This is a genomic window from Sorangium sp. So ce124, assembly GCF_051525235.1.
Classification (GTDB): Bacteria; Myxococcota_A; Polyangia; order Polyangiales; family Polyangiaceae; genus Sorangium; species Sorangium atrum.
The window spans coordinates 11,528,208-11,643,550 of the sequence record NZ_CP150312.1 but is presented as its reverse complement, the minus strand read 5'-3'; the positions used below and the strand labels follow the sequence as shown (position 1 = coordinate 11,643,550).

64 protein-coding genes and 2 pseudogenes (2 of these 66 cut by a window edge) are annotated in these 115,343 nt (G+C 69.1%); 27 read left to right on the top strand and 39 right to left on the bottom strand.

Annotated elements, in window-relative coordinates:
* Positions 1-585: the final stretch of a DUF1552 domain-containing protein gene (locus tag WMF19_RS43660; protein ID WP_437895775.1), read on the top strand. Its footprint begins 825 nt before the window's first position; the window shows 585 of its 1,410 coding nt (coding positions 826-1,410); the start codon falls outside the window, past its left edge; its stop codon occupies positions 583-585.
* 147 nt (positions 586-732) lie between these two features.
* Here WMF19_RS43660 and metH read toward each other — a convergent pair whose 3' ends face one another.
* Positions 733-4,572 carry a methionine synthase gene (gene metH / locus WMF19_RS43655; protein ID WP_437895774.1) on the bottom strand — a complete coding sequence of 1,280 codons (3,840 nt, stop codon included), beginning with the start codon at positions 4,570-4,572 and terminating at the stop codon, positions 733-735.
* A gap of 2 nt (positions 4,573-4,574) precedes the next feature.
* Positions 4,575-5,528: an ArsR/SmtB family transcription factor gene (locus WMF19_RS43650; protein WP_437895773.1), complete on the bottom strand. Its 954-nt coding sequence runs from the start codon at positions 5,526-5,528 to the stop codon at positions 4,575-4,577.
* Positions 5,529-6,070: 542 nt separating this feature from the next.
* Here WMF19_RS43650 and ltrA point away from each other — a divergent pair.
* Positions 6,071-7,560, top strand: a pseudogene (gene ltrA, locus WMF19_RS43645) (group II intron reverse transcriptase/maturase); the annotation flags it as partial.
* A 320-nt stretch (positions 7,561-7,880) separates the two neighbouring features.
* On the opposite strand, the gene WMF19_RS43640 reads toward ltrA, so the two are convergent.
* Complete coding sequence (locus WMF19_RS43640) at positions 7,881-9,224, bottom strand: patatin-like phospholipase family protein (RefSeq protein ID WP_437325548.1); 1,344 nt, start codon at positions 9,222-9,224, stop codon at positions 7,881-7,883.
* A gap of 996 nt (positions 9,225-10,220) precedes the next feature.
* Here WMF19_RS43640 and WMF19_RS43635 point away from each other — a divergent pair.
* From WMF19_RS43635 to WMF19_RS43625, 3 genes are all read left to right on the top strand, one after another.
* A complete protein-coding gene (locus WMF19_RS43635; RefSeq protein WP_437895772.1) occupies positions 10,221-12,197 on the top strand; it encodes an arylsulfatase in 1,977 nt (658 codons plus the stop codon).
* Complete coding sequence (locus WMF19_RS43630) at positions 12,152-14,587, top strand: multiheme c-type cytochrome (protein WP_437895771.1); 2,436 nt, start codon at positions 12,152-12,154, stop codon at positions 14,585-14,587. The genes WMF19_RS43635 and WMF19_RS43630 overlap by 46 nt, the downstream gene beginning before the upstream one ends.
* A 117-nt stretch (positions 14,588-14,704) precedes the next feature.
* Positions 14,705-15,805, top strand: a complete 1,101-nt coding sequence (locus tag WMF19_RS43625; protein WP_437895770.1) for an aldo/keto reductase — start codon at positions 14,705-14,707, stop codon at positions 15,803-15,805.
* 146 nt (positions 15,806-15,951) lie between these two features.
* Here WMF19_RS43625 and WMF19_RS43620 read toward each other — a convergent pair whose 3' ends face one another.
* On the bottom strand, positions 15,952-17,586 hold the full coding sequence (locus WMF19_RS43620; protein WP_437895769.1) for a protein kinase domain-containing protein: 1,635 nt from the start codon (positions 17,584-17,586) through the stop codon (positions 15,952-15,954).
* A gap of 763 nt (positions 17,587-18,349) precedes the next feature.
* Here WMF19_RS43620 and WMF19_RS43615 point away from each other — a divergent pair.
* From WMF19_RS43615 to WMF19_RS43605, 3 genes are all read left to right on the top strand, one after another.
* Positions 18,350-19,396 (top strand): hypothetical protein, encoded by a 1,047-nt coding sequence (locus WMF19_RS43615; protein ID WP_437895768.1) that lies wholly within the window; start codon positions 18,350-18,352, stop codon positions 19,394-19,396.
* A gap of 264 nt (positions 19,397-19,660) precedes the next feature.
* On the top strand, positions 19,661-21,985 hold the full coding sequence (locus WMF19_RS43610; RefSeq protein WP_437895767.1) for a helicase-related protein: 2,325 nt from the start codon (positions 19,661-19,663) through the stop codon (positions 21,983-21,985).
* A gap of 218 nt (positions 21,986-22,203) precedes the next feature.
* Positions 22,204-22,890, top strand: coding sequence for a queuosine precursor transporter (locus WMF19_RS43605; protein ID WP_437895766.1), 687 nt, complete (start codon positions 22,204-22,206; stop codon positions 22,888-22,890).
* Between the two features lie 191 nt (positions 22,891-23,081).
* Here WMF19_RS43605 and WMF19_RS43600 read toward each other — a convergent pair whose 3' ends face one another.
* Entirely contained in the window at positions 23,082-23,996 is a 915-nt protein-coding gene (locus WMF19_RS43600) for a hypothetical protein (RefSeq protein ID WP_437895765.1), read from the bottom strand.
* A gap of 151 nt (positions 23,997-24,147) precedes the next feature.
* Positions 24,148-25,332, bottom strand: coding sequence for a pyridoxamine 5'-phosphate oxidase family protein (locus WMF19_RS43595; RefSeq protein ID WP_437895764.1), 1,185 nt, complete (start codon positions 25,330-25,332; stop codon positions 24,148-24,150).
* Between the two features lie 338 nt (positions 25,333-25,670).
* On the opposite strand from WMF19_RS43595, the gene WMF19_RS43590 reads away from it, so the two are divergent.
* The gene (locus WMF19_RS43590; protein WP_437901743.1) at positions 25,671-26,504 is read left to right on the top strand and encodes an AraC family transcriptional regulator; all 834 of its coding nucleotides are present in this window, start codon (positions 25,671-25,673) and stop codon (positions 26,502-26,504) included.
* Here the strand turns inward: WMF19_RS43590 and WMF19_RS43585 are convergent.
* Positions 26,475-27,512 carry a hypothetical protein gene (locus WMF19_RS43585; RefSeq protein ID WP_437895763.1) on the bottom strand — a complete coding sequence of 346 codons (1,038 nt, stop codon included), beginning with the start codon at positions 27,510-27,512 and terminating at the stop codon, positions 26,475-26,477. The two genes, WMF19_RS43590 and WMF19_RS43585, sit on opposite strands and share 30 nt — an antisense overlap.
* Positions 27,513-27,811: 299 nt before the next feature.
* Here WMF19_RS43585 and WMF19_RS43580 point away from each other — a divergent pair, with 299 nt between their 5' ends.
* Positions 27,812-28,423 carry a helix-turn-helix domain-containing protein gene (locus WMF19_RS43580; protein ID WP_437895762.1) on the top strand — a complete coding sequence of 204 codons (612 nt, stop codon included), beginning with the start codon at positions 27,812-27,814 and terminating at the stop codon, positions 28,421-28,423.
* 170 nt (positions 28,424-28,593) lie between these two features.
* On the top strand, positions 28,594-29,949 hold the full coding sequence (locus tag WMF19_RS43575; RefSeq protein ID WP_437895761.1) for a methyltransferase domain-containing protein: 1,356 nt from the start codon (positions 28,594-28,596) through the stop codon (positions 29,947-29,949).
* Positions 29,950-30,068: 119 nt separating this feature from the next.
* On the opposite strand, the gene WMF19_RS43570 is transcribed toward WMF19_RS43575, so the two are convergent.
* From WMF19_RS43570 to WMF19_RS43560, 3 genes are read right to left on the bottom strand one after another with little or no spacing between them, the layout of a single operon-like run.
* A complete protein-coding gene (locus tag WMF19_RS43570) occupies positions 30,069-31,061 on the bottom strand; it encodes an HvfC/BufC N-terminal domain-containing protein (protein WP_437895760.1) in 993 nt (330 codons plus the stop codon).
* Positions 31,058-31,918, bottom strand: a complete 861-nt coding sequence (locus WMF19_RS43565) for a DUF692 domain-containing protein (RefSeq protein WP_437895759.1) — start codon at positions 31,916-31,918, stop codon at positions 31,058-31,060. Before WMF19_RS43565 ends, WMF19_RS43570 begins: the two co-directional genes overlap by 4 nt.
* Positions 31,919-31,929: 11 nt before the next feature.
* Positions 31,930-32,931, bottom strand: coding sequence for a MopE-related protein (locus WMF19_RS43560; RefSeq protein WP_437895758.1), 1,002 nt, complete (start codon positions 32,929-32,931; stop codon positions 31,930-31,932).
* 328 nt (positions 32,932-33,259) lie between these two features.
* Here WMF19_RS43560 and WMF19_RS43555 point away from each other — a divergent pair, with 328 nt between their 5' ends.
* A complete protein-coding gene (locus WMF19_RS43555; RefSeq protein WP_437895757.1) occupies positions 33,260-34,045 on the top strand; it encodes a hypothetical protein in 786 nt (261 codons plus the stop codon).
* 74 nt (positions 34,046-34,119) lie between these two features.
* On the top strand, positions 34,120-35,109 hold the full coding sequence (locus WMF19_RS43550) for a DsbA family protein (RefSeq protein ID WP_437895756.1): 990 nt from the start codon (positions 34,120-34,122) through the stop codon (positions 35,107-35,109).
* A 105-nt stretch (positions 35,110-35,214) separates the two neighbouring features.
* On the opposite strand, the gene WMF19_RS43545 is transcribed toward WMF19_RS43550, so the two are convergent.
* From WMF19_RS43545 to WMF19_RS43525, 5 genes are all read right to left on the bottom strand, one after another.
* Positions 35,215-35,937: an Hsp20/alpha crystallin family protein gene (locus tag WMF19_RS43545; RefSeq protein WP_437895755.1), complete on the bottom strand. Its 723-nt coding sequence runs from the start codon at positions 35,935-35,937 to the stop codon at positions 35,215-35,217.
* A gap of 128 nt (positions 35,938-36,065) precedes the next feature.
* On the bottom strand, positions 36,066-36,443 hold the full coding sequence (locus WMF19_RS43540) for a response regulator (protein ID WP_437325522.1): 378 nt from the start codon (positions 36,441-36,443) through the stop codon (positions 36,066-36,068).
* Positions 36,440-41,887 carry an AAA family ATPase gene (locus WMF19_RS43535; protein ID WP_437895754.1) on the bottom strand — a complete coding sequence of 1,816 codons (5,448 nt, stop codon included), beginning with the start codon at positions 41,885-41,887 and terminating at the stop codon, positions 36,440-36,442. Before WMF19_RS43535 ends, WMF19_RS43540 begins: the two co-directional genes overlap by 4 nt.
* A gap of 160 nt (positions 41,888-42,047) precedes the next feature.
* Positions 42,048-43,142 (bottom strand): type VI secretion system protein, encoded by a 1,095-nt coding sequence (locus WMF19_RS43530; protein ID WP_437895753.1) that lies wholly within the window; start codon positions 43,140-43,142, stop codon positions 42,048-42,050.
* The gene (locus tag WMF19_RS43525) at positions 43,139-43,780 is read right to left on the bottom strand and encodes a DotU family type IV/VI secretion system protein (RefSeq protein ID WP_437895752.1); all 642 of its coding nucleotides are present in this window, start codon (positions 43,778-43,780) and stop codon (positions 43,139-43,141) included. The genes WMF19_RS43530 and WMF19_RS43525 overlap by 4 nt, the downstream gene beginning before the upstream one ends.
* 206 nt (positions 43,781-43,986) lie before the next feature.
* On the opposite strand from WMF19_RS43525, the gene eno reads away from it, so the two are divergent.
* Entirely contained in the window at positions 43,987-45,282 is a 1,296-nt protein-coding gene (eno, locus tag WMF19_RS43520; protein ID WP_437325518.1) for a phosphopyruvate hydratase, read from the top strand.
* 185 nt (positions 45,283-45,467) lie between these two features.
* Here eno and WMF19_RS43515 read toward each other — a convergent pair whose 3' ends face one another.
* Complete coding sequence (locus tag WMF19_RS43515; RefSeq protein WP_437546021.1) at positions 45,468-45,845, bottom strand: RNA recognition motif domain-containing protein; 378 nt, start codon at positions 45,843-45,845, stop codon at positions 45,468-45,470.
* 494 nt (positions 45,846-46,339) lie between these two features.
* Between WMF19_RS43515 and WMF19_RS43510 the strand changes: the two genes are divergently transcribed.
* Positions 46,340-48,301 carry a hypothetical protein gene (locus tag WMF19_RS43510; protein WP_437895751.1) on the top strand — a complete coding sequence of 654 codons (1,962 nt, stop codon included), beginning with the start codon at positions 46,340-46,342 and terminating at the stop codon, positions 48,299-48,301.
* A gap of 37 nt (positions 48,302-48,338) precedes the next feature.
* On the opposite strand, the gene WMF19_RS43505 is transcribed toward WMF19_RS43510, so the two are convergent.
* Entirely contained in the window at positions 48,339-49,463 is a 1,125-nt protein-coding gene (locus tag WMF19_RS43505; protein ID WP_437795850.1) for a S8 family serine peptidase, read from the bottom strand.
* Positions 49,464-49,594: 131 nt separating this feature from the next.
* Between WMF19_RS43505 and WMF19_RS43500 the strand changes: the two genes are divergently transcribed.
* Positions 49,595-49,927, top strand: a complete 333-nt coding sequence (locus WMF19_RS43500) for a hypothetical protein (RefSeq protein WP_437895750.1) — start codon at positions 49,595-49,597, stop codon at positions 49,925-49,927.
* A 96-nt stretch (positions 49,928-50,023) separates the two neighbouring features.
* On the opposite strand, the gene WMF19_RS43495 is transcribed toward WMF19_RS43500, so the two are convergent.
* Positions 50,024-50,884 (bottom strand): fibro-slime domain-containing protein, encoded by an 861-nt coding sequence (locus WMF19_RS43495; RefSeq protein ID WP_437895749.1) that lies wholly within the window; start codon positions 50,882-50,884, stop codon positions 50,024-50,026.
* A 563-nt stretch (positions 50,885-51,447) separates the two neighbouring features.
* Here WMF19_RS43495 and WMF19_RS43490 point away from each other — a divergent pair.
* From WMF19_RS43490 to WMF19_RS43480, 3 genes are all read left to right on the top strand, one after another.
* Positions 51,448-53,001: a YncE family protein gene (locus tag WMF19_RS43490; RefSeq protein WP_437895748.1), complete on the top strand. Its 1,554-nt coding sequence runs from the start codon at positions 51,448-51,450 to the stop codon at positions 52,999-53,001.
* Positions 52,998-54,431 (top strand): hypothetical protein, encoded by a 1,434-nt coding sequence (locus WMF19_RS43485; protein ID WP_437895747.1) that lies wholly within the window; start codon positions 52,998-53,000, stop codon positions 54,429-54,431. Before WMF19_RS43490 ends, WMF19_RS43485 begins: the two co-directional genes overlap by 4 nt.
* Positions 54,432-54,900: 469 nt before the next feature.
* Positions 54,901-60,618 (top strand): AAA family ATPase, encoded by a 5,718-nt coding sequence (locus WMF19_RS43480; RefSeq protein WP_437895746.1) that lies wholly within the window; start codon positions 54,901-54,903, stop codon positions 60,616-60,618.
* A gap of 171 nt (positions 60,619-60,789) precedes the next feature.
* Here WMF19_RS43480 and WMF19_RS43475 read toward each other — a convergent pair whose 3' ends face one another.
* From WMF19_RS43475 to WMF19_RS43450, 6 genes are all read right to left on the bottom strand, one after another.
* On the bottom strand, positions 60,790-62,961 hold the full coding sequence (locus WMF19_RS43475; RefSeq protein WP_437895745.1) for a DEAD/DEAH box helicase: 2,172 nt from the start codon (positions 62,959-62,961) through the stop codon (positions 60,790-60,792).
* Positions 62,962-62,968: 7 nt separating this feature from the next.
* Positions 62,969-64,330, bottom strand: coding sequence for a BREX system ATP-binding protein BrxD (brxD, locus tag WMF19_RS43470; RefSeq protein WP_437895744.1), 1,362 nt, complete (start codon positions 64,328-64,330; stop codon positions 62,969-62,971).
* A complete protein-coding gene (gene pglZ / locus WMF19_RS43465) occupies positions 64,330-67,158 on the bottom strand; it encodes a BREX-2 system phosphatase PglZ (RefSeq protein WP_437895743.1) in 2,829 nt (942 codons plus the stop codon). Before pglZ ends, brxD begins: the two co-directional genes overlap by 1 nt.
* Positions 67,159-67,207: 49 nt before the next feature.
* Positions 67,208-67,891: a hypothetical protein gene (locus tag WMF19_RS43460; RefSeq protein ID WP_437895742.1), complete on the bottom strand. Its 684-nt coding sequence runs from the start codon at positions 67,889-67,891 to the stop codon at positions 67,208-67,210.
* On the bottom strand, positions 67,866-69,131 hold the full coding sequence (locus WMF19_RS43455; RefSeq protein ID WP_437895741.1) for an AAA family ATPase: 1,266 nt from the start codon (positions 69,129-69,131) through the stop codon (positions 67,866-67,868). Before WMF19_RS43455 ends, WMF19_RS43460 begins: the two co-directional genes overlap by 26 nt.
* A 112-nt stretch (positions 69,132-69,243) precedes the next feature.
* The gene (locus WMF19_RS43450; RefSeq protein ID WP_437895740.1) at positions 69,244-72,891 is read right to left on the bottom strand and encodes a hypothetical protein; all 3,648 of its coding nucleotides are present in this window, start codon (positions 72,889-72,891) and stop codon (positions 69,244-69,246) included.
* A 380-nt stretch (positions 72,892-73,271) separates the two neighbouring features.
* On the opposite strand from WMF19_RS43450, the gene WMF19_RS43445 reads away from it, so the two are divergent.
* The gene (locus WMF19_RS43445) at positions 73,272-73,694 is read left to right on the top strand and encodes a MerR family transcriptional regulator (protein ID WP_437894618.1); all 423 of its coding nucleotides are present in this window, start codon (positions 73,272-73,274) and stop codon (positions 73,692-73,694) included.
* A 26-nt stretch (positions 73,695-73,720) separates the two neighbouring features.
* Here the strand turns inward: WMF19_RS43445 and WMF19_RS43440 are convergent, their stop codons facing one another.
* From WMF19_RS43440 to WMF19_RS43425, 4 genes are all read right to left on the bottom strand, one after another.
* The gene (locus WMF19_RS43440) at positions 73,721-74,182 is read right to left on the bottom strand and encodes a hypothetical protein (protein WP_437895739.1); all 462 of its coding nucleotides are present in this window, start codon (positions 74,180-74,182) and stop codon (positions 73,721-73,723) included.
* A 185-nt stretch (positions 74,183-74,367) separates the two neighbouring features.
* Positions 74,368-75,378, bottom strand: a complete 1,011-nt coding sequence (locus WMF19_RS43435) for a hypothetical protein (protein ID WP_437895738.1) — start codon at positions 75,376-75,378, stop codon at positions 74,368-74,370.
* 574 nt (positions 75,379-75,952) lie between these two features.
* Entirely contained in the window at positions 75,953-76,360 is a 408-nt protein-coding gene (locus tag WMF19_RS43430) for a hypothetical protein (RefSeq protein ID WP_437894606.1), read from the bottom strand.
* Positions 76,357-78,762: an RHS repeat-associated core domain-containing protein gene (locus WMF19_RS43425; protein ID WP_437895737.1), complete on the bottom strand. Its 2,406-nt coding sequence runs from the start codon at positions 78,760-78,762 to the stop codon at positions 76,357-76,359. Before WMF19_RS43425 ends, WMF19_RS43430 begins: the two co-directional genes overlap by 4 nt.
* A 78-nt stretch (positions 78,763-78,840) precedes the next feature.
* On the opposite strand from WMF19_RS43425, the gene WMF19_RS43420 reads away from it, so the two are divergent.
* Entirely contained in the window at positions 78,841-79,200 is a 360-nt protein-coding gene (locus WMF19_RS43420) for a transposase (protein ID WP_437894792.1), read from the top strand.
* A complete protein-coding gene (locus WMF19_RS43415; RefSeq protein ID WP_437894791.1) occupies positions 79,200-80,324 on the top strand; it encodes an IS3 family transposase in 1,125 nt (374 codons plus the stop codon). Before WMF19_RS43420 ends, WMF19_RS43415 begins: the two co-directional genes overlap by 1 nt.
* On the opposite strand, the gene WMF19_RS43410 is transcribed toward WMF19_RS43415, so the two are convergent.
* The 4 genes from WMF19_RS43410 to WMF19_RS43395 all read right to left on the bottom strand — a co-directional run bounded on the left by WMF19_RS43410 (position 80,319) and on the right by WMF19_RS43395 (position 85,215).
* Positions 80,319-83,573 carry a toxin TcdB middle/C-terminal domain-containing protein gene (locus WMF19_RS43410; RefSeq protein WP_437895736.1) on the bottom strand — a complete coding sequence of 1,085 codons (3,255 nt, stop codon included), beginning with the start codon at positions 83,571-83,573 and terminating at the stop codon, positions 80,319-80,321. The two genes, WMF19_RS43415 and WMF19_RS43410, sit on opposite strands and share 6 nt — an antisense overlap.
* Positions 83,574-83,612: 39 nt before the next feature.
* A complete protein-coding gene (locus tag WMF19_RS43405) occupies positions 83,613-83,969 on the bottom strand; it encodes an FG-GAP repeat domain-containing protein (protein WP_437895735.1) in 357 nt (118 codons plus the stop codon).
* Positions 83,969-84,256: a SpvB/TcaC N-terminal domain-containing protein gene (locus tag WMF19_RS43400; protein ID WP_437895734.1), complete on the bottom strand. Its 288-nt coding sequence runs from the start codon at positions 84,254-84,256 to the stop codon at positions 83,969-83,971. The genes WMF19_RS43405 and WMF19_RS43400 overlap by 1 nt, the downstream gene beginning before the upstream one ends.
* Before the next feature lie 368 nt (positions 84,257-84,624).
* On the bottom strand, positions 84,625-85,215 hold the full coding sequence (locus tag WMF19_RS43395; protein ID WP_437895733.1) for a hypothetical protein: 591 nt from the start codon (positions 85,213-85,215) through the stop codon (positions 84,625-84,627).
* Between the two features lie 116 nt (positions 85,216-85,331).
* On the opposite strand from WMF19_RS43395, the gene WMF19_RS43390 reads away from it, so the two are divergent.
* The 3 genes from WMF19_RS43390 to WMF19_RS43380 all read left to right on the top strand — a co-directional run bounded on the left by WMF19_RS43390 (position 85,332) and on the right by WMF19_RS43380 (position 88,114).
* Entirely contained in the window at positions 85,332-85,775 is a 444-nt protein-coding gene (locus WMF19_RS43390) for a helix-turn-helix domain-containing protein (protein WP_437895630.1), read from the top strand.
* Complete coding sequence (locus WMF19_RS43385; RefSeq protein WP_437895732.1) at positions 85,772-86,452, top strand: transposase; 681 nt, start codon at positions 85,772-85,774, stop codon at positions 86,450-86,452. The genes WMF19_RS43390 and WMF19_RS43385 overlap by 4 nt, the downstream gene beginning before the upstream one ends.
* Before the next feature lie 72 nt (positions 86,453-86,524).
* Positions 86,525-88,114 (top strand): IS1182 family transposase, encoded by a 1,590-nt coding sequence (locus WMF19_RS43380; protein ID WP_437894432.1) that lies wholly within the window; start codon positions 86,525-86,527, stop codon positions 88,112-88,114.
* A 38-nt stretch (positions 88,115-88,152) separates the two neighbouring features.
* Here WMF19_RS43380 and WMF19_RS43375 read toward each other — a convergent pair whose 3' ends face one another.
* Positions 88,153-90,798 (bottom strand): RHS repeat domain-containing protein, encoded by a 2,646-nt coding sequence (locus tag WMF19_RS43375; protein ID WP_437895731.1) that lies wholly within the window; start codon positions 90,796-90,798, stop codon positions 88,153-88,155.
* 62 nt (positions 90,799-90,860) lie between these two features.
* On the opposite strand from WMF19_RS43375, the gene WMF19_RS43370 reads away from it, so the two are divergent.
* The gene (locus WMF19_RS43370; RefSeq protein ID WP_437895730.1) at positions 90,861-91,331 is read left to right on the top strand and encodes a recombinase family protein; all 471 of its coding nucleotides are present in this window, start codon (positions 90,861-90,863) and stop codon (positions 91,329-91,331) included.
* Between the two features lie 40 nt (positions 91,332-91,371).
* Positions 91,372-91,557 (top strand): hypothetical protein, encoded by a 186-nt coding sequence (locus WMF19_RS43365; RefSeq protein ID WP_437901788.1) that lies wholly within the window; start codon positions 91,372-91,374, stop codon positions 91,555-91,557.
* 37 nt (positions 91,558-91,594) lie between these two features.
* Here the strand turns inward: WMF19_RS43365 and WMF19_RS43360 are convergent.
* From WMF19_RS43360 to WMF19_RS43335, 6 genes and pseudogenes are all read right to left on the bottom strand, one after another.
* A pseudogene (locus WMF19_RS43360) lies at positions 91,595-91,717 on the bottom strand (SpvB/TcaC N-terminal domain-containing protein); the annotation flags it as partial.
* A 281-nt stretch (positions 91,718-91,998) separates the two neighbouring features.
* Positions 91,999-92,268: a MafI family immunity protein gene (locus WMF19_RS43355; protein WP_437895729.1), complete on the bottom strand. Its 270-nt coding sequence runs from the start codon at positions 92,266-92,268 to the stop codon at positions 91,999-92,001.
* 2 nt (positions 92,269-92,270) lie between these two features.
* Complete coding sequence (locus WMF19_RS43350) at positions 92,271-98,312, bottom strand: toxin TcdB middle/N-terminal domain-containing protein (RefSeq protein ID WP_437895728.1); 6,042 nt, start codon at positions 98,310-98,312, stop codon at positions 92,271-92,273.
* A gap of 1,533 nt (positions 98,313-99,845) precedes the next feature.
* Positions 99,846-107,033 (bottom strand): SpvB/TcaC N-terminal domain-containing protein, encoded by a 7,188-nt coding sequence (locus WMF19_RS43345; protein ID WP_437895727.1) that lies wholly within the window; start codon positions 107,031-107,033, stop codon positions 99,846-99,848.
* 191 nt (positions 107,034-107,224) lie between these two features.
* On the bottom strand, positions 107,225-107,773 hold the full coding sequence (locus WMF19_RS43340) for a hypothetical protein (protein WP_437894616.1): 549 nt from the start codon (positions 107,771-107,773) through the stop codon (positions 107,225-107,227).
* Positions 107,774-107,808: 35 nt separating this feature from the next.
* A protein-coding gene (locus WMF19_RS43335; protein WP_437895726.1) for a neuraminidase-like domain-containing protein crosses the window boundary here: on the bottom strand, positions 107,809-115,343 show its 3' portion. It continues 1,465 nt past the right edge of the window; only the last 7,535 of its 9,000 coding nucleotides appear in the window; its start codon lies beyond the right edge, outside the window; it ends in the stop codon at positions 107,809-107,811.

Here is a 115,343-nt window from a genome sequence, read left to right as displayed (position 1 = left end):
AAGAAGGTCGGTCGGATGCAGATGGATATCCTCGCGCTGGCGATCGCGACCGGCGCGACGCGTTCCGCGACGCTGCAATGGGGCTCTGGCGCGGCGGGGCCCATCTTCAAGTGGGATGGGATGGCCCACGAGTACAACCACCACAAGCTCTCCCACGGAAACACGAGGGACGACGACACCGGGAGCGCCGTGGACGGTTACGAGGAGATGCTCTTCAACATCGATCGCTGGTACGTGGGCGAATATGCCTATCTGCTCGACCGGCTCGCGGGCTACGAGGAGGGAGGGGCCACGGTGCTCGACAACAGCGCCGTCGTGTTCATGAACGAGCTCTCCGACGGCAAGCGCCACGATTTCCGCGACCTGCCGTACATCATCGCGGGGAGCTGCGGCGGCTACTTCAAGACGGGGCAGTACATCAAGGTGACGCGACAGTCGAGCACGGTGCAGGACAAGGACGCGCCCCACAACAAGCTGCTCACGACCTTCGCGAACGCGGTCGGCTGCACCGAGGAGGGCGGGGGGCCGATCGCGAACTTCGGCTCCTTCGGCGAGCCCGGCGAGTTCGACGAGCTCAAGGCCTGATCCGGCGAGAGATTTCAACGCAAAGGCGCAAAGACGCAAAGTCGCAAAAAAGAACAGATTCTGTGCATTTTTGCGACTTTGCGCCCTTGGCGTCTTTGCGTCGAAATTTCTCCTCGTTCGCGAAACAGATCCCTGGCGAGATTTCTACTAGTTTGAAGCGTCGTAGTTGAGGTTCGGGCCGAGCCAGCGCTCGACCTCCCCGACGGTCATGCCCTTGCGCGCGTGGTAGTCGACCACCTGGTCGCGATCGATCTTTCCCAGGCTGAAGTACCGGGCCTCCGGGTGCGCGAAGTACAAGCCGCTCACGCTCGAGCCGGGCCACATCGCGAACGACTCGGTGATCCGGATGCCGGTGTTCTTCTCGACGTCGAGGAGCCGCCAGAGCGTGCCTTTCTCCGTGTGATCCGGGCACGCAGGGTACCCCGCCGCGGGCCTGATGCCGCGGTACTTCTCCTCGATGAGCTCGGCCTTGGTCAGGTCCTCCTGGCGGCCATAGCCCCACTCGTCGCGCACCCGCTTGTGCAGGCACTCGGCGAACGCCTCGGCCAGGCGATCGGCGATCGCCTCGGCCATGATGGCGTTGTAGTCGTCGTGCACCGCCCTGAACCGCTCGCACAGCTCCTTCAGGCCGATCCCGGTGGTGACCGCGAAGCCGGCGATGTGGTCCCGGAGGCCGGTCTCCCTGGGCGCGATGAAATCCACGAGCGACCGGTTCGGCTCGCCGTTCTCCTTCGCCGTCTGCTGGCGCAGGAAGTGAAACCGCTCGAGCACCTTCGTGCGCGTCCCGTCGGTGTACACCTCCACGTCGTCGCCCACGGCGCTCGCGGCGAAGAAGCCATAGACGCCGCGCGCCGTCAGCAGCTTCTCCTCGATGATCGTGTCGAGCAGCGCGTTCGCCTCGGAGAAGAGCTGGCGCGCTTGCTCGCCGTACTTCTCGTGCTCCAGGATCCGCGGATAGACGCCCTTCAGCTCCCACGTGTGGAAGAACGGCGTCCAGTCGATGTACTCGCGCAAGGTGGCGAGCGGGAAGTCCTCGAGCACGCGCACGCCGGTGAACTCGGGCACCGGCAGATCCTCGGCGCGCCACTCGATCCGCGTCCGGTTCGCGCGCGCGGCCTCGATGGAGACGAGCTTGTGCTTCGGCGCCGCGTGGAGCCGGCGGAGCTTCTCGTACTCGGCGCGGTGCTGGGCGACGAACGCCGCCTTGCCCTCCTCGCTCAGGAGGCTCGTCGTGACGGGCACGGCGCGGCTCGCGTCGACCACATGCACGACCGGCTCGCTGTAATGCGGGGCCACCTTCACGGCGGTGTGTGCCTTGCTGGTCGTCGCCCCGCCGATCAGGAGCGGCAGCTTGAAGTTCTGCCGCTCCATCTCGCGGGCGACGTGGATCATCTCGTCGAGCGACGGCGTGATCAGCCCGCTCAGGCCGATCAGATCCGCCTTCTCCTGCCTGGCGCGCTCGAGGATCTTCTCGCACGGGACCATGACGCCCATGTCGATCACCTCGTAGTTGTTGCACGCGAGCACGACGCCCACGATGTTCTTGCCGATGTCGTGGACATCGCCCTTCACCGTGGCGAGGACGATCTTCCCCTGCGTCTTCACCTCCTGTCCAGCGGCGGCCATCGCCGCCTTCTCCGCCTCCATGAACGGCGTGAGGTACGCGACGGCCTTCTTCATCACGCGCGCCGATTTCACCACCTGCGGCAGGAACATCTTGCCGGCGCCGAAGAGATCTCCGACGACGCTCATTCCATCCATCAGCGGGCCCTCGATCACGGCGAGCGGGCGGCCGAGCTTGGCGCGCGCGTCCTCCGTGTCGACATCGATGTACGTGTCGATGCCCTTGATCAGCGCGTGCGACAGCCGCTCCTCGACGGAGCCTTTGCGCCACTCCTCTTCTTTCTTCTCCGTCGCGGCGGCGCCGGCGCTCTTGGCCTTCAGCGCTTCGCCGAAATCGACCAGCCGCTCGGTGGCGTCCGGGCGCCGGTTGAGCAGGACGTCCTCGACGAGCTCGCGGAGCTCCGGCTCGATCTCCTCGTACACCTCGAGCATGCCCGCGTTGACGATGCCCATGTCCATGCCGGCCCGGATGGCATGGTAGAGGAACGCCGAGTGCATGGCCTCGCGCACCCGGTTGTTGCCGCGAAAGCTGAACGAGATGTTCGACACGCCGCCGCTGACCTTGGCGTGCGGCAGGTTGGCCTTGATCCAGCGGGTGGCCTCGATGAAGTCGACGGCGTAATTGTTGTGCTCCTCCATGCCGGTGGCGACCGTGAGGATGTTCGGATCGAAGATGATGTCCTCGGGAGGAAACCCCACCTCGTCGACGAGGATGCCGTACGCGCGCTTGCAGATCCGGATCTTGTCCTCGTAGGTGGCGGCCTGCCCTTGCTCGTCGAAGGCCATGACCACGACGGCGGCGCCGTACTTGAGGATGGTCCTCGCGTTCTCGCGGAACTTCGCCTCGCCCTCCTTGAGCGAGATGGAGTTCACGATGCCCTTGCCTTGCATGCACCTGAGGCCGGCCTCGATGACCTCCCATTTCGACGAGTCCACCATGAACGGGACCTTGGCCACCTCGGGCTCGCTGGCCAGGAGCAGCAGGAAGCGCGTCATCGCGGAGGCGCCGTCGATCATGCCCTCGTCCATGCAGATATCGATGACGTTGGCGCCGTTCTCGACCTGCTGGCGCGCCACGCTCACCGCTTCCTCGAATTTCCCTTCCTTGATGAGCTTCGCGAACTTCGGCGACCCGGCGACGTTGGTGCGCTCGCCCAGGATCATGTAGACGCCGGGCTGCTGCGTGAACGGCTGCGAGCCGGACAGGCGCAGGGGGATCGGCGGGCCGGACGAGGGCGCGCCGCCGGGCGGGGCCTCGGCGTGGGTCTTTGGGGCGAGGGCGCGCGGGGGCTTGCCGGCGAGCGCCTTGGCGATGGCCGCGATGTGCTCGGGCGTGTTGCCGCAGCAGCCGCCGGCGATGTTGAGGAGGCCTGCGTCGGCGAAGCCGCCGATGTGGCGCGCCATGTCCGGCGGCTCCAGATCGAAGCCCGTGGGCGAGAGCGGGTTGGGCAGGCCGGCGTTCGGGTAGCAGGAGATCGCTGCGCTGGACTTCTCCGAGAGGTCGGACAGGAACGGATACATCAGGTCCGGGCCGAGCGAGCAGTTCAGCCCGATGGCGAGCGGGTTCACGTGCTTCACCGCGTTCCAGAACGCCTCGACCGTCTGCGCGGAGATCATCGTCTCTCCGCCGCGCCCGACCGCGGCCGAGATCATCACCGGCAGGGTCTTGCCGTCCTTGTCGAACACCTCTCGAATGGCGACGAGCGCGGCCTTGGCGTTGAGCGAGTCGAAGATGGTCTCGACAAGCAGCACGTCGGAGCCGCCGGCGATCAAGGCGCGGATCTGGTGGACGTACGCTTGCTTCACCTGATCGAACGTCACGACGCGGAAGCCGGGGTCGTCGGCGTCCGGGGAGTTGGACAGCGAGACGGTGAGCGGGCCGATGGCGCCCGCGACGAACCGCTGCCGCCCGTCGGCGTTCGCCACGCGATCGGCCCATTCGCGGCACTGCCGCGCGGACTGTTCGTTGATCTCCCAGGCGAGGTCGTTGAGGAACGGGTCGTCGATGATCCGTTGATAGAAGGCCGGATCCTTCCGCCCGCCGTGCTCCCGCGGGTCGTCCACGAAGAACTCGCTCTGGGTGATGCTCGTCGCGCCGAATGTGTTCGTCTCGATGATGTCCGCGCCGGCCTCGAGGAACCGCCGGTGGATATCGCAGATCATCTCCGACTGCGTGAGCGAGAACAGATCGCCGTTGTTCAGCAGGTCTTTCTTCGAACCCGCGAACCGCTGGCCCCGGATGTCCGCCTCCTTCATCCCGTAGGTGCGGATGGTCGTCCCCATCGCGCCGTCGATGATGACGATGCGGCTCTGGAGGAGCTTCTGGAGTGGATGGAGGGGAGGCGTGGGGTTGTTGGACGGCATGATCAGCCTCGCTTGGCGCTCTTGGAGGGACAGGGGGTCGGCTTGTCGGCGATGGCGAGCACGACCTGGAAATGGGGCTTCTTCGTCTCGCGGCAGGCGACTTCGGACGCGACGACATCGAGCTTCACGCGGGCGAGCATGGCGCGGATGTCGGCGGGCGAGAAGCCGGGGTGGCGCTCGCCGTAGGGCACGGTGATCTCCCGCTGCTGGTGCGCGTCGAGCGACAGGACGACCACCCGGCCGCCCGGGCGGAGCACGCGGGCGCACTCTTCCAGCGCCCGCGGCGGGTCCTCGGCGTAGGTCAGCGTGTGAAACACGAGGACCGAGTCGAAGGAGTCGTCTCCGAACGGCAGCGCGTGGACGTCCGCGACCTGGACGCGGACGTGGGGCTGGGTCGAGAACCGCTCTCTCGCGGCCTCGATCATCCGGCTGCTCGAGTCGACGCAGGTGAGCGAGCGGCAGTAAGGCGCGAGCGCGCTGGCCGCCGCGCCGTCGCCCGATCCGACGTCGAGGACGTCGCCGAGGCGGAGCAATGCGGCGATGCCGACCGCGAGCGACTGCCACGTGCGGCCCGGGGAGTAGTGCCGCTCCATCTCGCCGGCGAAGGACTCGGGGAGGCCGCCGCGCCGCTCGGCGTCGAGCTCCAGGAGGCGCCGCTGGTCGCCTTCCAGCGTCGGGTCGGGCGACTTCATCGCCTCATCGAGGAGGGCCTTCGCGGTCCCGGGAAGGGTATCGACCGCGAGCGCATAGAACGACTGCGGCCCCTGACGCCGATCCCGGACGAACCCTGCCTCGCGCAGCCGCCCGAGGTGCGTCGAGACGCGCGACTGCGCGATGCCCGTCACGCGAACCAGATCCGTCACCCGCAGCTCGCGCTCGCGGAGGAGCACGCAGAGCCGTATCCGGCTCTCGTCTCCGAGGAGGTTCAGCGTCTCGATGTACTCGGAAAGACTCATGTATTCATGTATCTAGATGCGCGAATGTAATAGAGGCGCCGGCTGCCGGAGTCAAGCGCGCCGGTGCCCGAGGAGCGCCGAGCGCTGGCCACCGAGCTGAGCCCGGAACACTGGCAGGACTGTTCCGCGGAGGCGAACGGTCGCGATCCGTCGAATCTGCCGGGATCTGGGGAGAGCGTGAGTGCGCCGGGATAAACCGGCACGGAGATGGGTATGCAAGAGACCTACATCAAAGGCGTAGCGAGCCATGATGGCCCCGAGTCATGCGCAGGCATCCGTGAGGAGGTCGGCGAAGCGTTGGCAGGGGTACGCGCAGGCAGGGACACTGAGCCGCGAAATACCCTCGATCGGGGTGCCGACGCTGTTCACGCAAGCGGAAGGCCACACGACCAGGAGCGCCAGCGCGAGCTCCTGGGCGACCCCGCGCGGTCGAAGACCCCGAGCATGTGCGGACTCTCCGTGTGCGAGAACCGGGAGATCCCCTGGCCTCCCGCCCTCGATGGCGAGGTGGGACGCAAAGGAAAGGCCAAGGCCGTGAGCCGATGATGAACGGCCAGGGGAGGTCAGACAGGCCCATAGTACCGACGAAGCTGCCGAACAAGGCCGGGCAACCGGACGCGGAGGCCGTGGAGGGAAGGGGTCTGGCCAAGGGGAACGCGAACCAGCAAAACACGCCCCGGACGCAGCGCCGGACAAGCGTGCCCAGTGCGCTGGATCGCGTACGGGAAGTCGCAAGACGGGACAGGAAAACGAAGTTCACGGCGCTCTTCCACCATCTCACCATCGACCGACTACGAGCCGCATTCATTGCCCTGCAACGGAATGCGGCACCCGGAGTCGACGGGGTGACGTGGGAGCAATACGCGGGCAACCTGGAGGACAACCTCCTGGATCTGCACGCTCGATTGCGCAGTGGGGCGTATCGAGCAAAACCGTCGCGGAGGGTGTACATTCCGAAGGCAGACGGGCGGCAGCGGCCGCTCGGCATAGCCTCGTTGGAGGACAAGATCGTCCAGCGAGCCGTCGTCGAAGTGCTGAATACCATCTACGAAGCGGATTTTCTCGGCTTCTCGTACGGATTTCGGCCGCGGCGCAACCAGCACCATGCGCTGGATGCTCTCGCCGTCGGGATTCGTCGATGTAAGGTGAGCTGGGTGCTCGATGCCGACATCCGTGGTTGTTTCGATGCCATCGATCACGGGTGGATGGTGAAATTCCTCGAGCACCGAATCGCGGACAAGAGGATGCTGCGTCTCCTTCAGAAGTGGTTGAACGCAGGAGTGATAGAGGGTGAGGAGTGGACGAGGGGGGAGGATGGCACTCCGCAAGGAGCAACGGTTTCACCCTTGCTGGCGAACATCTATCTCCACTATGTACTCGACCTATGGGTCCAGCAATGGAGGAATCGGCATGCGCGCGGGAGCGTCATCATCACGCGTTTTGCGGACGACTTCGTCGTTGGATTCCAGTACCGCACGGACGCCGAGCGGTTCCTGCAAGATCTACGCGAGAGATTGCGGAAATTCGCGCTGGAGTTACACCCCGACAAGACCCGCATCCTCGAATTTGGACGCTTCGCGGCGTCCAATCGACAGGAGAAAGGTCAGGGAAAGCCGGAGAGCTTCAACTTCCTGGGTTTCACGCATATTTGCGGAAAGACTTGGATGGGGAAATTTCTCGTCGTACGGCGAACCATGCGGGAGCGGATGCGGAAGAAGCTGCACGAGGTCAAGGCCGAGTTGCAGCGGCGCCGACATCTCCTCATCCCCGAGCAGGGGAAATGGCTGCGAAGTGTAGTGCAAGGACATTTCTTGTATTACGCCGTTCCGTCCAACGGGCAATCGTTGCAGTGGTTCCGTACCCAGGTGACCCGTCACTGGCATCGCGCGCTCCGCCGCCGAAGTCAGCGTGACCGCACCACCTGGGCACGAATGCAGCGACTCGGTCAGCGCTGGATCCCCCCTGTACGCATTCTGCATCCCTGGCCGGACGAGCGCTTCCGCGTCAGAACCCGAGGCAAGAGCCCAGTGCGGTAGTGCCGCTCGCTGGGATCCGCGCGGGGGGCGGCCCGAGCCCACAAGGTGAAGGGCCGTCCCTACCGCAATCGACGGATCGCGCCCGCTCGGGAGGCATGGACCCGGCCCGGGCCCAACCGTCAAGCCCCGGGCCCGGGGAGCTCGCTGTGACCGAGCCGTCGCTTCGGGCGGCCGTGATCGCTTCGCTCGCCCGGACCATGTCCGGCGAATTTCCCCGGACCTGGTCCTCCCGCGCGCTCCCGGGGTCGGGGTGCGGGAGCGACATCGACGTCGGCCCCGGCGGGATCGTGCACGATGGCGCGCAGGCGGCGAACGCTCACGGGCATGACAGCGGACGGCTCAGCTTCTTCTCGTTGTGCTTTATCTGCAGCGCATTCCAGAGCTTTGCCTCGTTCGAAGTGCCTTGGCTGGCGCTGAACGTGTAGGCGTCCTCGATGAGCTCATCGGCGTCTTGAATGCCCGCCCGCAACGCGTCGCTGATGAACTTCTCGTTGAACAGCACATAGCTGAGCACATCGGGACGGCTGTGCGGGCTCACGGAGGTGAGCCAGTAAAGCAGGGCGAGGTCGCGATGCTGTAGCTTGCGCGTGCCACGGAGGATGTCCTCCAGGGCTCTCGCCGCCACCGAGCCGACATCGTCTTGCCCTGATGGGCCGCCGAAGATGATCGGGATGGGGGGCGCCCCGGCTGTTTCGTTTGCTTCCGCTTGCATGTTCGCTTCCAGCTGCTTGCGGACCTCCTCGATCATGCGATCGGAGGTGATTACGCGCATCATCTGCAATGCGTGATCCTGCAGCGTTGGCCACTCGTGGATGTTCACCGCTGCGGAGGCGCCATATCGCCGGGAGTCCGTCGAGACGACGATGATGCCCTTGGCGCCGAAATCGATCGCGGGCTGCAGCGGTGCGTTGAGGCGCACGCCACCGTCGACGTAGAAGTGGCCGCGAGCCGGCGAGCCGATCCGGGCCGGAGGGAACAGGACCGGGATCGCGGCCGACGCCAGCACGTGGTCTGAGGACAGCTGGGTGGGGACGTAGTCGATGGCCCGATCGTCGTCGTTCCGTGGTGTGTTCGCACGGCTGTTGGTGCCCATCTGGTAGAATATTTTGGTTCGTCCCGACCCGGACTCGGTCGTGGCAACCGCGAGTACATCGATCCTAGGCTTGTTGCCGTCCACCCTCCCGTCGCTCCCGCAGTCCTTGGGGTTGAATTGCAGGTTGTCGTTGATGACATCCCAGTCGATCAGGCTCCGGTTCGCGAGGCTGCTCCGCAGCGGTCTCGTGTCGAGCAAGCTCGTGGGGCCGTTCGTGCCGAGCAGCAAGCCGGCGGCGTACTCTGCGCCGGCGCGAACCAAGGAGCGGAAGACAGGGCCGAGGACCATCTCTTTGTGGATGCGTTGCCAGCGTTCGACGAGCTCGCTACTGGCCTCCTCCTGGGTCTTGGCGGCCACCGACGCGAGCAGGGCGGCGTTGATGGCGCCAGCGCTGGTGCCGATCAGGATCGTCGGTCGGGTCTTTCCGAGCTCGGGCAGCAGCCTGGAAACGAAGCCGGCCTCGTATGCGCCGCGAGCCCCCGCGCCGGTCAATACGATGGCGACCGGAGGCTCAGGCGCATTTCTGCTCTTTAACGAATATGCAGCCGGATTGTCCTGCTCTGACATGATGTTCTATCTCCTTCCTGACAGCGCGCGCGAACGCTCCACACGGAACGAAAGCCAGGGCCCACGCCGCGAAGGCGGCGTGAGCCCCATTGTCGAGGGCTACCACGGTGAGGGTGGCTGTGGTAGCGAAGCCATGATTCCTCGATGCCTGCGCTCTCGTCCGTGCCCGGCAGATCGCCTCGGCGAGAGGCACGCGCGTGGGCGTGCCTGAAGGAGGTCAATCCGTCGATCGTGCCTTTCTCCTTCACGCCGGATTCTCGCTGCTCCGCAGGATCTGCGCTGTGCGTACGGAGAGCGTCTCGGCCGGTGCCCGACTCCGATCCTGCCGAGATAGACGTCCGCTGGTCGCCCGGCGCGGCACGTTTTGACAGGACACCGGTGATATCGATGCCTCTCGGTAAGGCAGGAGCCTTGAAAATCCCCTTCACGGGACCGCCTGGACGACCCCGCGCTCGCGAGCGGGGGGGGTGATGCGAGCCGGCGGCTGCGCGGCAGGACCTCGACCGTCGCGAGCGTCGCCCTGATCCAGGCTCGTTATCGATCGGCTTTCCTGGCAGGGCTTCGGACCGCCGCTGTTCAGAACGATCCGCCGACCGCGAAAATTGTCTTGTATAACGTCACGCTTTCCGTTATAACGGACGCATGTTTCCTCTTCTTGTGGCCACGCAGACATTCGGCGCTCACTCGCGGGCGTGCTGTCGAGCGAGCGCTCGTCGCTCTTGCTGTAGTTAGCCGCATGAGCCGCGGCGTGAGCTGCGGCGAGGAGAACAGCGAGGCAGCGCGCCCGCGTCCACGGCGATGCGTCGCGCTGCTGTTCGTCGTGACGGCCGAGCCACGCGGCTCATCGCCGTCAAAGTCCGCCCTTCACGTGGCGCGCCCGGCTGGTCTTTGGCCACCGCGCGAGCCGAGGCGTCCCTTCGGAGGACGGCGGAACATCGCTTTCGACGACGTTCGACTCCGGCATGCGGCGCTTCCAGCACTCCCAAGGAGACAGGTATGAAGCGGTTCTTCGAACGTCACCGATGGATTGGTTCGGCGCTCGCGACCGGGCCCTGGTTGTTCGCCACGCTGCTCGGCCCGATCGGCTGCGGGAGCGACGACGACTCGGGCAGCGGTGGCAGCGCTGCTCAGACCAGCAGCTCGAGCGGTTCCTCGGGCGGCACCGGCAACGCCACGAGCGGAGCCGGCGGCGGTGGCAACTCGGGTGAAGCCGGCGCGACGGGCGAAGGCGGCGGCGGTGCAGCGGGCTCGGGCGGCGCTGCCGGGGCCGGCGGTGCAGCGGGCGGCGGCGGTACGGGCGGCGGAGATGGCGGTGCCGGTGACGGCACGGGCGGCGGCGGCACGGGCGGCGGCGGCGGAGGAGGCGGCGACGGCGGCACGGGCGGCAGCGGCACGATCGTCGAGTTGCCCAACATCGTCACGATCGTGGCCGACGATCTGGGCTTCTCGGACCTCGGCGCGTTCGGCGGCGAGATCAGCACACCGAACCTCGATACACTCGCCGCCGAAGGCCGCATCCTCACCGGGCACCGCTCCGGATCGCTGTGCGCGCCGACCCGGGCGATGCTCGTCTCGGGCACCGACAGCCACGCTGTCGGGCTGGGCCGCATGGGCGGTGGCACCGGACCGCAAGCAGGGCAGCCCGGCTATGAGGGCTACCTGACCGACAATGCGCTGTCCGTCGCCGAGATCCTGAGAGACGCCGGCTACCACACGTACATCGCCGGCAAGTGGCACCTCGGCGACACGGAGGATCAGAGCCCTCCGGCGCGCGGCTTCGAGAAATCGTACGTCCTGCTCCCCGGCGTGGCGACGTTCTTCAACGAGTTCGCCGACCCGCCCACGACCGCGCAGGCTCAGCTCTATCGCGAGGACGGCGTGTACACGCAGCCGCCGCGCGACTTCTACGCGCCCGAGTTCTACACGGACAAGCTCATCCAGTACATCGAGAGCAACCGCGCCGACGGCAAGCCGTTCTTCGCGTTCGCGACGTACACAACGCCGCACTGGCCGCTCCAGGCTCCGCCAGAGTACATCGACAGGTACCGCGGCCGCTACGACGCGGGCTACGACGCCATCCGCGAGCGGCGCCTCGAGCGGCTCAAGAGCCGCGGCGTCATCCCGCAATCGTTCACGCCGAATCCTCGCTTGCCGAGCGGCGGCAGCAACCCGAAGACCTGGGAAGAGCTGACGCCGGAGGAGAGGATCTTCGAAGCGCGGCGCATGGAGATCTACGCCGCCATGGTCGAGAACCTCGACGCCAACATCGGCAGGTTGATCCAGTACCTCAAGCGGGTCGGCGAGTACGAGAACACCTTCATCTTCTTCCAGTCCGACAACGGCGCGGAAGGTGGCACGCGCGAGGGCTTCGCCGCCACCGACCCGAGCCGCTCCGGACCGGTGGTGAACACGCTCGAGAACCTGGGCCGACCGGGCTCGTACATCGGCGTCGGACCCCGCTGGGCCGAGGTGAGCGCCACGCCGTTCCGGCTGTGGAAGAGCTACACAACCGAAGGCGGCATCGCCGTTCCGGCCATCGCACGGCTGCCGGGACAGCACCAGGCCAGGCCGCAGTTCGACGGAACCACGCACGTGATCGATTTCCTGCCGACCGTGCTCGAGCTGGCCGGTGTGCCCAATCCGGGGAGCACCTACAAGGGCAGGGACGTCGAGCCGATCAGCGGGCACTCGATCCTGCCGGTGCTCGAAGACCGGGCCACGGGGCTGCGCGCGCCCGGTGAGACGTTGATCTGGGAGCACGGCAACCACCGCTATGTGATCCGCGACAACTGGAAGCTGCTGTGGCTCAGCGCGCCCTATGGCCCGACGCCGCGCGCCTGGAGCTTGTTTGATCTGGCCACCGACCGCGGCGAGATCAACGACGTTTCCGCGGCTCATCCGGATGTGGCGGCCGAGCTCGCCGCCGCGTGGGAGCAGTACGCCGCCGCCCGCGGAGTCATCCTCACCGAGTAAACGCGCACCCCGCCGCGCGCGAGACCCGGGCGTCTCTGCACGACCCGTGTCTCGCGGCGGCGCTCGCCTCTGCCCCGCACATGGCCGATTCCCGACTCGTTCGCTCGTGGCCCATCGCTGTCGTGATCCTGGCGCTCGCCGGGCTCGTGGTCTGGCGCGCGCCAACGAGCGCGTCCTCCCTCACGCCAGCCGACGCCATCACGGCGAGCGCTTCGGGGGCGAAACCCGGGGCGGCGCGCGGCGGCCACGCCGAGGCCTCGTCGGCTGCCGCAACGCGGGTCAGCCCGGCGGAGCGGTCGCCGGAGCGTGCGGCCTCCGCCTTCGTCGGCAGCGACCGCTGCGCGCCGTGCCACGCCGAGGAGCACGCCGCGTGGCAGGGCTCGCAGCACGCGCGGGCCATGCAGCACGCGAGCGCCGCCACCGTGCTCGGGAACTTCGAGGGCGCGCGCCTGCGTTACGCCGGGCAGGTCCACCGCTTCGATCGCCAGGACGGAAAATACTGGGTCACCACGGACGGCCCCGATGGCCAGCTGCACCGCTATGAGGTGCTGTACACGTTCGGCGTCGAGCCGCTCCAGCAATACCTCGTTGCCGGCCCGGGCGGGCGCTTGCAGGCGCTGCCATTTGCGTGGGACGCGCGCCCCCAGACACGCGGTGGGCAGCGCTGGTACCACCTGCACGAGCGCGACAATGTGCGCGCCGGCGACGTGCTGCACTGGACCGCCGCCAGCCAGAACTGGAACCATATGTGCGCCGAGTGCCACTCGACGCACGTCACGAAAGGGTACGACGCGGTCGCGGATCACTTCACCACCACCTGGTCCGAGATCAGCGTCGGGTGTGAAGGCTGCCACGGCGGCGGCGCGCGCCACCTCGACTGGACCAAGGCGAGGACGCCGGACCCCTCGAAGGGCCTCGACGTGCGCTTCGACGAGCGCAAGGACGCCACGTGGACGCGGCTGCCCAGCGGCACAGCGCAGCGTGGCAAGCGCCCATCGAGCGGCACCGAGAGCGCCACGTGCGCGTTCTGCCACAGCCGCCGCGAGACCCTCTCGCAGCCGTTCCGGCACGGCGCTCCGCTGTTCGACAGCGTGGCGCTCGAGCTGCTGACCGCGCCTTTCTACACGCCCGACGGCGTGATGAGCGACGAGGTCTTCACCTACGGCTCGTTCCAGCAGAGCAAGATGGCGAATGCCGGCGTGACGTGCAGCGACTGCCACGATCCGCACTCCGGCCGCCTGCGCGCCGAGGGCAATGACGTGTGCGCGTCCTGCCACGAGCCGGCGCGCTTCGATGTCCCCGCGCATCACCATCACGCCGCGAACGCCGCCGCCGCGAACGCCGGCGCCCCGTCCGGCGCACCCGCCGCTCCGCGCTGCGTCGACTGCCACATGCCGGCGCGCACGTACATGGGCGTGGACGTCCGTCACGATCACGGCTTCCGGGTGCCTCGGCCGGATCTCTCGGTCCGCCTCGGGATCCCGAACACCTGCGCCGACTGCCATGCGCAAAAGCCGGCGAGCTGGGCCGCCGACGCCGTGCGAGCCTGGCTTGGCCGCCCCGCGCAGGGCTACCAGACCTACGCCGAGGTCTTCGCTCTCGCGCGCACCGCGCCCGGTGACCCGGCCGTTGCCGCTGAGCTCCAGCGGCTCGCGACCGACCGCGCCATCCCCGCCATCGCGCGCGCCACCGCGCTCGCCTCGCTGCGCGCCGCCCCGACGGCCGCGTCGCTCGCTGTCGTCCGCGCGGCGCTCGCCGATCCCGATCCATTGCTACGGCGCGCTGCGCTCGGCGCGCTGGAGGGCTACGACCCTCGTCGCGCCGCGACCGTCGCCGCGGCGCTCCTCGCCGATCCCGTCCGCGGTGTGCGCGTCGAAGCCGCGCGCGTGCTCGCGGGCGTCGACCTTCGCGCCTTGCCCGAGCGCGCCGCGCAGGAGCTGGACGGAGCGTTGCGCGAGTACATCGCCACGCAGACCCTCCACGCCGATCGGGCCGAGGCCCAGAACAACCTGGGCCTCGTCTTCACCCGCACGGGCAAGCCGCGCGACGCCGAGCACGCCTACCTCGCCGCGCTTCGCATCGAGCCCGGCTACGTCCCCACCTACGTGAACCTCGCCGACCTCTATCGCGAGCTCGGCCGCGACGCGGACGGCGTCGCGCTGCTCCGGCGCGGAATCACCCGCCTTCCCGAGGAGGCCGAGCTGCTCCATTCGCTGGGCCTCGCCCTGGTCCGGCAAGGCCACCGGGATCAAGCGCTCGATCCGCTGAAACGTGCCGCCGAGCTCGCGCCCGAGCAGGCTCGCTTCCAGACCGTCTACCAGGCCGCGCTGACCGCCTTGCGATCATCCCCCCAGGCTGCTCACGGCCACCCTCGTCTCGGACGGCCATGAGGAGCTCCTCCACCCCAAGGGGGTCACCGCTTCGGTCGTGAACGCGGGCTCGTCCCCGCGTTCGCATGGCATGTCCCCTGCAGTCGGGCTTCGCCCTGAAAAGGAGCGTTGCCTGTCATGACGAAGCGACCTTCTCGGCGGACCTTTCTCCACGCCGCCGGTGCCAGCCTCGCGCTCGGCGCGTGTGCGCGGAGCGCGCAGCTGCGGCAAAACGCTACATCCCCGGGCGCGGGCGCTCCGGAGCCTCCCGAGGGGCCTTCTTCCGGGGCGCCAGAGGAAGAGGACGTCGAGCTGCCGGCGGGCGGCGTGATGCCGATGAGGACCCTCGGGCGGACCGGCGTGAAGGTCAGCCTCCTCGGCCTCGGCGGCTACCACATCGCGGTTCCCGGCGACGAGCAGGAGAGCCTCCGGCTCGTTCGCTTCGCGATCGATCACGGGGTCACCTTCCTCGACAACTGCTGGGATTACCACGACGGCAAGAGCGAGGAGCGCATGGGCAAGGCGCTTCAGGACGGATACCGCAGCAAGGTCTTCCTGATGACCAAGCTCGACGGCCGCACCCGGGCGACCGCAGAGGCGCAGCTCGAGCAGTCGCTCCGGCGGCTGCGCACCGACGTCATCGATCTCGTGCAGATGCACGAGATCATCCGGATGGGCGATCCCGAGCAGATCTTCGGGCCCGGCGGCGCGATGGAGGCGCTCGTGGCCGCGAAGAAGGCCGGCAAGATCCGGTTCATCGGCTTCACGGGGCACAAGGACCCGGACATCCACCTCGCCATGCTGAAGGTGGCCGAGCGGCAGGGCGTCCCGCTCGACACCGTGCAGATGCCTCTCAACGTCCTCGATCCCCATTACCGGAGCTTCGAAAAGGCGGTGCTCCCGGTGCTGACGCAGCAGGGCATCGGGGTGCTGGGGATGAAGCCGTTCGCCGGCGGGGAGATCGCGAAGACAGGCGTTGTCTCGCCGATAACCTGCCTGCACTACCCCATGAGCTTGCCGACGTCGGTGGTCATCACCGGCTGTGACAGCCTGGGTGTCCTCAAGCAGGCGCTCAAGGCGGCTTACACGTTCCAGCCGCTCGGCAGCGAGCGCGTCTCGGCGATCCTCGCGCGCACCGCCGAGCTCGGCGCCAGAGGGGAACACGAGAAGTTCAAGACCACGGAGCGCTTCGACGGCACGACGAGGAACCCCCACTGGCTGACGACCGCGAACCTCTGAGCGGGAGCCTCGCGGGCGCTCCCAACGCAAGGGGGCAGCCTCGCAACGGCCGTCGCCGCGCAGGCGCCCTGCTCCTCCGCCGGGCGCCGCTCGACGAGACAATCAAGTTCGTTGGCGGTTAGTTCGCGCTCTTCAGGGACGGGACACTAGAAGCCGAAGGTCGGATCCTTCTCGGAAGTGCCCCTGTTGGAGGGCGCAGCCTGGGAAGGCCGCCTCGCCGGCGGAGGCGCCGACGGACGTGTCGATCTGAGCGTGGCCCTCGCCGAGCCGGAGGGGGGAGCGGGTGAGGGAGCTGCCGACGCGGCGTCTGCGCCCGCCGGGGCCGACGAAGCCGATGTGGCGGGGACAGCGCTCGCGTCCGGGGGAGGCGGGGAAGGCACCTCCTCCACCCGTGCCGGCGGTGCGGCGGATCCCGGAGCGTGGGGCGGAGACGCCGCCGCAGGGGCAGCGGTGACCTCGGGGGCAGGCGAGCGAAGCAGGACGACGGCGGCGATCCCCAGGCCGACCACGAGCACGCTGGCAGCCACGGCGAGCGGCGCCCGCGACGGGGCGCGACGATCGACGGGCGGGGACAGCGCGCCTCCCACGGCTTCCAGCGTGCCGCTGGCGGTCAGCGTGCCGCCCGCGGCCAGCGTGTCGCCCGGGCCCACGATGCCACCTGGGACCTGCGTGCGGTCCGCTACGACCGTCCCGCCCGCCGTCAGCGTGCCGCCGGCCGTCACCGCGTCGTCCAGGGCCACGGTGCCACCCCCGACGGCCGGCGCGACGCCGTGAGTCGGCGCGATGCCGAGAGCCTGCGCGATGCCGTGAGCTGGCGCGCCGCCGGGAGCCGGCGCGCCGCCCGAGCCGGGCGAGCTGGCACGCGCCGGCGCGACGCCGTGAACCAGCGCCTCGGTCGAGTCCAGCGAGTCGCGCGAGTCCGGCACCACCCCGCTGCGCTGCACCGCCGCGGCGAACGCGCGGGCGAGCTCGCTCGCGCTCTGGAACCGCTCCGCGGGCTCGCGCTTGAGCGCGCGCTCCAGGAAACGATCCAGCTCGGGCCAGAGGTTCGGCGCGAGCTGCGAGGCGACCGGAATGTCGCCCGTGCAGATCTCCACGAGCACGTCGCCGAGCTCTTCGCCGGGGAAGGGCAGCTGGCCCGTGAGGCACTGGAAGATGATCACGCCGAGCGACCAGAGATCGCTGCGGAAGTCGATCGTCTTGCTCCGGCGCACCTGCTCCGGGCTCATGTAGTGCGGCGAGCCGATGAGCGTACCGGTCTTCGTCGCGTCGGCGGCCAGCCCGGTGCCGGTCGCCTTGGCGACCCCGAAATCGAGGATCTTGACGATCTCCTCGCCCTGCCGCGCGAGGAAGATGTTCGCCGGCTTGAGGTCGCGGTGAATGAGCCCCACCTCGTGCGCGCGGCGGAGCGCCTTGCTCACCTGGCTCACGATGCCGAGCAGCTCCTCCGGCTCGAGGCGCCCGTGGCGCGCGAGGTACGCCGCCAGGTCCTCGCCTTCGAGCAGCTCCATGGCGAGGTAAGGCGTGTCGCCCTCGAGGCCGTAGTCGTAGACGTGGACCACGTTGGGCGTCCGGAGCTGGGCCGACGCCTTCGCCTCCCGCTCGAACCGCGCGCGCGCGACGGGGGAGTCGGCGTGCTGCGGCATCATGAACTTGAGCGCGACCTCGACGTCGAGATGGAGGTGCCGGGCCACCCAGAGGAATCCCATGGCGCCGCCCGACAGCGGCCGCTCCAGGCGATACTTCCCACCGACGACGCTCCCCGCTTCAAGCGACAGCATGCGATCGAGCCTTCCGCGTCCCAGCGTCTGTCCGTTCGGGCCTCCGCGGTCTAGCAGAGGCCGGGTCCCATGTCGTGCGTCTTACAGCGGCCGGCATCTCGCCCCATCATGCCACGGGCCCGGCGGCGCGACGAAGGCCGAGCGCAAGCCGGCTGCTGTCGCATCTTCTCCTCCCTGCATCGGCAGGCTGCTGCTCCCTGCATCTGCAGGCTGCTCCCAGGCCCTCCGGGCGCTCCGCGGCATCGAGGCGAGGGGTCGATGTCGCTGAAGAGGGAGAAGCCGTTCCCGCCCAGGTGGCCCAGGGCATCGCTCCTGCGAATACAATATTAGTGAAATTTCTCGCTGTTCAGGCGTTCGGGGCCCGCCGATCCCCGACGTCGATGCAGGCCAAAGCGAGCTGCCGTGCTCGTCCGTGACACGGGCCAGCGCGCTGCGTGCGCAGGAGCTCGATCCCCAGCGTCGAGGTCCACGCCTTCGACCGCCGCGTCCTTCGCGCTCTCCCGCGGTACGCGCACGCACACCCCGAACATCCGCCCGACGAACTACCACTCTCCTGTCCATCGATTCGCACCCCCCCAAACGCCGCGGCAGTGCAGCGCTGAAGACACGATTTCTGAACGACATCGATGCGGCGCATGTAATGCCCCGATTCTTCTCTTCCCTATACGCGACGTCGCTCTACGTCGCTTCGCAAAAACAGCACGTTTCGTGCGCAATTGGCTTGCTGGCGCGTCCGATAAATCCCATCTTCGTCACCGCATCGATGCGCAGCAGATTCGACGCCTTCTGCAAGAACGTCCTGCGCGAGACCCTCGGTCTCGTCGGCGGCGCCGACACTCAGGTCGAGGTCATCGCAACTTCCCAGACCATGGACATCTGGTACGTGCCCGATCCCGCCCGCGCCGCGTTGCGCGCAGAGCTCGGCCTGCTCGGCGAGCTCGCGGCAGAGCCCTGTCAGTTCGAGCCCTTCCACGACACCCCCGGTCCGGCCGAGCTGCGCGGCTGCGTCCGCAAGCAGCTCCACTGGCATCATGAGCTCGAGCGCCGCGCCGGCGGCGCCGTGCCCTTCCCGCGGCTATGCGTCCTCAGCAGCGGCCGGCCCGCCACCGTGCTCGACGCGTTCGGCTTCGACCCGGTGCCCGGGCGCCCCGGCCTGTACCGGGCCGCGCCGGGATGGCGGATCGACCTCGTCGTCATCGCCGAGCTGCCGCGCACCCGAGACACCCTGCTGCTGCGCCTGCTCGGCGCGCGCGCCGTGCTCCGGGATGCCATCCGCGAGCTCGTCGCCCTGCCCGAGGACGCCTGGGAGAGGAGCATCGCCCTGCCCTGGCTGGTACGATTGCGCTTCGAGACCCCGGCAGAGCCCTCGGCGCGCACCGCGGAAGACGCGGAGGAGGAGGAGATCGTGACGGAAGTTCAGCAGTGGTTCGAGCAGCTCAAGCAATCCCTCCGCGACGAGGCGCGCAGGGAGGGCCTTACCGAGGGACACAGGGAGGGCCTCCAGGAGGGGCGCAAGGAGGGCCTCCAGGAGGGGCGCAAGGAGGGCCTCCAGGAGGGGCGCAAGGAGGGCCTCCAGGAGGGGCGCAAGGAGGGCCTCCAGGAGGGGCGCAAGGAGGGCCTCCAGGAGGGGCAGCTCCGGGTGCTGGCGAGGCAGTTCGAGAAGAAGCTGGGCCGACGGCTGACCGACATGGAGCACTCCGTGTTGGCTGAGCGGTTCGAGCGCCTGGGCGCCGATCGCCTCGACGATGCAAAGCTGGCACTCCCGCCCGAGGCGCTCGCCGCCTGGCTCGCGGACCCGACGGCACGCTGAGACAGATCCGTCGTTCGCCGACGGTGCCTACGCTTCCGTCGCGGGGCTCGACGCGGCCGTGCGCCGAAGCGACGATCGCCGTGCCGTCAGCGATGACAGGCCCACGGGGGCCTCCGGCGCGGGTCGGGCTCCGCCGCTCGGGCTCCGCAGGGCCATCGGCGAGCCCGAGGACGAGCCCGCCCAGCGGCAAGGACCCGAGGCGCACGCCCTCGGCGTCGCGCGCGGAGGCGTAACCGCGGCGTCCGGTACTAAGCTGCGTGCGCCATGGTCGACGCTTCCCCCATCACCGCCGTCCTGGGCCCGACCAACACCGGCAAGACCCACCGCGCCATCGAGCGCATGCTCTCGCACGACTCGGGCATGATCGGCCTGCCGCTGCGCCTGCTCGCGCGCGAGGTCTACGACCGCGTGACCACCCGGGTCGGCGAGGCCCGCGTCGCGCTCGTGACCGGCGAGGAGAAGCGCGTCCCGAGGCGGCCGGACTACTGGGTGTGCACCGTCGAGGCGATGCCGGTCGATCTGGAGGTCGACTTCCTGGCCATCGACGAGATCCAGCTCGCCGCGCACGACCAGCGCGGCCACGTGTTCACCGAGCGCCTGCTCCTCTCGCGCGGCCGGCGCGAGACCTGGTTCCTCGGCGCCGACACGATGCGGCCGCTCGTGGCCGAGCTCGTGCCGACCGCCAGCATCGTCCAGCACCCGCGCCTCTCGCGGCTCGCGAGCGCCGGGGCCGGAAAGCTCTCGAGGCTGCCGCCGCGCAGCGCCGTCGTCGCCTTCTCGACCCCTCAGGTCTACGAGATCGCCGAGCGGCTGCGCGCGCAGCGGGGCGGCGCGGCCGTGGTGCTCGGCGCGCTCTCGCCGCGCACCCGCAACGCGCAGGTCGCCCTCTTCCAGTCGGGCGAGGTCGACTACCTCGTCGCCACCGACGCGATCGGCATGGGGCTCAACCTCGACGTGCGCCACGTCGCGTTCGCGGCGCTCCGCAAGTTCGACGGGCGCGCCGTGCGCGACCTCGACCCCGCCGAGCTCGCGCAGATCGCCGGCCGCGCGGGCAGGCACCTCGCGGACGGGACCTTCGGCACCGTCGCGCCGCTGTCGCTCCCCGACGGCGTGGCCGCCGCGATCGAGGCGCACAGGTTCCCGCCGGTGCGGAGGCTGCTCTGGCGGAGCAGCGAGCTCGACATGAGCTCGATCGACGCGCTCCTCGGGTCGCTCCGGGCGCGCCCGCGCGCCCGCTCGCTGAGGCTCGTCGACGACGCGGAGGACACGGCCGCGCTGGCGAGGCTCGCCGAGGACCCGGAGGTGCGAGCGCGCGCGCGGGGTGAAGAGGCGGTGGGGCTGCTCTGGGAGGTCTGCCGCATCCCCGACTTCCGCAAGCTCCTGTTCGAGTCGCACGTCGCGCTCCTCGCCGAGATCTACGGGCAGCTCTCGGGCCCGAGCGCGGCGCTCGACGCCGGCTGGATGGCCGCCCGGGTGGCCGAGATCGACGAGGTGGGCGGCGACATCGACACGCTGATCACGCGGATCGCGTCGATCAGGACGTGGACGTACATCTCGAACCACGCGCGCTGGGTCCGCGACGCGGCGGCGTGGCAGGAGCGCACGCGGGCGATCGAGGATCGCCTGAGCGACGCGCTCCACGAGCGGCTTGTGCAGCGCTTCGTCGAGCGGGGCGGCGGGGCGGCGCGCCGCTTGCGGGCGGCGTCGGGCGCGCGGTCGTCGTCGGGCGCGCGGTCGTCGCCGGGCGCGCGCCGGGAGGAGGCCGAGCCGCCGGCGGTGGCGGAGGGACACCCGTTCGCGCCGATCGCCGCGCTCCGGGCCCGGCTCGCGCCGGGGCCTGCGGCGCCGGCGCCGGAGGACGACCGGGCGCGCTGGGTCGAGGCGCTCGTGGGGGCGCCGCACGAGCGGTTCTCGGTCGACGTGGGCGGGCGGATCTTCGACGGCGAGCGGCTGCTCGGGCAGCTCGCGCGCGGCCCGACGCTGCTCCTGCCCGACGTGCGGCTCGCCGCGCTCGAGGACCTCGGCGCGGGGGCGCGCTCGCGCGTGCTCCGGCGGCTCGTGGCGTTCGCGCGCGATCTCGTCGAGGCGCTGCTCGCGCCGCTGCGCTCGCCCGAGGTGCGCGCGCTCCCGGCCGCGGCGCGCGGGATCGTCTACCAGCTGGAGCAGGGGCTCGGGACGGCGGCGGCGCGCGACGCGGAGGAGCAGGTCGCGGAGCTCGCGCCGGAGGGCCGGGCGCTGCTCGCGGCGCACGGCATCGAGGTGGGCGAGCGCGTGCTCTACGTGCAGCCGCTGCTCCGGCGCGGCGCGCTGGAGCGCCGCCTCGCGCTGTGCGCCGCCTGGTTCGACCGCGGCCGGGTGCCCGCGTGCCCGGCGCCCGGCGCGGTGTCGATGGCGGTCGCGCGGGGCGTGGATCCGAGGGCGTACGCGGCGATCGGCTACCCGGTGTTCGGGACGCGGGCGCTCCGCGCGGACGTGGCGGAGCGGGTGCTCCGGGCGCTCGCGAGCGGCGAGCCGGCGGAGCGGCTCTCGGGCTGGATGGGGTGCCCCGCGCGGGAGGCGCCGAGGGTGGCGGCGTCGTTGCTGGGGTAGGAGCTGCCCGAGGTAATTCCTCGATTTTTGCTTTGAATTAGCCGGATTCGAGAGATTAGATTCTAGATTCGGCTTGATGCTGTGCGAAGATTCAAGCTTATTATCTAGATTCAGCCGACTTTTGTCTTGTTTGTTGACCAGGATGTCTCGCTGCCCTGGGCACCCGGCTCACAACTGCGGCGGTCCCCACGCCCGCCTTAAAAAACGAGGCGATTCTCATGTCCGAATTGTCGTCCAGGAGCGCGAGCCAAGATCTGACGAACGCCGTCAGGCCGGCGGCCATCATCGTCATCTCGCTCTATATCGCGGCGCAGCTCATCAGCCAGATCGCAAGCCTCAAGATCGGCGTCGTCTTCTCGTTGGCCGTGGATATGGGGACCTTCATCTATCCCCTTACCTTCACCTTGCGGGACATGGTCCACAAGACCATCGGCAAGCGCGGCGCCCAGACGCTGATCCTGTGCGCCGGCGGGGTCAATCTCCTGATGGCCCTCTATCTCCTCTGGGCCGCACAGGTGCCGTCCGACCCGTCCTGGGGGCTCGGCGAGCAGTTCTCGGCGATCCTGAGCCCGGTGTGGCGGATCGTGTTCGCGAGCATCGTCGCGGAGGTCGTGAGCGAGCTGCTGGATACCGAGATTTTTCATCGGGTTCGCGAGGCGTATCTGAAAAAATCGGGCCCCAGGCGCCAGTGGCTCGCGGTCCTCGCGAGCAACGCGGTCAGCGTCCCGATCGATAACCTGCTGTTTTGCTTCGGTGCCTTCGCCTTTGTACTGCCGTTCGACGTGATCCGGCAGATCTTCGCCATCAATCTGGCGACCAAATTCGCGATGACCCTGATAAGCCTGCCTGGCATCTATCTCGTGCCCGACAAGAAAGGCAAGGAGGAGCCGGGGCTGCAGGCATAGTTCCGCCTCCGGCGCTCAAACCAGAAGGGACACAAGCAGCGCTTGTGTCCCAGCTCCTCAGGAGCGGTGGATCGAATCACCTTGACCACGGAGGTCGGCCCGGCGAGGCCCGCGCCGAATCGGCCCCGATCGAACGATCGGATCAAATCACCCCTGCAGCGTCCGGCGCCGCAGTGTTCACGCGCGCATGATCAAGGCTTGCAGAAATCCTTGGCCGTCTGGACGGCGGCGACGGTGAGCTTCACCGCCTTCGCGCTGCCGGAGATGACGTACTCGGACGCCCCGTAGATGTCCGCGCCCGGCGCCCAGTTGTACGAATAGCCCAGCCTGGTCCAGGGGAAGCCCGTGGGCGTCTGACCCTTCTCCGGCACCTGCCACGAGGACATCGCCTGGTTCGTGAACCACCTGTAGTAATCGGCCGGAGCCGGGGCAGCCTGCTTTTCAGGCAGCTTCGTCCCGTTGCAGGAATCGGTGTCGACGCGGGCGTCCGTGCACGGGCGGAAGATGCTCGCGGCCGGCACCCCCGAGAACGTGACGAACTGCCGCTCCATCGTGTCCGCGGGCAGCGGCGGCTGCGGCGCTGACATGCCGAGGACCTGGTGGATCTGGAGCACCACGTCGCCTGTCCACGTCTTGCACTTGTTCTGGAGCTCGCCGTTGCTCGTGACCCACACGTCCCACTTCACGTTCACGGGCTGCTGCGCCACGTAGGCGCCGCACTTGTTCGGTCCGCCGTCGCCCCGGCAGCCGGCCCAGGTGGTCACGGTGTAGGTGCCGTTCGCGTCCGGCTTGAGCGGCACGAGCTTGCGCGCTGCAGCGGGCGTGACGACGGCGGACTTGAAGATCGCCTCGCTGTAGAGCGCATCGAGATCCACCGTCGCGGGGGCCGCCGGGCCGGGCGCGGCGGTCGCCGGCGCGGTGGCGGTTGTCGCCGGCGCGGTCGCGGCTGGAGCGGGGCTCGTCGCAGGGGCCGCGGGCTCTGGGCCGGGTGATGGGGCGGTGGCCGCGGCGGGAGGCCGCGCCCCCGACTCCGCGACGCACGCTCCGAGCGGGAGCAGGAACAGGCTTGCCATGGCCGCCGTCGCGGCGCGTGAGGATCGGATCATCTTCGCGGCTTCTCCTTGGTTGCCGAACAACACTATCCGACCTGCGGCGCCGGCTACAGCGTCACGGGCCCCGCGTGCTGGAGGAGCTGCCCGGTCGTTCACGTCGACTCGGGCGCGACGTGAACGAAAGTCCCTCAGGCCCGCCGGCGTCTCATGAGCCTCGTGGTCGAGCGGCTCGGCGGCGAGATCCTCGCGGGCGGACCGCCTCGTCGCCGCTTCGGAGCGCAGCGCCGCGGTCGTAGCCCTCGTCCGCCAGACCCTTACGGTAACCGAGATCGATGAGCCAGCGCAGGAGCCTCGGGAAAGCGCCGGCGCCGCTGCCGAGCATGCGAATCACCGCCGCCTTCGCGCCGCCGCCCTTGTTGAGCGCGAGGTGCTGGGTCGCCAGCGCCATCAGATCGGGGATGACGGCCGCGTCGCCGTGGGCGGAGCGTTGCCAGATCTTCGACCGCTGCAGGGCCTCGTTCGCCAGGAGCTCCGCGCGCTCCACGCGGATGACGAGCGCCGCCTGCGGCGGCTTTCCCGCGAGCGCCATGGTCGACAAGAGCGCCGGCTCGTCGGTGACGTACGCCGCGCCGCTGACGTGGAGAACGTCGTCGCGCCCTGGAACCACGGCCGCGAGGGAGACCTGGGAGCACGTCATGACGTTGTGGAACGTATCGGTCCGCCGGTTTCCCCGGCGATCGGGGATGACGAGCGTCTCGTGGTCGAGGATCCGCAAGAAGCCCGGGAAATCCCCTCGCGGGCTCGTATCGCCCGAGCCAGCAGCGTCCCACGACGAGACGACGGCAAAGGGGCTCGACGCGAGGAAGCGGGCAACGCTCGGATCGCCGAGCCGTCCGCCTTCCCTTTCGTGACGCGCGCCATCACGCGGCAACGGCGGCTCGACGGCGGTGGCGGCGGGAGCGCGCGGCCCCTCCCAGAGGCCGGATCGGAGGATGCTCCTCGCGCAGTGCACGAAGGCCTCCTCGACAGTGACGACGATCCGGCCGCCGCGTCGCTCCGCCACGGAGCCGTTGAGCCGAAGGGTCTCGCCGATTCCCGGCAAGAGGAAGACGAAGGAGGCGCCGCTGCCCGACTTCGGCGTCGGGTGTCTCGCCGGTAGCTCGAACCGGATGCGCTTCGGCGATTCCACGTGCACGAAGCCGCGGGCGCCTCCGACGAAGGTGCTGTGCCAGCCTCCCTGTTCGTCACGAAAACCGAAGCCGGCGATCGGCGCATTGGCGAGGACGCGCCGACAACCCTCGTCCAGGGCGCCGATCTGCTTCATGCGCACGGCCGGGATCGGGGCGCCGACGATCGCCTCGATCTGCTGCGCGGTCATCACCTTCCGCATCGAAGAGCCTCCTCGTTCCCGTCCGCCGAAGAGCGGTTTCCCGGGCTCCGGCACGGCCGCCGGAGCGCGCAGAGGAACCATCGCAGCCGGCGACCTTGACCGCATTCCGAAATGAGGACATTTTGTTTCGCAAACCGGCCATGGGTTCGAAGCGAAGGCAGCGTCCCTCGTCGTCCGTGTCATCAACGGCATCGCTGGCGTCGGCCTCGCCCTCCGCCGGCTCCCCCACGAAAGGCTCGTCGGCCCCGCCCGCATCGCCGTCGAGCGCTTCCCCCGGGTGGACCTTTCATGGCGACGTCCAGCTCGCAAACGAGCCACGCGCATCGATGGCCGAAGCGATGGAGTCGCTCTCGCGCCGCTTCGCGTCCGAGGATCGTGGCCGCTGGCGAAGCACGCTCGCCCGGCCCGCCAACGCCGTCGGCCTGAGCATGGTCACCGGCGGGCTGGAGAGCGAGTTCCACAGCCATCGCGAGTCACAGCTGTTCTTCCTCGAGCGCGGCGAGGTCACGTGTGAGGCCTCGAACGCGCTGTGGATCATCCCGCCGCGTTCGGCGCTGTGGATCCCCGGCGGAGTGGTCCACAAGATACGAGGGCGCGCGCCGCTCGAGGGCTACGGCGTCTTCATGGAGCCGGACGCGGCTCCGAACCTTCCGGCCGAGTGCTGCGCCGTCTCGGTCACGCCGCTCTTTCGCGAGCTGCTCGTCCGTCTCGCGGCGCGCCCCGCGCTCTACGACCTCGACGGGCCGGATGCGCGGCTCGTGGCCGTCCTGTTCGACGAGCTGGCGGCGGCGACGATCGAGAAACACCGCCTGCCGATGCCGGCCGACCGGCGCCTCCGAAAGCTCGTCGATGCGATGGCGACCAACCCCGCCGACGGCGCGACGATGGGGACGTGGGCCCGCCGGATCGGCGTCGGCGAACGGACCCTCAACCGGCTGCTCGTCCGGGAGACCGGCCTCAGCTTCGGTCGCTGGCGCCAGCAGCTCCACATCGTCCTGGCCCTCCAGCGGCTCTCGCGCGGCGCGAGCGTGCAGAGCGTCGCGAGCGACCTCGGCTACGAGAGCGCGAGCAGCTTCGTCACCATGTTCCGCAAGGCGCTCGGCGCGTCGCCGGCGCGGTACATGGCCCGTCGTCTCGGTCGCCTAACGCTGGACCAAGGCGCTCAGCCATGACTCGATGTCCCGCGTCGGCGGGTAGCTGTCCTGCTCTCGCTCGCGATCGTCGCCGATCGAAAACCTGAACATCGGGCACTCTTCATCCGGCGGAAAGACCTTCTTCTGCACGACGGCCCCGGTCCGCCTATCGAGCACGGTGGCCTCGGTCTCCTTGAACCGGATCGTCAGGTCAGGGAGCGGCTCGCCCGCTCGGTCCTTGTACCCGGTGCACGTCTTTCGGCCCTTGATCTCCGGGAGCCGGCGCGTCATCGCCACCAGATCGACGTCTTGCAGCAGGACCGCCTGGCCGAAGAGCTTCATGGAAGCCGTCTCCAGGAGGAGCACGCTGCTCAGATCGCCCTCCTGCTTCGGCTCACCTTCGAAGAGGACCGGACCATTCTTGACCCGATCGAGCACCGACAGGACGGACATGGCGGCGTCGGCCTGGCGCAGCTCGATGGAAGCTGCCTGTCCGGAGGGGAGCTCGATCTCGAGCTGCGCCTTGGGCCCAAGCAGGGTATCGCGGTATTGGGCGACTGGTATTCTTCCGAGCTGGCCCTCGACATTGTCGAGCTTGATGATGTCATAGATGTCGCTCTCGATGCGCCCGCTCTTCTCCGCGACCTTCCACCTGGTGCCTTGTGGGAAGCCGTGAAAGGTGATCTGGTACGTGCCCTCGAAGATGGAGACTTCGCCGTAGAGCGCTTCGTCGGACTTGACGACGAACTTGCGCTCGTTCGACCACTCGAGATCGAGCGGGCCGCGGAGAGCTCCGGGGACCCGGACGCGCCGCGGGGCGAGGATGGCGATGCTCACGATCATGGCGACGGCGATGGCGACCCCGATGAGGATCGCGGCGGGGCTGCGGCTCGGCGGCGCAGCGGGGCGAGGCGCGGCCGCGGGCGGGCCTGGGCGCTGCAGCTCGTTGTGTGTTCCGCAGTAACGGCACACGATCGTGCGGATGCCCGGCGGGACCTCCAGCGGCGCGATGCATCGCTGGCAGTGGTAAACGTTGACGGGGCTCATCGGCTGCAAGCTCCCCCAGGAGCGCGAGGACGCGAGGAAGCGAAACGTAGACAAAACAGGCCGCGCGCGGGTTCCACGCGCGGGTTCCACGCTGAAGAGGGCGGGAACGAGCTCGTCGACGATCCCTACATCATCGCCTCTTCCTCGCCCAGGCTTCCCGTATATCTGCCTTGACAAATGAACAGTATCGCGCAAATGTTCGACCGGGCATGTGTCCACCTTGACAGGTGAGCAGTACTGCGCAAAAGTTGGACCGGATACGCCTGCGCCCGCACGAAAAAGAGGAGATGACGATGCCCATGATCGGACGACAGTGCACTCGCGACGGCAGGACGGTCTGCCTTCGGATGAGTCAGACCGGTCTACCGGTGAATCAAGAGGAGCGCGGGCTCACGCTCGTGTACGGGTGGGCGAGCGAAGAGCGCCGCGCGCAAGGGATTCCAGCGTCGATCCAGGGAGTCGAGTTCCGCAACGACTCGGGCAAGGTCCTCGCGTTCGACTTCTGCCCGTTTTGCGGCGAGAAGCTCGCGGGGAGCACGAGCAGCGTCCGAGCGCCCGTCGCGCGGCGCGCCGCTCCGGAAGGCGCCCGCGCCGAGTCACCGCCGGCGGCGGTCGAGCGCACGCAGCGGGCCGGGCGCGCGGTCGAGGCCGTGCCGGCCACCCCTCCGAGCGCATCGGCGCGCGCGAAGGCGGCGACAGACTCGACGACGCTGAAGGTGCTTCGCGAGAAGCTCGGGCTCTCGCAGGCCGAGCTCGGCGAAAAGCTCGGCCTCGCGCGCAGCTCGGTCGCCAACTACGAGAACGGGCGGTCACCTCTGTCGCAGCGGCTCCGCAAGTGGGTCGCAAAGCACGAGGCGAAGCTCAACGAAGGGGGAAACGGCGCAGCCGGCCGCGGGAGCGCGGCCGCCTAGCACGTCATCTGGTCCAGGCGCGCCCCGCTGCGCCCTCGGGAGCAGCGGGCTCTTGCTCCAGCCCGGGGCCCGGAGGGGGCTCGATACTTAGATGAGCTCGGCGATGGCCCTGGCGGGCATCGCCAGCTGCCCCCTTACGCCCTTCATCGCGCTGCCCAAGGAGCATCGACATGGGAAGCGGCGATGTCTCATGGAGCTGCGTGTGCTGCGGCCGAGCCTTCGGCCCTGCGCGGCCTGATGCCTGTGTCGTATGCGGGACGGAGGCCCCGTCCCTCCTCGGCGTTCCCATCCTGACGTTCAAGCCGCACGTGTGGATTGACGCGCTGCGGACGCAGGTCGCCTCGCTGCCCGAGCCCGACGCGGCGCAGCCGGGGAACCGCGAGGCGCTGAAGCGCGTCCTGGAGCCCGCGCTCGCGCAAGCGGCGGGGCTCCCTCAGCGCCCGGTCGGCATGAGCGACTTCATGACGTCGCAGATGGCCGGCTGGGAAACCAGGCTCCCGTACCTGTACATCGACTGGGCCGACACCGAAGAATTCCGCGCCGACCGCGCGTTCTTCCTCGACGCGGTTCTGCGGCATTGCCCGGATCGGGGCGTCGCGGCGGTGCTCGGCTGCGGCGCTGGAGGGCTCGTCGCGAGCCTGGCCACGGCCTTCCCCACGAGCCTCGGGCTCGACGTCTCGTTGCCGCAGCTGCTGCTCGCCGACCACCTGATGCGCGGCGGCGCGCTCTCGCTGCAGATCCCGGAGGCGCGCTGGCGCCAGGTCTCGATGCGGGGGCCGGCGACGCCTCCCAGAGGGGCAGGCTTCATCGTGGCGGACGCCGCCGCGCTGCCCTTCGCTCCCGGATCGATATCGCTCGTCGTGACCCAGTACCTGCTGGACATCGCCGGGGCGCCGACGTTCATCGCGCGGGAGATCAACCGGGTCCTGTCCCCCGGGGGCGTATGGCTCAATCTCGGCTTGCCCTTCCGCCGCTCCTCGGACCCACCGGCGGCCGGGCCCCTGAGGAGCGACGACATGCCGGCCTTCCTCGATGATCTCGCGTTCGACGCGCTGGAGATCCGCCGGAGGAGAGCCATGTTCCACGACCTCTCTGCGCTCGACGAGTGGCTCCCCGGGTTGGTTCACTCCACCATCTTCTTCGCCGCACGGAAGCGCGGAGACCTCGAGCCCGATCCTGTCGCACGCGCCTTCGTGGATCACGCTGCCCGGCGCGGGAGCGCGATCCTGGACATGATCCCGCGGTTCATCGCGGGCCGACGCATTCAGCTGCTCGAGGGGTGGTCCTTCGGCTCCGGAGGCCCGAAGCCTCGTGTGGAGCTGACCTCCGCGAACAGCAGAGCGACGCCGATCCCGGGCCCGTTGGGCGCTTTCCTGCACAAGCTCCTGTCGTCCATCGACGGCAGGCGGGCTGCTCGCGAGATCCTGGCCGGTCTCGGCCCGGCCGCCGGCGAGGCGCTCACCGAGGACGACTTCGTCGTCCTGCTGCGAACCATGAGGCTCCGGGGCTGGATCGAGATCGGATAATGATGCCATCCGCCCAGGGACAGCGCTGAAGGCATGCGCCGCTCCCGCGAGCCGGCCACCGAGACCGCGGATGCGCCAGGGCGCGCGAGCGACCGGGGGGCGAAGGGGCGCTCCAGGGCTCACGCTCGGTCCAGCTCGTCGAGCGGGATCTCCTGCGCGCGCGGCTCGGCGCTGTCGATGCCCGTCCACCAGCCGCTCGAGAGGGCGAGCGCGATCCAGCCCTGCAGATTTGCCTGCAGCTGCGCCGCTTCAGCCGCCGTGCAGCCCTGCTCGACGGCGGCAAGGGCCTGCCCGAACGGCAGCTCCCGGCAGCGCTCGAGCAGGCGGGCGAACAGCGGATCCACCGAGGTCGTGGTCGTGCCGGCGGCGCTCCGGGCGAAGACCCACGCGCGGGTCGACGCGTGGCGACGCCTCGCGTCCAGGGGGCCCTCGTCCAGGTCGCCCCCCGTGAGCCGCGAGAAGCGCGCGAGGTCCCAGTTCTCGTGGGTCAACGAGAACGACACAGCGAAGCGCAGCCGCGCCTCGGCCAGCGTGGCGAGCTCCTCCGGCGTCGGCCGCCAGAGGCCCTCGAACGGCGACTCGTAGGCGCGCCGCTCCGCCTCGTCCATGCGCAGCGCCTGGCGGACCATCGCGAGCGGCGCCCTGGAGAGCTCGAGCCGCCGGCGCCACGCGTCGTCGTGCCCGCGCGCCGGGCGCCCCGGCTGGCGACCGCTGCGCGCGCCGTCAGGGCCGCGCAGCGCGCTGCGGAGCCGCTCGGCGAACCCGCGCGTGCTCTCGTCGATGTCGAAGTGGCGGGGCGGGCACGCCTCGAGGTGCAGCGCGGCCAGGTGATTGAAGTGCCAGAATCCGAGCGCCCGCGACACGCGCGGGAAGCTCGTCTGCAGTCCGGTGAACAGGCGCATCCAGTACTGGCGGTGATAGACCGCGAGCCGCTCCGTCGGCGCGAGGCCCCCTGGGCCGCCCTTCACCTGCGCCACGAGCCCCGCGGGATACCGCTCCTGCAGCTCCCGGAACCGGCCTGCGCTCGAGTCGAGCGGCGCGCGGAGGACGGCGGTGAAGTCGCGCTGGAGCTCCCGCAGCCAGCCCGGAGGAGCCCCGCCTCTCGGGCTCATGAAGGCCGCACCCGCCGCGCCTTGCCGAGCTCCGCGAGCGCCACGTGCAAGGGCGGGATCTCCGCGTCCCACTCGAGGAGCGTCGGGAAGGGACCGCCCCGGCGCCACGCCTCTTCGTAAAGAGACCATACCTCGTCGCACACCGGGCGATCGTGCGTGTCGTGCCGCAAGCCGGAGGGCAATGTCTGGTGGCCAGCCAGGTGGACCTGCAAGACCCGGCGCCAGGGCACGCTGTCGAGGTACGCGCGCGGATCGAACCCGTGATTCTCGCTGGAGACGAACACGTTGTTGAGATCCAGCATGGCCCAGCAGCCGGACTCCTCCACCACGCGGCGGTAGAACTCCCACTCGGGCAACACGTCGCGCTCCCAGGCGACATAGGAAGACAGGTTCTCGATCCCGAACGGGACGCCGAGCGCCTCCTGGACCTCGAACGCCCGGCCCGCGGCGTAGGGGATGAGCTCCGGATCGTAGGGCGCCGGCAAGAGGTCGTGGTGCGTCACGCCCTCGAACGCCGTCCAGCAGAGGTGATCCGTGAAGTAGGGAATCCGGAGCTCCTGGATCAGATCCCTGAGCCGGGACAGGTAATCGCGATCGAGGGGGGCCTCGCCCAGCAGGTTGACGGAGACGCCGTGGGCGACGATCGGGGTGCGCTCGGCGATGCGCCGGAGCCGCTCCCGGGGCAGGGGAGACGCGCCGAGGTAGTTCTCCGCGATGATCTCGAAGAAGCCGAGCTCGGGCCAGGTCCGCTCGATCGCGTCGTAGTGCGGCGGGCGCAGCCCGAGGCCGAGCGCGTCGCGCGGGATGGACCGCGCGTCGGGCGCCCGATCGTCGCTTGTGTCTCGGGGCGCGCTCATCGGTCGGAGGGTCAGTTGCCCGGGTCGATCGGGTCTGGCGTCGGCACCTGCTCGAAGTTGTCGCCCTCCGGCGTCAGGGTGCGGAGGTAGGCGATCAGCCGGTCGATCTCGGAGCGCGAGAGCACGTGATAGGAGCCGGGCATGTTCGCGTAGGCGGTGCCCTCGGGGGTGGCGCCGTCGATCCCGAACGCGATGATCGCTTGCAGGTACGGATCGGAGCGGCGCTCCCAGAAGTCGGCGAGGAAGGCGCTCACGTCCTCGCCTGGCGGCACCTTCACCGAGAACTTACCCGTCGCGGCGCTGTGGCAATGGTCGCATGTCGCGGCCTTGAACGCAGCGGGGCCGTCTCGATCCTGGTCCTCGGCGGTCTCCACGCAGCTCCAGCCCTCGCAGCCGTTCACGGCGCGACACGAGTGCTCGTAGAGCTCATTCCAGCTTTGATAGACCATGCCGCGGCAGCTGTTGTTGCCGGAGCAGGACGCGTGGACCTGGACCACGCCGGGGCGCGCGGTGCCGGCCAGCATGGCGGACTCGGCGCACGCCGCGGAGAACTCCTCGAAGGAGATCTGGCCATCGCCGTCGGCGTCCATGAGGGCCAGCGCGTCCACCAGATCGGGCTGAGCGGGATCCTCGTCAGCGCTCCACACCAGGGTCTTGCGCGGCGCGTCGGACCCATCGCAGTCCGAGTCGATGTCATCGAAATTCCGCTCTTCGGCGCCGGGGTGGACGGTGTTGTTGAAGTCGTCGCAGTCGCCTGCGCGCGGGGTGAGGCCGTCCCTGTCGTGGTCGCTGTCCTCGTCGCCCACGGGCTGGCCACCCGCGCCCGTCGCGCCGGAGCCGCCGGTCCCGGCGGGCTCCTCGCCGCCTGCGCCGCCGGTCCCGGCGGGGGGCTCGCCGCCGGAGCCGCCGGTCCCGATCGGCGTCACGCCGTCATCGTCGCCGCAGGCCGGAGCAACGGCGGCGAAGCTGGCGAGCGCCAGCGCAAGCAAGGTGGATCTCGGCGATTGGGTCATGGTGCTCGTCGTGCCTCCGAAGAAACGCGCAGGGCGCGCCTGCAGGCTGCCCGGCGCACGACATGTGGCACGGCTGGTGCGCGCGGAATATGCGGCAAGTTGTCGCGGGCCCATCGTCAACCGGACGGAGCGTGGCTGTACGGGCGGCGTCCCGCGCGCTCCCGCCTCTGCGTCCATGGCCGGTCTGCGGGGCGTTCCGCGCACGCCGCGGGCGGAGCAGCCGTCCATCGCCGCTCGCAGGAATGCGGGGCCGGATTTGCACGCGGCGGCCGAGCGAAAGGAAGTAAAGAGGTTCTGAGCGCGGAAAGAAGGAAGAGAGGATCGCAGGATGACAGGCATGCTTCGCGGCGGGCTGTGGATCGGTTGTGCAGCAGCCGTGGTGGTCACGGCGGCGCCGGCGAGCGCCATGCAGCCTGCGTCCGAGGTCTTCCCTGCGCCTGCTGCGCCGCCGAGCGGGTCGGCCGTCGCGCCGCCTGCTCCGGCTCCGGGCGACGCGGCGGCAGCGCCCCTCCTGCCGTCGCCGGCTCGGGGCGACGGTGGCGCGCCGCCGACCGGGGTTGCGCCGCCCGGAGCTCCCCAGGCGCCCCTGAGGTGGACGACGAGCCCGGGTCCCTGGCAGCCCGGGGCCTCTCCCTGGCGCGACCGGCGCGAGCAGGAGCGCGTCTGGTATGGCTGGCAGCACCTCCTCGTGCTCAGCGGGACCATCGCGTTCGGACCCCTCGCCGTCGCCACGGAGAACGAGGTGTTCGCCTGGATGACCGCCGGCCCGTTCGTGCTCGGCGGTCCGATCACCCACTGGGCCAACGGCCACCTCGTCAAGGGCTTTGCCAGCCTCGGCCTCAACGTCGGCTGCACGTTCGGCGGCGGCCTGGTCGGCCAGCTCGTCGGCAGCGCTGCCCCCAGCAGAGGGGGCGAGCTCACTGGCCTGGTCTTCGGCGCCGCCCTCGGAGCGCTCACGGCGAACATCCTCGACGCCACGCTCCTCGAGTACGAGGAGCCCCCGGCGGCCGAGAGCTACGAGTACATCCGCCTTCGCCCGCTCCGGCTCCGGTTCGCGCCGCACATCGCCCTCGCGCCCGGCGGCACCACCTTCGGCCTCGGCGGCGCCTTCTGAGGGGCCGCTGAGGCCGCGCGCCTCGGGCCGCGGTTCGGCCTGGCCGGGCCGCGGCGCGGGTGTAGCATCCGCGCGTGTTCATTCCGAGATCAGGTGTACGACGACGGCTCGTGCTCGCCGCGCTCGCCGCGCTCGCGGGTTGCGGCGGCGCGGAGCGGCAGGAACCCCAGTTCGCCGATTCCCCCGAGGTCCCGCTCCCCGGGCCCCCGGGCGCCGCGCCGCTCGACGCGCGCGGCGATGCGCCGGAGGAGCTGCCCGGCGTCGACACGACCGAGCTCGTCCGCCGCGAGCGCGATACCTGGTGGCAGCTCGTCTCGCAGCTCTACGCGCCGTGCCCCGATCAGGCGGTGTCGCTCGCGCAGTGCGTCCGCGAGTCGCGCTCCTGCGCGGCCTGCGCGCCCGCCGCGCAGCTCCTCGCCGACAAGATCCGCGGCGGCGCGAGCGGCGCCGAGGCGCAGGCCGCGTACGGCGTGAGGTTCGGTCCGAACGTGAAGCGGATCGACCTCGCCGACTCGCCCTCTCGCGGGCCGGAGCGCGCGTCGATCCAGATCGTCGTGTGGTCGGACTTCGAGTGTCCTTCCTGCGGGCGCGCGGTCCCGCTCATCGACGAGGTCGTCGAGCGCCACGCGTCCTACGTCAGGCTGATCCACAAGGTGTACCCGCTGCGATCGCACCCGCACGCCGACGCCGCGGCGCGCGCGGCCATCGCGGCGCACCGCCAGGGCCGCTACTGGCCGATGGAGCGCCTCCTGTTCGAGAACCAGCAGCGGCTCGAGGAGAAGGACCTGCTCGGCTACGCGCAGAAGGTCGGCCTCGACATGGCCCGGTTCCGCGCCGACATGGCGGGCGAGCCCGCCGCCCGGGTGGTCGCGCGCGACAAGGCCGAGGCCGACCGCGCGGGGCTCTCGGGGACGCCGTTCATCGTCATCAACGGGCGGGAGTTCGATCTGGCGCTGTTCAGCCTCCAGGGCGAGCTCGACCGGTGGATCGAGACCGAGCTCGCGATCCTCGGAGGGCGCGAGGCCGCGGCGCCCAGAGGCGGCGCGCCGCGCGACGCGCCTTAGCGTCGCGCGCCTGCGGGTCGCGCTCCGTGGACGACCGACCCCTCCGCCGAGCGACACCGGGGCGACGGCGCACCGTCGCCCCGGTGGGACCCACGTCGAGATCGGCTAGCTGGGCCGGTTCTTCTCGGGCATCTGGCCGCCGCCAGCGCTCGTCCCCTGCGAGGGCCCGCCGCTCTTGATCTCGACCGAGCGGCTGCGCTGCTGCTGCTGCGGCAGCTTCAGACAGACCTCGAGGACGCCGTTCTCGAACCTCGCGTCCACGTCGTCGGCCTGCACGCCCTGGGGCAGCGGGATGGCGCGCGTGAACGACCCGTAGCTGCGCTCGGTGTAGCTCACCCCCTCGCGCTGCTCCTGCTGCTCCTGCCGGCGCTCACCCTCGATGATCAGGGTGTCCTCCCCGAGCTCCACCCGGATGTCGTCCTTCGTCACGCCGGGGAGATCGGCCTTGACGACGAGCTGACCGTTGCGCTCGCTGAGCTCGATGCGCGGCGACCAGAGGCCGCCCCCGAGGGACGAGAGACCCCGGCCGCCACCCGGCTCACCCATCGCGCGGCCCTGCCTGAACGGCGAGAGCAACCCTCCGAAGCCGAAGTCGTCGAACATGCGATCCATGTCCTCCATCATCCGGCTCATCATCGCGAACGGGCTGAAGACGCCGCCCGCCGCGCCGTACCGCCCCATCTGGCCGCCGCCCTGCTGACGCTGCATCCCGGTGGATTGACCGCCCTGGGAAGGGGTCTGACCTGTCGCCTGGCCGCCGGGCTTGCCTTGCTGCGACTTGCCCACGGACACGTCCTGGCCTGTCGGCTGACGCTGCTGTTCCGCCATAACAACCTCCTTTCGAGCATTCGCAAACGTGACTTGCAAGTGTAGTGCCGTGTCGCGAGCGTGAACCAACGTGGATGACGTGGCCTGTCGACGCCGCGCCGCTGCGCCCGGGAGCCCGGTAAAATCGCTCACCGCCACCCCGCCAGGATCTCCTCGAAGCGCTCCAGACTGCACGGCTTCTGCAGCACCGGACGGCTGAGATCGGACTCGCGCAACCCAGCTTTGCCATACCCCGTCAGGAAGACGAACGGGATGCCTCGCTCGCTCAGGATGTCGGCCACCGGATAGACCTTCTCGCCGGCGATGTTGACGTCGAGGCTCGCCCCGTCGATCTCGGCCGCGCGGGCCAGGCGCATCGCGTCCTTCATGTTCAGCGCCGGGCCGACCACCACACAGCCGAGGTCGGTCAGGACGTCCTCGAGGGACGAGGCGATCATGGGCTCGTCCTCGACGATGAGGACACGCAGCCCCTCCAGCCCGCGTTCGCCTCCTGGGGTCGAGCTCATCCTACGCCCACGCGCTCGAGGGGCAGGTCCATCACGCAAACCACGCCCCCAGGCAGGTAGTCGAGGCGCACCTCCGTGGCGAGCTGGCGCCCGAGGTCGCGCTCGATCAGGCGTGAACCGAAGCCCTTGCGGTGCGGCGGCCGGACCGGAGGCCCGCCCGTCTCCTGCCATTCCAGGTGGAGCAGGCGCTCGTGCGCCCGTGTGATCACGTCCCATGTGACCGCGACGCGGCCGGACGGCTGCGATAGCGCTCCGTACTTGGCCGCGTTGCTCGCCAGCTCGTGAAAGACCATGCCGAGCGTCACCGCCGCCTCCGGGCGGAGGCGGACGTCCTGGCCGGCCAGGCGGACGCGATCGGCGTCGCCATGGGCGTGCGGCGCCAGCTCGGCGCGGACGACGTCGTGGAGGTCGGCGCCCTGCCACGCTGTCTGGTTCAGGAGGTTGTGGGTCTGGGACAGGGCGAGCAACCGGGCCAGGAAGGCGTCCGTGAAGGCCCTGGGCGAGTCCGCCATGCGGAGCGTCTGCACGGCGATCGCCTGCACGATCGCCAGCGTGTTCTTCACCCGATGGTTCAGCTCGTTCATCAGGAGCTTCTGGCGTTCCTCCGCCTGCTTGCGCTCGGTCACGTCGAGGCAGAACGCCACCCCCTGGCTCTCCGATCCCTCGAACCGCGCTCCGCCGATCACCACCGGGACGCGGCCGCCGTCCTTTCGGAAAAACTCCTTCTCCTGCGGCCCGAACTCGCCCGTCGTGCGGATCTGTTCGAGCGCCAGCTGGGTGACCTCCTTGAACTCCTGCGGCGTGAGATCTGCCCAGCGGATATTCCCCGAGGTCAGGTCTTCACGGTTGTAGCCGAGCATGCAGAGGAGCGCGTCGTTCGCGTCGATGACCCTGCCGTCGACGTCCCAGACGGCGATCCCGATGATGTTGGAGTCCACGAGGCGCCGGATGCGCGCCTCTCTCTCCCTCAGCGCCAGCTCCGCCCGCCTGCGCTCGCCGTTCTCCTGCTGAAGCTGGGTGTAGAGGCGCGCGTTCTCCAGCGAGATGGCGGACTGGGAGGCCAGGAGCTCCAGCACCTCGACCCGATCCGCGGTGAAGGCGCGCGGGGTCAGGTTGTTCTCCAGATAGAGCACGCCGACGAGCGCGCCCTGCTTCACCAGGGGGAGGCAGAGCACGGAGCGGGGGCGCCGCCCGCGCACGTAGGCGTCTTCCGAGTACAGGTTAGGCACGGCGGCGTCGTCCAGGATCACGCGCTCTCGCGTGCGGACCACGTACTGGAGGATGGCGGTGGGGAGATCGCTCGAGGTGACGGGCGCCTGGCGAAGGGTGACCTCGACCCGGCCGTGCCGGGTGACGACCTCGGCCTCGATGACGTGCGCCGTGTGCGCGGCGCGCGAGGCGCTGGACGCGCGGATCAGCAGCCCCCGCTCGGCGCCCGCGTGCTCGACCGCGATCGTCAGCAGGGCCTCGATCACCCGGTCGAGGTTCAGCTCGCCAGAGACCGCCTGCGAGGCCCTGAGCATGGCCATGAAGTCGAGCCCCGGGCGCGCGCCGTGACCCACGGCGGCGGCGCGGACGTCGGCGTACCCGTCCCGCGCGAGGTCGGTCCGCCTGCGCAGCGCCTCCGGCCCGAGCGCGTGCGGAAAGTCCCTCTCGAGGCGCAGCATCGGCCGGACGGCGCCCCAGCGCCCATAGAGCCTGTGCGCCTCGGTCATGTAGGCGCGCGCGATGAAGGCCCTGCCCAGATCGAGGTAATGTCGAGCGCAGAGCTCGTTGGCCAGCGCCTCGTCGTGCAGGAAACGACCCTCCCGCGCGGCCGCGATCCCCTGATCGTAGAGGGCGCCCGCGCCGTCTCGCCGCTCGCTCCGGGCGACCTCGGCCTTCAGGATCAAGCTGCGGTGGCCGTGGCTCTCCGGGCCGAGCGCTGCCCACGACTCCACCTTGCGCGCGCACTCCCCGAGCCTCGCGAGGTACGCCGCCCTGCGCGCGGGGGCTGCGGCGCCGGCGGCCCGTGAGAAGGCCAGCCCGCCGTAGAAGTGATAACAGGGGCTCGCGTGCCACGCGGCGAGCATGCCGAGGCTGCCCGGGTCGGTGGAGCCCCACCTCTCGGCCACCTCCTCGTACGCGCCCTGGAACACGCCGGCGAGGACCTCGAAGACGTTCACGAAGTAGAGCGACGCCCGGTTGTCGATGCTGCGGGCGTCCTCGGTGACCGCGTCGATGTCGACCCACGCCCCGCGCCTCCAATCGCCCTCGTCCTGCGTGCTCAGGTGTTCGCAGAGCTGCCCGACGGCCCCGACGATCCACGTGATCGCGTTGAACTTGTCGAGCCTGCAGAGCGGCAGATACAGCCTCGCCTCCTCGATGACGTCGTGGAGGTGCTCCCCCCGGAGGAGGCCGTTCATGCTCGCGTTGCACGCGTTGTAGAAGGCCCAGATGTACTGCCCCGTCTCCACGCCGGCGTGGACGCCCTTGCGCAGGGACGCCTTCGAGCTCTCGTAGGTATCCATCCAGTGCTGGACCCACGCTCCCCACATGTTGCACAGCATGGACTCGGACTTCACGTCCGGGTGGCGCTCGTTCAGGCGGACCGCCGCCCGCCCGAACTCGTACCCCTTCTCGATGTCGCGCCTGGCGCACAGGAGCGTCCCGAAGTTCACGTAGGCGTAGATCGAGTTCCTCGAGATGCCATGTCTCAGCGAGTTCTGGAGCGCCTTCATCACCGTGATGCCGAAGTTGTTCGTGCCCAGCTGGTAAGTCGGCGAGAACATCTCCTGGAGCACGTCCTGCAGGGCGGCGATCTCCGGATCGTCGAGCGCAGGCAGATCGACCAGCGACGCGATCGGGCGGTCGCCGATCATAGCGATCGTCCGCTCCATCTCGGTCATGAGCGCGTCGTCGCCCGGATAGGGCGGCAGGTCGATGTCGTACGCCCGGAGCGCGGCGAGGCCCTCTTCCATGGCGGCGGGCAGATCGTTCTTCAGGATCTCCACGTTCATCTTCAGGCGGCGCACCTCCGTCTTGTGGAGGCGCCCCACCGCTCTATCGAAGCTCCCCGCGAGGGTGGAGAGCGCGTCGTCGTGGCGTCCGCAGAGCGACTCCAGGAGCCCCTTCTTCGTGTGGTAGGTGAAGGTCAGCTCGTAGCTGGAGGCCCACGCGTCTCCGGGCAGCATGGATATGCCATGTTCCAGGTACCTGAGGGCCGCGGTGAAGGCCGCCGACTCCTGGGCGCGCCCGGCGGCCTCCAGGTTGAGCCTGGCCGATTCCATGCGCTCGTCCGGCGCGCGGATCAGATCACCGGCGCTGTTCAGGTGATTGACGACGTCGAACAGATCGCGCCGGTCGTCGGAGCGCGGCTTGCCGAGCAGGAGCTTCCCGATCCGGTAGTGGAACGCTGGCCTGTCTCTCTCCGGGATCAGCGAGTACGCGGCCTCCTGGATCTTGTCGTGCGCGAACCGATACTGCTCGTCCGCGCTCACGATCAGGCCCTCGGCGAGGGCGTCGTCGAGGCTCGCGTACGTCTCGTCGGCGGGCCGCTCGCTGACGGTGTTCAGGACGTCCATCTCGAACGTGTTGCCGATCGCCGAGGCCAGCCGGAGCACCCGCTGCGTCGCATGCGGCAGGCGCCGGATGGTCTCCGCCATGAGGCTCAGGACGTTATCGGTGCACTCCAGCCGCTCGATCTGCCAGAGGTCCCAGCCCCAGCCGGCCGCAGGGTCGAAGACGAGCGCCTTCGTGTCGTAGAGGTGCCGCATGAACTGCTTCACGAAGAACGGGTTGCCCCCGGTCTTCTTCAGGATCGCGCACGCGAGGGCCTCGCCGCCGCCGATCTGCAGGCTGTCGTTGATGAGCTCGGTCAGGTGCGTGAGGCCGAGGGGCGCGAGGACGATGTCGCGCGCCTCGAGGCCGCCCTTCGTGAGCTGCTCCAGGGCGACGAGGAAGGGGTGGGTCGGGCTCACCTCGTTGTCGCGGTAAGCGCCGCAGAAGAAGAGCGACTCGACGTCCTCCCTCGCGAGGACGCTCGTGAGCAGGCTCAGGCTGGCCGAGTCCACCCACTGGAGATCGTCGAGGAAGATGGCCAGCGGGTGGGCGTGCCGGGCGAAGACGGACACGAAGTTGTGGAAGTAGAGGATGAAGCGGTTCTGTGCTTCGACCGGGCCGAGCGCGGGCACAGGCGGCTGCTCGCCGATGATGTGCTTGAGCGACGGGAGCACGTCGCAGATCACCTGTCCGTTGGCCCCGAGGGCGCACAGGATGGCGTCCCGCCACCGTAGGATCCGCTCCTCGCTCTCGGAGAGGAGCTGCTTGACGAGCGTGTCGAACGCGTGGACGATGGCGCTGTAGGGCGCGTCGCGGTTGTACTGATCGTACTTCCCGCTGATGTAATAGCCCTTCTCGCGCACCAGCGGCTTCAAGATCTCCTGGACCAGCGACGACTTGCCGATGCCCGAATAGCCCGAGACGAGGACGATCGTCCGCTTGCCCCGCAGCACGTCGTCGAACGCGCCGACGAGCTTCCGGATGTCGCCTTCGCGGCCGTAGAGCTTCTGGGGAAGCCGGAAGAGGTCTCTCCTGTCGTGGCGGCCAGGGCTGAACGCTCCTATCTGGCCGCTGCGCTGCCATCGCGCTCGGATCTCCTCCAGATCGGCCTTCAGCCCCTCGGCGCACTGGTAGCGGTCTTCGGCGTTCTTGCTGAGGAGCTTCATCGTGACGGCGGAGAGCGCGTCGGGCACCTCCGGGTTGAGCTCCGAGGGGGCGACGGGCGTCACGGCGATGTGCGCGTGCATCAGCTCGAGGGGGTCTGTCGCCTCGAACGGCCTTTGCCCGGCGAGCATCTCGTAGAGGACGACGCCGAACGAGTACATGTCGGTGCGGTAGTCCACGCTGCGATTCATGCGGCCTGTCTGCTCCGGCGATGTATAGGGGAGCACCTTCGAGAGGACGCGGCGGCAATAGATCTCCTCCTTCTCGCGCGTCACGATGGAATCCACGCCGAAGCCCGTGAGCTTCACCTGACCGTCCTCTCCGAGCAGGATGTTCGGAGGCCTCACGTCGCCATGGATGAGGGCGTGGCGATGGATGTCGGCCAGGGCTTCTGCCACGGGGATCAAGATGTCGAGCGACGCGCAGACGCCCAGCCTGCAGGCCGCCCTCGCCGACAGCGGGGCGCCCGGGAAATACTCGGTGACGAGCGCCAGGCCGTCCTCGTGCTCCTCGACGGCGTACACCTTGACGACCCTCGCCGAGTCGACCTGCCGTATCGCGCGGTAGGCGTGCCTGACGCGCATGATATCGCCGGCTCGGGCGTAATCGGTGTGCAGCATCTTGATCGCCACGTCGATGCCGTCGGCGTCCCGATAGGCTCGATACGTGGCGGAGCCGGGGCCCTCGCCGGTCTTCGCGGTGACGTGATACCCCTTGAGATGGGCTGTGCTCGGTCGCACCGGGAAGTGTGGCGCGCGCCCAGGCTCAACGGAGCGAGCCTGCTGGACAGCAGGTCGATCCCATGCCTCCGACGTGCCCCGCATATCGGAGGCGTTTGGGCCCACGAGTTGCCATGTCAACTGGACGGCCGAGGCCGGCGGGGCCGCCCTCGGCGCCCGCTCACATCGCGTAGCGCAGGATGATCTCGGTGAGCCCCGCCGCGAGCAGCAGCAAGAGCCCGCCCACGAAGCAGACCAGCGTGAACCGGTCGTCCCGCCACCGCTGCCGGAGCGGCACGATGTCCCGCTCCGGCAGCACGACGGCCCTCAGGGTCGCGTGGATCGGCAGCCCCCCCGGCCGCATCGCGACCGCCACGTTCGGCGGCTGCGCCAGCCCCATGTTCATGAACCGCGTCACCCCCGCGCGGAGCCGGTCCCCCATGCCCGGCATCGCGCTGCCGATCGCCACGGCGCGGAGCCACGGCGCCCGCTCGAACGCGTTCGCCATCGCGATCACCCCGAAGAGCTGCCGCAGCCGCGGCATCAGCGCCCGCACCTCGGCCAGGTGCTGGAACGCCCGCGTCCGCGCCTCGGGCGCGTCCTCCGAGCTCACCCGCGCGAGGCAGGTCGACTCCAGCCGCGCGTTGAGCCCCTCGAGCTCCTGGAGGATCCGCGGCCCCGCGTTGTCCGGGCTCGTCTCGAGGGGGAGCGTGAAGCCCCAGGGCTCCTCGCGCCCGCGCTCGGCGGTCCACTGGAACACCTCGGCGAAGCCCCAGAGCGTGTCGTAGCGCGACAGCACCACGTACGTCGGCACGTCGGCGCGCAGCGCGCGGCCGACCTCGACGAGGTACGCGCGGATGCGGTTCGCGTATGCGTCGAGCCCCTGCTCGTCGAGCTCGACGAACTCCGCGATGCTCAGCACGAGCAGGATGCCGTCGATCGGCTCGCGCTCCCGCGAGCGGCGCAGCTCGTCGCAGAGCCGCGAGAGCTCGGCCGGCTCCCGCCGCGGGCCGAGCACCGACGCCTCCGGCTCGATGAAGAGCGCCTCCTTCGCCAGCCAGTAAGAGCACCGCGCCCCGGGCACGCCGATCGGGAGCTGCCCGCCGCTCACGGGCCACGTCAGGTTCATCGAGCGGATCACCGTGGAGCGGCCCGACCCGGGCTCGCCGAGCACCAGGTAGCAGGGGACCGCGTAGATCCCCTGGCTGCTGTCCAGGTTCGCCTGCTCGACGAGCGTGTGGACGCTCGCCAGCTCGTAAACGAAGGAGCCGCTCATCGGACCCTTTGGGCGATCGTCCACGCGAGCGCGAGCGCGCCGGCGATCGCGACGAGCGACGCCAGGGCCCGCCCGACCAGGATGGAGCGCCAGAACGACAGGGTGGGGAGGTGCTGGACCGTGACGCCCTCGACCTGCACCGGCTTGAGCACCCCGCCCTTCCAGTCCCGATCGGGATCCACGCCGAGCTTGAGCGACAGATCGCGGCGGATCCGCAGCAGCTCGTCGGTGTTCTGCCCGGGCAGCCCGTAGCGACCGCGGAAGCCGAGCCCGAGCACGCACGCGTACGTCGCCATCACCGGGAGCGGGCCCTTCCGGACGCGCTCCAGCCGCTCGAAGAACTCGACGCCCGCGTTGTTGGTCGTCCACCGCGACGCCTGGAGCGGGCGCTGCGCCCAGACCGGCCGCAGGTCCGGCAGCGACATCGCGATCTCGTCCGCGCACGCGGCGACCGCGAACATCCCGTCGTCGACCGACGCGACCGGCATCTCCTGCGCGAGCCTGGACCCCTTCAGCTCCTCGAGCAGCAGGTTCGCCTGTCGCAGCACGTGATCGGCCGGCGGCCGCCGCGGGGACTGGCGGAGCATGCAGAGCCAGAGGAGCATCTCCTCACCGAAGACGCCGATGGACGTTTCCACGCGGGCGCGAGCTTACGCCAGGCGCGCACCGACCGTCGACCCGGGCGCGCGTTCACCGTCGACGGCGGCGCCGGGCCGCGCCGTGCGCCGCGGGTGCACCGGAGCGTCGACATCCGGGGAGGGCCGTGCCTATGCTCCGCCCGCTTCTCGAGCCCCCTTCGAGAGCAGCCGGGGTCGCGCGAAGGCGACCCCCTTGAGGAGAGGTCATGTCGGAGATCCAGAGCGTCATCGCGCGCGAAGTCATCGATTCGCGCGGCAACCCCACCGTCGAAGCCGAGGTCACCACGCTGAGCGGCACGGGCCGCGCGGCCGTGCCGAGCGGCGCGTCGACCGGCGAGCACGAGGCCGTCGAACTCAGGGACGGCGACAAGAAGCGCTTCCTCGGCAAGGGCGTCCTCACCGCGGTGAAGAACATCGAGACCGTCCTCGGTCCGGCCGTCCTCGGGATGGATGCGCTCGACCAGGCCGAGCTCGACAAGGTGCTCATCCAGGCCGACGGCTCCCCCAACAAGTCGAAGCTCGGCGCCAACGCCATCCTCGCCGTCTCGATGGCCGCCGCCCGCGCCGCCGCGGACACGGTCGACCTGCCGCTCTGGCGCTACCTCGGCGGCGCCGCGGCGCGCGTCCTCCCGACGCCGCTCATGAACATCCTGAACGGCGGCGTGCACGCCGACAACGGCCTCGAGATCCAGGAGTTCATGATCGTCCCCTACGGCGCCGAGTCGTTCGCCGAGGCGCTGCGCACGGGCGCCGAGATCTTCCACACGCTGAAGGGCCTGCTCAAGAAGGACGGCATGGTCACGGCCGTCGGCGACGAGGGCGGCTTCGCCCCGCGCCTCCCGTCGAACCGGGCGGCGCTCGAGTACGTCGTGCGCGCCATCGAGGCCGCCGGCCACCGCCCGGGCGAGGACGTCGGCGTCGCGCTCGACTCGGCGCTCAGCGAGTTCTACGACGCGAAGACCGAGCGGTACACCTTCGACAAGCAGTCGAAGACCCGCGAGGAGATCGTCGCCATCTACGACGAGCTCGCGAAGGCGTTCCCGATCGTGTCCATCGAGGATGGCGTCGCCGAGAACGACGAGAAGGGCTGGCGCCTGCTCACCGAGCGCCTCGGCAAGAAGGTCCAGCTCGTCGGCGACGACCTCTTCGTGACGAACCCTGCGCGCCTCGCGAAGGGCATCGAGGACGGCCTCGCCAACGCCATCCTCATCAAGCTGAACCAGATCGGCACCGTCACCGAGACGCTCGACTGCATCCGCCAGGCGGCCGAGGGCGGCTACCGGTCGATCATCTCCCACCGCTCGGGCGAGACCGAGGACACGTTCATCGCCGACCTCGCGGTCGCGACGAACGCGGGCCAGATCAAGACCGGCTCCGCGTCCCGCTCGGATCGTGTCGCGAAGTACAACCAGCTGCTCCGGATCTCGTACGCGCTCGGCGACGGCCAGGTCTTCGCCGGCCGCGCGCCGTTCCGCCGCCCCGGGGCGAAGCGCTCCAGCTAGTCCCACCCGCCAGGAGTCCGGCCAGGGTGGCCGGGCTCCTGCGCGGGTCGCCGCGCCCTCGCGCTGGCGTTCCTTGCTTTATTTGCTGGGGGATTCCCCTGCGCTCCGCGCCCCGGCGTCCGTGGTCGCGGCGGCGAGACGCCCCGCGCGGCGCTGACCGCGCCGTCGGGGTCGACCTTGCAGCGCTACCAGCGGTCGCGCCCGCCACCGCCGCGGCCACCGCCGCGCCCGCCGCCGCCGCCTCCACGGCCGCCGCCTCCGCCACCCCCGCGGAAGCCACCGCCTCCGCCGCCGCCGCCGCCGCCGGGGCCGCCGGTGCGCTCGCGCGCCTCGTTGACCGTCAGGGTACGGCCGTCGAGGTCCTTGCCGTGCAGCGCATTGATGGCCGCCTGCGCCTGGGCATCGCTCACCTCGACGAACCCGAACCCGCGCGACTGCCCGGTCATGCGGTCCGTCATCAACTGAATCGAGAGCACCTCGACGCCGGCCCCTTCGAACGCGGTGCGCAGGCTGTCTTCCGTCGAATGGAACGCCAGGTTCCCCACATAAAGCCGCTTGCTCATGTCTGCCGCCAATCCCGTTGCACGATCCCCGCTTCCCTCGCGGACGGCCCGGATCGTGCCGCGGGCCGCACGCGAAAACGCTCCCCGACGACCGGCCGTCACCCCACGTTCGGACGAGGCAACCACGTTGCAGCAGGCGGCCGGATCAGAGGTCGAGGACGAACGAGCCTTGAGGCGCTCCGGAAGCTACCGGCCGGCGACGGGGTACGCAAGGTATTCCCCCAGGCTGGCCGCGTCTGCCTGTTCATGACCGCGACCGAGCGCCGAGGGTCGCCGCCGCCCGCCGCCCGCCGCCCGCCGCCCGACGCGCGGCGGGCGAAGGCGCGCACCCGCGTCGGGATACGGCGTGCGCCTCGTGCCGCGATGCTCCGTGCGATGTGGACGAACAGGGCTCCGGGCCCTCTTCCAACCGTTCGTGCTTGAAGCCCCGGCGAGCCGGCCGCCAGATCGGCATGGTACCTTGCCTGTTCGGAGCTCGACCCGGAGGTCAGATCATGATGCCACGCGTGTTCTCGGCGGGGGCAGGCCCGCGCACGGTGAATCGAGGGGCGCTCCTCCTCGCCCTGGCGACGGCGATCGCGGCCTCCGCGGCGGCGTGCTCCTCGGGCGACGGCGCCGGCGCGCCCTCGGGCGGGGCGCAGGGCGGCGGCGGCTCCTCGGGCAGCGGCGCCGTGGAGGGGCTCGTCTCGCTGCGCGTCGAGCCGGGCGCCGCCTCGGTCGCGCTCGCCTACGGCGAGTCCGCCGCCGTGCAGCTCGCGGCGATCGGCCGCTTCCAGGACGGCTCCGAGCGCGACGTCACGGCGCAGGTCAGCTGGGGGACCAGCGACCTCTTCGCCCGCGTGGACGCCGGCGAGCTCACGACCGCCTCGCCCGGCCGCGTCCGGGTGATCGCCGCCGACGGGCCCCTCACGGCGAGCGCCGACGTCACCGTGAAGCTCGCCGGCACCGTCGCGCTGCCCGGAGCTCCCCCCGGCGCGAGCGCCGCGCTCGACGGCGCGCCCGAGGCGGCGAGCGCCCCTGCGATCGCCTATCCCCTCGACGGCGCGCTCTTCCCGTCGAACATCGGCGAGGTCGAGGTCCACGTGCGCAAGGGCAGCGTCGGGCAGCGCGTCGGCCGGATCGAGATCGTGGGTGATCTCATCGATCTGAGGTTGGTCGGCGCCTGCGAGCCGCTGCCGGACGAAGGCGGGTGCGCGATGGCGCTCCCCGCGGCGGTGGTCCCGATGCTCGTGCGCACGAGCGAGGGCGAGGTGATGGAGACGCGCGTCCGCCTCGCCGCCGAGGACGGGGCCGAGCTCGGGGAGAGCGCGGCCATCGACGTCCGGTGGGCGAGCGCGGCGCTCTCCGGCGGCCTGTACTACTGGCGCACCGACGGGACCACGCTCCAGTCGGCCGCCATCTACCGCTACGATCTCGACGACGCGGCGAGCCCGCCCGAGCTGTTCTGGGAGAACGAGCAGTCGCCGCCGCTGGCGAACGGGCAGGAGATGCCCTGCATGGGCTGCCACGCCCTCGCGCAGGCCGGCGACAAGATGGCGCTCACCTTCGGCGGCAGCGGCCCGTCCTCGTTCGCGCTGGTGGACGTCGCGACCGCGGACATCATCGCCCTCCGCAACACCGACGCCGCCGGATTCGCCACGATGACCACGTTCTCGCCGGACGGCGAGCTCATGGTCAACGCCTTCCGCGGCGCGCTGACGCTCCGCCGCGCGGACGAGACGCTCGAGGCGCTCGGCGATCTGTTCGCGCCTACGACCGACGAGGGCGAGCGGCTGACGCAGCCGTTCTGGTCGCCGGACGGCAAGCACCTCGCCTTCGTCGCGTGGCAGCCGGGGGAGAACGGCGCGGGCGACGAGCTCTACGGCGACACGGTCCGGGGCGCGCAGATCCTGATCGCGCGCTCGGACGGGGCGGGCGCGTTCGAGGCGCCGCGGGCCCTCGTGCCGCGCGCGCAGGACAGGAGCCATTACTATCCTGCCATCTCGGACGACGGCGCCTTCGTCGTGTTCAACACGTCGCGTTGCGACGGGCCGCCCGGCAACGGGCCTTACGGCAACGACCCGTGCGACACCTATGACGACAACTCCGCGCGGCTCCAGATCATCCCGGTCGACGGGGGCGCGCCCGTCGATCTCGCCCGGGCGAACGGCGATGACACCTGGGCGAACTCGTGGCCGCGCTTCGGGCCGAGCCACGACACCTACCGTGGCAAGAACCTTTACTGGGTCGCGTTCTCATCGCGGCGCCCCTACGGCCTGCGCCTCGCCGGGTCGAGCGACGGCACGACCACGCCGCAGCTCTGGTTCGCGGCCGTGACGCTCTCGCCGGGCGGGGCGCAGGGCGGCGACCCGAGCTTCGCGCCGGTGTGGATGCCCCGGCAGAACGACGACATGGCCCATCCGACGGGCAACCATATCCCGCAATGGGCCGAGAAGGCGCTCCCCGTGCCGCAGTGAGCGAGGCAGGAGAGGGGCTCGCCGCCGGGCCTCCCGCTCAGGCGGCGCGCGCGGCGGCCACGGCGGCGCGGGGCTGCACGACGCCGAAGCCCTGCCGCTCCGCCGCGATGCCGGGCAGCCCGCGCGCGGTCTTCATCAGGATGCGCCGGCATTGCTGCGGGGAGAGGCGCGGGTTCGCCTCGAGCATCTGCGCCACGACGCTGCTCACGATCGGCGCGGCGAAGCTCGTCCCGTCCACGTGTTTGTAATGGCCGGAGATCACCTTCTGATCGCGCAGCTTGGCCGCCGCGAGCTGGCGCACGAGGTACGGCTCGCGGCCGGCGATGGCGTCGAGGTCCGGATCGACGCACGCGTGCTCGACGAGCAGCCCGGGCAGCTCCTCGTCCAGGGCGCTGTCGAGCAGCGAGAGGAGCTGCGCCTGCGCCGCGGTCGGCGTCCCGGGCAGGATGGGCGCCGCCAGCCAGATCGCCGGCGCGATGATCTCCGGCTTCTGCAGCCCGTCGAGGGTGAGGCCGTACGAAGAGTGGTAGTTCCACGTCTGCTCTCCTGCGCCGCCGTCGTCGAGCCCCCCGACGGCGATGACGCTCGGCGCGCTGGCCGGCGGCAGGACGCGGTGCCCCGGGTCGTGCCCTGCGTTGCCCGCGGCGGCCACGACGACGATGCCGTGCCGGGTCGCCTCGTCCGCGGCGCGTGACAGGCTCCCGGTCAGGTACGACTCCTCGTAATCGCCTCCGCAGGAGATGTTGAGCACACGGATCCCGTACTGCTCGCGGTGCGCGATCACCCATTCGATGCCGCGCCGGATGTCGTCATGGACGATGCGGTGGGCGAAGCCGACCTTGACCAGCACGAGGTTCGCCTCCCAGGCGAGCCCGCGGAAGCGCCCGTCGGAGAGCGCGCCGTTCCCGGCGGCGACCACCGAGGTCATCATGCCGTGCCACGACGAGGCGTCGCCGTGCTCGAGCGCCGACGGCCCCGCCTCGGGCGCGAAGAGATCGTGGTAGGCGAGGACGCGGTTCCGGGGCGTTGTGAGGTCCGGGTGGGCGTAAAAGCCGGAGTCGAGGAAGGCGATGGTGACGCCGCGGCCGGCGTAGCCGGGGTCCGCGTGGAGGCGGTCCGCGATGGGCAGGATACGCCGGGGGTCGAGGTCGCTCGGAGGCATCGGCGGGACACTATTTCACCGTTCCACCGCCCCCGCTCGCGGGAACTCCGCGCGAGCCCGCCCGCTCGTCCGGCGGACGCATGCAGCGCGCCGTCTGGACGGGCGCTCGCCGCTCCGGCAGGCTCGGGCGCATGAGGTCGTTCATCGCGACGATGGTGTATGAGCTCCACCCGGACACGCCGCCGGAAGCGAGGAAGCTCCTCCGGGCGCACCTCGTCGGCAGGCGCTGGCAGGACAGGCACGAGGGCGCGGCGATGCCGTCGACGGCGGTCTGGATCCGCCGCTCCGCGGAGGATCACGAGACGACCGACGACCTGCACGCCGCGTGCGCGCGCGACCTCGGCGACGCGGTGGCCGCCGTGGCGCGGGCGGGGCGGTCGATCCATGTGGTGCGCGCGTGGATCCAGGTCAGCGGCGCAGGGACGTACGGGCTCGTCACGGTGCCGAGGCCGGCGGACGGCTGAGCGCGCGGCGGGAGGCGCGCTCTGCCGCGGCGCTCCGGATGGGCTTGGTGGCTCGAAGGGAGGCGACGACGGCTCGGCGCGCGCCCCTCGCCGGCGTCAGTTGACCTGGATGCCGCAGTTGAGGAACTCGATCGAGGTGTCGATCCGGAAGTGGGAGTCGGTCACGTGGCGCTCGGCAAAGAAGAAGTCGAGCTGATACGTCTTCCCGATCTCGAGCCCGAGCTCGTCGAGGTCGACGACCTCGAGCTCCTCGGCGTGGATGCCCCCGAGGTCGACCACCTTCTTCCCGTTGATGAACGTGAAGACGTCGTCGTCGCCGGCGAACGTGAACTGCTCGCCGCCCTTGTACTCGAAGCCCATGTGCATCTCGAAGGTGAAATGGTAGTTGTGCGGCCGCCCCTCGTTGCCGAACAGCGCCTCGTCGATCGGGAAGAACTCCCGGTTGTTGTACGTCCACACGCCGTCGCCTTCGGGGTCCTCGAACTGCAGCGTGAGGTTCATCGGCATGTTCACGCCCTCGGTGTCGCGGAACCACACGTCGAAGTTCTCCTTGCCGGTCGTGGTCCTGGTGCCGTCGGCCGCGCCGGCATAGACGGGTTTCAGGTCCGCTCCGAGGGTGTCCGTGACGATCATGTGATCGTCGCAGTTGATGCACTTGCCCTCGTCCTGCGGCTCCATGTCGGGGTGCGCCTCCTGGAAGTCGCGCACCCGGCCGGTGAACTTGCCGTCGCACGACTTGCCGGTTTCCTGGTCCCCCCCGGGGTTCCCGCCGACACCGCTGCTGCCGACGCTGGGGTTGACCGAGCCGAAGCTGTCATCGTAGCCGCCCGTCCCGGTGGGCCCACCGGTCCCGCCGGGCCCGCCGGTCCCGCCGGGCCCAGCTGCCTGCGACGACGTATCGCCTCCGCTGCTGTTCCCCTGATTGTCCACCGCGCTGCACGCACTCAGCACACCCATAAGCGCAAGCGCCGCCACGCACCCAGCCGTCTTTTTCATCGCCAACCTCGTGTTAAGAACGCCGTCCCAAGACCCCTGCGGCAAATTAGCATGATAACGTCCTCCCGGCGTGCTGACGTGGTGCGTTATCTGGTGGAATTGCACCCGGCAAATGTGCCTATTCTTTTGATGGCGCTGACATTTTCTTTCGGCGGTGTTCGTCGGACGAGTCATGGCGCACAGGCGCCCCGGGAGCGGGGAGCACGTCAATTCGGCGATACCGACGCTTCGGCCACCCGGCGTCCGCCGGCCGACTCCCGAGCTGACGTCCGCCGGCCGACTCCCGAGCTGACGGCCACAACCATGTTCCCCTCGGCTGCGCCGGCGACCCTCGCCCGCCGCGCGAGGCGCCTTTCGCGGCGGTGGGATTCTCCAGCCACGTCGTTTCGTCCACGGCGCGGGTCGTTCGTGGCTTGGGCCACGTCGCCGGAGCGGCTGCGCCGGCACGAGGGGCTCGACTTCCGGGCACGCTCGGGTTACGCGAGGACCGCTCGTCACGGACACGGAAGAGACGCAGGTGCGCAGTGGACCACGAGACGCGGAGCGATATCGAGCCCGGCTCCAGCGACGCTGATGCGCGGGAGGCTCGCCACGCCGCCGAGGCGAGCCCGGTGCCTGTCCCGTGGACGGAGCCGCTGCCCCGGCGATCGACCGGCGCCGGCGCCGGCCAGGCGGTCTGTCCAGTCTGCCTCGAGCGCATCGCCGCCGGGGTCGCCCTCTGCCCCGAGTGCGGGGAGCCGCCCGACGCGCCCAGGCGGCCAGCGACGGCGCCTTCGATTCCCGATGCCCCCAAGGATGCGAGCTGGCTCGCCCTCCACTGGCGCCCGCTCGTCACGATCGGCGCGATCCTGGGGCTCATCAGCACCGGCGGCGCGCTCCGCTACCTGGCGCCCCACCGGTTCGCGCCGTCCAGGGCCGCGTCGCCTGTCGCTCCCCCGGCCCCGGTGTGCGGGGCGCCGTGCTGGAGCGGCGAGTCGTGCCAGCTCGGCCGCTGCGTCTGGCAGCGCCCGAACGACGTCGGCCACCTGGCCGACGCGCACGCCCCCTCGATCGCCGGGCCCTTCTCGCTCCCCAAGGACGCGCTCGACGCGCTCCCGCTCGACCGCGACCGCTTCGTGGTCGCGCTGTCCGCCGGCCTGGAGGTGCGCAGCTCCCGGACCGGCGAGGCGCTGAGCCTCGTCTCCGAGGCGCCCCACGTCCGGCGCCTGCACCGCGTGGGCGACGTCGTTTACGCGACCGCGCCCTCGCGCATCTACGTGATCGACGCCGCCACGACGCGGCTGCTCAAGACGATCGAGCTCGGCGAGGCCGTGGGCGACATCCAGGTCGGCGCCTCGGGCCGGCGCGCGCTCGCCTCGCTGCCGGCGGCGCACGCGGTGGCGATCCTCGCGACCGAGTACCACGCCGAGATCGAGCGCATCCAGTTCGGCGACGACGCCGTAGGCCCCGTGGCCGTGGACGACAGCGGCAGCCGGGCGATCACGACGACGGGCCAGCTCCCGCTGCCCGGCCAGCGCGAGCCGGCGGGCGGCGTCGCCTATCCGTTCGACCCGAGCCGGCTCGGCTCGGAGCAGGATCGCGTGCGCACCTCGATGATGGGCAACCCGGCCAGCGCGCTCATGATCCCCGACGGCTCGGCGGGCTTCGTGGCCCTCCGGGCCGAGAACACCCTGGTGCCGCTCACCTGGCTCCCGTCGGGCGCGGTCCGGCAGGAGGCGCGCATCACGACGTGCCGGGAGCCGGAGCAGATCGCGCTCGTCCGGAGCGACCGGCGCGCGATCGTGCGGTGCAACGAGGGGCGGGCGATCCAGGTCTTCGATTTGTCGAAGCGCGAGCTGCTCCGCGCCGTCACGTTCCCCGGCCGCGCGCTCGACATGGCCGTCGCTCCGGACGGGGCGCAGGCGGTCGTCGCGCTGAGCGGCGACGGGGCGGGCTCGGTGGCCCTGGTCGATCTGAAGAGCTACGCGGCGAAGGTCCACCCGCTCGGCGGCGAGCCGACGCGGGTCCGCCTCGCCCCGGACGGCGGCTCGGCGCTCGCGCTCGGCGATCGCGCCAAGGTCGCATGGGTGCTGCAATGAGCGAGCGTCGCGTCCCGTGCCCGAGCTGCGGCGCGCGGATCGTCGAGGGGGCGCGCAAGTGCCGCGCCTGCAAGGGGTGGCTCGGCGAGGGCCACCGCGGCTCCGTGGGGTCGCTCTCCGGCCGCGAGCCGCGCCTGGCGCGGGCCGCGGTGACCGTGGCGAGCGGCGTCGCGGCCGTGATCATCGCCACCCTGACCAGCCTGAAGTCGCCCGTCGGCGAGGCGCCGCCGCTGACCGCGCTCGCGCCGGAGGGCGCCGCCTCGCGCGCCGCGCGCGACACGCGCGACACGCTGGACGACGCGCCGGACCCCGCTGCGTTCGGCCCCGACGCCGCCGAGCCCGCGCCGCCCCCGGCGGAGCAGAAGGGCCGCTGGCGCGCCCGCGAGTTCCGGATCGGGGACGTGCACCCGCTCGACGTTGTCTTCAACCCGAGCGGCGCGTCGATCTACGTCAGCGCCGACGACGCCTCGCTGCGCGAGTACAAGCTCCAGAGCGGCGAGCTCATCCACAAGGCGTCGATGCCGGCGCAGGGCGACCACATCCGGCTCCTGTTCGACCGCTACGTCGCGGTGCTGCGGCACGAGGACGCCGCGCGGATCCCGGTGATGGACACGACCGCGTGGGATCGCGATCCGGTCCTGCTCGACGTCGGCCGGACGCCGGGCGACATCGTGGCGCTGCCGGACGGCAGGACGGTGGTCGCGGCGACGACGGACACGAAGCGCGTGACGAAGTTCGAGCTGCCGACGGGGGTGCGGCTCGCGAACATCACGCTCCCGCACGCCACGGGGCAGCTGTTCCTCGTGCAGGCCGAGGGGCGCCCCTACATCGCGGCGCTCGGCGCGCTGACGCACGCGGGCCGGCCGGCGGGCGCGTGGATCGACCTGTTCGATCCGAGCGAGTCGCCGTTCGGCGCGACCCGGCGGAGCATCGCGGTCGGGCGCGAGCCGCGCGAGGGCGACATCACGAGGGACGGCGGCGCCGTGTTCTTCCCTGATCGGCTGTCCAACACGGCGATCCTGCTGAGCGTCGCCGGGGTGACCGAGACGAGGAAGACGCCCGTCGGCGTCGGGCCGACCGCGGGCTTTCTGCTCGACGAGGACCGCTACGGCATCACGCTCGACGCCGAGGCGCGGACCGCGAGCGTCATCGACCTGTCGACGATGGCGGTGAAGAGCACGCTCCCGCTCCGCGGGGTGCCGCTGACGGGCGTGACGTCGCCCGACCGGAAGACGCTCTTCGTGGCGCTCGGCGGGACCCAGTGGCCGCCTGTCGGCAGCGGCGTCGCGGTCATCGCGGGCGACCCGCCGCGGGTCGTCGCGTCGCTGCCCACGGGCAAGGGCGCGTGCGCCGTGGCGGTCTCGAAGGACGGCGCGCGGGCGGTGGTCGCGTCGTACTGGGACCGGTCGATCACGGTGCTCGAGCAGTAAGCCCGGCCGCGGCGGCGGGCGGCGCTCCGCCGCGCGGAGCGCGCCCGCGGCTCCTCTGGAGGGCCGGCGTGTGACTGCGACGTTCCGCGGCGCGCGGGTGACGGACATCTCCGGCGCCGGCCCGCCCGTCCGGTGATCCCGCGGCCCGAGCAGCCGACCGATCGCTTGGTGAATCCCCTCCTGCCGGGCGCCGGCCGCCCAGGGACGAGCGCAGCGGGGTTGTCGTGGTATCGATACGATATCGATACGGGAGGGACCTGACGTTGGTACGATCGCGGGAGCATGGGGCCGGCGGCGCGGTGTCCGGCGGGAGCCGCGCGCGCGCGCGCAGGCCGATCGTGTGGCTGAGTCCCCTCGGGGCGGCACACGGGCTCGGCAGCTCGGGGTTTGCCGACGATACCGATGTTCCACCCGGCCGACCGGCGCCAGCGCTTCGAGGCGTGTCGTCCTCGTGAGGCTGCCGGAGGAGATGCGCGCTCCCTTCCCGTACACGATCTCCGGGACCCTCCACGAGGGCGGCAGAACCCGCTTGCTTCGCGCGGTCCGGAACGCCGATGGCCGCCCGGTGATCTTGAAGGTCATCGACCCGAGGAGCGGCTGCTCGCAGGACATCGAGCGCCTCCGGCGCGAGTACACGATGGGCAAGACGCTCCGCCACGAGGCCTTCGTCGAGCCGCTCGCCCTGGAGACGTTCGAGGGGCTGCCGGCGCTCGTCATGGAGGATTTCGGCGGCGAGTCGCTCGATCGCCTTATCGTCATCGACGCGCCCATGAGCGCCGGGCGGTTCCTCGAGCTCGCGGTCCGCCTCGTCACCTGCGTGGCGGAGCTCCACCAGCGGGACATCCTCCACAAGGACCTCAAGCCCCAGAACATCCTCGTCAACGCGACCACGGGCGAGGTGAAGCTCGCCGACTTCGGTCTTGCCTCCCGCCTCCCGCGCGAGCAGCCCCCGGTGGGGACTCCCCGGCTCATCGAAGGCTCCTTGCCGTACCTGTCTCCGGAGCAGACGGGGCGAATGAACCGGGCGATCGACAGCCGCGCAGATCTCTATGCGGTCGGCGTCACACTCTACCAGATGCTCACGGGGCGCCTGCCGTTCGAGGCGCGGGATCCGCTCGAGTGGGTGCATTGCCACGTCGCCCTCGCCCCGCCGCCTCCCTCCGCGGTCGTCCCGGGGGTGCCCGAGGTCCTCTCGGCGATCGTCCTGAAGCTCCTCGCCAAGATGGCGGAGGATCGCTACCAGACCGCCCGCGGCCTCTGGCACGACCTCGAGCGGTGCCTCTCGCAGCACCGAGCGTGCGGCAGGATCGAGCCGTTCTCCCTGGGCGAGCGCGACGTCTCCGGCCGCGTCCAGCTCCCGCAGAAGCTCTACGGCCGCGAGCGCGAGGTGAGCGCCCTGCGGCGCGCGTTCGAGCGCGTCGCGGACACGGGAGCCCCCGAGCTCGTCCTGGTCTCCGGCTATTCCGGCAGCGGAAAGTCGGCCCTGGTTCACGAGCTCTGCAAGCCGATCATCCGGGAACGAGCCCTGTTTCTTTCGGGGAAGTTCGAACGATGCAAACGCGGCGTCCCTCACTTCACGCTCGTCCAGGCCTTCCGGGAGGTCGTGTGCGAGATCCTCGCCGAGCCTGAGGACCGGATCGCGGCCTTCCGGCAGCGGCTGCTCGACGCGCTCGGGCCCAACGGACAGCTCATCGTGGACGTCATCCCGCAGCTCGAGCTCGTCATCGGCCGGCAACCGCAGGTCCCTGAGCTCCCGCTGGCCGAGGCGCAGCACCGGTTCCGCGTCGTGTTCCGGAGCTTCATCGGGGCGTTCGCCCGGAAGGAGCACCCGCTCGTGCTCTTCCTCGACGATCTCCAGTGGACCAACCCCGCGAGCCTCGGGCTCCTCCATGATCTGGTGACCCACCCCGAGGTGCGCCACCTCCTCTTCGTCGGCGCGTACCGCGACAACGAGGTGACGCCCTCGCACCCGCTCATGGTGGCGCTCGACAAGGCGCGAAAGGACGGCGCGCGCGTCTCGGACATCGTGCTCGGCCCGCTCTCCTTGGAGCACCTGGGCGCGCTCGTCGGCGACGCGCTCCGCTGCCGCAGCGAGGACGCCGCGCAGCTCTCGGCCCTCGTCCACGAGAAGACGGCCGGCAACCCCTTCTTCGCGATCCAGTTCCTCACCGCGCTGCACGAGGAGCGGCTCATCGAGCTCGACGAGCGCGCCGAGATCTTTCGATGGGACGTGGCGAAGATCCGCGAAAAGGGCTTCACGGACAACGTGATCGACCTGATGGTCGGCAAGCTCGTGCGGCTCCCTCCGGGCACCCAGGAGGCGCTGAAGCACCTCGCCTGTCTCGGAAGCACCGCCGGCGTCGACCTCCTCTCGATGGTCCGCGGAAGATCGGTGGAGGAGACACACGCGGACCTCTGGGATGCCGTCCGCGCGGGGCTGGTCCTGCGCAGGGACGCCTCGTACAGGTTCCTCCATGACCGGGTCCAGGAGGCCGCCTATTCGCTCATCCCCGAAGACGAGCGGCCGGCGATGCACCTCGGAATCGGCCGGCTGCTCGCGTCGCGCGCGGCGCCGGAGGAGGTCGAGGAGAAGATCTTCGAGATCGTCAATCAGCTCGACCGCGGCGCTCCGCTGATCACCTCACGGGCGGAGCGCGAGCGGGTGGCCGAGCTCAACCTCATCGCGGGCAAGCGCGCCAGGGGGTCGAACGCCTGCGCCCTGGCGCTGAGGTACCTCGCCGTCGGCAGGGCGCTGCTCCCGGAGGATTGCTGGGAGCGACGGTACGAGCTCACCTTCGAGCTCGAGCTCCATCGGGCCGAGTGCGAGTACCTCACCGGCGATCTCTCGTCGGCCGAGGAGCGGCTCTCGGCGCTCTCGCGCCGCGCCGTGAGCCTCGTCGATCTGGCCTCCGTCGCGTGCGTGCGCCTCGGCCTCTACACGACCATGGACCGCAGCGATCGCGGCGTCGACGTGGGCCTCGACTACCTCCGCCGCGTCGGCATCGCGTGGTCGCCGCACCCCACGGACGAGGAGGTACGGAAGGAATACGAGCGAGTCTGGGAGCTGCTCGGGAGCCGTCCGGTCGAGGATCTCATCGACTCACCTCGGATGACGGACCCGGAGTGCCGCGCGACCCTCGAGGTCCTGACCCACGCGCAGTCGCCGGCCCTGTTCACGGACGCGAACCTGAATTGCCTCGTCGTGACGCGCATGACGAACCTCAGCCTCCAGTGTGGCAATAGCGACGCATCATGCCTCGCGTACACCTGGTTCGGCATGCTCCTCGGGCCGCGCTTCGGCGATTACCGCATGGCCTACCGGTTCGCCAGGCTCGGCCTCGACCTGCTGGAGCGCCGCGGGGCCCTGCGCTTCAAATCCCGCGTCTACCTGGGCTTCGGGCACCGGGTCAACCCGTGGGTGAGGCACATGCGCACCGGCGTCGAGCTCCTGCGACGGGGCTTCGAGGCGGGGCAGCAGACCGGGGACCTCACGTATGCGTCGTACAACAAGAGCTGCCTGATCACGATCCTCCTCGCCGCGGGAGAGCCCCTCTGCGAGGTGCAGCGAGAGGCCGAGCGCGCGCTCGACTTCGTGCAGCGGGCGCGGTTCGGCCTCGAGGTCGACATCGTCACCGCGCAGCTCAGGCTCATCCGGGCCCTCCGGGGCCTCTTGCCCGATCCCTCCTCGTTCAACGACGCCGACTTCGACGAGCGCCGGTTCGAGCAGCGCCTGGAGGGCGATCCGCGCCTCGCGATCGCCGCCTGCTGGTACTGGATACGCAAGCTGCAAGCGCGCTTCCACGCGGGCGATCTCGACGGCTCGCTCGAGGCCGCCGAGAAGGCGCGGCCGCTCCTCTGGACGTCCGGCTCGTTCTTCGAGGTGGCCGAGTACCACTTCTATGGAGCGCTCGTGCGTGCGGCGCGCTGCCGCGCGGCGGACGCCGCCGAGCGGCGCCTGCACCTCGAGGCGCTCGCCGCCCACCAGAGGCAGATCGACACATGGGCGGAGAGCTGCCCCGAGAACTTCGGCGACAGGGCGGCGCTGATCGGCGCCGAGATCGCGCGTCTCCGCGGCGCATGGGACGACGCGGCCCAGCTCTACGAGCAGGCGATCGGCGCTGCGCGCGCGAGCGGCTTCGTCCACGACGAGGCGCTGGCCTACGAGATCGCGTCGGGGTTCTACCGCGAGCGACGGTTCGAGCTGATCGCCGACACCTACCTCCGCGAGGCCCGCGCCTGCTATGTCCGCTGGGGGGCGGACGGCAAGGTCCGGCACATCGATCAGCAGAATCCGCGTCTCTGGGACGCGAGGCCGCTCGCCCCGACCGCCTCCTTCGCGGCGCGGTTCGATCAGCTCGATCAGCTCTCGATGGTCAAGGCGTCACAGACCATCTCGGGCGAGATCGTCCTCGACAAGCTCCTGAGGACGCTGCTCACGGTGGTCCTCGAGCAGGGCGGCGCGCAGCGAGCTTGTCTCGTCCTGCATCAGGACGAGCGCCTCTCCATCGGAGCCGAGGCCATCCTGGAGGAGAGCGGGGAGGTGAAGACCCTCCTCCCGTGCTCTTCGGAAGGCGCTTCACGGCGCGTCCCCATGTCGCTCGTCCGTTACGCGCAACGAACGAAGGAGTGCGTCATCCTGAGTCCTACCGAGGCTTTCGCCGGCAAGTTCTCCGGCGACGAGTACTTCGCGCGGCACAAGCCCAAATCGGTCCTCTGCATGCCCATCCTGAGGCAGGCGGAGGTGGCAGGCCTGCTCTATCTCGAGAACGACCTCCTCGCCGGCGCGTTCCCGCCGGAGCGGCTCACCGCCCTGTCGCTGCTCGCCGCGCAGGCCGCGATCTCCCTGGAGAACGCGCGGCTCCTCTCCAAGGAACACGCCGCGAGGACCGGGGCCGAGGCGGCGGAGCGGCGTGCGGCCTTCCTGGCCGAGGCCGGGGAGATCCTCTCCGGGTCGCTCGATTACGAGGAGACGCTGGCGCGCGTCGCGCAGCTCGCGGTGCGATCGCTCTGCGACTGGTGCATCACCGACGTCGTTGAAGGCGAGCAGATCCGGCGAAGCATCTGGGCGCACACGGATCCTGCGAAGGAATCGCTGCTCGAGCAGCTACGGCGGCGGTATTCTCCTGCCCTGGACTCGCCCCATCCGGCGGCCAGGGCGCTGCGGTGTGGTGAGCCGCTGCTGATCTCCGGGTGCTGCGAGGAAGAGCTCCGGAAATACTGCGAAGACGACGAGCATGCGAGGCTCATCCGCGAGCTCGGGGTGCAGAGCGCCATCGCGGTGCCGCTCATGGCGCGGGGACGGCCGATCGGGGCGCTGAGCGTCGTTTCGTCCGCGCCGGGGCGCCGCTACGGGGAGGCCGACCTGGAGCTCGTCCGGCACGTGGCGCACAGGGCCGCGCTCGCGATCGACAATGCGCGGCTGTACCGCGTTGCCCAGGAGGCCATCCGCATGCGGGACGAGTTCCTCACCGTGGCGACGCACGAGCTCAACACGCCGATGACGTCGCTCACGCTCTCGCTCGAGGCCATGGATCGGAGCCTTCGCTCGGGTCGGCCCTGCGACCAGCCGGCGATGGGCAGGCAGGTCGACCGCGCGCTGCGGCAGGCCATGCGCCTGGCCCGCCTGAACAGCGAGCTCCTCGAGGTCTCGAGGATCGACACGGATCGGGTCTCGCTCGACGTCGCCGAGGTCGACCTCGGTGCGGTCGTGCGCGACGTGATCGCGCGGTTCGAGCTCGATCTGGCGCGCGCCGGGTGCTCGGTCTCGCTGAGGACCAGCGGCCGGAACGTGGGCTTGTGGGATCGCTCCCGCGTCGACCAGATCGTCACGAACCTCGTCGCCAACGCGATCAAGTTCGGCGCGGGCAAGCCCATCGAGATCGTGCTCGGCGAGGAGGCCGGGACAACGCGGTTGTCGGTGAAGGATCACGGGATCGGCGTCGACCCGGCGCGCCAGGAGCGGATCTTCGATCGCTTCGAGCGCGCCGTGTCCGACCGGCATTACGGCGGGCTGGGGCTCGGCCTTTACATCAGCCGCCAGATCGCGCAGGCGCACGGCGGCTCGATCCGTGTCGAGAGCGCGCCCGGCGCCGGCGCCACGTTCACCGTCGAGCTCCCCGGCGCCGGACCGCCGGTGTCGCCGAGCGCGCCGGCTCTCTCGAACGATTCGATAGGATCGATTCGCTAGGAGGGCGCTCCTTCACATCTCCCGAGATGCTGCCCGCCGCGGTGTTCCGGCGGTGCGATCGGGCCGGCACCCCATAGCGGGGTGCAGATTCGTGTGATACGGGCTCAGCCGCCGGCCAGGGTGCGGCGCTCGAAGCGAAAGCGACACGGAAGGTCGAGAGAGGACGGGAGCTTACGAAGAAGCGGGTACAGCTGATTGCCCGATGGATCCCGCGAACCCCGCGCCTGCCCTCGCCGCCTCCCTCGCCCCCTCCACATCCATCATCCGTTCTACCAGGTACGCCGTCAGCGCCTCTTCCGTCAGGCACGGCGCGAACTTGGACACCCTGCCTCTTCCTGCCGCGGCGTCGGCCCAGCGGCGCGCGTCCGCGTCGTTCGGCCTCCCCTCCGCCGCCAGTTTGCGCACGACCTGCCGAAGCGCCGCATGGCTCTTCCCTGCCTCCTCCTTGCACGTGATTGAGGTGTTCCTCGAGACGCACTTCCCCCCGAGCTCCGCCTCGATCATGCGCGCCAGCAAGAGGTTCGCCCTCCCACCGGCGAAGGTCCACCAGATCACGGTATTCCCACCGTCGTCCACCATCGGCGAGGGGCCTTTGGACTCGTCCGCTTCACGGAGAAAAGCGTGCTCGACCCTCAAGCTGTCTATCAAGAGCCGCGCGCGCGCCGACCAGCCCGGATCATACCCCTCCTGAACGAGCACCTCGCGCATCGCCTGGCAGAGCCGGTAGCCCAGAAAGGTCGGGCTGCCGCTCCATCGGGCGCTCGGCGCGGCGTCCGCCGGCTTCACGTGGCACAGGCCGCGGCCCCACGCGATATGGACCACCTGCCAGGCGCGGCCGCCGAGCGAGAAGGCGGTCCGACTGGCATCGCCGTCAAGGGCCTCGAGAAACGACGCGTCGACAGTGCCGACCTCGTGCGTGTCGTGCTGCACGCGGATGAGCCGCGGGGTGGAGAAGACGGCGTAGAGCTCGGCGAAATTGCGACGTCCATACAGCTTCTCGCCCTCCGGGCCGAGCCACAGGCGACCTTCCTGGTCGGTGAGGATGCCTTCCTCGAGCATGTGGTCCACGAGGGCGCTGCGCTCCTCGGGGCCGATATCCGCGAAGGAAGTCGCCCCGTCGAGCCAGGCGAACCAGTCGCCGCGACCGATGCCGCCGTGTTCGATGCAGAGCGCGAGGAGCTGATGCGCCAGGATATGCGCCGCGCGGCGCTCGGCGCGGACATCCTCCACGTAACCCTGGCGGTGCAGCCGCATCAGGGCGGCGGCCTGCAGAGCGGCAGCGGGTTTGACCGCCAGGAACGTGCAGTTGGCCTGGGCGCCGGCGCGCCTCCCCGTGCGGCCGAGGCGCTGGAGGAAGCTCGCCACCGTGGAAGGGCTGTCGATCTGGATCACGTGGTCGAGATCGCCGATGTCGATCCCGAGCTCCAAGGCGCTCGTCGATACGATGACGCAATCGGTCCGCTCGGCGAAGGCACGCTCGGCGTCGCGGCGCTCCGGCGCGGAGAGGGAGCCGTGGACCATGTACACGTCGACGCCGTCGCGGCGCAGGCGGGTGCCGATCTCCTCGACCCCACGCCGTGAGTCCACGAAGACCAGCCGCTTGCTCCCAGCGTGGAACCTGCGCACGATCGACGCCGCGTTCTCCATCGTCTCGACCGAGTCGAGCTCGAGCCGCGGGGCGCTCGCCTCCCTCGGCGGCGAGATCACGGTCCCGGGTCGCCGCGACCGCCCCTGCAGCCAGGCCAGGATCTGCTCTGGGTTGCCCACGGTCGCGGACAGCCCGATCCGCTGCACGTCGTTGCCGCAAAAGCGGGACAGGCGCTCCAGCAAGGCTGCGAGGTGCGCGCCCCGATCATCGCCGGCGAACGCGTGCACCTCATCGATGATTACCGCGCGCAGGCCCGCGAAGACCCGCTTCGCCGGGACCCGTGGGCTCATCATCATCGCCTCGAGCGACTCCGGCGTCGTGAGCAAGATGTCCGTCGAATCGCTCAAGAACGCCTTGCGCGCGCCCTGCCCGGTGTCGCCGTGCCACTTCGCGACCCGCCGGCCAAGCGTGGTCGCGAACCGGGTCACCCGCTCTTCCTGGTTGTTCAGCAGCGCCCGGATCGGGGACAGGTAGATCACCGACGTGGGGCGCCAGTCGGCGGCGTCCATCGCCGAGAGCAACGGAAAGAACGCCGCCTCCGTCTTGCCGCCGGCGGTCGGGGCGAGGACGACGCAGTTCTTCCCGTCGAGCACGGGACCGATCGTCAGCTCCTGCACCGGCCGCAGCCTGGCGTACCCCAGCGTATTGACGATCTGGTACTGGAGCGCCGGGGTAAGCCTGTCGAAGCTCGTCATGGTCGGCTCACTCGAGCTCGTGGCTCCCCGCGCCGCCCGACGAGCCGTCACCCGCCTCCAGCGGCAGGTCGCCGACGGACGACTCGACGCCCGCCGCGGCGCGCTCCTCCGCGGTCATCTCGCGCGCGTCGACCACCAGCTTGAAGTGCTTCGCCGGGTCGTACTCCGGGTGCTCGTCGACCTTGTCCAGGAGCTCGCCGATCAGCTTTCGCAGGTAGATCCGCGGCGCGACGCCGACCTTGCCGCCAAAGTAGCCGGTCACGCCCACGGCGAGGTCGCGGACCACCTCGTCCGTCACCCGCGCGGAGACCCGCTCGGGCGCCTGGGCCGGATAGAGGTCCCGCACCAGCCGCCCCACCTCCACGAGCCGGTCGACATCGAACGGGTGCAGCCGGATCTGCGTCGCTTTCGCGGACTCCCACCGCGGGTCGCCGGTGAAGTCGACGTGAAGCCGCTGCTCCAGCGGCGCCAGGCGCCTCACCCCCTGCGGGCCGTCATAAAAGGCGGGCGTCCCGGTGATCATCACGTAAAGCCCCGGGTAGCGGCCTCCGTCGAGCTCGTCGATGAGCTGGCGCAGCGCGTTCAGGCTCTTCTCGCGGGAGTCGGCGCGCATCCGCTGCACGGTCTCGACCTCGTCGAGCACCAGGAGCAGCCCCTTTCGCCCCGTCTCGCGGAGCACGACGAGCAACCCGCGGAGGAAGCCCGAGGCGGCGAAGTGATCGATCTCGCCCTTGATCCCCGCGGCGCGCTTCGGCTCCGCGCCCACGTTGGGCTGGCCCATCAGCCAGCCGAGCAGCCCCTCGGACGTCGCGTCATCCCCTTCCACCCGCGCGCGATGGCAGGCCCGCAGGACCGAGGCGAACTGCGGGTGCGTCGCCTTGATCTCGGACAGCCTCGCTTCGAGGAGCTCACCTACCGCATCGGACATCCCGCCTTCGGCTTCCGGATCGAAGCCAGGCCTCCCGGCGACCTCCTCCTCCAGCGTGAAGAACCACTTGTCGATCAGCGACCTGAACGCCCCGCTCTCCCACTCACGCGTCCGCAGGTTCTCGAGGGCGCGCCGGTAAAGGGTCTCCATCCGGTAGAGCGGCGTCTCCGTCTCGGAGATCTGCACATCCGACGTCGCGAAGCCCGCCTGCTGCGCCCGGTGCTGCACCCAGCGCGAGAAGAACGTCTTTCCCGTCCCGTACTCGCCCCGCACCGCCTTGAACACGCCCTCGCCGAGCGCTGCCCGCCCCAGCTCCTCCTCGATCGCGGCGTCGAACCGCCCGAGACCCACGGCGAAGAGCTCGAGCCCGCGGCGCGGGACCGTCCCGTTACGGAGGGCCGCGATGATCTCGCGGCGTCGGATCAGGCTCGGCGGCGCCATCAATCCGCTCCGAAGAGCCCCTGCAACAGGTCCAGATCCAGCAGGACCTCCTGCGCCACGCGATCGTAGGACACCACCTGGTACGTATCGACGTTGAGCCACTCGCCCATCTCGGACACAGCTCCTCCGGCCTGGTGCGCGAGCAGGCCCACCTCGTGCGTGAAGAGCCTTGCCCCCATCCTGCCCTGGTGCGCCGCCAGGACATCGATCCACGCCATCATCACCGCGCGAGGCTCGGCGCCGCGCTCGCGCTGCCGCTCTTTCAGGAGCTTCGACTTCGCCAATGTCGCGCTCGGGCCCGGCTTCCGCGCCGCGGCGGGCGCACCGGAGGCAGCCGCCGCCGGCCTGGAGGCGTCTTTGCGCTCCTTGATCGGCTTCGGCGCCGCCACGTCGACCAGCGGAATCGAGAGCTGCCTGGCCGGCGCTGGAGGCGGCTCCGCCACGACCACCGCGTCGGCGGGGACCGTCCGTACGGCGGGCTTCCGGACGCGCAGGTCCCACCACGGCGGGCTCTGGAACGGCGTCACCTCGAGCGCTTCGTCGTCCTCTCCCTCTTCGATCTGGATGCGCTGTCGCAGCCGGTCGGACGCCACGAGGATCGCCGGGCTCACGACCTCTGCCAGCGACGCGCCCCCGTGCTCGCCCACGTGCGCGCTCCCGCCATAGGCCTCCGTTTCACGGTACAGCAGCGCCACCTTCGCCTTGCCGCGCGGGCGCCACGTGCTGTCCGCGGACACGCAGACCTCGTTCGGTCCGGGCGCGTCGTTCACGCCGAGAGGCCGCCAGCGCTTGGCGCCGGCCTCGGGAGCGCTCACCGAGGCGAGCCGGGCGCCGAGCACGTGCCCGTGGTCCGCGATGAGGAGCACGGCGCGGCCCGCGTCGGTCGCCTCCTGCAGCAGCGGGCCGAGCGGCTTGATGTGCGCGAGGTCGCACGGTACACGCATCTGCCGGCTGCCTTTGAGCTGGTCGTCGATGGCGTTGACCACCACGGCGACGACGCGGTCCTTCGACTGCACAAGCGCGGCCGCCTTCTTCGACAGCTCCCCCGTCGTCGTCTCCACGTCGGGGCGCAGGTAGAGCTGCGGCGCCTGATCGAGCAGCTTCGTCAGCCCCTTGTGCCCGGCGAAGCGCGCCGGATCCTTCCCTGTATCCTCGGCCTCGCCCGGATCGAGGCGCTTGCCCTTGAACAGGGCCGCGCGGCTCACCGTCGTGACCGTCGGCAGCGCCGCCAGGACCGGCGGCAGCCTCCCGCGCTTCCACCGGATCGGCGCGACATGGGCCTCCTCCAGGCTCGTCAAGAGCTCCACGGCGTTCGCCCACGCCATGCCGTCGAGCAGCACCACGAGGAGCTTCCGATGCCGCTTCTCTTTCAGGAAGCCGACCCCGAACTCGTCGAGCGCCCGCTCGATCGGCACCACCCGCGACGAGCCCGGCGAGCCCGCCTGCACCCAGGAAGCGAGCCCGCTCGCGAACCGCTCGTCGTCGAGGTCGCGGGCCGCGTCCACGGCCGTCAGCACCGCCTGGATGGCCTGCGCGAGCGCGCCCGCCGCTTCGCCGCGGGCGACGGCCCTGGCCGCGTCGACATAGGCCCCGTGCTCGGCGTAGTGCTCGGCGAGGGAGCGCATCCGATCGTGGTCGCCGAGCTCGCGGATCTCGGCCTCGAGCTGCGGGCGCGTCCCGAGGTAGGCCACCAGCTTGAGCGCCATCTCGGCGCGCGTCGCGAGCCGCTTCTCGTTCGAGTCGTCCACCCGCGCGCGGCGGTGGTTCTGGAGCCGCTTGCTCGCCTCGTCCGCGCGCTCGATGGCGTCCGGCGTGGGGTTCGCCGTCGCTGCGACGAGGGCGTCTCCGAGCGCCTTCGCGGAGAGCTCGAACGCCCCGGGGAGCCAGCGGCTCTCGACGAGCACGTCGGCCACCGGCTCGTCCTGGAGGATGGCATCCGCGTCCGCCAGCGCGCGGTCGAGCACCGGGGGCGCGAGCCGCCGGGCCATCACCGGGCCGAGCTCGCCCCAGCGCGCGAACAGCGGCGCGTCGGGCGACAGCTTCCGCAGCTCGGGATCCAGGCGGGCCATGGCGGTCCGCACCTGGCCGAGCAGGTAGGCGTGCCCCGACAGCTTCTTCGCGGCGACCTCGAGCACCAGCGCCAGCGCCGCCACGGCGCGCCCTTCGCCGCGCTCCCAGGCGCGCCAGGCGATCGCCGCCACCGGCCCGCTGGCCTCGCCGAGGTGCTCGAGCAGCGCCGTCCGGAGAGGGCCGTTGTCCGCGAGCGCCTTCACGAACGCCGGCGCGACCGGGGACGACGCGCAGAAGTCGACGACGCGCTCCTCGGTGAGCGCGCCCTCGAACGGGATGCCCGCGTCCCGCGCGAGGAGCGCGCGCCACGCCGTCTCGAGATCGACGGTGCTGCCCTGCATGCGCCACGACGGGACCGCCCGCGCGCGCAGCGCGTCGCAGAGCGGCCGGCACGCCTGCAGCTCGGCGCTGGTGGCCGTGGCGCCGAACATCCGCGCGAGCTGGCGCCCGCGATCGACCGGGTGCACCTTGCCTCCGGCGAGGCGCCCCGCGAGATCCGCGGGTAGCCGCTGCTCGAAGTCGACGAGGAGGACCACCGGGTCCTCCCCGTCCTCTGCGAGCACCCGCCGCATCTCCAGCTCGGATCGCACCGGCTCGACGCGGAACAGGACCTTCTTGTCGTCGAGATCCACGCTGACCTTGCCCTGCTCACCCCGGCAGGCGACGGCGGCCGTATACGAGCGGCGCGTGTGTCGATGGATTTGACGGAGCTCCTCCTGGAGGTCGCTCGTCGAGAGCGTCGGCAGATCGAGGCTCATGGGCTGTTCCGCGCCGCGGCGCGGCCCCGTCGAAGGTGCAGAGAAGGCGCTACCACTTGGCACCATATCGCTTTCGCGCCCACAGCCGGACGACGCTGCAGAGCTCGGGCAGCTTTCCTCCCGTGGGGGTCTCCAGCTCGGCCGCCAGCGTCCGGATCGCGCTCTCCGGGATCGGCGATGTCCGGTACTTGATCACGAGCCGCTTGAGATCGCGATCGAGCATCACCTTGCGGGCCGCGACGAGGACGGCGTGATTCAAGCCCAGATGGTCGTCGATGTCCTTCTGGAACCGCGGATCCGTGGACTGGAGGCGCCCCGCGCTCGTGCAGCTCAGGGTCGAGACATGCGTGGGATCCAGAGGGTCGAGCAGGATGGCATCCTCGCCCTTGCGGGTGTCGCAGGTCTGATCCGCAGGTCGACGGCCCTCGTTGCCAAGGCAAGCCCCGAGCAGGTTCGTCCAGGCCAGTTGAAGGGACGCGAAGGCGGTCTGTGATCGCCAGTGCTCGACCTTCATCTGGACGACCGGAGGTGCGTCGGGGTTCGTCGGATGCGGGCGTGCCTCGCTGGAGATCCTGCGCATGCAGTAGCAGCACAGCGCGAGCTGATCGCGGAGCAGCGCCTTCCGGATCTCGCCCTTCACAGGGGTGAAGTCCTTGCCGTCGTAGGTCGCGCCGGGCACCGCCCGGTACGCCTTCAGCTCAGGGGGTTCATGCCCCTTCGCGATCGCTCGCATCGATGCGCTCCACCAGGTCGAGCAGGCCCCGCAGGCGGGCCACCTCCGGATCTCGTTCGGTCAGCGACTGGGCGAGACGGTCGAGCCGGTCACGCGCCTCGTCGTGCCTGCCATCGTCGAGCAGGCCCGCGATCTCGTCGAGCTCTTTGACGATCGCCTGCGGGCGCGCTGCTACCCCCAGCACCTCCCAGAGGATCGAGTTCGTGTCGCGTCCTTGCGTCGGCGCCGCAGGGCGGAAGAACTGGAAGTCGTCCAGCAGCAGCACGGCGTCGTTCGGCACCTCGCTCAGCACCTGCGGGGAGTGCGTCGTCACGATGAACTGGCAGTTCGGAAACGCTCGCAGGAGGGAGTTCACGACGAGGCGCTGCCACGAGGGGTGAAGGTGCTGCTCGATCTCGTCGATCAGCACCAGCGCCTCTCCCTGGAGCGGATCGGGGAGCTCGCGATGCGCGATCGAGAGGCGGAACGCGAGGTCTCCGACCATCGCCAGTAGACCTCGCTCTCCGTCCGAGAGCTGATCGAGCTCGTACTCGGCGCCGTTTTTCAGTGCGACGAGCCGGAAGGGGAGGCGCTGCACCCGGAGCCGCGAGATCCCCGGCACGACGCGCTCTATCGCGTCGCGCACGGCCTTCAGCGGCCGGTCTTCGTACTCGGGGGCGCCCCGCGTGCGCTGCTCGTTCTCGAGGTCCTCGCGCAGCCGGAACCACTGGAAGAAGTTGTCGAAGCTCAAGTTCGCGCGCAGCGGGAGGCGGTTGAGCGACTCGAGCGCGTCGAGGCTACCCTCGAAAAGCGAGGGCGCGGTCTCGCGCACCACCAGGTAACGCAGGTCAGGCACCATGCGCGATGCGGGGTAGTAGGCAGCGGGAAGCGCAGTGGACAGGCGCTCGCCGGAGCCTGCGTCGGCCTCGCCGACGCCGGCGCGCTTCGGCAACGTCGTGGTCACGACTTGCTTACCGCCCCGTACGAGCTGGATTTCAGTATGGAACGGCGCGCCGTTCGCCATCCCCACCATGTCAATTTCACACCCGGCAGCGTCGCGCCGGATGTCCGCGTCGACCAGCAGTCCTCTCGCGCGGCCGGGTACCCGGTTGGTGACCCCGAGGAGGCGAACGATGGCATCGAGCGTCGAGGTCTTCCCGGCCCCGTTGACCCCGACCAGCACGGTGAGCGGACGATCGAGCGACAGCGTGCATCCCGCGAATCCGCGGAAGTTCTGGAGCTTGATGGAGCTTATCCGCATCGCGTCTCTTTCGTGCCGAGCGCCATGATAGCCAAGGTGCCCTCGGCGTCACCAGCCAGGGGAGCGTGGGGTGGCAAAGCGAGCCGCAGCAACCCGGCGCCGGTCGGCTCCTTCACGGCTTCTCCCTCACCACTTTCCACGAGCAGCTGAGCACCAGCCGCCCTCCGGGCCCGGCGTTCTTCAGCGCCTCGAGCATCCGTGCCCGCTCCGCCTCGAGCTCGTCGAGCGTCGTCGCCGAGCCGGTACCCACCACCTCGCCGGCGGGCGGCGGGACCGACGAGGCCCGCCGCATCTTCCGCGCCCACTGCTGCGCCTTCAAGGCCAGCGCCCGCAACGGCGCCGCCAGCGCCTTCTGGAGCTCGTCCTTCTCGAGCGTCTCCCGGACCTCGGCGAGCATCGCCAGCGCCTCCGGCTCGTCGTGCCCGCGCAACGCCTCCAGGCTTTGGAACACGAGGTCATCGGCGAGGCACTCCGCGGTCGCCCGCGCGGCCAGGAGGTGCCGCTGCATCGCCGTCTCCGACGTGGGCGCCACCTCCAGCGCGGCCAGCGCCGTCACCTGCTTCAACGGATCGCCGCCGAGCCCGCCGAGCAGCTCCGCCACCTTGCGCGCCGTCGAGAGCCGCGGCGACGGCCCGTGCGGTTCATCGAAGAAGGCCGCGCCCCGTCGCTCCAGCAGGCCCGCCACCTCGGTCGCGCGATCCGCGGTCGCCTTCGCCACCGCCGCGCCGAGCTTGTCGCCGAGCGCGCGCAGGTTCCGCGCGTGGAGCGCCCGGCCGCCCAGGCTCACGCCGAAGATCACCCCGGCGCGCTCGAGCGCCCTCTGGAAGCTCACCGGATCCGGCATCGGCGGCTTCGGCAGCTCCAGGTCCTCGCCGAGCTTGCCGAGCACCGGGTCCCGCACCGGCGTCCCCAGCCGCATGAGCTCGCGTCCCGTCGCGATCCCGTGGGCCAGGACCAGGAAGTCCTCCACCTCGCGCGTGAGGCCGAGCACGCCCTTCGTGTCGAACACCCGCTGCACCTGCGCCACGGTCGGCGTGTCGATCCCCTGCGCGCGGAGCGCGTTCTCCGCCTCCTGGAACCGCAGCGGCTGCAAGGTCGCCTGACCGTCGTTCACGTTCACGAGCCCGAGCTTCTCCGCGAAGTAGAGGACGTCGCGCTCGGTCTTCGCGAGCAGCAGGCGCTGCCCCTCCGCCTCGTAGAGCCTCTGGAGCTGCTCCAGGTTCGCCGTGAGCTTGCCCTTCGTGACCCGGATGTCGAAGTGCGGATGGCGCGGGTGGAGCTCGTGCAGGAGCTGGCTCACGACCTCGATCACGCCGTCCTTCATGGTCGCCACGACGAGGGTCGAGATCCGGAAGCCCTGCATGAGCACGTGGAAGTGCTGGTCGACCGTCCGGCCCGCGTCGAGCATGCCCGGCTCGACCCGGGCCAGGCCGTACGCCGCGTTGAGCGCGCGCTTCACCCGCTCGCGCTTCTGCGCGGCCAGGCTCGAGAGCTCCGCCCGGGCGCGCGACTGGTCGTCGGGCCGCAGGTTCTGGAGGTGCGTCTTCCAGTTGTCGCCCTCGAGGATCCGCTCGATCACCACGAGATCCGCGAGGTCCCGCTGCGGCGTCTCCGCGAAGAAGCTCGGCAGCCAGACGATCGTCGGCGTCTCCGGGTAGCGCTCCGTGTAGGCGCGCAGCCGCGCCTCGTCCTCGGCCGGCGTGCGCCCCGGATCGTCGAACGGGTAATCGATGATCAGCTTGAAATCGTGCCCCGACTCGGCGCGCAGCGTCCCGTCGTCCATCTCGCGCACGTTGCCGTAATGGACGGCGCCGATCCGGTCGGTCCCGCGCCACGGGACGGTGTGCACGATGGGCCCGGCGCCCATCTCGATCCCGATCGCCGCGAACAGGATCTCCCGGAGCTTGGCTCGCCGCGTCCCGCTGCTGTCGTAGCCGCGCGCGGCGTCGATGATCGGCTTCAGATCGACGCCCTCGAGCACGATGCTCACGGTCGGGTCCGTCGGTTGCTCGCCGATCCGGACCTTGCCGCACTCGGCCGCCCACGCCCGGATCCGCCCGAGCGCCTGCTGCGCCTCGGCGCCCGGCACCGGCGACTTCAGCGTCCCGTGGTTGAGCTGCACAAGGCGCGACGCCGTGAGGCCCCGGAAGACCGCGCTGTTGGGCACGAGGGCCGCGAGGAGCAGCGTCTTGGCGAGCCGGTTGTCGGCGCGGCAGCGGGCCTCACGGCAGTTCGAGCAGCCGAGGGTGACGGGGTGGTCGCTCCGCTCCCGCTGGCAGCGCTCCTTGCTCCCGGTCTCGTTCGCGCGCTGGATCACCGGCAGGAGCTCGTTCAGGTAGAGCCGCTTCGCCGCCGCGAAGCGCTCCCGCATGGTGCCGTCCATCGGCTCCTCGCCCCCGGCGAGCACGTCGTAGAGGTCCCCGGCCGGCACGACCTTGCCGATCTCGAAGTCGTCGAGGTGCTCGACGAGCAGCTCCACCAGCACCTTCAGCGCGGTGCGCTCGCGCTGGAGGTAATGGGACATCGCCACCAGCGCCTCGACCAGCGCGGGGCTGAACGGATAGACCCGCCGGAACCCCTTCTCGTCGCCGATCTCGCCGAGCAGCGTGCCCCAGGCGACGTTCCCGAGCGAGGCGCGGAGCCGGTCGAACGCGGTGTCGAGCGCGCGCTTCGCGGCGTCCGACTTCGCCCGGACCACGCGCTTCTCGACGATCGCGGGGAGGTTGCGGTCCTCGAGCTTGAGCACGTCGAAGCGCCCTTCCCACCACTTCAGCGCCGCCTTGACCGCCTCGGCGTCCGCCCCGGCGTACTGCTCGCCCACCATCTCGCCGATGTCGCGCTGGCGCGCGGCGAAGGTCACGATGGGGATCTTCTGGTCGTCGCTCTGCCCCTCGACCATCTTCGCGAGCTTGCCGATCTCGAGGTTCAGCCACTCGCGGTTCGAGGCGCCGCTCGCGAGCCAGAGGATGAGCTCGTCGAGGAAGACGACCACCGCGTCGTAGCCGAGCGCCGCCGCGTGCTGGGCGAGGCGCGGCAGGCCGCTGTCGAAGCTCACGTACTGGGACTTCTGCGCCGCGAAGGCGGGGAAGAGCGTCTTGACCAGCGCCGAGAAGAGCCGCGCCCGCTCCTCCGGGTCGACGCTCTCGCGCGCGGCGTCGAACCGCGCCGCGTCCCAGGCGGCCGCCGCGCCCTTCTTCCCCCAGCGCGCGTCGGCGCCGGCGGACGCGCCGAGCCGGTCGAAGAACGCCGCGTCGCCGAGCGTCTCGCGCACCCCCTGGGCGTTGTCGAAGAGCGCCTGGTCCTCGAAGAGCGGCGCGATCGGCGCGTCGGGGTGCAGCTCGCGGACGCGCACGAGGTACTCGGCGAAGACCTTCTCGTCCAGCGAGCGCGCGCCCATCAGGTTGAAGTGGAGGCGGAGGACCTTGCGGGTCTTCACCCACTCGTACTTGCCGAGGAGGTCGTGGAGCGCGGGCTCGCCCCAGGCGCGGGCGTCGTTCGCGAGCAGGAGGCTGAGGACGCCCATGAAATGGCTCTTGCCGGACCCGAAGCTCCCGTGGACGAAGGCGGCGATGTTGCGCCGGTCACGGAGCGCCGCGCCCACGAGCCCGAGGCCACGATCGAACGAGCCGTGCAGGTCGGGGGTGATCGCGTAGCTGTCGAGGAGCGCGTCGGGGTGCGAGACGCCCTCGACGAGACGGACGACGAAGGCGCTCTTGGTGACCTGGGCGGGGAGGTCGAGGAGGTCGTGGAGGACGGTCATGGCGGCTCGCCGGGAGTAGTATCAGGCGGGAGGGCGCGCCCGCGCGCGGAAGCGTCGTCCGGGCGGCGCGAGCGGCCCGAACCCGGGCGGTCTTGAGAGGTTAACTTCTCGGAAGAGCCTGGGATCGGCCAGGATGGAGAAGTTAACTTCTCTACGGGGGCTGTCATCGGCCAGGGTGGAGAAGTTAACTTCGTCGGCGACGGCTGTCGGTAGCCAGGATGGAGAAATCAACTTCTCGATGGCGACCACCGCGACCCGTTCCTGAGATGTAAACTTTTCAAAAGAGCCGATTCATGGGGGAATCGGCGATAAATTTTGTCAAGATTTCCGATCGTTTGCCGCCTGCGCGGCCTATTCTTCCCGGCCGTAGGAGGAAGAGCATGCCGAACGACGGAACGACGATCGGGGAGATCGCGCGCGAGGCCGGGGTGAGCGAGCGGACCATCCGCTACTGGTACACGCAGGGCCTCTTTGTCCCGCCGCCCTTCGCCGGACCCGGGACGCGGTACCTGCGCGAGCATCGGCTTCGCATCCTCACCATCCAGAAGCTGCGCGAGAAGGGGCTCAAGCTGCCCGCGATCAGGCGGCAGCTCGCGGCCATGTCGCTCGATGAGATGGAGGCGCTCCTCGCGCCGCCGCCCGCTCCGCGAAGGGAGCCGCCGCCCGAGCCGACCTACGCGGCCGAGCCGTGGGAGCGGATCGTCCTCGTGCCCGGCCTGGAGCTGCTCGTGAGCGGCGCGGGCGGGCCGGTCCTGCGGCAGATCGCGCAGCAGATCGTGAACCATTTCGGCGGCGCGAGGTAGTCGTCACGATGGCCTTCGGCGGGCGTTTACGATTGAGGCGGCAACCTACGTCCAGAGCACTGCCAGATCGAGCGAATAGGATCACGACACATCGGGCGAACCCTGTATCTGACCTGGAGCAGATGATCCCTGCCGAGGTGCGAGTTGCGAAGGCTGTATCGTTCGTACATGCGGTGGATCATCGCTTCCCACGTTGGGTACTGCGCTCGCCCGCGGTTTGCGGCTTCCACCAGGCGGCGGTGCTCCTCTGTGTCGTCGTAGAAGGGCTCGTTGGGAGGCAGATAGATGCGGTCGAAGTTACGCACACCCCGCGGGTAGAAGCGGTAGACGGCGTCGAGCAGCTCGGAGCGGTTTACCATCATCATTTGGGTGCGGCTCTTCTGGAATGAGGGCGTTTTGCTCATTTCACCCGGCGCAGCTTGGGTCGAGGCGGCGGCAGCGTGAGGGGACGGCGCCCCCCGCATAACGTGCACGGTGCGTTCGGTCATGCTCCTGCTGCAGGTGGAACGCCCAGTAGCTCTACTGCGGGAAGTTACCCCGGATCAGCAGAAAAACCGCCAAGCCGCCAAGCGGAGAGGGGGAAGGTATTACCGCGCCCTCTCATTGATGCGGCAGTGCATCGCGTCGAGCATGCTGTTTGATGGTGAGGGGTTTTGCCCAACGAGGCTGGCCATCATGGAGAGTGCTCGCTCCGCGTGCGCAACCTGGGAGGACGACTCCGGAGCGCCGCGGCCAGCTCCGCCGCACGGCGCTCCGGATCGCCCGCCGTCAGCGCCTGCCGCGCCGCGTACCACGCGCTCTCCAGCACGGTGTCGTTCGGATCGTGCGACGTCTGCTTCCACGCATCGAACACCACCCGGGAGAACGTGCCGTTCGGCAGGTCGGTCCGGATGAGCCGGCCGAGCGGATCGTACCGCAGGATCGGCGTGACCCCCCACTCCACGAGCTCCGCTTCGTCCTCGTACTCGTGCGTCGCGCTGAAGAACGGCTCGTACTGCTTGACCGGATTGCCCTTGTTGTCCAGCACCGTGCGCCCGGTCCCGACCCAGCGCGACGTCGCGTGCGAAAAGACCAGGTCGCCCTGCGCGTCATGCACCAGCGCGCCGTTCGCGTCGCGCTCGGGCGCGAGCCCCGGCTCTGCCTTCACCTTGCGCAGCACCTCGTTGCCCGAGCCGTCCGAGTAGCTGTACGTGTCCAGCCAGCGCGGGTTGCCCGGTCCGTGCTGCTCGCGGGCGCGCGCGTGCACCACGCTCGGCTCGCCGGTGTACTCGAATCGCTCCAGATCGTACGCGAATGTGGCCGTCGGGTCGTCGAGCGTGTCGCCCTCGCCGGCACCCGCTTTGCCCATCAGCGCCATCGCCGTGACCCTGCCGAGCGCGTCGAAGCGCACCTCGCTCACGTTGCGGTTTGCGTCCGTGAACTGCCGCGGGGCGAGGACGCGGTAGTCGGGGACGGCCTCCACGACGTTGCTCAGCGGATCCGTCACCGCTGTTACGAGCAGGCAATACGGGTCGTAGGCGACCTGCGACGCATTGCCGAACGGATCGACGAACGTCGTCGGCAAGTAGAAGCGAGCCGCCGACGGCACCGCCCTCCCGGAGGACACCCAATAGTCCGGATCGTCCGGGAGCTGGAGATAGCCCCCCTCCGCGAGCACGCCGCTCGTGACACGGGCACCGAACACGGATGGGCTCAGAAGAGGGTGGGCATCGCGATCGTCAAGGGCATCGAAGGAAGACCCGGCCGCGGAGATGCAGGACAGGCTCGCGAAGAGCTACCAGCGCGTCGGGAGCATCCCGATTCATCGACGTGCGCGGGTAGATCCTCGTCGGTTCAGCCCGGGGGCGGTCACGCGGGCGGCGCGTCGTACGATGCTCTGACGCGGAGGCGGAGGGGCGCGAGGGATCCTTCCGAGCTACCCGGCTCTGCCCGGCTCCCGGAGCGAGTGCTCGCGCCTGCGCCGAACATGGTCGAGTCCCCGCGACTCGAACCGCTCGGCTGCCTCCCCAGCGATCCCTGTATAGCCTCAGCAAAATGGCTATCGATTGACAATCCCGACCCAACTGACGTCGGTGTCTTCGCCTGCTTCATGGACATGGTACAGACGCTTTACTCGACGTGGGCCATCGGTCCGCAGCGTCGAGTTAAGCGACCGCTGGCGTGGGCTCACGCAACGTCCGGTGCCTCGGGACAGGCAGTCGGTGAGACAATCGCCTGGACTCAGCCCTTGTGGGCGTCGATGCCGATTTCCACCGCTGTCACTGGCTGCAATCCGCGCCAGCTCCTGGATCGAACGTGGCGATTATTCTCTGCAGATTCACAACAACCTGAGTCCTGGAACGAAGACGTTCACACAACCTCTCCGCAACGAACACAACAACACTCTCATACATCCGATCGTAACTGGAGAGGCGCATCCCAGAATCGAACGCCACCAATTTCAACTGGTACATATACTCAGAAAACTTAATTCCACAATCATCATCCAGACCGTGATCTCCAACCAACACAACCTCCATATCAAGGAGCCTACCACGATAGAGAACCCCAACATCAATCTCTTCTTTCACGAGAGAGCAGCCGAGAATCTCGGTGAGAGCGCTGAGGAGCACGCCTTCATCGCCGCAAAAATCAACGAACACACTCATCGGCCTGGACATGGTCACCTCGGAGTCCATCTGAAGAAATACCCATCACCAATCATCGTGAGACCGTCAAGCTTGCCCCGTGAGATACCCAGGGCTCTCGCTGCGCCCTTCTCTGCCGCTTCCTTGGTGAGTCCGGTACCACGTGCATCCATGATAATCTCACGTGCCTGACCCCCGCCGCGAATGGAGTCATTCGCGACGTTCTTCACAGTACCCGGGCCTGCCCCTGGGTCCAGCGTCTTGAACTCGTGCATGACGCCATCAACGTACGCGTCACCCTGCCGCCCTGCGCCGGGAACACCCTCCTGCGGGTTCTTGCGTACTTTTCTACCGAAGGCCTCGAGATACTCTGCAATAGCTCTTTCCCCATCATCGGTGAAGCTCGCCGCTCCTCCTTTCGCGGTCGCGGTACCTCCCGTGCTTTGGAGCATCGAGCTGCTCGCCACATCGTCCAGTGAGGCTCCGACTGGCGCCAGCTTTGGTCCGAGTGCTGAGACAGCGCTTGTTACCTCTGTGCGAATCGCCTGACCAAGCTCCGCCCCCACCCTGCTCGCAGGCCCTGAGGTCGCGGTGGACAGGAGACCGCCGACCACCTCACCAGCGGCCTGATAGTCTTTTGCAGTCCCGGCGCCATGTACTAGCCGATCGACGCTCGCCGTGATCTCATCCCAGTGAGAGATGACACCATGAATAGCAAACGGCAAGAGAACAACGCCAACGGTGGCCGCCGCGACGCCCACGCTCACGCCCGCGAGGCCTGCGCCTACGCCGATCGCTGCATTCACGAGAATACCGGATGCCAAGCCCTCTGCAGCACCCTTTGCAAAGGCCCCAACTGCCTCGGCCGTGGTTGCGGCTGGAGCCGTGGTTGCGACGGGAGAAGACGTGCTGGCCAGCGGAGGCGGATTGGCCTTGTGAGGAGGCTTGCGGGACGCCACCGGTACGGGTGCAGGCTCGGGTTTCACTGGCTCAGGAGCTCCCGGCTCCTCGAACCTGATGGGCGCGTCGGAAACCAGAGCGGTCTGTCCGCCCGCAGATGGATGCTTGAACTGAACGACACCGCTAGGTGCGTCACTTCGCAACGGATCCTCTGCGTTCGTTCCCCGAGGATCGACTAGCCGAACCGGATCCCCCCGCACATAGGCGTACAAGCTCGGCCCATCCGCGAACCCCGCTGGATCCGCGCTCGTCCACCTCCCCAGCCACGGCGCGTAGTACCGCGCCCCTTGATAGTACAGCCCCGTCTCCTCGTCCTTCTCCTTCCCCGTGTAGCGGTACCGCTTCCGGCTCACCTCCGCCGCGCTACTGGCTGACCAGTACGCCGTCGTTCCATACGGATGGTACTCCTCGTACCCGATCACGAGCCCCGCCCCGTCCACCTCCAGCGACGCCGACCCGAGGTGGTTGTCGAGCTGGTAGCGCACCCGCGGCGTCACCGTGAACGGCCCCGACGTGTCGACCGTCTTGGTCTCCACCATCGCCACCCGCCGCGCGCCATCCATCACGTGCAGCGTCTGCCGCTCCAGCACCAGCCCCGACCCGCTGCGCCTCCGGTACACCTCGTAGCCGCCGAGGTAGATGCGCTCGTCCACGAGCCCGTTGTGCTCCCAGACCTTGCGCACGCGCTGACCCGTCGCGCTGTAGGTGTAGTAAACCACTCCGCCGCCACCGAGATCCGTGCTCCTCAGCTGATCGTTCTCGTCCCAGGTCAGCGCCGTGATGTGCGGCATCAACGTCATGTTGCCGTGCGCGTCATGCGCATAGTTGCGGAACGGCCCGTTTTCCGGGTCCCCGGTCGTGCTCGTCAGCTGGTTGTTCTCCGTCTCCTCGTACGCATACCACCGCGTCCAGCGTCCCGTGCCCGCCTGGTGCACCATCCTCCGCAGGTTGCCCACGGCGTCATAGACGTACTGCTCCGTATAGTTCCTCAGCGCCTGCGCGTCGTTCGCGTGCGGCAGCGACTGGATCGGCAGGTCGTTCTGGTCCCGCGGCGCGTCCGACAGCCCGCCCGCATGCTCCCGACCCATCGCCTCGATCAGCCGGTAGACCGCGTCGTACGCGTACCGCGCGCTCGGCGATACCACCGCGTTGTTGAAGAACACCGTCTGCTGCGCGCTGTCCCCGATCTCCACGATGTTCCCGACTGGGTCGTACACATACGTGAGGTTCTGCAGCACCACGCTGTCCGAGCTCCGCGTCGTCTTCAGGCGCGAGAGCCGGAACGTCAATGGGTCATACGTGTACGCCGTGAATGTGCCGTTGCCATACTCGATCCGCTCGCGCAGCCCCTTCGCGTCGTAATCGATGTTGTCGACGAACGTCGTCCCCCTCTGTGCCAACGTCGGTTGAGACAGGCTCCCCCTAGAAATCTGTGGTGAGAGGGCGGAGAATGGACCTGACTCGTGCCGAAGCCTTCCCATCTCCGATCCGTCGATCCTACCCCCGCCCCAGCGGCGCAGGGCGCTGCTCCCCGCCCGAGTGGCGTCGCCGTCGAGACCATGCCGAAGGCGGGCAAGAGGCGGAAGTTCTCGGCGGCGGAGAAGCTGCGCATCGTGCGCGAGGCGGCCGCGTGCACCCAGCGCGGGGACATCGAGGCGCTCCTGCGCCGTGAGGGCATCTACAGCTCCCTCCTGACGGCGTGGCGCAAGCAACTCGCCCTCCACGGCAGCGAGGCCCTCTCGGGGCGCAAGCCCGGCCGCAAGCCGAAGCAGGACGCGAAGGACCGGCGCATCGCCGAGCTCGAGAAGCGCTCGGCGCGGCTCGAGGAGAAGCTCGCGCTCGCTGAGAAGCTCATCGATCTTCAAAAAAAAGTCTCTTCCATTCTGGGCATCAACCTCACGAACGACGAAGAGCGCTGATGGACATCATCGAAGAGCTCGATGACCCGCACGTCTCCATCGCCCAGGCGTGTGCGGCACTCGGCGTCAGCCGCGCCACGCTCTACCGGCAGACCCAGCCCGCGAAGCTGCCCGCGCTGACCGGGCCCGCTCCGAGCCCACGCCGGCTCAGCGACCCCGAGCGGCAAGCCGTGCTCGACGTGCTGCACAGCGACGAGTTCGTCGACCAGCCCCCGCCGGAGGTCTACGCGACGCTGCTGTCGCGCGGCGTCTACCTCGCCTCCATCCGCACGATGTACCGCCTGCTCGCGGCGTCCCGCGAGAGCGGCGAGCGACGCGCGCAGCGTGGGCCGATGAAGCATGTCAAGCCGACCCTCACCGCCACGGCCCCCAACCAGATCTGGACGTGGGATATAACCAAGCTGCGCGGGCCGCTGCCCGGGGTCTTCTACTGCCTGTACGTCGTCCTCGACCTGTTCAGTCGCATGACCGTCGGCTGGCTGCTCGCTGAGCGCGAGAGCGCGGAGCTCGCCGAGCACCTCTTCGCAGAGACTGTCGCCCGCCACGGCGTCGAGCCCGGCTCGCTCACCGTGCACGCCGACCGCGGCTCCGCGATGAGGTCGGAGGGGCTCGCTCAGCTCCTCGGCTCGCTCGGCGTCGTTCGTAGCTTCAGCCGGCCTCACGTCAGCGATGACAACGCCTTCTCCGAGTCGCAGTTCAAGACGCTTAAATACCAGCCCGACTATCCGGACCGCTTTGCCTCGCTGGCTCATGCACGAGCGTGGTGCCAGGAGTTCTTCAGCTGGTATAACGACCTTCATCAGCATTCTGGCCTTGCGCTCTTCACACCTGCTGATGTATTCTACGGCCGCGTCGATGATATCGCGGCTCGGCGCCAGGTCGCCCTCGACACGGCCTACGCCGCGCATCCTGAACGCTTCCCGAACGGCCCGCCCGTCGTGCGCAGGCCGCCCGCTTCGGTAGCCATCAACCCGCTGTCCATCGACGACGACGCCTGCGCGGCCGCGGCGCCGCCGCACACGGGCACGACCAGCGACGCGCCCACCGCCGTGCCGCGGCCGCCCCGATCTCGACCGGTTGGGGCCCAGAGCCGGAACGCGCCCCTCGTCGCGATCCCCTCATAGGATTCTCGTCCGGCCTGTCTCAAACCCGTTGGCATTCTCCGTCCACGCCACCGCGCCTCGAACCCGCGCTTCGACCCGCTCGAGCAGCCCCGCCTCGTTGTACGTAGGCTTGATCTCGCTCGCGTCCGACGCCGTCACGCTCGTCGGTCGGTTGAGCGCGTCGTACGCCGTCAGCGTGCCGAAGCTCTCGGTCTCCAGCAGCGGCTCGGCCGCCGTCGCGACGGCGGCCACATCCGTCAGCGCCGCAAGCACCGACCAGTCGGCGTCCGCGTGCACGTCGCTCCGCAGCCGGCGCGACGCCTGCAGCACATTGCCCTTGAAGTCGTACGCCTGGCTCGTCACGACGCCCGCACCATCATACACCTGGTACAGCCTGCCGCGCAGGTTCAGCGCCGTCGCCTGCGGGTGCGCTTCGCCGTAGACGTAACGGCGCGCCAGCCGCTCGCTGCCCGAGCCCAGCTGCACCTGCTCGTGCGTCGGCCGGCGCCGCGCATCGTACGACGAGCGGTAGACGAACCCTCGCCCGTTCCAGGCCCGCAGCCGCTGTCCTGTCGCGCCCGCCAGCATCCACCGCTCGCCGCTGTCGTTGCTCTTCTGATAGAGCAGCTGCCCGCCCAGCCCGAAGCGATGCTGCATCGCCACGTTGCCGCGCGCGTCCGTGATCACGAGCGGCTTCCCCTCGATATCGAGCGTCGTCTGGGTGATGTACTCCCCCTCGGCCCCGTTGTCCGCCGCCGCGCGGAACACCCGCCCCAGCGCGTCCAGGTGGCTCACTGCCGGCGTCCCGGCGTGCGCGGCCGCCAGGTCAGCCGCGCGGCGCTCCGGATCGCCCGCCGTCAGCGCCTGCCGCGCCGCGTACCACGCGCTCTCCAGCACGGTGTCGTTCGGATCGTGCGACGTCTGCTTCCACGCATCGAACACCACCCGGGAGAACGTGCCATTGGGCAGGTCGGTCCGGATGAGCCGGCCAAGCGGATCGTACCGCAGGATCGGCGTCACCCCCCACTCCACGAGCTCCGCTTCGTCCTCGTACTCGTGCGTCGCGCTGAAGAACGGCTCGTACTGCTTGACCGGATTGCCCTTGTTGTCCAGCACCGTGCGCCCGGTCCCGACCCAGCGCGACGTCGCATGCGAAAAGACCAGGTCGCCCTGCGCGTCATGCACCAGCGCGCCGTTCGCGTCGCGCTCGGGCGCGAGCCCCGGCTCCGCCTTCACCTTGCGCAGCACCTCGTTGCCCGAGCCGTCGGAGTAGCTGTACGTGTCCAGCCAGCGCAGGTTGCCCGGTCCGTGCTGCTCGCGGGCGCGGGTGTGCACCACGCTCGGCTCGCCGGTGGACTCGAATCGCTCCAGATCGTACGCGAACGTGGCCGTCGGGTCGTCGAGCGTGTCGCCCTCGCCGGCACCCGCTTTGCCCATCAGCGCCATCGCCGTGACCCTGCCGAGCGCGTCGAAGCGCACCTCGCTCACGTTGCGGTTTGCGTCCGTGAGCTGCCGCGGGGCCAGGACGCGGTAGTCGGGGACGGCTTCCACGAGATTGCTCAGCGGATCGGTCACCGCCGTCACGAGCAGGCAATACGGGTCGTAGGCGACCTGCGACGCGTTGCCAAACGGATCGACGAACGTCGTCGGCAAGTAGAAGCGAGCCGCCGAGGGCACCGCCCGCCCCGAGGACACCCAATAGTCCGGATCGTCCGGGAGCTGGAGATAGCCCCCCTCCTCGAGCATGCCGCTCGTGACGCGGGTCCCGAACACCGACGTGATCAGCGAAGGCGTGAGGACCTTGGCGAAGCTCTCGTAAACGAGCGCCCTGCTGCCGACCTCTCCGAACGGCAGCGGCCCCGTGAGATCGTCGCTCCAGTACCTCGTGCGCGCATGCTGCAACAGGCGCTTCTGGAAGCCCCCGCTCGGCGTCCCGTCGTACGTGAGCGTCGGCACGTTTTCCGCCGCAGCCGCCGCGTCGAAGACTGCCTGGAACGCGAGCACCCCCTCCGAGCCGAGCGGCAGGCCGTGCAGCTCGTAGGTCCGCGTCTCGGTCGGGACCCCGATCCGATAAGCACCCTCCTCGTCCGGGACCAGGTGCTTCACCTTGCTCTCCGTCAGCGTCGCCTTCCCCTGCCCCTGCTCGGGGAACTCCGCCCACGCCGCCCGCCGGCGATACCCGATCTGCGCCGTCCGCAGGACCGCGCCGTAATCGTCGACCTCCAGCGTGAGCGCGTGCGCCACGCGTGGATCGCTCTCGCTGCGCTCGTAATGGTACTCCAGCACCTCGCGCGCATGGGCGAAGAACACGGCGTGCGCATCGCCCACCGCGGGCTGGAGGCGCCGCATCGCGTAGCTGTGCTCGGTGACGAGGTACGGACGCGGCTCCTCCGCCGAGCCGTCGAGTGCGTAGATCTCCTGGCGGAGGGGCCGCCCCTTGAGCGCCCGGCACGCCTCGCGCATCTCGACCGCGCGGAGCCCCTCGGGAAGCAGCGTGTCCGCCAGGCGGACCGCCGCCGCGTCGCCGGCGTAATACTCGCTCTCGTACTGCGCCGAGATCTTCGCCCTCTCGATCCAGGCGCCGGTATGGAACCACGTCTTCGTCAGCACCGGCGGCAGGTGCAGCTCGGGATCCGCGTTGGCCGCGGGCGGCGTGAAGCCAGCCCCGCTGAACGCCGAGAACGACTCGGTGTCCCGCTGCTCCACCATGCCGAAGCCGCGCATCTCCCGTTCCACACCGTCGTAGTCGCCGTGGTGGTATGCATACGTCGTGACGAAGCGATGCCGCGAAACCGCGTCGAAGACCTCGACGCGCTCGATGACATGGACCACGAATGGCAGCCTCGTCACCCACGGTCGGCCGGCCGCCCGGTCGGCCAGGTAGAACTTCGTCGACGGTGCATACGTCACCGTCGTGGTCCTTCCGAGGTTGTTCGCGATCGAGGTCAAGAGGTGCGGCTTCTTGCTCCCGAGCAGATCGATGTAGCGCACCCGCGGGCGCGCCCCGGGCAGCGATGAGGCCCACACGAGGCACCCGGTCCCGGAGCCGAGCAGATCGATCACCTCGACCGCCGCCAGATCGCTCACGTCGGGCAGCTGCGGCAGGATCACCGGCGAAGCCAACGTATTGCCGGCATTGTTCGCATGGAAGCGCACGCCGTCCGGGTGCAGGTAGACGATATCGGTCGTCCCCGAGCCGTCCACGTCGGCGAGGCGGATGCGCTTCGGGTCGAAGCGGCCCTCGTGGTCGAACCGCATGCTGCCGCTCATCTGCACCTTGGCCCCGAACCGGCAATGGCCGAGGTTGGGCTAGTAACACAGGTTGCCGTTCCGGATCCGCACGAGGTCCACCAGCCCGTCGCCGCTCATGTCGGCCAGGAAGATGCTCTGTGCCGCGTCGGCGAACACGAGCGACGGCCCGCGCTCCTCATCGCTCGGACGCGCGATCGTGATCGGCCGATCGAAGCCGCCCTTGGCGAGCGACGGATACCACGTGAACGTGTCGGGCCCCGTGATCAGGATGTCCTCGTGACCGTCGCCGTTCAGATCGCTCAGGCGGACGTTCGGGTCGCTCCAGTCGACGTTCGGCTGCGACGCGAACGGGCGGAACGCCGCCCAGCCCGCGTCGGTGCGGTCGAAGTAGCCCGCCACCGGCCGCTCGAACACTACCCTCTCCTTGCGCCCGTCTCCGTCGATGGATAGCGGTTCGCGACAGGCGCGCGACCCGCGCGGCGATGGCGCTTCGCGGCCTCGTCGCGCGCGACGCCGGTCAGGTCCTCCGCCTTGTACTCGTAGGTGACGACGTTGTCCTTGTCGCCCCGGGTCTCATCCAAGAGCCACGAGAAGATGTGCTCGGGCCTGGCCGGGTCAGCGATCCGCGCGGCCTGGCTCCGCCCGTAGACGCTCGTATGGCAATGGGCGACCCGCGCGCCCGGAGCGCCTCGCTCCGGCACGGCGGCGTATTCCGCCGAGTCCGTGAGTTGCGCGGGGCCAGGCGCCGCTCACGGACAGTTCGAATTGTCCACGGCCCTGTTCCCGCCGCCCGGCCCCCGGGAACAGGGCTCAAGCCCTCGGCGGGCAGCGCTACTTGTAAAACACGTTCCCGGACTCTCGAAGGCACACGGGCTCGACGAGCGCCCCCACCAGCGCTACCGCTACGGCGTCTTCATGTGGGCGTATGGACATGGTGCGGATTCTTTACTCGGCGTGGATCACTGGCGCGAACGCCAGTGCGGGCTCCCTCACCTTCGGGCAAGGAGGAGACAAAGCAGTAACCTGGATTCGATTCAGCTTTTGCGATAGCCTGGCGGCCCATCGAGGATCACTTTGCTGCACGGCCGACAACAGCGGCGATTCTTGTGGATCGTTCCTGAGCATCTAGCGGATCAATATGGGAACCCTTCGGGTTGAACTCGGAAGACATTGAGACATAAATACCACGCTTGCGTTTCTCGACGAACGCATCGTTACCTGCCGAGGCCACAGACTGTTGAATTGCTATAGGGTCGATCGATTCCTCGCTCAGGAAGAAGTTGCGAAAGGCAAGACTTCTTGGATCTCGTCGAAGCACCCCAGGCTCCTCTAGGGAGTATTCCACCAAGATAGCTCCATAGAAACAGGGGATCATGTCCGCAACCTCCACGAACCGTTCATACACTTGACGTCCGAGTTTTTTCAGTCGCCCGACCTTTGCTCGAGCCGCACCGCAGAAGGCCTCACCTTCACTGCGCAAAACCACAATACCACCAAGCACCTCGATCTCCTCTGCTCCCTGGATTAGCCTGACTATATTGGGTAGACGAATTTTCTTGGGTAGAATCCCGGGTGACATGTTAGCGACTAACGCATCAAGCGCAGGCTTCACGCCTGCGGTGCCCACGTAAAATGACAGCTCTAAGAACGGAGCGTCCATAGATATCTCATTTCAGCGCTGATAGAATTGCACCTAGAGCGATTTGCGGTTGAGCTTGGTACAAGCTGAGCACGGTCGGGCGGGACGGTGGCATCGCTGATGCTGTTGCCTACCGCATGGGCCCGTACAGCATCGACCTGCGGCAGCGGATCATCGACGCCTACCAGAACCGTGAAGGAAGTATCCGGGAGCTGGCCGAGCGGTTCGAGGTCGCCCCGAACACGGTGCAGAACTATCTCACGCAGCTGCGCGCCACGGGCGACCTCGCGCCGAGCCCGCACGGCGGCGGCATGCCACGGAAGCTCGACGACACAGACGAGCGGGCACTGATCGCGCTGCTGGAAGAGAAGAACGACCGGACGTTGGCAGAACTGATCGAGCAGATGGAGCAGCGTCACCATGTGCACGTCAGCGTCTCGACGATGAGCCGCACACTGCACCGGATGGGGATCACCCGAAAAAAAGGACGTTGGGTGCCAGCGAGCAAGACCGCCCGGACGTTCAACAGGCCCGCGCGAGTTTTCAAGATTGGGCGGGGACCGCAGATGCGCGCCGCTTGATCTTCGTCGACGAGTTCGGTGCCAACCTGGGCATGACCCGGCTCTATGGCTACGCCCCCAGCGGGCAGCGGGCCTACGGCAAGGCGCCGGCGAACGCGGACCCGAACCTCACGCTGGTGCTCGGGCTGGGGCTGCAGGGGGTGGTGGCGCCGGTGGTCTTCGAAGGCGCCATGAATCGTCCTCGATTTGAGACGTACGCCCAGGAATATCTGGCTCCGGTGCTGCGGCCTGGCGACATCGTGCTCGTGGATCGACTCAAGCCACATCTATACCCCGAGGTCCGCGCGGCCATCGAGGCGACGGGTGCCGACTACCACCCGCTGCCGCCTTACTCGCCTGATTTCTCGCCGGTGGAAGAGTGCGGCAGCAAGATCAAGCAGACCCTCCGCACCGCTGGGCAGCGGACCGTGGTGGGCGTGCTCGACGCGATGGACAGGGCCCTCCACCAGGTGACGCCGAAGGACGCCGAAGGCTGGTTCCGCCATGCGGGCTACCTCGACCGACCCCCTCGTCCCAGACCGCAGCGCAGGGGCACGCCTCGGAGGCGTGCGCCGCGGATTCGCACGCCTCGCAAGCGTCGCGCTCGGGATCCGCCACGCCCCGCCCGAGGGGCGCGGTCTGTACCAAAGCCAATCGCGAACCGCTCTAGAGGACCGATCAGTTTGATTTTGTGGTAATCCCGAGCGCTTCGATGGAAGGCTCGACGGTTTCGGCGGGCCATGATCTCGTCCGCGCCTGGAGGTGCACGGATGGAACGATGGTTGCCGCCGGTGGAGCTGTCGCGGCAGGAACAGGCGCTCATGAAACGGTTGACCCGGGTGCGAGCCCTGTTCGGCTTTCTCAGGCTGCACCGGCACGAGCTATTCGACGAGACGTTCCAGGAGCAGTTGGAGAGCATGTACCGGACCACGGGAGCAGGTGAGCCGCCGCATCCGCCGGCGCTGATGTGCATGGTCACGCTGCTCCAAGGCTACGTCGGCGCATCGGATGCCGAGGCGGTGGAGCTGTCGATCGTCGACCTTCGCTGGCAGATGGTGCTCGGCTGCCTGGGGGCGGCCACGCCCGCGTTCGCGCAGGGCGCGCTGCAGGCGTTCCGAGAGCGGATGGTCGAGCATGAGATGGACCGGGTGCTGCTGGAGCGGACCGTGGCGCTCGTTCGGTCGGGCGCGATGACGGCGAGCGAGAAGCGGGCGGTGTCCAAAGCGCTGCGCGTGGCCATCGATAGCCGCCCTTTAGCGGGAGCCGGGCGGGTTGAGGACACGATCAACCTGCTCGGCCATGCAGCACGCAGCATCGTCCGCGTCGTGTCGAAGATCACGGAGCGCCCGCCCGAGGAGATCTGTCGCAAGGCGGGCATCCCGCTGCTTCTGGCTCCCAGCATCAAGGCCGGGCTCGATCTCGATTGGAGCGACCCGAGACAGAAGGCGGCGGCGATTCAGATCCTGGAGCGGCAGGTCTCGTCCCTGCAGCAGTGGGTGGACCGCCATCTGGACGACGTTGTCGAGCAGCCGCTCCGCTTCTATCTGGATGCGGTCACACAGGTTCGGGACCAAGACCTGGAAACGGCTGAGGATGGGACCGTTCGCATCCGTCAAGGTGTTGCAGCTGACCGCCGTGTCTCCATTGAGGACGCCGAGATGCGCCACGGAAGAAAGAGCCGCTCGAAGAGGTTCGATGGCTACAAGGAACATATCGCACGCGACCTGGACCTTCCCGTCATCGTCGCCTGTGCGGTCACGCCAGCGAATCGCCCCGAAGAAGAGGGGGCCGCACCGATCGCCAAGGACATCCAACGTCAGCGGCTGCGCCTCGGCGAGCTCCATATCGATCGCGCCTATGTGAACAGTCCCGTCGTTGACGACGTGATCCGCGACGGTGGCCAGGTGTTCTCGAAGCCTTGGGGACAGCGTGCTCGCAGACCCAACCTGTTCAGCAAGCGCGACTTCAAGATCGACCTGCGCACCAAGACGATCACCTGTCCGGCGGGACAGGTCGAGGTATTCGAGCCGGGCGACACGGTCGAGTTTGATCCTGAGGAGTGCGGCGCGTGCCCCCTCCGAGCTAGGTGCACCCAAGCCGCCTCGGGACGGGGGCGGACCGTGTCCATCGCGGAGGACGAGGCTCTGCAGCGCAAATTCCGGAAGCTGCAGCAGACGGGGGCAGGTCGCGCCGTGCTCCGCCAGCGGGTGGCTGTGGAGCATGCGCTCGCCCACATCGCGGCACGGAAGGGCCACACTGCACGCTACATCGGCGCCAGGAGAAATCTGTTCGACCTCCGGCGCGCAGCAGCGATCCAGAATCTCGAGGCGGCCCAACGCCTGATGCAGCAGGCAGCGTAACCTGCCGTAATTTAATCGTTTTCAATGTGTTCGCCGCTCTAGCTGACTCTGGTTGGGAATGAAGGCCGTTGCCAGTTCACCCGCACGAGGCCCTCCCGCGTAAAACTGTGCAAAAAATACTTCCCATCGATACGTGCGAGATGACCAACGGTCGCCGCATCGCCGGTACTCCAAGCTACCTGCTTGCTGCTCGCGGCTGTTCGCTCCACCAATGCCTGCCACTGCGACATGTGGGTTCTGGGTGTCACCTCCCCGCCGAACCATTGATTTGCATGACGAGAAAAGGAGTGTTGCAGCCCGGGTGTATCCGCAATTTGGCGAATTACGGGCGCTTCTCCACCTGCGGCCTGGGCGATCGGGGGCTTGGGCACGCGGAGGAAGCCGCCCGCGCCGCCGGCGGCGCCTGGGAGGAATATCGGCATGTCCCTGAACCTCGCCAGTGCCCCCCTCAGGGCGGCCGCGCCCGCCCGCTCGATACCGGCTACAGCAGCGGGCGACAGTGCCAAAGCTGCTCCGGAGGCGAGGTTGACGGCGACCGCCCTTGTCCTTGCCTCGTCAAGGCCGCCTCCGAACCCCCTTTCGAAGCCTCTCTGCGCCGCCTCGGCAAGCTTCGGGTCGGTAAAGGTAGGCAGTTCAGGAATCGCGTTCAGTTTCTCTGCAAGTCCTGCCTGCAATTCCTCTACGAACTTGGGGTTCGACTTCAGATTGCGTGGGAGAACGCTAGGATTAAGGCTAGTCAGCGTCTTGAGCGCCTCATCAGCCTCACCGATCGCCTCGCCGAACTTGCCCCCGATCTCGGCGCCGAGATTTTCCGCTTGCTCCGCCGCCTGTCGTGCTTCTTCGGCTGCTTTTTGTGCAGCAAAGTCCTTTCCGGGTGGAGGTGGCGGGTCAGGCTTCTTCATCCCGGGCGCGGGTGCTGGAACGACCCGCTCGTCCCACCTCCCCGTTGGATCCCGGAGCACAATGGGGTTTCCCGATACGTACGCGTACAGGTTCGGCCCATCCACCAACCCCGCCGGATCGGCCGCCGTCCACCTCCCGAGCCACGGCGCGTAGTACCTCGCCCCGTGATAGTATAGCCCCGTTTCCTCGTCCTTCTCCTTCCCCGTGTACCTGTATCTCCTCTGCGAGACCTCGATCCCCGACGCGGCCGACCAATACGCCGTCGTCCCGTACGGGTGATACTCCTCGTACCCGATAACGAGCCCCGCCCCGTCGACCTCCAGCGACGCCGACCCGAGATGGTTGTCGAGCTGGTAGCGCACCCGCGGCGTCACCGTGAACGGCCCCGACGTGTCGACCGTCTTGGTCTCCACCATCGCCACCCGCCGCGCGCCATCCATCACGTGCAGCGTCTGCCGCTCCAGCACCAGCCCCGACCCGCTGCGCCTCCGGTACACCTCGTAGCCGCCGAGGTAGATGCGCTCGTCCACGAGCCCGTTGTGCTCCCAGACCTTGCGCACGCGCTGCCCCGTCGCGCTGTAGGTGTAGTAAACCACCCCGCCGCCACCGAGATCCGTGCTCCTCAGCTGATCGTTCTCGTCCCAGGTCAGCGCCGTGATGTGCGGCATCAACGTCATGTTGCCGTGCGCGTCATGCGCATAGTTGCGGAACGGCCCGTTCACCGGGTCCCGGGTCGTGCTCGTCAGCCGGTTGTTCCCCGTCTCCTCGTACGCATACCACCGCGTCCAGCTCCCCGTGCCCGCCTGGTGCACCATCCTCTGCAGGTTGCCCACAGCGTCATAGACGTACTGCTCGGTATAGTTCCTCAGCGCCTGCGCGTCGTTCGCGTGCGGCAGCGACTGGATCGGCAGGTCGTTCTGGTCACGCGGCGACTCCGACAGCCCGCCCGCGTGCTCCCGCCCCGTCGCTTCGATCAGCCGGTAGACCGCGTCGTACACGTAGTGTGCGCTCGGCGATACCACGGCGTTGTTGAAGAACACCGTCTGCTGCGCGCTGTCCCCGATCTCCACGATGTTCCCGACCGGGTCGTACACGTACGTCAGGTTCTGCAGCACCGCGCTGTCCGAGCTCCGCGTCGTCTTCAGGCGCGAGAGCCGGAACGTCAATGGGTCATATGTGTACGCCGTCGAGGTGCCGTTGCCGTACTCGATCCGCTCGCGCTGCCCCTTCGCGTCGTAATCGATGTTGTCGACGAACGTCGTCCAGACACCTCGAACCCGCGCCTCGACCCGCTCGAGCAGCCCCGCCTCGTTGTACGTCGGCTTGACCTCGTTCGTATCCGGCGCCGTCACGCTCGTCGGCCGATTCAGCGCATCGTACGCCGTCTGCGTCCCGAAGCTCTCGGTCTCCAGCAGCGGCTCGGCCGCCGTCGCGATGGCGGCCGCATCCGTCAGCGCCGACAGCACCGACCAGTCGGCGTCCGCGTGCACGTCGCTGCGCAGTCGGCGCGACGCCTGCAGCACATTTCCCTTGAAGTCGTACGCCTGGCTCGTCACAACTCCCGCGCCATCATACACCTGGTACGCCGTGCCGCGCAGGTTCAGCGCCGTCGCCTGCGGATGCGCTTCGCCGTAGACGTAACGGCGCGCCAGCCGCTCGCTGCCCGAGCCCAGCTGCACCTGCTCGTGCGTCGGCCGGCGCAACGCATCGTACGACGAGCGGTAGACGAACCCTCGCCCGTTCCAGACCCGCAGCCGCTGTCCTGTCGCGCCCGCCAGCATCCACCGCTCGCCGCCGTCGTTGCTCTGCTGCTCATCATGCTCATCACGGCAAGCTGGACCTCGTGGCCTGTTGGCGCCTCGACCGGTTCGCCCGGTCGGTCCGCCATCTCATGATCGCACTCAATCACTTCCGGGCCAGGGACATCGACTTCATCTCCCTGCACGACGGCATCGACACGAGCACACCGGCCGGGAGGTTCAGCTTCACCATCATCGCCGCCGTGGCTGAGGTGAAACGGGAGCTGATCGCGCAGAGGACCAAGGCCGGGCTCCAGGCCGCGAAGAGGCGTGGCGCAAGCAGCTCGCCCTCCATGGCAGCGAGGCGCTGGCGGGACGCAATCCTGGTCGCAGGCCGAAGCAGGACGCGAAGGACCGGCGCATCACCGAGTTCGAGAAGCGCTCGGCGCGGCTCGAGAAGAAGCTCGCGCTCGCTGAGAAGCTCATCGACCTCCCCAAAAAGGTCTCTGCCATTCTGGGCATCAACCTCACGAACGACGGAGAGCGCTGCTGGACGTCATCGAAGAGCTCGATGATCCGCGCGTCCCCATCGCGCAGGCGTGCTCGGCGCTCGGCGTGAGCGGCGCCACGGTCTACCGGCAGACCCGGCCCGCGAGGCCGCCCGCGCCGCCCAGGCCCGCTCCGAGCCCACGCTGGCTCAGTGACCCCGAGCGGCAAGCCGTGCTCGACGTGCTGCACAGCGACGAGTTCGTCGACCAGCCCCCGCCGGAGGTCTACGGCCGTTGTCGCTCTTCCGCGTGATGCGGGGGGTAGACAGCTGCCAGCCGACGCCCAACCGGCCGTTGCCAGCCCCGGAGTCGTATGTCACCGCGAGCCCCGACCCGAACCCCGCGCGGCCGGGGCTCAGCTGCAGCGGGATCGAGAACGAGCCGGGGCTCGACGAGCGCCCTACCAGCGCCACCGCTACGGCGTCTTCATGTGGGATGTGGGCGCATGGACATGGTGCGGATTCTCTACTCGGCGTGGATCACTGACGCGAACGCCAGTGCGGGCTCCCTCACCTTCCGGCAGGGAGGAGAAGATGCAGTAACCTGGGTTCGATTCAGCTTTGCAACAGGTGCCGCCGCTAGGAACCGATCCATTATCCGCTCCGGGCCTTCACCATCCCCATCTTCGGCCTGCTCACCAGACGCGCGGCAGTCATTCCCTGACGGCTACAGATGAGGGACGAACGCTTAGCGTTCAGAAGCCTTCGTCCCTTGGCAGTGGAACGATTCCCTGATACAGCTTCGCGTCCATGCCCAGATCCGCAATCACGCACATGATCTGCTGATAGACAGTCCTGCCGGGCACCACGTTGCGCTCGCACATTTGCTCACACAGCGTATCCACGGCAATTACATGCTCGCCATATTTCAGGAATCGAGCAATGTTCCGGCGATCGATCTCCGGCAAAGCGTCGCCGAGCGCCGCAAGAATATCCATAACTTGTGTTACAATATACTCATTCATCGTTAGCGGCCCCTGTTGTAACCTGTAATGATTCCCTCTCCAGTCGGCTCGATAATCACTTCGACATTGAGACCGTGATCCCTTCCCCTTACAGAATATCGAACCGGCTTCCCGGCCTTCGTGGTGGTGGCAGCTCCCGGAGCTGGCCCACCACGACTCAACTTTCCAGCCTCCGGGCCTTTCGTAACCATCCAACTCGAGGTAGGCGCGTTGGCCATACGCTCAATCGCCGCAATGGCTTGGGCATCCGTCCACGTGTCCGGGAATGCACCCACCGGGAGTCCTCGGCCGGGACCATGCCCATGCCCCGGCTGACTACCAGGATGAACTGGTGTGCCCTCAAGAATGTGTGCGGCTCTTTCCGGACTAACACGGAAGGCTCCTCCCCTTGCGTCAGCGGCGTCCTTCTCGTCCGTACTCTCCGCAGCAGGCGGTCCTTCGGGCTTAGTACTGGCACCTGGAGTAGCCGCTGCCTGGCGTGCCTCTTGCTCTTTTGCAGCCTCGGGCGGCGGCGGTATCACAGGCGTCATGCCCGGTACTGGCGGCGGCTGAGGAGGGCCGGGAGGAGGGGCTGAGATGCCGCCATCACCCTTGGCCGAAAGCTTGTCGACGAGATAGCCAACACCCATCTCGACAGCAACTATCCCGACGCTGATCACAATCCCACCGACGTGGCTGCCGCCGCCAGGCGGCGGTCGGGTGGGCGCCGCGCCCCGTGTGGCAGGAGCGATCCGAAATACACCGGAGGCCTCACCTCTGGCCGGCAGACTAGGCGGCGCGGAAACTGGCTTGGCAGCGGCAGCGCCCAACGCCGCCGGAGTTCCGCCTTCCGAAGGCACCCCCTCTGAACGCTCTGGAGTTGCGCTGCCAGCGCTCTTGCTCACCGCCGCGGCAATGCCTTTTTGCAGCTCAACCGGCTCCCAAGGCCATCGCCATCGAATCGGCTGCGGCTGGACTGCACGCCCATCAGGGTCGAACAACGTCGTGGGATTATCCCTCGCGTACACGTACAGGCTCGGCCCGTCCACCATTCCCGCTGGGTCCGCACTCGTCCACCTCCCGAGCCACGGCGCATAGTACCTCGCCCCGTGGTAGTAAAGCGCCGTCTCCTCGTCCTTCTCCTTGCCCGTGTACCGGTACCGCCTCTGGCTCACCTCCAACGCGCTGCTGCTCGACCAGTACGCCGTCGTCCCGTAAGGATGATACTCCTCGTACCCGATCACCAGCCCCGCACCGTCGACCTCCAGCGACGCCGACCCGAGATGGTTGTCGAGCTGGTAGCGCACCCGCGGCGTCACCGTGAACGGCCCCGACGTGTCGACCGTCTTGGTCTCCACCATCGCCACCCGCCGCGCGCCATCCATCACGTGCAGCGTCTGCCGCTCCAGCACCAGCCCCGAGCTGTTGCGCCGCCGGTACACCTCGTAGCCGCCCAGGTAAATGCGCTCGTCCACAAGCCCGTTGTGCTCCCAGACCTTGCGCACGCGCTGCCCCGCAGCGTCGTAGTCGTAATAGACATCGCCGCCGCCGTCGAGATCCGTGCTCCGCAGCTGATCGTTCTCGTCCCAGGTCAGCGCCGTGATGTGCGGCATCGACGTCATGTTGCCGTGCGCGTCATGCGCATAGTTGCGGAACGGCCCGTTCACCGGGTCCCCGGTCGTGCTCGTCAGCCGGTTGTTCTCCGTCTCCTCGTACGCATACCACCGCGTCCAGCTCCCCGTGCCCGCCTGGTGCACCATCCTCCGCAGGTTGCCCACGGCGTCATAGACGTACTGCTCGGTATAGTTCCTCAGCGCCTGCGCGTCGTTCGCGTGTGGCAGCGAGTGGATCGGCAGGTCGTTCTGGTCCCGCTGCACGTCGGCAATCCCGCCCGCATGCTCCCGACCCGTCGCCTCGATCAGCCGGTAGACCGCGTCGTACACGTACTGTGCGCTCGGCGATACCACGGCGTTGTTGAAGAACACCGTTTGCTGCGCGCTGTCCCCGATCTCCACGATGTTCCCGACCGGGTCGTACACGTACGTGAGGTTCTGCAGCACCTCGCTGTCCGAGCTCCGTGTCGTCTTCAGGCGCGCGAGCCGGAACGTCAGCGGGTCATACGTGTACGCCGTCGAGGTGCCGTTGCCGTACTCGATCCGCTCGCGCTGCCCCTTCGCGTCGTAATCGATGTTGTCGACGAACGTCGTCCATGCCACCGCGCCTCGAACGCGCGCCTCGATGCGTTCGAGCAGGCCCGCCTCGTTGTACGTCGGCTTGATCTCGCTCGCATCCGAGGCCGTCAGACCATCCGGTGCCGTCACGCTCGTCGGCCGGTTCAGCGCATCGTACGCCGTTTGCGTCCCGAAGCTCTCGGTCTCCAGCAGCGGCTCCGCCGCCGGCGCGATGGCGGCCACATCCGTCAGCCCCGCCAGCACCGACCAGTCGGCGTCCGCGTGCACGTCGCTGCGCAGCCGCCGCGACGCCTGCAGCACGTTGCCCTTGAAGTCGTACGCCTGGCTCGTCACCACGCCCGCGCCATCATACACCTGATACGCCCTGCCGCGCAGGTTCAGCGCCGTCGCCTGCAGATGGGCTTCGCCGTAGACGTAACGGCGCGCCAGCCGCTCGCTGCCCGAGCCCAGCTGCACCTGCTCGTGCGTCGGCCGGCGCAGCCCATCGTACGACGAGCGATAGACGAACCCACGCCCGTTCCAGGCCCGCAGCCGCTGTCCTGTCGCGCCCGCCAGCATCCACCGCTCGCCTCCGTCGTTGCTCTGCTGATTGAGCAGCTGCCCGCCCAGCCCGAAGCGATGCCGCATCGCCTGGTTGCCGCGCGCGTCCGTGATCCCGAGCGGCTGCCCCTCGATATCGAGCGTCGTCTGGGTGATGTACTCCCCCTCGGCCCCGTTGTCCGCCGCCGCGCGGAACACCCGCCCCAGCGCGTCCAGGTGGCTCACTGCCGGCGTCCCGGCGTGCGCGGCCGCCAGGTCAGCCGCGCGGCGCTCCGGATCGCCCGCCGTCAGCGCCTGCCGCGCCGCGTACCACGCGCTCTCCAGCACGGTGTCGTTCGGATCGTGCGACGTCTGCTTCCACGCATCGAACACCACCCGGGAGAACGTGCCATTGGGCAGGTCGGTCCGGATGAGCCGGCCAAGCGGATCGTACCGCAGGATCGGCGTCACCCCCCACTCCACGAGCTCCGCTTCGTCCTCGTACTCGTGCGTCGCGCTGAAGAACGGCTCGTACTGCTTGACCGGATTGCCCTTGTTGTCCAGCACCGTGCGCCCGGTCCCGACCCAGCGCGACGTCGCATGCGAAAAGACCAGGTCGCCCTCTGCGTCGTGCACCAGCGCGCCGTTCGCGTCGCGCTCGGGCGCGAGCCCCGGCTCCGCCTTCACCCTGCGCAGCACCTCGTTGCCCGAGCCGTCCGAGTAGCTGTACGTGTCCAGCCAGCGCAGGTTGCCCGGTCCGTGCTGCTCGCGGGCGCGGGCGTGCACCACGCTCGGCTCGCCGGTGGACTCGAATCGCTCCAGATCGTACGCGAATGTGGCCGTCGGGTCGTCGAGCGTGTCGCCCTCGCCGGCCCCAGGCTTGCCCTTCACCGCCATCGCCGTGACCCGGCCCAGCGCGTCGAAGCGCACCTCGCTCACGTTGCCGTTTACGTCCGTGAGCTGCCGCGGGGCCAGGACGCGGTAGTCGGGGATGGCTTCCACGAGATTGCTCAGCGGATCGGTCACCGCCGTCACGAGCAGGCAATACGGGTCGTAGGCGACCTGCGACGCATTGCTGAACGGATCGACGAACGTCGTCGGCAAGTAGAAGTGAGCCGCCGAAGGCACCGCCCGCCCCGAGGACACCCAATAGTCCGGATCGTCCGGGAGCTGGAGATAGCCCCCCTCCTCGAGCATGCCGCTCGTGACACGGGTCCCGAACACGGACGTGATCAGCGAAGGCGTGAGGATCTTGGCGAAGCTCTCGTAAACGAGCGCCCTGCTGCCGACCTCTCCGAACGGCAGCGGCCCCGTGAGATCGTCGCTCCAGTACCTCGTGCGCGCGTGCTGCAACAGGCGCTTCTGTAAGCCCCCGCTCGGCGTCCCGTCGTATGCGAGGTACGTCGCCTCGTCCGCCGCATTGAGGACCGTGTCGAAGGCGAGCACCCCCTCCGCGCCGAGCGGCAGGCCGTGCAGTTCGTAGGTCCGGGTCTCGGTCGGGACCCCAATCCGATAAGCACCCTCCTCGTCCGGGACCAGGTGCTTCACCTTGTTCTCCGTCAGCGTCGCCTTCCCCTGCTCCTGCTCGGGGAACTCCGCCCACGCCGCACGGCGGCGATACCCGATCTGCGCCGTCCGCAGGACCGTACCGTAATTGTCGACCTCCAGCGTGAGCGCGTGCGCTACGCGCGGATCGCTCTCGCTGCGCTCGTACTGGTATTCCAGCGCCTCGCGCGCATGGGCGAAGAACACCGCGTGCGCATCCCCCACCGCGGGCTGGAGCCGCCGCATCGCGTAGCTGTGCTCGGTGACGACGTACGGACGCGGCTCCTCCGCCGACCCGTCGAGCGCATAGATCTCCTGGCGGAGGGGCCGCCCCTTGAGCGCCCGGCACGCCTCGCGCATCTCCGCGGCGCGGAGCCCCTCGGGAAGCAGCGTGTCCGCCAGGCGGACCGCCTCCGCGTCGCCGGCGTAATACTCGCTCTCGTACTGCGCCGAGATCTTCGCCCCCTCGATCCAGGCGCCGGTATGGAACCACGTCTTCGTCAGCACCGGCGGCAGGTGCAGCTCGGGATCGGCGTTCGCCGCGGGCGGCGCGAAGCCAGCCCCGCTGAACGCCGAGAACGACTCGGTGTCACGCTGCTCGACCATGCCGAAGCCGCGCGTCTCCCGCTCCACTCCGTCGTAGTCGCCGTGGTGATAAGCATACGTTGTCACGAAGCGATGCCGCGAAACCGCGTCGAAGACCTCGACGCGCTCGATGACATGGACCACGAACGGCAACCTCGTCACCCACGGGCGGCCCGCCGCCCGGTCGGCGAGGTAGAATCTCGTCGACGGCGCATACGTCACCGTCGTGGTCCTTCCGAGGTTGTTCGCGATCGAGGTCAAGAGGTGCGGCTTCTTGCTCCCGAGCAGATCGATGTAGCGCACCCGCGGGCGCGCCCCGGGCAGCGACGAGGCCCACACCAGGCACCCGGTCCCGGAGCCGAGCAGATCGATCACATCGACCGACGCCAGATCGCTCACGTCGGGCAGCTGCGGCAGGATCACCGGCGAAGCAAACGTATTGCCGGCGTTGTTCGCATGGAAGCGCACGCCGTCCGGGTGCAGGTAGACGATATCGGTCGTCCCCGAGCCGTCTACGTCGGCCAGGCGGATGCGCTTCGGATCGAAGCGGCCCTCGTGGTCGAACCGCATGCTCCCGCCCATCTGCACCTTGGCGCCAAAGCGGCAATGGCCGAGATTGGGCCAGTAACACACGTTGCCGTTCCGGATCCGCACCAGGTCCACCAGCCCATCGCCGCTCATGTCGGCCAGGAAGATGCTCTGCGCCGCGTCGGCGAAGACCAGCGACGGCCCGCGCTCCTCGTCGCTCGGACGCGAGATCGTGATCGGCCGGTCGAAGCCGCCCTTGGCGAGCGACGGATACCACGTGAACGTTTCGGGCCCCGTGATCAGGATGTCCTCGTGCCCGTCGCCGTTCAGATCGATCAGGCGGACGTTCGGGTCGCTCCAGTCGACGTTCGGCTGCGACGCGAACGGGCGGAACGGCGCCCAGCCCGCGTCGGTGCGGTCGAAGTAGCCCGCCACCGGCCGCTCGAACACCACCCGCTCCTTGCGCCCGTCTCCGTCGATGTCGAGCAGCTGCCCGCCGAAGACGGCCGGGCGAGATTGCAGCGGCCGCGCCGCGGACAGGAGGCCCCCGCCGAGGTTCTGCTTGTAATACAGCGCCTCGCCCTCCTCGATCAGAACGCCGGGCAGCGCCTCGCCGTCGAGATCGACCCACCGCCGCCCAGACCCCATCGTGCCGCCCGGCAGGTCGCGCAGACTCTCGGGGTCGAGCGACTTCACCTCGCGGTGAATCACCGGCTCGCTGTACGTGAGCGTGCCGGGCGGGAGATTACCGGTGTGAACACCGGGCTTTGTGACCGCCGGTGCGTGCTCCTAACATTCTGTTGACCTTGGGTGAAGGAGGGGCCAACAGCAAATAGGTTCGATTCAGTTTTCGGGCTCGATCCATCTGTCAGCAGAACCACGAGTCCAACGCGCACGTGCAACGAGATTGAACCACCTGGATCGTTCTTTGCTTCCCCGATATAACATGAATCGTTCACACTCATATTCGTCCGGTGCTGGACGTCTGCAATAGACGGCGACCTGACTCCGGCGGTCCCCAGTAAGATCGACGATGGTGAACGGCCTCCACATGAACTCGTTGCCATCGTCCTGAGGCGCGATTGACTCGGCACTCTTTCGGGGGAGAGACTCGTTAATCCAGTGAAATTCGAGTCGGGCAGCTCTGGTTGCCTCCGATGCACGAACCGCAACGAGCCCCTGAGGGATAGGCGATTCACTCGAGCAGCCCTCCACAGCCCACAGGCCGTCGCCAACCTCGTTACCGACCGACGCTTGACACACCACACCTCGCTTGTCGATGAGCAGCAAAGCTTCGCCGCGAGAAGGGGCTTGAGCGCGATAGGACGGCAGGGACGTTATCCGGAGCGTCCCCGGCGAGACACGCGAAACTAAAAACACATCAACACCCTCCGGCTTCACCACTCTTTCCTTCCGGGAGACGCGATACAATTGATACCAGCCGCACCGCTCTGCCCCATAGTATTCGAAAGCTCCGCCCACCTCGATGTCTCCCTCACCGTAAGCACGTCGGAGGTAGACTTGCTGTACAGAACAGTGCAGGTCAGTCTCCGCGACCTTTCGCACGAGGGACTCGGCGCCATCGCCGAGGCTAGACCCATGCGGCAAAGGGGCAACAGACGGCTCTGGAGCCATCGTAACACGGGGGCGGCACTGGCTTTGGTCCACGCTGGTCGCCTCGCGTGCACCGGCGCAACCGGCGCAGACCAAGGCCGCCACCGCGAACGCTTCGCTGGTTCTCATCGTTCCCCTTTGACTTCGTGTCATCGGGTTGATTGTCGCACAACCGAAGTCGATTGTCGAGGCTGGGGTAAGCGGCGTGGCCCGATGTTGCAGTGTCACGGCAACGGACGCGGCGCCCGGGCACTCAACGGCGCCTCGCAGAAACTCCAGCCGTCGGGCCGCCAGGGGCGGGTGCATCGCGTCGTTGCACCTCGTCGCCGCCCTTCAGGAGGGCTCCCCGGGGCGGCTGGCGTCGCCCCGGGGCCCTGCGCTCCGACGGGCCCCTGTTATCACCCATCTACGCTCTACGCCCTCCGGCGAGCGTACCGAGTCCGGCCTGCACCTGCCGAGGCGGCGGAAGCGACGACGTTTCACGGATGTGAGGCCGGTTAGGCCGCACTAAAGCACGTTACGTACTACTCGATTGCGACTGAACCATGCGGTCACCTCCAAGAATATCTTGACCTTCGGATCGCGCCTTATGCGACCTACGCGCAGGCAATTGATCTATTGTTGCTCCGCGGCCTTGGCTGCTCTCTGCCACACGCTTTCTTTGGGTTCGACGCTCCGCGCCGCTTGCTCCCACATAGTGGGAGCTACCGACTTGATGGCCTCCGTTTCGCTCGGTGCCGAAAAGAACTCGTGGACAGCTTTAGCCAAATGATCGGCGGGTTCAGTCTGGATACTGAGCCAGTTACCAAGGGGGCCATGCTCGTCGGATATCCCCTGAGATCTCAGGCCGGCATGAGCAGACAGCTCATGGAAGAACGTCTCCAGAATCGAATCTTCAGATCGGCTTACCTCTTTGCTCGAATCGATAGGATTGCGAAATCGGTTCGCCACAACAATCAACCCCTGGGCTGGCTTCTTGTCTGTCGCTGGACGTCGGAGCGCTGGATCCGTGTCACCGCTTGCCCTCTCGTCCCGCATCTTTCTCTTCCCCCAATACTCATTGCTCGGGTATGAGTCTATCGTTTCGCCGACCATCACTCCATCTTCTTTGTGCCCCCAGACCGGCACGTCTCCGGGCTCGAAATCGCCTTGAAGCTTGTCGTTAGGGTAAAGACTGTCCTTCGATACGTTTGACGCCGCTGTGGTAAGATGCCAATCACCTGATTGAATGGCGCGTGCAGCGGACGTAAACCATTCCGGCACATCCTTCTGCGTAACGCCCGGAGGCAGCTGAGCTTGACTATTAACGAAGATTCGATTTTCCCGCCAAGAGAATGCGTTCTTCATCCAGCCCGGGATTTTATCATTGCGCTTGATCATCTCAACAAGCTGTCTCGCAGATATTTTTGATTCTGGAGAAACCGTGAGACCCCCCGCAGCTCTCTTTCCTTGATGACCACTTGGATCCTTCAGTACTATTGGGTTTCCGCTCACGAACGCGTACAGGTTCGTCCCCTCCACCATCCCAGCCGGATCCGCGCTCGTCCACCTCCCGAGCCACGGTGCATAGTACCTCGCCCCGTGATAGTATAGCCCCGTTTCCTCGTCCTTCTCCTTCCCCGTGTACCTGTATCTCCTCTGCGAGACCTCGATCCCCGACGCGGCCGACCAATACGCCGTCGTCCCGTACGGGTGATACTCCTCGTACCCGATAACGAGCCCCGCCCCGTCCACCTCCAGCGACGCCGACCCGAGGTGGTTGTCAAGCTGGTAGCGGACCCGCGGCGTCACCGTGAACGGCCCCGACGTGTCGACCGTCTTCGTCTCCACCATCGCCACCCGCCGCGCGCCATCCATCACGTGCAGCGTCTGCCGCTCCAGCACCAGCCCCGAGCTGTTGCGCCTCCGGTACACCTCGTAACCGCCGAGGTAGATGCGCTCGTCCACGAGCCCATTGTGCTCCCAGACCTTGCGCACGCGCTGACCCGCAGCATCGTAGTCGTAATAGACATTGCCGCCGCCGTCGAGATCCGTGCTCCGCACCTGGTCGTTCTCGTCCCAGGTCAGCGCCGTGATGTGCGGCATCGACGTCATGTTGCCGTGCGCGTCATGCGCATAGGTGCGGAACGGCCCGTTCTCCGGGTCCCCGGTCGTGCTCGTCAGCCGGTTGTTCTCCGTCTCCTCGTACGCATACCACCGCGTCCAGCTTCCCGTGCCCGCCTGGTGCACCATCCTCCGCAGGTTGCCCACGGCGTCATAGACGTACTGCTCCGTATAGTTCCTCAGCGCCTGCGCGTCGTTCGCGTGCGGCAGCGACTGGATCGGCAGGTCGTTCTGGTCGCGCGGCGCGTCCGACAGCCCGCCCGCGTGCTCCCGCCCCGTCGCCTCGATCAGCCGGTAGACCGCGTCGTACACGTACTGTGCGCTCGGTGACACCACGGCGTTGTTGAAGAACACCGTCTGTTGCGCGCTGTCCCCGATCTCCACGATGTTCCCGACCGGGTCGTACACATACGTGAGGTTCTGCAGCACCGCGCTGTCCGAGCTCCGCGTCGTCTTCAGGCGCGAGAGCCGAAACGTCAGCGGGTCATACGTGTACGCCGTCGAGGTGCCGTTGCCGTACTCGATCCGCTCGCGCTGCCCCTTCGCGTCGTAATCGATGTTGTCGACGAACGTCGTCCACGCCACCGCGCCTCGAATCCGCGCCTCCACCCGCTCCAGCAGCCCCGCCTCGTTGTACGTCGGCTTGACCTCGCTCGCATCCGAGGCGGTCAGGCCATCCGGGGCGGTCAGGCTGGTTGGGCGGTTCAGCGCATCGTACGCCGTCAGCGTGCCGAAGCTCTCGGTCTCCAGCAGCGGCTCGGCCGCCGTCGCGATGGCGGACACATCCGTCAGCGCCGACAGCACCGACCAGTCGGCGTCCGTGTGCACGTCGCTGCGCAGCCGGCGCGACGCCTGCAGCACATTTCCCTTGAAGTCGTACGCCTGGCTCGTCACAACTCCCGCGCCATCATACACCTGGTACAGCCTGCCGCGCAGGTTCAGCGCCGTCGCCTGCGGGTGCACTTCGCCGTAGACGTAACGGCGCGCCAGCCGCTCGCTGCCCGAGCCCAGCTGCACCTGCTCGTGCGTCGGCCGGCGCAACGCATCGTACGACGAGCGGTAGACGAACCCACGCCCGTTCCAGGCCCGCAGCCGCTGTCCTGTCGCGCCCGCCAGCATCCATCGCTCGCCGCTGTCGTTGCTCTTCTGATAGAGCAGCTGCCCGCCCAGCCCGAAGCGATGCTGCATCGCCACGTTGCCGCGCGCGTCCGTGATCACGAGCGGCTTCCCCTCGATATCGAGCGTCGTCTGGGTGATGTACTCCCCCTCGGCCCCGTTGTCCGCCGCCGCGCGGAACACCCGCCCCAGCGCGTCCAGGTGGCTCACTGCCGGCGTCCCGGCGTGCGCGGCCGCCAGGTCAGCCGCGCGGCGCTCCGGATCGCCCGCCGTCAGCGCCTGCCGCGCCGCGTACCACGCGCTCTCCAGCACGGTGTCGTTCGGATCGTGCGACGTCTGCTTCCACGCATCGAACACCACCCGCGAGAACGTGCCATTGGGCAGGTCGGTCCGGATGAGCCGGCCGAGCGGATCGTACCGCAGGATCGGCGTCACCCCCCACTCCACGAGCTCCGCTTCGTCCTCGTACTCGTGCGTCGCGCTGAAGAACGGCTCGTACTGCTTGACCGGATTGCCCTTGTTGTCCAGCACCGTGCGCCCGGTCCCGACCCAGCGCGACGTCGCATGCGAAAAGACCAGGTCGCCCTCTGCGTCGTGCACCAGCGCGCCGTTCGCGTCGCGCTCGGGCGCGAGCCCCGGCTCCGCCTTCACCTTGCGCAGCACCTCGTTGCCCGAGCCGTCCGAGTAGATGTACGTGTCCAGCCAGCGCGGGTTGCCCGGTCCGTGCTGCTCGCGGGCGCGCGCGTGCACCACGCTCGGCTCGCCGGTGGACTCGAATCGCTCCAGATCGTACGCGAATGTGGCCGTCGGGTCGTCGAGCGTGTCGCCCTCGCCGGCACCCGCTTTGCCCATCAGCGCCATCGCCGTGACCCTCCCCAGCGCGTCGAAGCGCACCTCGCTCACGTTGCGGTTTGCGTCCGTGAGCTGCCGCGGGGCGAGGACGCGGTAGTCGGGGACGGCCTCCGCGAGATTGCTCAGCGGATCGGTCACCGCCGTCACGAGCAGGCAATACGGGTCGTAGGCGACCTGCGACGCATTGCTGAACGGATCGACGAACGTCGTCGGCAAGTAGAAGTGAGCCGCCGAAGGCACCGCCCGCCCCGAGGACACCCAATAGTCCGGATCGTCCGGGAGCTGGAGATAGCCCCCCTCCGCGAGCATGCCGCTCGTGACACGGGTCCCGAACACGGACGTGATCAACGAAGGCGTGAGGATCTTGGCGAAGCTCTCGTAAACGAGCGCCCTGCTGCCGACCTCTCCGAACGGCAGCGGCCCCGTGAGATCGTCGCTCCAGTACCTCGTGCGCGCATGCTGCAACAGGCGCTTCTGGAAGCCCCCGCTCGGCGTCCCGTCGTACGTGAGCGTCGGCACGTTTTCCGCCGCAGCCGCCGCGTCGAGGACTGCCTGGAACGCGAGCACCCCCTCCGCGCCGAGCGGCAGGCCGTGCAGCTCGTAGGTCCGCGTTTCGGTCGGGACCCCGATCCGATAAGCACCCTCTTCGTCCGGGACCAGGTGCTTCACCTTGCTCTCCGTCAGCGTCGCCTTCCCCTGCCCCTGCTCGGGGAACTCCGCCCACGCCGCCCGCCGGCGATACCCGATCTGCGCCGCCCGCAGGACCGCGCCGTAATCGTCGACCTCCAGCGTGAGCGCGTGCGCCACGCGTGGATCGCTCTCGCCGCGCTCGTAATGGTACTCCAGCGCCTCGCGCGCATGCGCGAAGAACACCGCGTGCACATCGCCCACCGCGGGCTGGAGCCGCCGCATCGCGTAGCTGTGCTCGGTGACGACGTACGGGCGCGGCTCCTCCGCCGAGCCGTCGAGTGCATAGATCTCCTGGCGGAGGGGCCGCCCCTTGAGCGCCCGGCACGCCTCGCGCATCTCGACCGCGCGGAGCCCCTCGGGAAGCAGCGTGTCCGCCAGGCGGACCGCCGCCGCGTCGCCGGCGTAATACTCGCTCTCGTACTGCGCCGAGATCTTCGCCCCCTCGATCCAGGCGCCGGTATGGAACCACGTCTTCGTCAGCACCGGCGGCAGGTGCAGCTCGGGATCGGCGTTGGCCGCGGGCGGCGTGAAGCCAGCCCCGCTGAACGCCGAGAACGACTCGGTGTCCCGCTGCTCCACCATGCCGAAGCCGCGCATCTCCCGTTCCACACCGTCGTAGTCGCCGTGGTGGTATGCATACGTCGTGACGAAGCGATGCCGCGAAACCGCGTCGAAGACCTCGACGCGCTCGATGACATGGACCACGAACGGCAACCTCGTCACCCACGGCCGGCCGGCCGCCCGGTCGGCGAGGTAGAACTTCGTCGACGGCGCATACGTCACCGTCGTGGTCCTTCCGAGGTTGTTCGCGATCGAGGTCAAGAGGTGCGGCTTCTTGCTCCCGAGCAGATCGATGTAGCGCACCCGCGGGCGCGCCCCGGGCAGCGATGAGGCCCACACGAGGCACCCGGTCCCGGAGCCGAGCAGATCGATCACCTCGACCGCCGCCAGATCGCTCACGTCGGGCACCTGCGGCAGGATCACCGGCGAAGCCAACGTATTGCCGGCGTTGTTCGCATAGAAGCGCACGCCGTCCGGGTGCAGGTAGACGATATCGGTCGTCCCCGAGCCGTCCACGTCGGCGAGGCGGATGCGCTTCGGGTCGAAGCGGCCCTCGTGGTCGAACCGCATGCTCCCGCTCATCTGCACCTTGGCCCCGAACCGGCAATGGCCGAGGTTGGGCCAGTAACACACATTGCCGTTCCGGATCCGCACGAGGTCCACCAGCCCGTCGCCGCTCATGTCGGCCAGGAAGATGCTCTGCGCAGCGTCGGCGAAGACCAGCGACGGCCCGCGCTCCTCGTCGCTCGGACGCGAGATCGTGATCGGCCGGTCGAAGCCGCCCTTGGCGAGCGATGGATACCACGTGAACGTGTCGGGCCCCGTGATCAGGATGTCCTCGTGCCCGTCGCCGTTCAGATCGATCAGGCGGACGTTCGGGTCGCTCCAGTCGACGTTCGGCTGCGACGCGAACGGGCGGAACGGCGCCCAGCCCGCGTCGGTGCGGTCGAAGTAGCCCGCCACCGGCCGCTCGAACACCACCCGCTCCTTGCGCCCGTCTCCGTCGATGTCGAGCAGCTGCCCGCCAGAAACGGCCGGGCGAGACTGCAGCGGCCGCGCCGCGGACAGGAGGCCCCCGCCGAGGTTCTGCTTGTAATACAGCGCCTCGCCCTCCTCGATCAGCACGCCGGGCAGCGCCTCGCCGTCGAGATCGACCCACCGCCGCCCGGAACCCATCGTGCCGCCCGGCAGGTCGCGCAGACTCTCGGGGTCGAGCGACTTCACCTCGCGGTGAATCACCGGCTCGCTGTACGTCAGCGCGATCGACGGGAGCGCCTCGCGGCTGTACGCCTGGGTCTGCGGATGGCGGACATATCCGGCCTGGATCGCGGTGGCGAGCCGCGTCAGGTAAGCGTTCTCCGCATACGTGAGATCCAGCGACCGCACGAGGCACGGCGTCTCGCCGAGCTCGGACATATGGTGAAACATCAGCACGCGACGGCAGAGCCGGTAGGTGCGGATCTCGAAGCCGGCGCGGTACACCGAGAACGGGTCCTGGCGGACCAGCCACGGGGCGCTCTCCGCGGGCGTGGGCGCCTCGGCGTCGTGCTCGCCGTAATCGAAGACGACCTCGAACAGGAAGCTCCCCGCGACGCCCGGCACGGTGTTCCCGTAACGGACGCCCTTGAGATAGCGGTTCGCCACCGCCGCACGGCCGGCGTGGCGGTGGCTCTCCGCGGCCTCGTCGCGCGCCACACCCATCAGGTCTTCTGCTTTGTAGTCGTATACAACGACATTGCCCTTGTCGTCCCGAGTCTCCTCCAGCAGCCACGAGAAGATGCGCGCAGGCCTCGCCGGGTCGGCGATCCGCGCGGGCGCGCTCCGCCCGTAGACGCTCGTCATGTTGTCCGGCGTCGTCGCCGTCCAGTACACGTTTCCGCCCTCCTTGACCTCGCGGCGCTCGATGCGCGCAAACGCGCCCTCGACGCGGGGACGGTAGCGGATCACCCTCTCGGTGTCGGTCTCGTACCGGTCGAGCGTGGCGCCGTCGATCGACCGGGCCGGCACCAGATCCTCCGCGCCGGACAGGACGAACACATCGCTCTCGTGTGCGTCGTCGTAACGGGGAAGGCCCTTGTCGGTCTTTCGCGTGATGCGCGGGATCGACAGCTGCCAGCCGGCGCCGAACGGGCCATTGCCTGCCCCCGAGTCGTACGTCACCGCCAGCGCTGGCCCGAACCCCGCGCGGCCGGGGCTCAGCGGCAGCGGGATCGAGAACGACCCCGCGCCCGTCACCGGGTTCGCGGAGAATTTCTCATCCACCCCGCGGATCGCGCCGCCGCCCTTGGGCAGCGCGGGCGCGGGCAGCTCCGGCGCCTTGGGCGCGCCGGGGAGGCCCTTCGGAGCCTCGGTGTCTTTGCCGGACCCCTCCCGGGCGAGGGACGCGGGGTCTCGGCTCTTGCCGCGAGCTCCGCCGTCCGGCGCGGCCGGTGATGCTGCCGGAGCAGCGGTGGATTCCTTCTTGGGCTCACGAGCGTTCATTCGTCTCCCTCTTCCCATGGCAATGGGCGGCCCGCGCGCCCGGAGCGACTCGCTCCGGCACGACGGCGCCGGCCGCCGAGCCCGTGAGCGGCGCCGGGCCAGCGCCGCTCACGGACTGTTCAAGCTCTCCACGGCCCTGTCCTCGTCGCCCGATCCCCCCGGACGAGGGCTCGTCCCCTCTGCGGGCAGCGCTACTTGTAGAACACGTTCACGATCACCGTGTTCGCTCCCGGTTGGGAGGTGTTGTCGTCTGCCGCGGCGGCGGTCGCGCCGATACCGATGCCGTTCGTGAACGCGATACCATTCGTGTGCTCTGCCGAGACCACCTGCCCGGCCGGCACCATGAGCGTCAAGGCAGGCTGGCTCGAGCCGACCGTCGGGGCCCCGGCCGCGTCATAGAGCTTCACGAACGCATCGGTCGAGCTCCAGTTGGCCAGGTGCCAGCCGAACACCTGCCCGGCGGAGCTCTTCACGCTCTGCCCCGTGGTGCTCAGTCCGACGTTGCGGTAGATGGAGAGCCCACCTGCCGTGGCCGGCTTCACGTTCACCGCGCCGACCGTGTTGGTGCCGGCCGGGAGCGACCCGACCAGAGTCACCGGAAGCGGGTCGGTCTGCGAGACGTCGACGGCGGTGCCGTCCGCGCCTGTCTGCAGCTTGGCGCGCAGGACGTGGACGCCGAGGATCTCGTCGGTGGCGAGGAGCGTGCCCGCGCCCTCAGGAAGCGTGATGTTGTCCGACATATGCTGACTCCTTGGTGAGAGATCGCCTGGTTCTCTTATCCGACCTCGATCGCGTCGACGAAACCGTACTCGCAGAGCAGGTAGATGTCCTGAAGCGTGTCGTTGAGCCGGTCGTCCTCCGTCTTGAGCTCATCGTCGATCACGCCGACCTGAGTGCGGCTCGCGCCGAGCGTCCAGGTGCCGAGATCCCTTTCGCCTTCGGACAAATTCACCTTGTCGCTGGCCCCCGTGTTGCAGCCGCCGGTGCTGTCCAGCGGGAACTGGTTAAGCGTGAGCGGGCCCTCCTCCGCGACGCCTGGCCGCGCCATCGCGACCTGGAGCTCGTCCCCGGCCGAATAATGCGTCTTCCCGTTCCACCGCGCATAGAGCGTGTAGCTCTTCAGCGCGACTTTCTGCGTCGCCGGGGCGTAGGGGAACATCTCCGGCGTGAGCGGGATGGACAGCTGCTGTGCCACGGCGTCATCCGACGGCGCCGCCATGAACCGGGCCCACTCGGCCGGCAGCTCGGACCGCAGGCTGAAGAGCCGGCGCCGCACCGGGGGGTGGTCGTGGTAATACGCCTTCGCCGCGGCCGCGAGGGCGCCGTTCGAGCGCGCCGTGTACCGGATGTGCAGGATCACGTCGCTCACCGCCGCGATGTCGAAGCGGTTGTTCGCCGCAGGGAGCTCGATCTTGTAGGTGCCGAGCACGCCCGCGCCCTCGAAGGGCAGATACCGCTCGTCGCGCAGGTTCGGCTCGAACAGGCCCGCGTCGTTCACCCCTCCGCTGGTCGCGATCACGCCCGTCAGCGGCGCGAGATCCGTCCGGAAGCCCTCGGTGTCCGCATAGGTCTCGGCGGTCACCGGCGGCTGCGGCGGCTGCGGCGGCGGGCGCACGCGCGTGTTGCTCAGCGTGAGCGTGCAGCTCACGCCCGCGTACGGGCCGGTCACGGTCGGTATCGTGACGGCGACCGACTTGATGCGCCGGAAGTAGTGACCCGGGTAATCGAGATCGAACACCTCCTGCGTCAGCACGACGTCGCAGGTGCCGGTCTCGCGCAGCCGCATGAGCTGCTCGGGCGCGACCTCGGCGAGCGAGACGTTCTTGACGAGCTCCGCCTCTCTCGGCGTCTGCTCCAGGAATGCGGCCTCCAGGCGGCGGAGGTCGTGCTGGAGCCGCTCGCCCGCGAGCAGGCCCTGCTTCAGGCTGTCCCAGGCGCCGAAGCGCACCATCGCGGGCGTGCTGTCGGCCGTGCCGAGCTCGAACCGGAGCGCCCGCTCCGCGCGCCTGGCCATGTCGAAAGCCAGCGTGTACGTCTGGTAGTGGACGGTCGACAGCTCCGCCACCATCCAGTCGTACAGCTCCTCGGTCGTGCGCTTCCTGTCCCGGAGGAACTCGAGCACCTCGCGCGCCTGCTCGGTCTGCCGATCGTGGTTCCTGAGCTCCACCTCGGCCACCGCGGCGCGGATCTTCGCGGCGACGATCTGCTTCTCCAGGCCCTGCATCTCCTTCGCCGCGAGCCGCTCCTGCAGCGCCCACTCCTCGGCGCGCCGCTCGTAGCCGGCGATCGTTGACGCGATCGACGCGCCCTCGCGCAGCGCGCCGGCGGCCATGGAGAGCGCCTGTGCCGCCGCCTCGATCGACGCGCCCGAGGCCTGCCCGCCGATCGTGGTGAGGGCCACCGGGCTCCCCATCGTGCCCGCGCCGCCGAACGTCGTCGACGGGGTCGCCTCGACGCCGGGGGCGACCGCGGCGATCACCTGCGCCGCGAGCCCGAGCTCCAAGCCCGTGATGCTCATGGCCAGCGCGCCCTGCTCCGCAGCGCTGATCCGCGGCAAGCCCGCGTAGTGGTCGCGGCGGAGCCGCGCCGTCTCGAGCGACCGCTCCAGCGAGGCGACGGTCGCCTGGGTCTCCTTGACCTGCTGCGCCTTGATCTCGCGCACCGCCGCGAGGAGCTCGACCTCGTGGCCGGAGCGGAGCCGCGCGATCGCCTCGCCGTCCTTCTTCTCCATGGCGGCGAGCAGCGCGGCGCCGAGCCCGGAGACCGCGCCGCAGAGCTCCGCCGCCTTCGCGAGCACCACCTGGAAGCGGTAGGGGAGCCGCGGGGAGCTCGCCTCGCCGAGCACCGTCGCGAGATCCACGCCGAGCGCCCTGGCCTGCACGAGCAGCATCGGATCGATGGGCGGCTCGAACAGGGGCAGCGTCCGGACCGACCCATCGATGTTCATCGAGTGTCGGATCTTGAAGAGCCGATCGGCGACCGTGTCCCACAGCCCCGAGAGCGCCTCGTCGCGGGGCACGCAGAAGTACAGCTCCCCGAGGTCAGGCGCCCGCTCGTGGATCGTGGGGTGAGGCGGCTTGATCAGGATCGCGAGGCTCTCCGCCTCGACGCGGGACCGCGACCCGATCACCGGGTCGGAGAGGTCTCCGAGCCCGAGCGCCTCGAGCTGCCAGTAGTTCCGCGGCGTCACCGCGTCCTTCCGCTCGACGCGCGCCGGGCGCCGGCCGAGGATGTTGCCGGCGAGGATGTACAGCTGCGTCGCCTCGTTGATCGACTCGATGGTCTCGCGGCGGAAGAGCTGATCGCCCCAGGCGATCAGGTTCTCGATGTACTTCGACACCACCGCCTTCTGGTAGGCGATCGGCCGCATCCGCGCGACGAGGTGCGGATTGAACGGGTCCTCCCGCCACGCCTCGATCTGCGCGGCGAGATCGAGCTTCTCCGACGCGTCGCCCTGGTTCGTCAGGAGCGCGCTCATCAGCTTGGCCATCGCGCCCTGCTCCGAGGCCGGCAGCTCCCGGAGCTCGTCCTCGATCGAGGCGAGATCCTTGTTCTCGCGGAACGGCCGCACGTTCCAGAAGCGCTCGGGCGCCGGGGCCGGATCGCCCGTGGTCGGGTCGAAGATGAAGTGGAGCCAGCGCTGCGCCTCGGCGTGCCGGCCGCTCTGCATCAGCCGGAGGGCGATCAGGAACGGCGCGTGAAAGAACAGCTCCCAGTTGTAGATCGAGTAAGCGCCCTGGAACGAGAAGTCGACCTCCTCCTTCGGATACGGCGTGAGCACGTTGGCGGGGTCGGGGTCGTACGTCTCCTTGAAGGCGTCGACGTCGCCGGAGCGGAGCTGGATCGGCTCGGTCGGGTGGAGCGACCACTTGAGCAGCCCGTCCACGCCCGAGCGCTGCAGCTCCTTCCGGAACAGGCAGGCGTAGGGGTGGTAGAAGGACATGAAGCGGTATCGCTTCGCGTCTTCGTAGACGTGCGCGATGCGCGTCTCCTCGGGCGCCCTGTGCGCCCACTCGTCCGCCGTCGACCCCGCGCGCATGGCGAACGCGCCGAATTTCAGGCCGATGTCGCCGTACGCCGTCATCCCGGGCTGGACCTGCGTGGCCTTATCCCACTCGGTGTACTCGGTCAGGACGAGATCAGCGAAGAACGTCGACTTCGCGTCCTTGAAGAAGAACGACACGCCGGCCGAGGCGGTGTCTTTGAAGTGCCCGCTGCCGATCTCACGCGGGATGAGCGCGCGGAACGGGGTGACGCTGCCGAGCAGCGGGATCCACTTCAGGAAGCCGTTGATCTTGACCGGAACGACCAGCTCTGTCGCATCTTTCGACACCACGTGCTGCCCCCGCCAGCCGGTCCTGAGGGGCATTCCATCACTGAGAGATCTGAAGTGCGAATAGTTGGAGATGAATTGGGTGCCCTCCAGCGCACCGCAAGCGCTCTGCGCGAAATGCCCGAGGCGATCGCCGCCGGTGCCGTCGAGCGTCATCGCCGCGATCGCGGGCGGATCCTGCTCGTCGTCGCGCTGCACGAACAGCGAGACACGATCGGGATCCGACTCTGACGCCAGCGTCACCTCCGAGCCGCCGCTCATCCGGCGCGCACCCCACGCGCCGTTGCGGCGCTGGCTCCACGCGAGGCGGATGTAATGGCTCGTCACCGCCGTTTTGCCCGCCTCGCGCGTGTCGCTCGGTATCGGCTGCACCGGCTCGGCGCGCTCCTCGATGATCGGCCAGTACAGGTGTGGGCGACGATCCACCACGGCGAGCAGGACCCTGTCCCCCTCGATGTCGAGATCGATGGGCTCCCAGGGAGTCCAGGACAGCCCGTCCACCCGCGTGCGGTAGAAATACTTGTACGGCTGGGCCGCGGTGCGGCCGACGACGTGGAGCACGTCGATCGGAAGGTGCGTGTCGTCGCCCTCCTCCTCCTGGTGGAACGCGCTCGCGATCTCGAGGTTCGCGACCTCGTCGAGCCTGTCCAGGTACCGCTCGAACGCGCGCTCCGCGGAGTCGTCGGTGATGTCCTGCTGCCGGAGCTCGGCCTCCAGAGCCTTGAAGAACGGCGACTTGTCGTCGCGCAGCGACGGGTCGAGGTACAGCTCGGTCTGAAGGAGCACCTTGCGGCTCGCCTCCCAGACACGGAAGCTCTTCCGCCACGCCCACTCGCGCGCCGCCTCCTCCGGGAGCTTCAGCTCTCCCGACTCCAGGTTCATGAGCGCGCGCTGCACGAACGTCTGCACCGAGCCGATGGCCTGCTTCAGGCGCGAGGTGATCACCGCCGGGCTCGTCTCGACGTCCACGAGCAGGTTGGCGAACAGGTCGTCGCTGTCCTCGTATCCCCGCTTCGCCACGAGGTACGCCACCAGCGTCGACCGGAGCCGCTCGCGCAGCACGTCGCGCAGCGGCGGCGCCACCCGCGCCCACTCGGCGTCGGAGTATTTGGCCTTCGCGGCCCGGACGATGCTCTCGGCAGGCCCGGCGCCGTCCGAGTACATCGAGGTCTCCCAGTCGATCGCCTGCTGGGCCGAAATGCCGAGCCGCTTCAGCATCACGATCGCGCGGCGCACGAGCCCGAGGACCGAGACCTGCTCCGCGGCGTTGCTCGGGTTGAGCGGGTTGCTCGGCCCATAGCCGCGGGCGAGGAGCAGCTGCTCGACGTCCGCCGCGGGCCAGCCCGTGGCCTCCGCCAGCGCCGTGGCGGCCTGCTCCGGGGTCCCGGCCACGAACAGGCTCGCCAGCGACGGGTTCGGTCCGACGAGCAGGGAACGGAGCTCGACGAACTGTACGAGCTTCTCCCAGGCCTCGAACAGCGGCGAGCCGGTGCCGGCGCTGTTGATCTCGGCGCGCGGCAAGGCGTCGAGATCGAGGGCCACCGTGGCGCCTTCGCCCTCGTCCAAGACGAACATCCGCTCGATCTCGTCGGCGCTCGCGCCGAGCCGCTGCACGACCGCCGCGGCCTTGGCCAGGTGCCGGTAGGCGGCGAGCTGGGCGGCGCGGCTGACGACGTCGAGCGACGGCGGCGGTGAGGCGGGCAGCGAGAACGCGCTGCCGAGCGGCACATCGCCCGGCTCGCCCGTCGTGAGGATGTCCGCGATGAGCAGGTGCGTCGACCGCGCGTCGAGCTTCAGCGCTGCGGCGAGCGTGTCCTCGACGAGGGCCGCCTCGGCCTCGATGTCCGGGGCGCCGTCGCCGTTCTTGCCGCGCAGCGCCAGCAGCGCGCCGAACATCTGGTCGAGCACGGGGCCCGCCGCCTCGGCCGTCATGGAGATCCGCGCGCGCGGAGACGACCCCTCCCGGAAAACGACATCCAGGTCGGCCGGCGACAGCCCCGAGCGCCTGACGCGATCGACCGTGTCCAGGAAGCGCAGCGTGTGCTCTGGGTTGTCGACCTCGAACGGCCTGTACTTGCTCAGGTTGTAGAGCACGTGGAAATCGGGCAACGACAGCCGCAACGCCCGCGCAAAGGTGACGATGCGGTGGAGCTTCGCGAGCGTCACCGGCGCGAGATCGGAGGTGTCCGCCGGGACGAGCGGGGGCAGCCCGAGCCCGGAGTCCTCGGTGAGCAGCGACAGCTCCTCCCGGCTGATGCGCAGGCCGGCGAGGACCGCGGGCGTGTGGTCGGCGAGCAGGTTGGCGGTCGGCAGGCTGGCGACCCCCGGCAGCGCGAGCGCCGCGTCGACCGGGTTGGTCACGGCCCTGTTCTGGAAGAGCTGCTCGTAGAACGAGGGCGTCTCGCCGGCGTCGCGGCGCCGGGTGTCGAGCGGCCCGAACCAGCTCGCGAGCACCGCGATCGGCAGCGAGATGCCCCGGTCGGCGCGCAGCGCCTGGATCACCGCGATCACGCGCAGCGCGCGATTGTTCACGAGGTCGGTGCCGCTGGGTGCGCACGCGGCCAGCACCTGGTCGAGCTCGCGGATCGACCAGCCGAGGCGCAGCCGGAGCCGCAGGAAGCGGTGCAAGATGTCCAGCGAGGCCACGGCGTCGCTCAGGCCGCCGATGCTCTGCTCGTCGATCTTGCAGCTATCCGCCGGCTGGATCGCCGGTGATCCGAAGCGATGGAGCACGGATGTCTCGAGCAGATCGCGCAGCTCGTTGTAGGACAGCCCCGAGCGCTTGAGGAACACCGGCACGTTGAACAGCCCGCCGGGGATCACGGAGACGCCCCAGGCGCTCGCCAGGGTCACGCCCGAGATCGATGTGCCGCGGATCAGATCGCGCTCGCGCAGTGAAAGCCCGAGCCGATGGGCGGCCGCCTCCTCGGGATACATGGCCTCCGGGCTGGACCAGCTCGCCCTCAGCTCGCTCAGGAATGCGTGCAGGGGCACGCCGAGGTGCTCGAGGTAGACGCGCGCCTCGTGGTGCCGGTGGTGATACGGCAAGCTGAAGGGGAAGTCGGTTTCCGCCAGGCGCTCGTAAGCCGTCTCGTGCCAGTCCTCCTCGCCGCTCGGCGGGTTCGGCATGGCCGCGAGCTCCTCGGCGGTGCCGACGGTCGCGATGTGCTCCGGGAACGCGGGCGGGGCTTCGTTCTGCTCCTTGGTCTCGCCCACGAACGCGTGGACGAGGATCTCGTTCACCAGATCCACGTACGGCAGGGGCGTGTCGGCGTTCTGGCAGGTGAGGTCGATCCGGCCGATGTCCGGGCGCCGCCCGGCGCGCGCCGGCGTGGAGCCCGGCGCGCTGCCGAGGAGCAGCTCCTTCGCGGTCCACTTGGTGCTGCCGCTCTTCGTGATCGTGGAGCTGTACCGGTCGAGGAAGCGGAGCATGTCGACGAGGTACGCCGCCGGGCCGTAGACCGAGGCGCAGTGCGCGCACGCGCACGCGTCGGAGGAGCCGAAGAGCGCCTCGTACGTCGCGAGATCGGGCGCCGGCTGGCTCGCGCGGCGCGCGGGGTTGGGCAGGGCGTAGGCCGAGCCCTGGTTGAAGGCCGTGCCGAACTTGAGCGACAGCGCGAGCGCAACATCGGAGACGGCGACCGCCTTTTCGTAGATGTCGTTCGCGATCTCGACGCCTCCGAGGGCAGCGCCGAGCTCGGCGCCGACCCGGGGCTTGCCGCGGATGGAGATCTCCCGCGCCGACTTGAACCCGGCGTCGAGCAGCACCTTCGCCTCCTCGTACCTGGGTGTGAGATTGTGCAGCCGCTCGACCACCTTGAGATCGCGCACCGCGACCATGGGGTTGGAGAGCCCCGCGACCGCCCCCGGGTTCGACGCGATGAAGTGGCCGATGCGCGCCTCGCCGAGCTTGAACGAAGGGTTGTTGTCGAAGAACGTGGGCAGCTCGCTCCCGCCGACCGCGGCGATCGCGGACG

Excerpts from the sequence above, each read along its gene's own strand:
- WMF19_RS43425 (WP_437895737.1), bottom strand. The coding sequence starts at position 78,762 with ATGGGAAGGCTTCGGCACGAGTCAGGTCCATTCTCCGCCCTCTCACCA.
- WMF19_RS43505 (WP_437795850.1), bottom strand. The coding sequence starts at position 49,463 with ATGCCTCCGAGCGACCTCGACCCCCGGCGTATCCTGCCCATCGCGGAC.
- WMF19_RS43410 (WP_437895736.1), bottom strand. The coding sequence starts at position 83,573 with ATGAGCGGCAGCATGCGGTTCGACCACGAGGGCCGCTTCGACCCGAAG.
- WMF19_RS43420 (WP_437894792.1), top strand. The coding sequence starts at position 78,841 with ATGCCGAAGGCGGGCAAGAGGCGGAAGTTCTCGGCGGCGGAGAAGCTG.
- WMF19_RS43355 (WP_437895729.1), bottom strand. The coding sequence starts at position 92,268 with ATGAATGAGTATATTGTAACACAAGTTATGGATATTCTTGCGGCGCTC.
- WMF19_RS43500 (WP_437895750.1), top strand. The coding sequence starts at position 49,595 with ATGAGGTCGTTCATCGCGACGATGGTGTATGAGCTCCACCCGGACACG.
- eno (WP_437325518.1), top strand. The coding sequence starts at position 43,987 with ATGTCGGAGATCCAGAGCGTCATCGCGCGCGAAGTCATCGATTCGCGC.
- WMF19_RS43480 (WP_437895746.1), top strand. The coding sequence starts at position 54,901 with ATGCGCGCTCCCTTCCCGTACACGATCTCCGGGACCCTCCACGAGGGC.
- WMF19_RS43375 (WP_437895731.1), bottom strand. The coding sequence starts at position 90,798 with ATGCTGGCGGGCGCGACAGGACAGCGGCTGCGGGTCTGGAACGGGCGA.
- WMF19_RS43635 (WP_437895772.1), top strand. The coding sequence starts at position 10,221 with ATGAAGCGGTTCTTCGAACGTCACCGATGGATTGGTTCGGCGCTCGCG.
- WMF19_RS43590 (WP_437901743.1), top strand. The coding sequence starts at position 25,671 with ATGGAGTCGCTCTCGCGCCGCTTCGCGTCCGAGGATCGTGGCCGCTGG.
- WMF19_RS43475 (WP_437895745.1), bottom strand. The coding sequence starts at position 62,961 with ATGACGAGCTTCGACAGGCTTACCCCGGCGCTCCAGTACCAGATCGTC.
- WMF19_RS43545 (WP_437895755.1), bottom strand. The coding sequence starts at position 35,937 with ATGGCGGAACAGCAGCGTCAGCCGACAGGCCAGGACGTGTCCGTGGGC.
- WMF19_RS43610 (WP_437895767.1), top strand. The coding sequence starts at position 19,661 with ATGGTCGACGCTTCCCCCATCACCGCCGTCCTGGGCCCGACCAACACC.
- WMF19_RS43595 (WP_437895764.1), bottom strand. The coding sequence starts at position 25,332 with ATGCGGAAGGTGATGACCGCGCAGCAGATCGAGGCGATCGTCGGCGCC.
- WMF19_RS43380 (WP_437894432.1), top strand. The coding sequence starts at position 86,525 with ATGGAACGATGGTTGCCGCCGGTGGAGCTGTCGCGGCAGGAACAGGCG.
- WMF19_RS43620 (WP_437895769.1), bottom strand. The coding sequence starts at position 17,586 with ATGCTGTCGCTTGAAGCGGGGAGCGTCGTCGGTGGGAAGTATCGCCTG.
- WMF19_RS43460 (WP_437895742.1), bottom strand. The coding sequence starts at position 67,891 with ATGCGAGCGATCGCGAAGGGGCATGAACCCCCTGAGCTGAAGGCGTAC.
- WMF19_RS43415 (WP_437894791.1), top strand. The coding sequence starts at position 79,200 with ATGGACATCATCGAAGAGCTCGATGACCCGCACGTCTCCATCGCCCAG.
- brxD (WP_437895744.1), bottom strand. The coding sequence starts at position 64,330 with ATGGCGCCGCCGAGCCTGATCCGACGCCGCGAGATCATCGCGGCCCTC.
- WMF19_RS43640 (WP_437325548.1), bottom strand. The coding sequence starts at position 9,224 with ATGTCAGAGCAGGACAATCCGGCTGCATATTCGTTAAAGAGCAGAAAT.
- WMF19_RS43565 (WP_437895759.1), bottom strand. The coding sequence starts at position 31,918 with ATGAGCGCGCCCCGAGACACAAGCGACGATCGGGCGCCCGACGCGCGG.
- WMF19_RS43445 (WP_437894618.1), top strand. The coding sequence starts at position 73,272 with ATGCCGAACGACGGAACGACGATCGGGGAGATCGCGCGCGAGGCCGGG.
- WMF19_RS43510 (WP_437895751.1), top strand. The coding sequence starts at position 46,340 with ATGATGCCACGCGTGTTCTCGGCGGGGGCAGGCCCGCGCACGGTGAAT.
- metH (WP_437895774.1), bottom strand. The coding sequence starts at position 4,572 with ATGCCGTCCAACAACCCCACGCCTCCCCTCCATCCACTCCAGAAGCTC.
- WMF19_RS43440 (WP_437895739.1), bottom strand. The coding sequence starts at position 74,182 with ATGACCGAACGCACCGTGCACGTTATGCGGGGGGCGCCGTCCCCTCAC.
- WMF19_RS43605 (WP_437895766.1), top strand. The coding sequence starts at position 22,204 with ATGTCCGAATTGTCGTCCAGGAGCGCGAGCCAAGATCTGACGAACGCC.
- WMF19_RS43625 (WP_437895770.1), top strand. The coding sequence starts at position 14,705 with ATGACGAAGCGACCTTCTCGGCGGACCTTTCTCCACGCCGCCGGTGCC.
- WMF19_RS43530 (WP_437895753.1), bottom strand. The coding sequence starts at position 43,142 with ATGAGCGGCTCCTTCGTTTACGAGCTGGCGAGCGTCCACACGCTCGTC.
- WMF19_RS43395 (WP_437895733.1), bottom strand. The coding sequence starts at position 85,215 with ATGGACGCTCCGTTCTTAGAGCTGTCATTTTACGTGGGCACCGCAGGC.
- WMF19_RS43615 (WP_437895768.1), top strand. The coding sequence starts at position 18,350 with ATGCGCAGCAGATTCGACGCCTTCTGCAAGAACGTCCTGCGCGAGACC.
- pglZ (WP_437895743.1), bottom strand. The coding sequence starts at position 67,158 with ATGAGCCTCGATCTGCCGACGCTCTCGACGAGCGACCTCCAGGAGGAG.
- WMF19_RS43340 (WP_437894616.1), bottom strand. The coding sequence starts at position 107,773 with ATGTCGGACAACATCACGCTTCCTGAGGGCGCGGGCACGCTCCTCGCC.
- WMF19_RS43600 (WP_437895765.1), bottom strand. The coding sequence starts at position 23,996 with ATGATCCGATCCTCACGCGCCGCGACGGCGGCCATGGCAAGCCTGTTC.
- WMF19_RS43495 (WP_437895749.1), bottom strand. The coding sequence starts at position 50,884 with ATGGGTGTGCTGAGTGCGTGCAGCGCGGTGGACAATCAGGGGAACAGC.
- WMF19_RS43345 (WP_437895727.1), bottom strand. The coding sequence starts at position 107,033 with ATGAACGCTCGTGAGCCCAAGAAGGAATCCACCGCTGCTCCGGCAGCA.
- WMF19_RS43650 (WP_437895773.1), bottom strand. The coding sequence starts at position 5,528 with ATGAGTCTTTCCGAGTACATCGAGACGCTGAACCTCCTCGGAGACGAG.
- WMF19_RS43540 (WP_437325522.1), bottom strand. The coding sequence starts at position 36,443 with ATGAGCTCGACCCCAGGAGGCGAACGCGGGCTGGAGGGGCTGCGTGTC.
- WMF19_RS43515 (WP_437546021.1), bottom strand. The coding sequence starts at position 45,845 with ATGAGCAAGCGGCTTTATGTGGGGAACCTGGCGTTCCATTCGACGGAA.
- WMF19_RS43560 (WP_437895758.1), bottom strand. The coding sequence starts at position 32,931 with ATGACCCAATCGCCGAGATCCACCTTGCTTGCGCTGGCGCTCGCCAGC.
- WMF19_RS43455 (WP_437895741.1), bottom strand. The coding sequence starts at position 69,131 with ATGCGGATAAGCTCCATCAAGCTCCAGAACTTCCGCGGATTCGCGGGA.
- WMF19_RS43485 (WP_437895747.1), top strand. The coding sequence starts at position 52,998 with ATGAGCGAGCGTCGCGTCCCGTGCCCGAGCTGCGGCGCGCGGATCGTC.
- WMF19_RS43570 (WP_437895760.1), bottom strand. The coding sequence starts at position 31,061 with ATGAGCCCGAGAGGCGGGGCTCCTCCGGGCTGGCTGCGGGAGCTCCAG.
- WMF19_RS43575 (WP_437895761.1), top strand. The coding sequence starts at position 28,594 with ATGGGAAGCGGCGATGTCTCATGGAGCTGCGTGTGCTGCGGCCGAGCC.
- WMF19_RS43580 (WP_437895762.1), top strand. The coding sequence starts at position 27,812 with ATGATCGGACGACAGTGCACTCGCGACGGCAGGACGGTCTGCCTTCGG.
- WMF19_RS43585 (WP_437895763.1), bottom strand. The coding sequence starts at position 27,512 with ATGAGCCCCGTCAACGTTTACCACTGCCAGCGATGCATCGCGCCGCTG.
- WMF19_RS43450 (WP_437895740.1), bottom strand. The coding sequence starts at position 72,891 with ATGACCGTCCTCCACGACCTCCTCGACCTCCCCGCCCAGGTCACCAAG.
- WMF19_RS43390 (WP_437895630.1), top strand. The coding sequence starts at position 85,332 with ATGGGCCCGTACAGCATCGACCTGCGGCAGCGGATCATCGACGCCTAC.
- WMF19_RS43555 (WP_437895757.1), top strand. The coding sequence starts at position 33,260 with ATGACAGGCATGCTTCGCGGCGGGCTGTGGATCGGTTGTGCAGCAGCC.